General features: G+C 27.6%; 103 protein-coding genes, 3 tRNA genes and 1 riboswitch (2 of these 107 cut by a window edge). Of the genes, 38 read left to right on the top strand and 68 right to left on the bottom strand.

Features of this window, described 5'->3' with window-relative positions; all coding sequences use genetic code 11:
- A protein-coding gene (gene gyrA, locus GQX97_RS02045; protein ID WP_157150299.1) for a DNA gyrase subunit A crosses the window boundary here: on the bottom strand, positions 1 to 979 show its 5' end (the start). 1520 nt of this gene lie to the left of the window's left edge; the window shows 979 of its 2499 coding nt (coding positions 1-979); it begins with the start codon at positions 977 to 979; its stop codon lies off the left edge, out of view.
- A gap of 191 nt (positions 980 to 1170) precedes the next feature.
- On the opposite strand from gyrA, the gene GQX97_RS02040 reads away from it, so the two are divergent.
- The 3 genes from GQX97_RS02040 to GQX97_RS02030 all read left to right on the top strand — a co-directional run bounded on the left by GQX97_RS02040 (position 1171) and on the right by GQX97_RS02030 (position 4105).
- A tRNA-Cys gene (locus tag GQX97_RS02040) sits at positions 1171 to 1242 on the top strand.
- 74 nt (positions 1243 to 1316) lie between these two features.
- Entirely contained in the window at positions 1317 to 3164 is a 1848-nt protein-coding gene (locus GQX97_RS02035; RefSeq protein ID WP_157150298.1) for a penicillin-binding protein, read from the top strand.
- Between the two features lie 38 nt (positions 3165 to 3202).
- Positions 3203 to 4105: a carbohydrate kinase family protein gene (locus GQX97_RS02030; RefSeq protein WP_157150297.1), complete on the top strand. Its 903-nt coding sequence runs from the start codon at positions 3203 to 3205 to the stop codon at positions 4103 to 4105.
- Here GQX97_RS02030 and GQX97_RS02025 read toward each other — a convergent pair.
- The 5 genes from GQX97_RS02025 to GQX97_RS02005 form a co-directional block, all read right to left on the bottom strand.
- Positions 4102 to 4599, bottom strand: coding sequence for a hypothetical protein (locus GQX97_RS02025; protein WP_157150296.1), 498 nt, complete (start codon positions 4597 to 4599; stop codon positions 4102 to 4104). The two genes, GQX97_RS02030 and GQX97_RS02025, sit on opposite strands and share 4 nt — an antisense overlap.
- A 5-nt stretch (positions 4600 to 4604) precedes the next feature.
- Entirely contained in the window at positions 4605 to 5768 is a 1164-nt protein-coding gene (locus GQX97_RS02020) for a M48 family metallopeptidase (protein WP_157150295.1), read from the bottom strand.
- Positions 5769 to 5799: 31 nt separating this feature from the next.
- Entirely contained in the window at positions 5800 to 6402 is a 603-nt protein-coding gene (locus GQX97_RS02015; protein ID WP_157150294.1) for a bifunctional nuclease family protein, read from the bottom strand.
- An 82-nt stretch (positions 6403 to 6484) separates the two neighbouring features.
- Positions 6485 to 6718, bottom strand: a complete 234-nt coding sequence (locus GQX97_RS02010) for a hypothetical protein (RefSeq protein ID WP_157150293.1) — start codon at positions 6716 to 6718, stop codon at positions 6485 to 6487.
- Between the two features lie 17 nt (positions 6719 to 6735).
- Complete coding sequence (locus GQX97_RS02005; RefSeq protein WP_232473240.1) at positions 6736 to 7503, bottom strand: biotin--[acetyl-CoA-carboxylase] ligase; 768 nt, start codon at positions 7501 to 7503, stop codon at positions 6736 to 6738.
- A gap of 135 nt (positions 7504 to 7638) precedes the next feature.
- Here GQX97_RS02005 and GQX97_RS02000 point away from each other — a divergent pair, with 135 nt between their 5' ends.
- The 7 genes from GQX97_RS02000 to GQX97_RS01970 all read left to right on the top strand — a co-directional run bounded on the left by GQX97_RS02000 (position 7639) and on the right by GQX97_RS01970 (position 12948).
- The gene (locus GQX97_RS02000) at positions 7639 to 8118 is read left to right on the top strand and encodes a chemotaxis protein CheW (RefSeq protein WP_157150291.1); all 480 of its coding nucleotides are present in this window, start codon (positions 7639 to 7641) and stop codon (positions 8116 to 8118) included.
- Between the two features lie 5 nt (positions 8119 to 8123).
- On the top strand, positions 8124 to 8492 hold the full coding sequence (rbfA, locus tag GQX97_RS01995) for a 30S ribosome-binding factor RbfA (protein ID WP_013245049.1): 369 nt from the start codon (positions 8124 to 8126) through the stop codon (positions 8490 to 8492).
- Positions 8493 to 8510: 18 nt separating this feature from the next.
- Complete coding sequence (locus tag GQX97_RS01990; RefSeq protein ID WP_157150290.1) at positions 8511 to 9527, top strand: bifunctional oligoribonuclease/PAP phosphatase NrnA; 1017 nt, start codon at positions 8511 to 8513, stop codon at positions 9525 to 9527.
- A 5-nt stretch (positions 9528 to 9532) separates the two neighbouring features.
- A complete protein-coding gene (rnhA, locus tag GQX97_RS01985; RefSeq protein ID WP_157150289.1) occupies positions 9533 to 10024 on the top strand; it encodes a ribonuclease HI in 492 nt (163 codons plus the stop codon).
- Between the two features lie 210 nt (positions 10025 to 10234).
- A complete protein-coding gene (locus GQX97_RS01980) occupies positions 10235 to 11242 on the top strand; it encodes a tetratricopeptide repeat protein (RefSeq protein WP_157150288.1) in 1008 nt (335 codons plus the stop codon).
- 9 nt (positions 11243 to 11251) lie between these two features.
- Complete coding sequence (locus GQX97_RS01975) at positions 11252 to 11881, top strand: Crp/Fnr family transcriptional regulator (RefSeq protein ID WP_157150287.1); 630 nt, start codon at positions 11252 to 11254, stop codon at positions 11879 to 11881.
- A 113-nt stretch (positions 11882 to 11994) separates the two neighbouring features.
- Complete coding sequence (locus GQX97_RS01970; protein WP_157150286.1) at positions 11995 to 12948, top strand: DUF2156 domain-containing protein; 954 nt, start codon at positions 11995 to 11997, stop codon at positions 12946 to 12948.
- A gap of 56 nt (positions 12949 to 13004) precedes the next feature.
- On the opposite strand, the gene GQX97_RS01965 is transcribed toward GQX97_RS01970, so the two are convergent.
- From GQX97_RS01965 to GQX97_RS01950, 4 genes are all read right to left on the bottom strand, one after another.
- Complete coding sequence (locus GQX97_RS01965) at positions 13005 to 13865, bottom strand: tetratricopeptide repeat protein (protein WP_157150285.1); 861 nt, start codon at positions 13863 to 13865, stop codon at positions 13005 to 13007.
- A 23-nt stretch (positions 13866 to 13888) separates the two neighbouring features.
- Positions 13889 to 15322, bottom strand: coding sequence for a fibronectin type III domain-containing protein (locus tag GQX97_RS01960; RefSeq protein ID WP_157150284.1), 1434 nt, complete (start codon positions 15320 to 15322; stop codon positions 13889 to 13891).
- A 101-nt stretch (positions 15323 to 15423) separates the two neighbouring features.
- Positions 15424 to 16122 carry a metallophosphoesterase gene (locus GQX97_RS01955; protein WP_157150283.1) on the bottom strand — a complete coding sequence of 233 codons (699 nt, stop codon included), beginning with the start codon at positions 16120 to 16122 and terminating at the stop codon, positions 15424 to 15426.
- 238 nt (positions 16123 to 16360) lie between these two features.
- Entirely contained in the window at positions 16361 to 16906 is a 546-nt protein-coding gene (locus GQX97_RS01950) for a hypothetical protein (RefSeq protein WP_157150282.1), read from the bottom strand.
- 204 nt (positions 16907 to 17110) lie between these two features.
- On the opposite strand from GQX97_RS01950, the gene GQX97_RS01945 reads away from it, so the two are divergent.
- The 6 genes from GQX97_RS01945 to rlmN all read left to right on the top strand — a co-directional run bounded on the left by GQX97_RS01945 (position 17111) and on the right by rlmN (position 23326).
- Complete coding sequence (locus tag GQX97_RS01945; RefSeq protein WP_157150281.1) at positions 17111 to 18220, top strand: hypothetical protein; 1110 nt, start codon at positions 17111 to 17113, stop codon at positions 18218 to 18220.
- A gap of 44 nt (positions 18221 to 18264) precedes the next feature.
- A complete protein-coding gene (locus GQX97_RS01940) occupies positions 18265 to 18954 on the top strand; it encodes a hypothetical protein (RefSeq protein ID WP_157150280.1) in 690 nt (229 codons plus the stop codon).
- Between the two features lie 11 nt (positions 18955 to 18965).
- Positions 18966 to 19892 carry a pseudouridine-5'-phosphate glycosidase gene (locus GQX97_RS01935; protein WP_157150279.1) on the top strand — a complete coding sequence of 309 codons (927 nt, stop codon included), beginning with the start codon at positions 18966 to 18968 and terminating at the stop codon, positions 19890 to 19892.
- 29 nt (positions 19893 to 19921) lie between these two features.
- Positions 19922 to 21925: a S9 family peptidase gene (locus GQX97_RS01930; RefSeq protein WP_157150278.1), complete on the top strand. Its 2004-nt coding sequence runs from the start codon at positions 19922 to 19924 to the stop codon at positions 21923 to 21925.
- A gap of 69 nt (positions 21926 to 21994) precedes the next feature.
- A complete protein-coding gene (locus GQX97_RS01925) occupies positions 21995 to 22231 on the top strand; it encodes an FmdB family zinc ribbon protein (RefSeq protein WP_157150277.1) in 237 nt (78 codons plus the stop codon).
- A gap of 66 nt (positions 22232 to 22297) precedes the next feature.
- Entirely contained in the window at positions 22298 to 23326 is a 1029-nt protein-coding gene (gene rlmN, locus GQX97_RS01920; RefSeq protein WP_157150276.1) for a 23S rRNA (adenine(2503)-C(2))-methyltransferase RlmN, read from the top strand.
- 11 nt (positions 23327 to 23337) lie between these two features.
- Here the strand turns inward: rlmN and GQX97_RS01915 are convergent, their stop codons facing one another.
- From GQX97_RS01915 to GQX97_RS01890, 6 genes are all read right to left on the bottom strand, one after another.
- Complete coding sequence (locus GQX97_RS01915; protein ID WP_157150275.1) at positions 23338 to 24051, bottom strand: phosphatase; 714 nt, start codon at positions 24049 to 24051, stop codon at positions 23338 to 23340.
- Between the two features lie 14 nt (positions 24052 to 24065).
- Positions 24066 to 24680 (bottom strand): AAA family ATPase, encoded by a 615-nt coding sequence (locus GQX97_RS01910; RefSeq protein WP_157150274.1) that lies wholly within the window; start codon positions 24678 to 24680, stop codon positions 24066 to 24068.
- 22 nt (positions 24681 to 24702) lie between these two features.
- Positions 24703 to 25134, bottom strand: a complete 432-nt coding sequence (locus tag GQX97_RS01905; RefSeq protein ID WP_157150273.1) for a flavodoxin domain-containing protein — start codon at positions 25132 to 25134, stop codon at positions 24703 to 24705.
- 4 nt (positions 25135 to 25138) lie between these two features.
- Positions 25139 to 25423 carry a hypothetical protein gene (locus tag GQX97_RS01900; RefSeq protein WP_157150272.1) on the bottom strand — a complete coding sequence of 95 codons (285 nt, stop codon included), beginning with the start codon at positions 25421 to 25423 and terminating at the stop codon, positions 25139 to 25141.
- 95 nt (positions 25424 to 25518) lie between these two features.
- The gene (locus GQX97_RS01895) at positions 25519 to 26163 is read right to left on the bottom strand and encodes a hypothetical protein (RefSeq protein ID WP_157150271.1); all 645 of its coding nucleotides are present in this window, start codon (positions 26161 to 26163) and stop codon (positions 25519 to 25521) included.
- A 202-nt stretch (positions 26164 to 26365) separates the two neighbouring features.
- Positions 26366 to 28426, bottom strand: coding sequence for a tetratricopeptide repeat protein (locus tag GQX97_RS01890; protein WP_157150270.1), 2061 nt, complete (start codon positions 28424 to 28426; stop codon positions 26366 to 26368).
- A 125-nt stretch (positions 28427 to 28551) separates the two neighbouring features.
- Here GQX97_RS01890 and GQX97_RS01885 point away from each other — a divergent pair.
- Both GQX97_RS01885 and GQX97_RS01880 read left to right on the top strand, forming a co-directional pair.
- A tRNA-Leu gene (locus GQX97_RS01885) sits at positions 28552 to 28633 on the top strand.
- An 85-nt stretch (positions 28634 to 28718) separates the two neighbouring features.
- Positions 28719 to 30614, top strand: coding sequence for a hypothetical protein (locus GQX97_RS01880; protein WP_157150269.1), 1896 nt, complete (start codon positions 28719 to 28721; stop codon positions 30612 to 30614).
- 1 nt (position 30615) lies between these two features.
- Here GQX97_RS01880 and GQX97_RS01875 read toward each other — a convergent pair whose 3' ends face one another.
- Positions 30616 to 31278 carry a DNA alkylation repair protein gene (locus GQX97_RS01875; protein WP_157150268.1) on the bottom strand — a complete coding sequence of 221 codons (663 nt, stop codon included), beginning with the start codon at positions 31276 to 31278 and terminating at the stop codon, positions 30616 to 30618.
- A 482-nt stretch (positions 31279 to 31760) separates the two neighbouring features.
- Here GQX97_RS01875 and GQX97_RS01870 point away from each other — a divergent pair, with 482 nt between their 5' ends.
- Complete coding sequence (locus GQX97_RS01870; RefSeq protein WP_157150267.1) at positions 31761 to 33329, top strand: glycosyltransferase family 39 protein; 1569 nt, start codon at positions 31761 to 31763, stop codon at positions 33327 to 33329.
- 99 nt (positions 33330 to 33428) lie between these two features.
- On the opposite strand, the gene GQX97_RS01865 is transcribed toward GQX97_RS01870, so the two are convergent.
- The 4 genes from GQX97_RS01865 to GQX97_RS01850 form a co-directional block, all read right to left on the bottom strand.
- Positions 33429 to 34886 carry a B12-binding domain-containing radical SAM protein gene (locus GQX97_RS01865; RefSeq protein ID WP_157150266.1) on the bottom strand — a complete coding sequence of 486 codons (1458 nt, stop codon included), beginning with the start codon at positions 34884 to 34886 and terminating at the stop codon, positions 33429 to 33431.
- A 161-nt stretch (positions 34887 to 35047) separates the two neighbouring features.
- Positions 35048 to 35371 (bottom strand): cupin domain-containing protein, encoded by a 324-nt coding sequence (locus GQX97_RS01860; RefSeq protein ID WP_101503324.1) that lies wholly within the window; start codon positions 35369 to 35371, stop codon positions 35048 to 35050.
- Between the two features lie 83 nt (positions 35372 to 35454).
- Positions 35455 to 36342, bottom strand: a complete 888-nt coding sequence (locus GQX97_RS01855) for a metallophosphoesterase (protein WP_157150265.1) — start codon at positions 36340 to 36342, stop codon at positions 35455 to 35457.
- A complete protein-coding gene (locus GQX97_RS01850; RefSeq protein ID WP_157150264.1) occupies positions 36339 to 38189 on the bottom strand; it encodes a lipoprotein ABC transporter permease in 1851 nt (616 codons plus the stop codon). The genes GQX97_RS01855 and GQX97_RS01850 overlap by 4 nt, the downstream gene beginning before the upstream one ends.
- Before the next feature lie 156 nt (positions 38190 to 38345).
- On the opposite strand from GQX97_RS01850, the gene metK reads away from it, so the two are divergent.
- The 3 genes from metK (at position 38346) to GQX97_RS01835 (ending at position 41291) form a co-directional block, all read left to right on the top strand.
- Positions 38346 to 39524 (top strand): methionine adenosyltransferase, encoded by a 1179-nt coding sequence (gene metK / locus GQX97_RS01845; protein ID WP_407921880.1) that lies wholly within the window; start codon positions 38346 to 38348, stop codon positions 39522 to 39524.
- Between the two features lie 178 nt (positions 39525 to 39702).
- Positions 39703 to 40398 carry a flavodoxin family protein gene (locus GQX97_RS01840; RefSeq protein WP_157150262.1) on the top strand — a complete coding sequence of 232 codons (696 nt, stop codon included), beginning with the start codon at positions 39703 to 39705 and terminating at the stop codon, positions 40396 to 40398.
- Between the two features lie 77 nt (positions 40399 to 40475).
- Positions 40476 to 41291: a 5'-methylthioadenosine/S-adenosylhomocysteine nucleosidase gene (locus GQX97_RS01835; protein WP_157150261.1), complete on the top strand. Its 816-nt coding sequence runs from the start codon at positions 40476 to 40478 to the stop codon at positions 41289 to 41291.
- 84 nt (positions 41292 to 41375) lie between these two features.
- On the opposite strand, the gene GQX97_RS01830 is transcribed toward GQX97_RS01835, so the two are convergent.
- Positions 41376 to 42233 (bottom strand): aldo/keto reductase, encoded by an 858-nt coding sequence (locus tag GQX97_RS01830; protein ID WP_157150260.1) that lies wholly within the window; start codon positions 42231 to 42233, stop codon positions 41376 to 41378.
- A gap of 375 nt (positions 42234 to 42608) precedes the next feature.
- Between GQX97_RS01830 and clpB the strand changes: the two genes are divergently transcribed.
- Positions 42609 to 45188 carry an ATP-dependent chaperone ClpB gene (gene clpB / locus GQX97_RS01825; protein ID WP_157150259.1) on the top strand — a complete coding sequence of 860 codons (2580 nt, stop codon included), beginning with the start codon at positions 42609 to 42611 and terminating at the stop codon, positions 45186 to 45188.
- 55 nt (positions 45189 to 45243) lie between these two features.
- On the opposite strand, the gene GQX97_RS01820 is transcribed toward clpB, so the two are convergent.
- The 6 genes from GQX97_RS01820 to GQX97_RS01795 form a co-directional block, all read right to left on the bottom strand.
- Positions 45244 to 45840, bottom strand: coding sequence for an OmpA family protein (locus GQX97_RS01820; protein ID WP_157150258.1), 597 nt, complete (start codon positions 45838 to 45840; stop codon positions 45244 to 45246).
- 23 nt (positions 45841 to 45863) lie between these two features.
- Positions 45864 to 47102, bottom strand: a complete 1239-nt coding sequence (locus tag GQX97_RS01815) for a hypothetical protein (RefSeq protein WP_157150257.1) — start codon at positions 47100 to 47102, stop codon at positions 45864 to 45866.
- Positions 47103 to 47396: 294 nt separating this feature from the next.
- Positions 47397 to 48191 carry a hydroxyethylthiazole kinase gene (gene thiM, locus GQX97_RS01810; protein WP_157150256.1) on the bottom strand — a complete coding sequence of 265 codons (795 nt, stop codon included), beginning with the start codon at positions 48189 to 48191 and terminating at the stop codon, positions 47397 to 47399.
- A gap of 20 nt (positions 48192 to 48211) precedes the next feature.
- Positions 48212 to 49003 carry a PhzF family phenazine biosynthesis protein gene (locus GQX97_RS01805; RefSeq protein WP_157150255.1) on the bottom strand — a complete coding sequence of 264 codons (792 nt, stop codon included), beginning with the start codon at positions 49001 to 49003 and terminating at the stop codon, positions 48212 to 48214.
- A 335-nt stretch (positions 49004 to 49338) separates the two neighbouring features.
- Positions 49339 to 50691 (bottom strand): YjiH family protein, encoded by a 1353-nt coding sequence (locus tag GQX97_RS01800; protein ID WP_157150254.1) that lies wholly within the window; start codon positions 50689 to 50691, stop codon positions 49339 to 49341.
- 112 nt (positions 50692 to 50803) lie between these two features.
- A riboswitch (TPP riboswitch) is annotated at positions 50804 to 50908 on the bottom strand.
- A gap of 4 nt (positions 50909 to 50912) precedes the next feature.
- The gene (locus tag GQX97_RS01795; protein WP_157150253.1) at positions 50913 to 51452 is read right to left on the bottom strand and encodes a rubrerythrin family protein; all 540 of its coding nucleotides are present in this window, start codon (positions 51450 to 51452) and stop codon (positions 50913 to 50915) included.
- A gap of 279 nt (positions 51453 to 51731) precedes the next feature.
- Between GQX97_RS01795 and GQX97_RS01790 the strand changes: the two genes are divergently transcribed.
- Genes GQX97_RS01790 through GQX97_RS01775 form a run of 4 tightly spaced genes read left to right on the top strand, consistent with a single transcriptional unit; the run spans position 51732 to position 56444 of the window.
- Positions 51732 to 53591 carry a ribonuclease J gene (locus GQX97_RS01790; protein WP_157150252.1) on the top strand — a complete coding sequence of 620 codons (1860 nt, stop codon included), beginning with the start codon at positions 51732 to 51734 and terminating at the stop codon, positions 53589 to 53591.
- Positions 53474 to 54574, top strand: a complete 1101-nt coding sequence (gene sppA, locus GQX97_RS01785) for a signal peptide peptidase SppA (RefSeq protein ID WP_232473238.1) — start codon at positions 53474 to 53476, stop codon at positions 54572 to 54574. Before GQX97_RS01790 ends, sppA begins: the two co-directional genes overlap by 118 nt.
- 1 nt (position 54575) lies before the next feature.
- Entirely contained in the window at positions 54576 to 55139 is a 564-nt protein-coding gene (locus tag GQX97_RS01780) for a hypothetical protein (RefSeq protein WP_157150251.1), read from the top strand.
- A 9-nt stretch (positions 55140 to 55148) separates the two neighbouring features.
- Positions 55149 to 56444, top strand: coding sequence for an LptF/LptG family permease (locus GQX97_RS01775; protein ID WP_157150250.1), 1296 nt, complete (start codon positions 55149 to 55151; stop codon positions 56442 to 56444).
- A gap of 243 nt (positions 56445 to 56687) precedes the next feature.
- Here the strand turns inward: GQX97_RS01775 and GQX97_RS01770 are convergent, their stop codons facing one another.
- The 17 genes from GQX97_RS01770 to rsmH form a co-directional block, all read right to left on the bottom strand.
- Positions 56688 to 58790, bottom strand: coding sequence for a 6-bladed beta-propeller (locus GQX97_RS01770; protein ID WP_157150249.1), 2103 nt, complete (start codon positions 58788 to 58790; stop codon positions 56688 to 56690).
- A gap of 86 nt (positions 58791 to 58876) precedes the next feature.
- Positions 58877 to 58949: transfer RNA gene (locus tag GQX97_RS01765), tRNA-Thr, on the bottom strand.
- A 58-nt stretch (positions 58950 to 59007) separates the two neighbouring features.
- Positions 59008 to 59724, bottom strand: coding sequence for a lytic transglycosylase domain-containing protein (locus tag GQX97_RS01760; RefSeq protein ID WP_157150248.1), 717 nt, complete (start codon positions 59722 to 59724; stop codon positions 59008 to 59010).
- Between the two features lie 21 nt (positions 59725 to 59745).
- Positions 59746 to 60183, bottom strand: coding sequence for a flagellar FliJ family protein (locus GQX97_RS01755; RefSeq protein WP_157150247.1), 438 nt, complete (start codon positions 60181 to 60183; stop codon positions 59746 to 59748).
- 17 nt (positions 60184 to 60200) lie between these two features.
- A complete protein-coding gene (locus tag GQX97_RS01750; protein WP_157150246.1) occupies positions 60201 to 61670 on the bottom strand; it encodes a FliI/YscN family ATPase in 1470 nt (489 codons plus the stop codon).
- 45 nt (positions 61671 to 61715) lie between these two features.
- Positions 61716 to 62615 (bottom strand): flagellar assembly protein FliH, encoded by a 900-nt coding sequence (gene fliH, locus GQX97_RS01745; RefSeq protein WP_157150245.1) that lies wholly within the window; start codon positions 62613 to 62615, stop codon positions 61716 to 61718.
- A gap of 38 nt (positions 62616 to 62653) precedes the next feature.
- The gene (gene fliG / locus GQX97_RS01740; RefSeq protein ID WP_157150244.1) at positions 62654 to 63688 is read right to left on the bottom strand and encodes a flagellar motor switch protein FliG; all 1035 of its coding nucleotides are present in this window, start codon (positions 63686 to 63688) and stop codon (positions 62654 to 62656) included.
- 50 nt (positions 63689 to 63738) lie between these two features.
- Entirely contained in the window at positions 63739 to 65436 is a 1698-nt protein-coding gene (gene fliF / locus GQX97_RS01735) for a flagellar basal-body MS-ring/collar protein FliF (RefSeq protein ID WP_157150243.1), read from the bottom strand.
- A gap of 216 nt (positions 65437 to 65652) precedes the next feature.
- Positions 65653 to 66138 (bottom strand): CinA family protein, encoded by a 486-nt coding sequence (locus tag GQX97_RS01730; RefSeq protein ID WP_157150242.1) that lies wholly within the window; start codon positions 66136 to 66138, stop codon positions 65653 to 65655.
- Between the two features lie 11 nt (positions 66139 to 66149).
- Entirely contained in the window at positions 66150 to 66479 is a 330-nt protein-coding gene (locus tag GQX97_RS01725) for a branched-chain amino acid transporter permease (RefSeq protein WP_157150241.1), read from the bottom strand.
- The gene (locus tag GQX97_RS01720) at positions 66472 to 67188 is read right to left on the bottom strand and encodes an AzlC family ABC transporter permease (RefSeq protein WP_157150240.1); all 717 of its coding nucleotides are present in this window, start codon (positions 67186 to 67188) and stop codon (positions 66472 to 66474) included. The genes GQX97_RS01725 and GQX97_RS01720 overlap by 8 nt, the downstream gene beginning before the upstream one ends.
- A 64-nt stretch (positions 67189 to 67252) precedes the next feature.
- Positions 67253 to 67990: a copper homeostasis protein CutC gene (locus GQX97_RS01715; protein ID WP_157150239.1), complete on the bottom strand. Its 738-nt coding sequence runs from the start codon at positions 67988 to 67990 to the stop codon at positions 67253 to 67255.
- 155 nt (positions 67991 to 68145) lie between these two features.
- On the bottom strand, positions 68146 to 68631 hold the full coding sequence (locus GQX97_RS01710) for a glutathione peroxidase (RefSeq protein WP_157150238.1): 486 nt from the start codon (positions 68629 to 68631) through the stop codon (positions 68146 to 68148).
- A gap of 76 nt (positions 68632 to 68707) precedes the next feature.
- Positions 68708 to 69205, bottom strand: coding sequence for a thiol peroxidase (tpx, locus tag GQX97_RS01705; protein WP_157150237.1), 498 nt, complete (start codon positions 69203 to 69205; stop codon positions 68708 to 68710).
- A gap of 110 nt (positions 69206 to 69315) precedes the next feature.
- The gene (locus tag GQX97_RS01700) at positions 69316 to 70839 is read right to left on the bottom strand and encodes a UDP-N-acetylmuramoyl-L-alanyl-D-glutamate--2,6-diaminopimelate ligase (protein ID WP_157150236.1); all 1524 of its coding nucleotides are present in this window, start codon (positions 70837 to 70839) and stop codon (positions 69316 to 69318) included.
- Between the two features lie 65 nt (positions 70840 to 70904).
- Positions 70905 to 71243: a septation ring formation regulator EzrA gene (locus GQX97_RS01695; RefSeq protein WP_157150235.1), complete on the bottom strand. Its 339-nt coding sequence runs from the start codon at positions 71241 to 71243 to the stop codon at positions 70905 to 70907.
- 11 nt (positions 71244 to 71254) lie between these two features.
- A complete protein-coding gene (gene rsmH, locus GQX97_RS01690; RefSeq protein WP_157150234.1) occupies positions 71255 to 72148 on the bottom strand; it encodes a 16S rRNA (cytosine(1402)-N(4))-methyltransferase RsmH in 894 nt (297 codons plus the stop codon).
- A gap of 339 nt (positions 72149 to 72487) precedes the next feature.
- On the opposite strand from rsmH, the gene uvrB reads away from it, so the two are divergent.
- Positions 72488 to 74527: an excinuclease ABC subunit UvrB gene (uvrB, locus tag GQX97_RS01685; protein ID WP_157150233.1), complete on the top strand. Its 2040-nt coding sequence runs from the start codon at positions 72488 to 72490 to the stop codon at positions 74525 to 74527.
- A gap of 3 nt (positions 74528 to 74530) precedes the next feature.
- On the opposite strand, the gene GQX97_RS01680 is transcribed toward uvrB, so the two are convergent.
- Together GQX97_RS01680 and GQX97_RS01675 are read right to left on the bottom strand one after the other, a co-directional pair.
- On the bottom strand, positions 74531 to 75862 hold the full coding sequence (locus GQX97_RS01680; RefSeq protein ID WP_157150232.1) for an MATE family efflux transporter: 1332 nt from the start codon (positions 75860 to 75862) through the stop codon (positions 74531 to 74533).
- Positions 75863 to 76313: 451 nt separating this feature from the next.
- Positions 76314 to 77681, bottom strand: coding sequence for an MATE family efflux transporter (locus tag GQX97_RS01675; protein WP_198391187.1), 1368 nt, complete (start codon positions 77679 to 77681; stop codon positions 76314 to 76316).
- A 302-nt stretch (positions 77682 to 77983) separates the two neighbouring features.
- On the opposite strand from GQX97_RS01675, the gene GQX97_RS01670 reads away from it, so the two are divergent.
- From GQX97_RS01670 to GQX97_RS01650, 5 genes are all read left to right on the top strand, one after another.
- Positions 77984 to 78574: a GDSL-type esterase/lipase family protein gene (locus GQX97_RS01670; protein WP_157150231.1), complete on the top strand. Its 591-nt coding sequence runs from the start codon at positions 77984 to 77986 to the stop codon at positions 78572 to 78574.
- Between the two features lie 186 nt (positions 78575 to 78760).
- Positions 78761 to 79933, top strand: coding sequence for a class I SAM-dependent RNA methyltransferase (locus tag GQX97_RS01665; protein ID WP_157150230.1), 1173 nt, complete (start codon positions 78761 to 78763; stop codon positions 79931 to 79933).
- 57 nt (positions 79934 to 79990) lie between these two features.
- Complete coding sequence (locus GQX97_RS01660) at positions 79991 to 80749, top strand: MBL fold metallo-hydrolase (protein WP_157150229.1); 759 nt, start codon at positions 79991 to 79993, stop codon at positions 80747 to 80749.
- Between the two features lie 97 nt (positions 80750 to 80846).
- Positions 80847 to 82316, top strand: a complete 1470-nt coding sequence (gene nagE, locus GQX97_RS01655) for an N-acetylglucosamine-specific PTS transporter subunit IIBC (RefSeq protein WP_157150228.1) — start codon at positions 80847 to 80849, stop codon at positions 82314 to 82316.
- A 149-nt stretch (positions 82317 to 82465) separates the two neighbouring features.
- Positions 82466 to 83587, top strand: a complete 1122-nt coding sequence (locus GQX97_RS01650; protein ID WP_157150227.1) for an IMP dehydrogenase — start codon at positions 82466 to 82468, stop codon at positions 83585 to 83587.
- Between the two features lie 276 nt (positions 83588 to 83863).
- Here GQX97_RS01650 and GQX97_RS01645 read toward each other — a convergent pair whose 3' ends face one another.
- From GQX97_RS01645 to mscL, 7 genes are all read right to left on the bottom strand, one after another.
- A complete protein-coding gene (locus tag GQX97_RS01645; protein ID WP_157150226.1) occupies positions 83864 to 84466 on the bottom strand; it encodes a DUF1318 domain-containing protein in 603 nt (200 codons plus the stop codon).
- Positions 84467 to 84475: 9 nt separating this feature from the next.
- A complete protein-coding gene (locus tag GQX97_RS01640) occupies positions 84476 to 87727 on the bottom strand; it encodes an outer membrane assembly protein AsmA (RefSeq protein WP_157150225.1) in 3252 nt (1083 codons plus the stop codon).
- Positions 87728 to 87729: 2 nt separating this feature from the next.
- Positions 87730 to 89247: a peptidase gene (locus tag GQX97_RS01635; protein WP_198391186.1), complete on the bottom strand. Its 1518-nt coding sequence runs from the start codon at positions 89245 to 89247 to the stop codon at positions 87730 to 87732.
- 289 nt (positions 89248 to 89536) lie between these two features.
- On the bottom strand, positions 89537 to 90157 hold the full coding sequence (gene serB / locus GQX97_RS01630) for a phosphoserine phosphatase SerB (protein ID WP_157150223.1): 621 nt from the start codon (positions 90155 to 90157) through the stop codon (positions 89537 to 89539).
- A 12-nt stretch (positions 90158 to 90169) separates the two neighbouring features.
- On the bottom strand, positions 90170 to 91774 hold the full coding sequence (gene serA, locus GQX97_RS01625; protein WP_157150222.1) for a phosphoglycerate dehydrogenase: 1605 nt from the start codon (positions 91772 to 91774) through the stop codon (positions 90170 to 90172).
- A 145-nt stretch (positions 91775 to 91919) separates the two neighbouring features.
- A complete protein-coding gene (locus tag GQX97_RS01620; protein WP_157150221.1) occupies positions 91920 to 93065 on the bottom strand; it encodes an alanine--glyoxylate aminotransferase family protein in 1146 nt (381 codons plus the stop codon).
- Positions 93066 to 93204: 139 nt separating this feature from the next.
- Positions 93205 to 93663: a large conductance mechanosensitive channel protein MscL gene (mscL, locus tag GQX97_RS01615; RefSeq protein WP_157150220.1), complete on the bottom strand. Its 459-nt coding sequence runs from the start codon at positions 93661 to 93663 to the stop codon at positions 93205 to 93207.
- 310 nt (positions 93664 to 93973) lie between these two features.
- Between mscL and GQX97_RS01610 the strand changes: the two genes are divergently transcribed.
- Positions 93974 to 94381 carry an Hsp20/alpha crystallin family protein gene (locus tag GQX97_RS01610; protein ID WP_157150219.1) on the top strand — a complete coding sequence of 136 codons (408 nt, stop codon included), beginning with the start codon at positions 93974 to 93976 and terminating at the stop codon, positions 94379 to 94381.
- Positions 94382 to 94412: 31 nt separating this feature from the next.
- Entirely contained in the window at positions 94413 to 94805 is a 393-nt protein-coding gene (locus tag GQX97_RS01605; RefSeq protein WP_157150218.1) for an Hsp20/alpha crystallin family protein, read from the top strand.
- Positions 94806 to 95113: 308 nt separating this feature from the next.
- On the opposite strand, the gene pgsA is transcribed toward GQX97_RS01605, so the two are convergent.
- From pgsA to GQX97_RS01545, 12 genes are all read right to left on the bottom strand, one after another.
- Positions 95114 to 95671 (bottom strand): CDP-diacylglycerol--glycerol-3-phosphate 3-phosphatidyltransferase, encoded by a 558-nt coding sequence (gene pgsA, locus GQX97_RS01600; RefSeq protein WP_157150217.1) that lies wholly within the window; start codon positions 95669 to 95671, stop codon positions 95114 to 95116.
- A gap of 30 nt (positions 95672 to 95701) precedes the next feature.
- Positions 95702 to 96694 (bottom strand): DUF4340 domain-containing protein, encoded by a 993-nt coding sequence (locus tag GQX97_RS01595; protein WP_157150216.1) that lies wholly within the window; start codon positions 96692 to 96694, stop codon positions 95702 to 95704.
- A 25-nt stretch (positions 96695 to 96719) separates the two neighbouring features.
- A complete protein-coding gene (locus GQX97_RS01590; protein ID WP_157150215.1) occupies positions 96720 to 97442 on the bottom strand; it encodes an ABC transporter permease subunit in 723 nt (240 codons plus the stop codon).
- Positions 97442 to 98380, bottom strand: a complete 939-nt coding sequence (locus GQX97_RS01585) for an ABC transporter ATP-binding protein (RefSeq protein ID WP_157150214.1) — start codon at positions 98378 to 98380, stop codon at positions 97442 to 97444. The genes GQX97_RS01590 and GQX97_RS01585 overlap by 1 nt, the downstream gene beginning before the upstream one ends.
- Before the next feature lie 217 nt (positions 98381 to 98597).
- Complete coding sequence (locus GQX97_RS01580; RefSeq protein WP_157150213.1) at positions 98598 to 99056, bottom strand: META domain-containing protein; 459 nt, start codon at positions 99054 to 99056, stop codon at positions 98598 to 98600.
- Positions 99057 to 99193: 137 nt separating this feature from the next.
- Positions 99194 to 99628, bottom strand: a complete 435-nt coding sequence (locus GQX97_RS01575; protein WP_157150212.1) for an ankyrin repeat domain-containing protein — start codon at positions 99626 to 99628, stop codon at positions 99194 to 99196.
- Between the two features lie 30 nt (positions 99629 to 99658).
- Entirely contained in the window at positions 99659 to 100087 is a 429-nt protein-coding gene (locus GQX97_RS01570; protein ID WP_157150211.1) for an ankyrin repeat domain-containing protein, read from the bottom strand.
- Between the two features lie 24 nt (positions 100088 to 100111).
- A complete protein-coding gene (locus GQX97_RS01565; RefSeq protein ID WP_157150210.1) occupies positions 100112 to 100561 on the bottom strand; it encodes an ankyrin repeat domain-containing protein in 450 nt (149 codons plus the stop codon).
- A gap of 294 nt (positions 100562 to 100855) precedes the next feature.
- Positions 100856 to 101092, bottom strand: coding sequence for an Imm17 family immunity protein (locus GQX97_RS01560; protein WP_157150209.1), 237 nt, complete (start codon positions 101090 to 101092; stop codon positions 100856 to 100858).
- A gap of 260 nt (positions 101093 to 101352) precedes the next feature.
- A complete protein-coding gene (gene rsgA / locus GQX97_RS01555; RefSeq protein WP_157150208.1) occupies positions 101353 to 102456 on the bottom strand; it encodes a ribosome small subunit-dependent GTPase A in 1104 nt (367 codons plus the stop codon).
- A gap of 66 nt (positions 102457 to 102522) precedes the next feature.
- Positions 102523 to 104853, bottom strand: coding sequence for an alginate O-acetyltransferase AlgX-related protein (locus GQX97_RS01550; RefSeq protein ID WP_157150207.1), 2331 nt, complete (start codon positions 104851 to 104853; stop codon positions 102523 to 102525).
- Between the two features lie 15 nt (positions 104854 to 104868).
- Entirely contained in the window at positions 104869 to 106281 is a 1413-nt protein-coding gene (locus GQX97_RS01545; RefSeq protein WP_157150206.1) for an MBOAT family protein, read from the bottom strand.
- A gap of 282 nt (positions 106282 to 106563) precedes the next feature.
- Between GQX97_RS01545 and GQX97_RS01540 the strand changes: the two genes are divergently transcribed.
- The 3 genes from GQX97_RS01540 (at position 106564) to GQX97_RS01530 (ending at position 112711) form a co-directional block, all read left to right on the top strand.
- The gene (locus GQX97_RS01540; protein WP_157150205.1) at positions 106564 to 108336 is read left to right on the top strand and encodes a SpoIIE family protein phosphatase; all 1773 of its coding nucleotides are present in this window, start codon (positions 106564 to 106566) and stop codon (positions 108334 to 108336) included.
- A 94-nt stretch (positions 108337 to 108430) separates the two neighbouring features.
- Entirely contained in the window at positions 108431 to 110848 is a 2418-nt protein-coding gene (locus tag GQX97_RS01535) for a penicillin-binding protein 1A (protein WP_157150204.1), read from the top strand.
- Positions 110849 to 110857: 9 nt separating this feature from the next.
- Complete coding sequence (locus GQX97_RS01530; RefSeq protein ID WP_157150203.1) at positions 110858 to 112711, top strand: conjugal transfer protein TraB; 1854 nt, start codon at positions 110858 to 110860, stop codon at positions 112709 to 112711.
- An 865-nt stretch (positions 112712 to 113576) separates the two neighbouring features.
- Here the strand turns inward: GQX97_RS01530 and GQX97_RS01520 are convergent.
- Positions 113577 to 114557 (bottom strand): Gfo/Idh/MocA family protein, encoded by a 981-nt coding sequence (locus tag GQX97_RS01520; RefSeq protein ID WP_157150201.1) that lies wholly within the window; start codon positions 114555 to 114557, stop codon positions 113577 to 113579.
- A 201-nt stretch (positions 114558 to 114758) separates the two neighbouring features.
- Positions 114759 to 115343, bottom strand: partial view of a ferrochelatase gene (gene hemH / locus GQX97_RS01515; protein ID WP_157150200.1) — the 3' portion only. It continues 417 nt past the right edge of the window; 585 of the gene's 1002 nt are visible here — the last part of the coding sequence; the start codon falls outside the window, past its right edge; the stop codon is at positions 114759 to 114761.

Here is a 115343-nt window from a genome sequence, read left to right as displayed (position 1 = left end):
TAAGCTCTATTATAAGCCTAATTCCAGACCTATTGCTTGACTCATCTCTAATATCAGCAACACCCTCAATTTTACCTTGTTTAACCAACTCAGCAATCTTTTCATGCAAATTAGTTTTAACAACACCATAAGGAAGCTCTTTTACAACAATAGCCTCTCTGTCTTTTTTTGTCTCTTCTATTTCAAGCCTAGCTCTTAATTTTATTCTTCCCTTACCAGTAGTATAAGCCTCTTTAATGCCCTCTTTACCATATATTATACCAGCAGTAGGGAAATCAGGTCCTTGTACATAACGCATCAAGTCTTTAATTTCGCTATCCTGATGGTCTATATAATAAATAACAGCATTAACGACCTCTTTTAAGTTATGAGGAGGCATATTAGTAGCCATACCAATAGCAATACCCATACTGCCATTAACTAAAAGCTGAGGCACTGTTGCAGGAAGTACAGAAGGTTCAGTTCTTGAATCATCGAAGTTTGGAACGAACTTAACAGTTTCTTTTTCTATGTCGTTAAGCATTTCTTCTGCGAATTTAGTCATTCTCGCTTCAGTATAACGCATAGCAGCAGGCGGGTCATCGTCCACAGAACCAAAGTTACCCTGTCCGTCTACAAGCAAATAACGCATAGAAAAGTCTTGTGCCATTCTCACCATAGTGCCGTAAACAGCAGCATCTCCGTGCGGGTGATAGCGAGCCAACACTTCACCAACGGTAGCAGCAGACTTTTTGTATGGTTTATCATGTGTTAGATTAGCATCATACATCGCATAAAGTATTCTTCTATGCACAGGCTTAAGTCCGTCTCTTACATCAGGCAAAGCCCTTGACACTATAACACTCATAGCGTAATTTAAATAAGATTCTTTTAATTCATTTTCTATAGAAATATGATCAACTCTTTTTAGAATATCTTTTGTTAGTGTAGAATATTTTCTCTCTTCAGTATTATCATTATTATTCTTTTTTACAGCCATAGAATTTTATCCTTATAGAAATATATTCAAATAATTATAACACATTACTGTAAAATTATCAATATAAAAATATAGTAAAAGCATAAGTATTTAATATGACAACTATATTATGTAATTATTATACTAAAAGATTTTATATATCTATTGACTTTTTAATTTATTTGTTATATACTATCACAATCAAAATATATGGCGGTGTAGCCAAGTGGTAAGGCAGGAGTCTGCAAAACTCTTATTCATCGGTTCGAATCCGTTCGCCGCCTCATTTTTCTAAATTATTGTTAACATAATGAAAAAAATACATATTTTTGCAATATTCTTCTTAGTTATCGTAATTATGCTCACTCAAAAGCTTTACGTATTAACTATCAAAGAAAGAGAGTCCACTCAAACCGCCAATGATTCACAGGAACCAAGAGGTACTATTTATGACTCTAAAATGAATCCGCTTACAATTAATATACCAGCATATACTGTATATATAGATACGGAGTCTGTAGCAGAATTAGATGGGAAAGAAGGTGTTAACGTAAACGAAGGATATGATGAAATATTAAGATTACTAGGAATAACAAAAGAAAGATTTGCAGAACTTTTAAGAGAGAAAAGAAGAACTATAAGATTAGCAAGAAATGTTAGTTTGGATGTTTATAATAGAATAAGAGAAGTAAAAGATAAGTATAATATTAGAAGTATTTATGGAAATGAAAGCTATAAGAGATTTTATCCGTATAGTGATATATTTGCCCATGTTATAGGCTATATGAACAAATCTGGAACAGAAGGATATGCTGGACTAGAAGCTACTTATCAAAATGTATTAACTTCTGTAAATGGACAATCAAAGGATTTAGTTTTAACTCTTGACAGAGATATACAAACCATAGTAAGAAATGAGGTATTAAAAACTGTAGCAGAAAAATCTCCGCAATCTGTTACTTTTATAGTGTCTGATGTAAATACTGGGGCTATTATAGCCAATTACTCTTATCCATCTTTTGACCCAAATAACCCCTTTATATATGTTAATAATGAAAGATTAGATAGAAGTATAATGAGCACTATTTATCCGGGTTCTACAATGAAAATATTTGTAGAACTTGCTGCTTTAGAAGAGGGAGTTGTTAATACTGATGAACTTTTTCATTGTAATGGATATTATGATTATAGTAAACAAACCCGCATACACTGCGATTATCCGCATGGAAAAATAGCCTTTAATGATATATTAAAATATAGCTGCAATTATGCTGTTGTTACTGTTGCTGAGAGAGTGGATAAAAAGTTCTTATATGAATATTTAAAAAGATTTGGATTTGGTGACGCTACAGATGTAATGGGAAAATATAAAAATGAATGGACTGGAATATATCATGATTTACAAGATTGGCATAGGTTTTCACGCGGTTATTTGGCAATAGGTTATGATTTGAGTGTAACACCTATGCAAATAGCTTCTTCATATTTACCGCTTTTAAATGGCGGATACAAAGTTCAAATGCATGTTGTAGATTCTATTTATGATGGAGAAAGAAAATTAATATTAACAAATAACTTACAAAAAGAAAGAATAATAGATGAACAATACTCACAAATAGCAAGACTTTTACTTAGAAAAGGTGTTGAATCAGGTTCTACTGGAAGCAGAGCTAATTTGCTTAATATAGATGTTGTTGGAAAAACTGGTACTGCAATTACAGAAGTATATAGAGCAGGATCAACAAATAGAGCTGAAAAATATTATCAATCTATATTTATAGGCGGATTTCCTTTAGAAGACCCTAAAGTTTCTATATTGGTTTTATTAGATGACCCTAAAGGCTCTGGTGGACTTGCTGCTGGAAGAGTTGCTGCTCCGCTTTTTGCTCAGGTTGCTAATCAGATTATTCCATATTTAGGACTCGTTGACGGGGAAATACATACTATAAACACTAACGAATTTTTATCTTTAGTGCCAAAAGATAATATTATTTATACGAATAACATAATGCCTAATATATATGGTCTTTCACTTAGAGATGCTTTAAACAATATATCTTATATAGTTTCTAATAACAATGCTAAAATAGTAGTTCAAGGTGAAGGATATATTTATGATTATAGCCCTCAGGCTGGAACTACAATATCTAATGAAGAGATAATAAGGCTAAATCTTAGAGCTCCTAATAGAGACACTAATAAATAGTTTTTTTTAGAAATAACTTTTTAAGGAGATAATGCAAGATGTTCAATATACTTACATTTGGTGAACTTTTATATGATGTATATAATGATATATCTGTAATTGGAGGAGCGCCTTTTAATTATTCAATTCAGTTATCTAGACTTTTAAATAGTGATGATAAATTAAAGTTTATAACAGCGTTGGGTAATGATAAATTCGGTAATGATGCTGTTGATTTTATAAAAAAAGAAAATATTGACTCTTCGCTAATACAAATAAATAATAAATATAACACTGGAAAAGCTACTGTATTTCTCAATGAAAAAAAAGTACCTGATTATATAATTCATGAGGATGCAGCTTGGGATAATATAGAATATAATGAAAAATTAGAAAATGCTCTAAAAGAAAAATACGATTTATTTTATTTTAATATTTTATCTCAAAGAAGTGAATGTTCATATAATACTATAAAAAAGATATATAGTAGTATTGATTCAAAATATAAAATATGCGATGTAACTTTTAGAAAGAATTATTATACCAAAGAAAAGATAAAAGAGGCGTTAGAGTTTATAAATATATTAAAAATAAATGATGATGAACTTTATACTATAAAAAATATATTCTATCCAACATTAGAAAATGATAATGAAAAATTATTAAAAATGTTATATAAAGATTTTAACATAGAATATATATTTTTAACACTTGGCTCAAAGGGAGCTTCTGTATTTTATAACAATGAATATATATTTAAGCCTTCAAACAAAGTACAAGTAGTTGACACTGTTGGTGCTGGTGATTCATTTGCAGCTGCTTTAAGCTATGCTATTTTAAATAATTTAGATATAAGAAAAGTGCTTGATTTTGCATCAGCTGTATCTGAACAAATGATACAATTAAAAGGAGGCACTGCAAAATATAATACAGCAGAAATAAAAAAATTATTTAATCTTTAATCTTTACCTGTATAGTATTTATATTTTGTTTTATTTAAAAATCTTATATATTTAAAATTACCAGTATATATTTCTTCTTTGTATATATATTCTCTTATATTATCATAAAATGTTTGTAAATCAGTTTCCATTAATTTATCTATATAACTGGATTTATTTTTTGATATATAATCATATAATCTCTTATGAAGAAGCATATACACATAGTTTTCAGGAGGAGTGCTAGATTTTATTATTCCGCTATAAACCATATTATTAGAATCATTTTCTAAAAACTTTTGTGCTGTATAAATATTATTACTATAGATTAATTTACCTTCAGGCGAAAACAAATAGGAAGCATCTATATAGAAAATATATTCTTTATTATCTGATGAAAGCAAATTATCAAACTTTCTTATTATTCTAAATCTTTTATTTAAATTATAATTTTCTTGTGCATAAAGAAAATTGATATTAAAAAAAACAAATAAAACAATAATTAATAATCTCATAATAATTATTTAGGTATAGATCTAAGAAGTCTTGTAAAATCAGCATCTTTAGGGAATATTTTCAAAGCTTCTTCTATTATAGTATTAGCATTATTATATCTTTTGCTATTATACTCAGTAACAGCATAATTATAGTAAGACACTTTAAGATTTCTTTTTAATACAGTAGTATTTTCTCCCAAATCTTCTATTCCTTGTTTATATATATTTATAGCAGAAGGAAAATCTTTTTGATTTAAATAACTTGCCCCTATAGTATTATAATAATGCTCTGTATTTTTTTTAGTCATACTATTATTAGGGTTAAACTCATATGCTTCTTTAAGATAAGTGTATGCCTTTTCATAATTGTGTTTTCTTAATGCCTCCAATGCTGCTCTATTAAAAGCATTAACTAAATTATCATTATACATTTCAGTATATGGAGATAAATAATAAGCCTTTTTAGCCATAGTTAATTGCTTATCTAAGTCATTTTCTATTTTTCTTAGAGAAATTGAATTAGGATATAATGTTGCTATTAAAGTGAGAATATCAGCTTCATTTCTATTATTATAATTTTGTTTAGGCACAAAAGTAACTATTGTAGAGCTTCCTGTATTTCTTATCTCTTTAGTACCCGGATTAAAGCCTCTAGCTAAAGTAGTTTCCACATCAATAGGCCCTCTTTCTGTATAAACAGTACAAAATGCATGACTTGAAGTTAATACTCCTTTAACTTCATAACCAAATTCGCTATAAAGAAGATAATAAAGTATAGAAGAACTTAAACAATTATATTCACCCTTAGAAATCATGTCCTGAAACAAAGTAGAAGTTTCAAAATATTTTTTTAATATGCCTTTATCATATATCCATAGTAAAAGTCTATTTCCAAAATCATAAGCCCCTTCATCTGTGTACTGAGAAAGCTCATCTTTTGCCATATTTCTAATATCATCTAATTTAGTTCTGTAAAATCTAAACTCATCTTCATCAGTAATTCCAGATGCTATAATAAAGCCATCATAATACAATTCTATATCATTTGTATTACCATTATCTATTTTGGTAAAGAAATCTTCTTCTAATGGGGTTAATTCTGTTTCATCAAATTTTATTTTATCAGAAGGCTTAGAATATACTATTAAAGAAATAATAAATAAAAATATTATTACATATTTTTTCATTTTTTATAAACCTTATTAGCTAATAAATAAATTAATTAAGTTTGTCTAATTCATCTCTATATCTAGCAGCATCTTCATATCTTTCTTCTTTTATAGCCTGATCTAACAATCTCTGTATTTCTTCTCTAGTTTTTATATTACTATTTACTGCATTATTATTATCTAAATGAGAAACCTCTTCGTCATCATGACTATCAAATCTCTGATATACAAAAGGAACAGCAGGAGTATCTTCTCCATTTTCAAGTATAATACCAGCTTTTTCTATAACATGCTCTTCTACATAAATAGGACATTTAAACTCTAAAGCTAATGCTATAGCATCAGAAGGTCTGGAATCTATAAAAACATTGTTCTTATCATATTCAATAACTAATTTAGCAAAATAAGTATCCATATGTATATTATCTATAATTACATTAAGCAATTTGATATTACAAGTATTAAATATTTTATTAATAAGATCATGAGTTAGAGGTCTTTCTTTTTTATAACCTATAAGACTAGTCATAATAGCTTGAGCTTCTAGGGTAGCTATAGATATAGGAATAACTTTTTCAGTGTTTTCTGGCTTTAACATTACAACGAAATATTTATCTGTTATAGCCAAATTAAGTATTTTTGCTTCAACCACTTTTAAATACCTCTTATTATAATATTAATATATATGTTTGATTTGTCAAGGACATTTTTTTTACATATTATCTACTTACTATCTATTTAATTTTTAACAAAAACTCTTTGGATATAAAAATAGTAAACAAAATAAGTATCAAAGCACTAATGCCCGCACTTATATAAGGTGTAATAGTGAATAATAAAGAAATAATAGCAGTAGTTACAATAGCAAGTATTATTATTATTATTTCAAACAATATAAATAATACAACATTTTTTTTATTTATTTTCTTTTTTTCTTCTGGTTTTTTATACGGTATTGGTTTTCTCATATTTACACTTCCATTTTTTAATAATTTGTATCTATATCCAAAGAAGCCCTTGATATCCAAGTCTCTTCTTTTTTATTAACTTCAACTATTAAATATCCTTCTTCAGTAATATCTTTAACTAAAGCCGTAATTTCTTCATCATCTTTTTTTGCCTTTATGACTCTGCCTATCATATTACTATATTCTCTGAAGTATTCTGATAATTTTTTTTCGCTTGTATATACTTCCTCAAAGCATGCAATAAGCTCTTTATAAAACTCATATAATTCTACTTTTAAATTAGTTTCCATATAAAGAGATGTTGCCTTATGCTGTATATCTGATGGAAAATCTTCTTTTGTGTGATATAAATTAACTCCTGTTCCTATGATGCATGCATTTCTATTTTCTATAGGAGTAACTTGAATAAGTGTTCCTGATATTTTTCTATTTTTCACTAAAACATCATTAGGCCATTTTACATGAGCATTTACATTATATTTTTCTCTTAAGCATTTACTCAAGGCAATACCGGGAAGAAAACTTAACGCCTCTTTTTTAAACGGACTATATACTAATACACTAAACCATAAACCTAAATCATTATTAGATACCCACTTGTTCCCATGTGTGCCTTTACCTGCTGTTTGTTTTAATGCAATATATACACTACCCTCTTCTAACTTAATACCATTATTTAAATCTTCTATCATCTTTGTATTTGTACTTTCTAGAGATTCAAATATTTTTAAGTTTCTTCCATATATTTTGGTTTTTAAATTTTCTAAAAATATGTTAACTTCCATATTTTTATTATACATTTAAAAATTAATATATCAATATCTTTTTTAGCATTTACATAAACAATCAAATAAAATAAATGTACTTGACTTATAACAGTTATATATTATAATTTTGAAGTATATTTTTAAGGAGTTAATATGAGTAGCACTACATCAAATCAAATACTTGTATTTAAAATAAATAATGAATTATATGGTATGGATATTCTCAAAGTTCAAGAGATTTTAAGCTTTATGCCTCCTACTCCAATACCTAACTCTCCTGAATATTTTAAAGGAATTATTAATTTAAGAGGTACTATTATATTAGTAATAGATTTAAGATCCAGATTTCATTTTGATAAGCCAATGGATCCTGAAAATTGCGTAATAGTTGTAGTTGCTATAGGAAATAAAAAATATGGACTAGTGGTTGATTCTGTATCTGACGTACTTACTATTAACAATGAAAATATACAATCTGAAATAGATATACACTCTGGAATAGACAGCAGATATATTAATGGACTAGTAAAATCTAACGAACAGATGATTATATTAGTGGATATAGATAAAGTATTTTTGGAAAATGAACTTGATAATTTAACAAATAAAGTAAATAATTCAATAGTGCAGTAAAATATATGTCATCACATAGAATACTTAGAGTTAATGAAAATATAAAACAAATACTATCAACCATTCTTTTAAGAGAGATAGAAGACCCTCGTATAAAAAACAACTTGGTTACTATAACTCGTATTGATACCGCTAAAGATTTGAAAGAGGCTAAAGTATATTTTGTATGCTTAGACCCTAGCAAACAAAATGAAGTATTAAATGGGCTTAATAGTGCTAAGGGGGTTATATTTTCTTATTTAAGAAAACAGCTTACTATAAGATATGTTCCTAATCTTACTTTCTATTATGATAAAACATTAATGGAAACCAATAAAGTATTAAGCGAAATAAGAAGTTTAGATATAAAAGAAGATAGTCAAGAAGAAGAATAAAAAAATAGCGGAGTAAAAATGCCTATCAAACCCAAAACAGATAGAAAAAAAGTAACAACTACAAAAAAAGATATATTAAAAAGAATATCAAATGCTAAAAGCATAACAATTACAGGTCATAGAAATCCTGATGCAGATTGTATATGTTCTGGGCTTGCTTTATCATTACTTATAAAAAAAGTATTTAAAAAGAAATCTTATGTTGTTAATACGGATAAGATGCCTAAAGAATTAAAAAATGTACTAAATATAGATAAAGTTATTTTTGAAGTTAATGAAGATAATTTACCAAAAAAAGATGTACTTATAATACTTGATTCTGGAGATATAGAGAGAATTGGCTGGATTGCTAATATTACTAGTGAATATAATGAAGTAATATTTATAGACCATCATAAAGTAAGAAACATTAATGGTGTTACAATGTTTTATGATGATATTAAAGCTGGGGCTACTTGCGAGATAATATTTGACATATTTTCATCATATCTTAAAGACATGGATTCTACTATAGCTACTCTACTATACTGCGGTCTTTCAACAGATACAGGCGGGTTTGTTTTTAGCAACACTACAGAGAGAACATTGCTTTTTGCTTCAAAAATAATGTCTAGAAAAGTTAATATAGAAAATTTGGGTAATGTTGTTAGAAAGAGATATTCAAAAATAGATGTAGAAGCATTAGTTTATATGTATAATGATATGGTAATAGATGAAGAGAAGAAAATTGGTTATTTATGTTTAAAAGAAGAAATTAATGGACATAATTTAAAAGATATTAGTGTAAGTGCCTCTGATACTCTCATACAAATGCAAGATGTGTTAATAGGTTTTATAGTACATGAAAGCGATTATAATTTTAGAGTAAGTATAAGAAGCAGATGCAAAAAGGATATAAGAGAGATAGCAGAGTCATTCGGCGGCGGCGGACACCCTAAAGCTTCAGGTTTTACAGTATCAAAAGAAGAATATAAAACTAAAGAAGAATTAGTAAAAGCTATAAAAGAGAAGATAGTTTTATCATTAGAATCTTAAAATATATGCAAAAAGACAATATAACAATCTACACAGATGGCGGATGCAGAGGAAACCCGGGCATAGGAGCTTGGGGTGCTATATTATTGAGTGAAAAACATAATTTAAGACTAGAAATAGGCGAAAGCGAAGAGCATACAACAAATAATAAAATGGAAATGCAAGCTGCAATCAAAGCTCTTGAAAGACTTAAGCATTCTCATAATATAAAGCTATACAGTGATAGTGCATATTTAGTTAATGGTATGAATAGCTGGATTTATTCTTGGCAAAAAAACAATTGGATTAAAAGCGATAAAAAGCCTGTTGAAAACAAAGATTATTGGCTCAAATTAATAGAACTGTCAAAAAAACATAGTATTGAGTTTATAAAAGTAAAAGGGCATTCATCAAATAAAGAAAACAACCGTGCCGATGAGATAGTAAATATATTGATGGACGAACATATAAAAAACGGAAGTACAGCCGAGTTTTACAGCAAAACGGATATAAACTAAAGATTTTAAGTTTATCAAAAATATTACTAATATATAAAAAATAAAATATTTGCATTTTTTGCAACTTTTTGCGGCGGGAAAAAGTTGAATAAAAAATATAGCTATTTATATATAACCAAAAATACTAAAAAATAACTTGAAAAAAGGTTTATTAGTGATAAAATTAACTTTAGTAATAAGAAATATCCAAAATATTTTAAGGAAACAATAATGCAAACAAGAGTATATAAAGCAGGATCTATAGTGTATTTTGCTGGAGATAATTCTGATAGAGTTTATATTCTAAAGCAGGGTCAAGCCCAGAGTATATTTTTATCGGAAGAAAATGGGCATGAAACTAGAGAATTAATCAATGTAGGTGAGTTTTTTGGCGTAAAGAGTATACTAGGTACTTATCCTCAAGAAGATACTGTTCAATGTTTAACAGATTGCGTTATTATTATTTTAACTTATAGCGAGTTTGAAAGTTTAGTTTCAAAAAATAAACCAATAATCATAAAAATGCTAAAAGTATTTTCAAATCAATTAAGAAGAATAAACAAAAAAGTTGGTATATTAGTAGAAAATACAATAGATGAAGAAGGTCCTTCACCATTAGAGGGGCTATATAATATTGGTGAGTTTTATTTCAAAGCTAAAAAATATAAAAATGCCTTATATGCTTATAAAAGATATATACAATCTGCCGATGAAGATTCTGTATTTTATCATACTGTAGAGCAAAAAATAAAAGAATGTAAAAATTTATTAAACATCACAGATGATAGCAATATAGCACCATTAGAAGATAATACAACAGAAGAACAAAAAATAATAAGTAATCCAAGTACATCTATAGAAAATCACTCTATTAACAATAAAGATTATGATAGAGCTTTAGAGTTTTATGAGAGAGGCGATTACGTGAACGCTATAAAATCATTTAATACTCTTTTAAAAAATGAAGATAAAGAAGTTGCTGAAAGCTCAATATTTTATATGGGAAAAGCATATTATTATATTAATAAATATGATAATGCTTCTAAGGTTTTATTATCAGCAATAAAAACTTATCCAAAATCAAAAAATGTAAAAGAAGCAATATTATATTTGGGTAAAAGCTTTGCTAGTATTGGTGATAAAGATAAAGCAAAAGCATATTATCAAAAAGTTATGTCAATACCTCCAATGGATAGTTTATCACAAGAGGCTAATGACAGTATACAAAAACTTAATTAAGGATAAAAAATGGATAATATATATTCACATACAAAAAAATATGAGGCTGATGATATAATATTTTTGGAATATGAAACAGGTAATAAATTTTACATGGTTCAAAGCGGCTCTGTGAAGATAACTAAAGTAATAAAAGATGTAGAAAAATTATTAGATATAGTTTACCCGGGAGATTTCTTTGGAGAGATGGCTATACTTGAAGGCACAACAAGAAGTGCTTCTGCTATAGCAAATGAACCTACTACATTACTTGAATTAACAAAAGAAAACTTTCAAACAATATTAGGCAACAACACAGCTATGGCATTAAAACTATCTAAAATGCTTGCTAAAAGAATATTTGATGCCAAAAGAAGATTATTAATACTTCAATTACCAGAAACAGATTTAAGAGTTTATGACTGTTTATTATTATTAGCTGAACTTCAAAATATTCCTAGAGATCATTATTATGACCCTCAAGAATTAAATGCTACTATAGCCGATATAGCAAATTGGTGCGGTATAAATATTAATGATGTACAGAAAGTATTAAACAATTTAATTAAATCTGGTAAAATTGATGTACGCACTAATACAATAAAGGTAAGAAACTTAAAAGAAATACAAAGGCAAATAGATTTAAAAAGAAAAAAGTAATTATTCTTTTATACTACTCAATAAATTGGTAAAAGATTTTTAGTATATATAATAATTCTATATTATTACTCTTGTATTATATTTAACATTTTATAAATAAAGGAAATACAGTTATGCTTGAATTTGAACCTATAAGTTTAGATAAACAAAAATTATACAATAAATATTTTTCTATCACCCCAGAACAATCTGCAGATTATACCTTTATGAACCTCTTTGGGCTTAAAGATATATATATGCTTGAATGGGCTTTTACAGAAAAATTGGTATGGATTAGACAACGCTCGCCATATACAATTTATTGGGCTCCTGTTGGAGATTGGTTTGATACTAATTTTTGTAATGATATGAGTCCTTGTGAAATATCTAAGGAATCTATAATTAGAATACCAAAAGAATTAGCTTTATTTTGGGAAAAGTACACTAAAATAAGCGTAAAAGAAGTGAGAGATGAGTGGGAATATTTATATGATGTTGATGAATTAATTAATTTAAGCGGCAAAAAGTTTCATAATAAAAAAAACTTGTATAATCAATTTATAAAAAATGATTTTGAATATAAAAATATAGATATAGAAAATGAAGAGATGATTAGAGATATATTTGAGTTTGAAAAGAGTTGGGAAATAAATGAAATGGAAAGCATTAATAATAACAGTGAAGATATAAAAACAGAATGTGAAGCTTTTGACAAAAATAAACTATTAACCCATGAAGTTCGTGCTGAGGCAGACATAATGATGATAAATAGCCTTATAAATAATTGGAAAGAAATTGACGGCATCACTGGCGGAGCCATATATATAGACAAAAAAATTGTAGCATACACTATAGCAGATTTTACTATGAGAGATACTATAGTGGTGCATTCTGAGAGAGGGGATAGGAATTATAAAGGAAGCTATCAGGCTATAAATAGACTATTCTTAGAAAACAATAAAAGAGAAGGATATAAGTTTGTAAATAGAGAGCAGGATGTTGGAGATTTAGGGCTTAGAAAGGCTAAATTATCTTATAACCCTGTTAAGTTTGTAGAGAAATATTCTGGTTTTTGCACAGGAAAATAATTAAAGAAATAAAAAGCCCTATAGATAATCTATAGGGCTTTTTTTATATATATAAATCAAACACATACTTTGTCTAAATAAAGTTCTTTAGCTTTAGAATAAAATTCTGAAGCTTTGTCATAATTACCATTAATAAACTCAATGTTTCCTAAATGGAAATAATCACTTGATTTTGGAGAATGTTTTATATTATCTAAATATTCTTTTTTGCTCTTTTCTATATTAGGATAATTATCTTCTAATTTTTTATTCCTTAAATTTTTTAAAGCCATAGTTTCAGGGCTATCAGCAGGATACATCTCTAAAGCCTGTAAATACATGTTTTCTGCCCTCTTATAATCTTTTAACTCATGCAAACAAACGCCATAATAATGATAATCATTATAATCAGCTAAATTATTATCAACTAAAACCTCATAAAATTTCATAGCTTCTTTATATTTCTTATTAGCAAAGAAATAATTAGCCAAAAATACTAAAGCTATTCTATCTCTATTATCTATTTTTAATATATATTTAGCTGTATCTATTCCTTTATCTTCTTCTTTTAAAACACTGCATAAAGACAAAAACTCATAATAAGGTACAAGATCATCTCCATTATATAAAGCAACACCCTTTTTATAATGTTCAAAAGCCTCCTGCAATTTGCATTCTTTTTTGGAAATAGAGCCTAATATAAAATAAGCTTCAGCTGCCATCCAATATTCTAAGAAAGTATTTAAGAAAACTTTAGCATGCTCATAATCACCATTATTAAATAAAGTAATAGCTATCTTTAAATAAGATTTCATATCTTCACCGTTACTTAATCTAATACTTCTTTTTAATGCCTCTACTGCTTCGGTATTAACCCCTTTCTTCAATAATTCTTCGGCAAGATTACTCAACTTTGTAGCTTTAGTATTAATAGACACAGTATTTCTCCTTAAATTATATATTAGTGAAAAGGTCTAGCATAAACTTCACTAGAAAATTCACTTTCTATATCTCCTCCTTCACCACCTATAGTTGTTACTCTAAAGTAGTAAAGTTTTCCATATTCTAAATTATTAATAACATACTCAGTTTGATTGCCATCAACTACAATAGGCTCATAATTATTGTATATTCCAGATTCAGTGCCGTAATATATCTTGTATCCGCTTACATTTTCATGACTTCCTTCCCAATCTAAAACTATAGAATTATTAGCAACAATAGCCTTTAAATTAGTAGGTGCCTGAGGAGCTCTTCCTTCATGATAAATTATTTCAACCTTGTTCAATGAAGGAGTATATTCCATAGATGAATCGCTTTCTAATAATGCCTTAACTTGAATATATTTAGTCTTAGGACTAGCTATAATATTATTAGTTGAATCTAAAAGTGTCCATTCTATATTGCTGTCTTCTTCAGAAAAATAATTATTAGAAGTTCTATAATAAACATACACTCCTGTAGCATTAGTAGTTTTTGCTATATAATTTATTTCATCTATAAAAATATTATCGCTATTAAATTGCATTACTTTGCTCAACACTTCTCCGCTTGGCAAATATTTTTCTAAATTAAAAGTTCTTTTATAATCAGGGCTAAAATAAAATCTATCCATGCCTCCTATAAAACCCTGTCCTAAGTATATAGGAGCAACATTAATATTACTTATATCCAACACATATGGAGAGCCCATTCTATCTCCTGTGCTAGTTAAATAAATAACCTGATCCTCAAGTCCGTCTATATATTTTACTAATTTTCCTGTCTTAGAATCAAAACTAATGCTATGATGTCTCCATTCATTTTCTTTTAAATATTCACCTTCAGCTAAAGTAACATTAGTATATTTACCATTATACATAAATAAATTATTAAACTGCCAAACTAAACGGCCATCTATTATATTAGCTCTAATACCAGCATATTTTGTAGTGTCGCCGTCTTGATATATTGATGTTTTAGATAATACCTGTGAGTTCATTCGCATCTTATAAGGCTTTAAATAAAACTCTATTGTAAAACTGTTTACTAATAAATTATCAAAAAATGAATAACCTTTATTTTCTATCTTTACAAAAGATTTTATATTTGGAAACAAAATACCTATTCCTGCATTTGCTCCTTCCATAAACTTTATATCTCTACTGTAAGTTATTCCAGAATAATTTACCTTGTTCATTATATCTTTTGAAAATAAACTTGATATATCTTTTCTATAAGATAAATTTCCTGTATTATTCAAACTAAAACTATTAGTTATATTATGAAGACTGCTAGAATATATATTATTAGTATCAGCAAATATATTATAAACGCTTTGGGCAGCATTAATATTTAAAGTAAAACATAATGTAAAAGCCATCAAAATAGCTATATATCGCATATTTAAACCCATATTAAAATATTACTACATAACTATTCGGATATAATTAATTTTACATTATTAAAAAAATATAATAAGAAATACAGAATTAATAAAAAATATGTATTTTTTTGTTAAACATCTAATACAATTAAACAACTATCATCACTGTCAAAATGATCGCACATATAAATCTTATGATTATTTTTTTCTAGAACAGTATTTACTTTTACCCTATTATGCCCCACAATCTGATTATAATCAAAACATCCATCTTCTTGCAAATCACCAATATCTGCCCATAATATCCCAGCAAACTTATTCATTCCTCCCCTTCTATAAGAGGCAATATTACAATCTTCTTTGCAATTTGAATAAACCATATTAATAATTTTAGTTATATCATTAATATTATTAAAATCATTAGTATTATATTTTTTCTTTATATAATTAATCCAACCATTCGTAATTCCTGCATGGCTAAATACATAATCTTTTAATACATAAACTACATTAAATATATCTTTATTATCATTAAAAATTTTATAAAGTTCATCAGCATAACTTTTTCTATATCTGCTTGCTGTAGGATATCCAACTATATACTGAAAGTCATGATTTCCTATAAGAAGCTCAACTTTAGAATCATTATTTCTTTTAAACTCTATAACATCTTTTAAATTATCAACAATCTCTTTATCTGTAAAAGTAACCCAGCTATCATCACTATAATCCCCCAAAAAAACTATCTTATCAAAATTATTAATATTATCTTTTAACAAATGTTTCCAGCAAGGCTTACCATGTAAATCACCAATAACAGCAACTTTCATATTATATTTTTTATACCTCCCAAAAAAATAATAATATTTAAAGTATAATTACATAATAATGAAAAATCAAGTATATTTTATTTTGCTATTTATTTAGGAATAAGTATTTTTATTGACTTCTCATAAAAACTTTGTTAAACTAAATATATAGGGTTAGTACGAATGGCAGAAAATCGTGCTCGGCTGCCGCTTGCTTGATTTTCAAGTACTGCGATGGAGGGAATGCACGTCCTCCCTACTAGCTCTTTTTATGTATATTTACTTTCCTATCTCTAGCAGGATTATTTATTATATGATAATTTATTACTTCATAATTTTCTTTTTCATCAGATAATTCTAGTAATACTATATCACTATGTTTGTCATCTGTTCTTGATATAAAATTATGATATGCTGGTTTATTTGGATTTGCTTTTAATATAGTTTCTGGCTTATATAAAGCATTGCCTATTATTCTTCTAGCTTCTTCTTCAGTAATATCTGGGTGATTTAGTTTATTCTTTTCAATTATATTCTTTTTTAATAATATAGGTTTATCTTCAAGTCCGTATTCATCTAAAAAAGATTTAGGAAAGTTAGGCAGCGTATTATCTTTTGTCCAATCAATATCTTTAAGTTTCTCAATTTTTTCTTTTATTCCTTTATCTATTGCTCTTATAAATGCTAGAGCAGCGGTTTTTGATAAAATATTATTAATGCTGAATAAATTGTCATCACCAAGTAAGTGCCTTTTGGCAAAGAAAGGGTTTAATATTCTTTTTGCTGTGTCAAATAAGTTAATCATAAGTATAGTATAAATTAAAGAAATAAAAAAAGATTTATACTATAGTTAGTTTATCATTAAAGTTTTTTAATTTACTTTTAATATTGTTTTTGGCTTATATAAAACGTTGCCTATTATTTCTAAAAAATAATAACGTTCAAATATATAATTTGTTGACATCGTATAATATAAGATTTATAATCACTAATCAATTAGGAAATAGTAATGCAAAAAATAAATATATTAAAAAATAATACAAAAGATATTATAATAGCTATTAGTTTTATTCTAATAATTTCTATTATTTATATATTGCCATTTGTTACAATAGATATTTATAAACTTACAGATAATTTATCTAATTTGGAAATGTTTTTTAATAATGAATTTGTGTTTCTATTAAAAATACTATTTTCTTTGTTAATACCTCTTAGTTTTTTTATACTTAATATTTTATTTTCAATCAACAAAATATGCTTAAAATCTATAATTATAACAGCTATAATAATATTTATAATATCAATTTATTTATATAATTTGCCATATGAGCTATTAATAAAAATGAGTATATCAAAAGAATATATAAAATTATTAATTCATATATTATCTGCCAATATGCTTATTATTTTTGCATTAGCTTTTTCATATATAAAATACAATATAAAACAAATATCCAATTTATATGATTTCTACACTATGATAGCTGAAATTATTATATGGGCTTTTTTATTATACTTTGTATTATTTATTATTTTTGTTTCAATACTTGCCTTAATAAAATTTAATAACAAATTAGATGTAAAAGAACTCACCATATTCTTAGTAAAAAACAATATGCTTAACTTAAAAATATTTTATAGCATATTTATTATATTAAGTTCTTCTATATTATACTTCGCTTATCTTCTATATAATAAAATGCAAAACACAAAACTATCAATAACTATATCAAGAACCATAAGCATATTTATATCAATCAGCTCTCTATCATTAATAATACTAAATTTAAAAAACAATATATTATCCTCTCATAAATTATTTTTTTATTTATATATTTTATTTTTAATTCTATTTATAAAAACAATTTTCTTGTTTAGAGCAGATAAAAAATTAGATAAGTATGAATATATTTCTTATATTATATCAAATATATTTATTATTATATTTTCTTTATTTTTAATAATAAATGACGTTTCTAATATAAAGCTTTTTATTGCAATCATACTACTTAATGCCATATACAATATAATTTTATCTATAATAAAAAAGAGAGGTTTTATATTTTATTATAATTTTGTTTATATAATTTTATTTACTATTTTGTTATTTACTTGACTTTTTAAATAGTTTAATTAAACTATTTAAAATAGGAGTGAAACATGAAAAAATTTCTTCTATTTATATTATTAATCAGCTCAATATTTTACTCTAATCTTAGTGCTGTAAGTCTAAGTTTAGGATTTATAGGTCAATTTGGTATGAGCGGTGCTATTGCAGATTCAGCATCAAAGCTTCCATCAAGTTTTAGAGATTTTGATATGGGGTATTCTTTTTTAATTGGAATGAGAAATGATATAACTCACAACACAGGCATATCAATACTTGCTGATATTGGATATTATCATGATGCTTATGCTTTAAAATATGATATAAATGGAAACAGAGCAACTGAAAATTATCAATTTGATAGTTTTATGATAGGGGGAGTATTTAAGTTTCATTTCTTTTTCATGTCTTTATCAGGCGGCGGCGGAGTAAAAATACCTATTAGTGGTAGTTATCGTTTAGAAGATAGTTCTTCAGAATATGCATATAATAGAAGATACTATCTTGATAGAGGTGATATAAGCGATATTTTTGAAAATGCTTTAATACCATATGTAAAATTTTCTTTGGATTTCCATATATTAAATTATCTTCTTATAGGCGTATATGTTAACTATGATTTTGCTCTAAACTTCAATAATAATGGTTATTTGAGTGATATTAGAATTGCAAGTAAGTCTATAAGTTCATTAGATTTAGGATTACAATTTGGATATTTTTTCAATGTTTTGGGAAATAGGTAGGATTTTTATAAATGGATAAATTAAATGATTTTTTAGATATTAGTGAAGAAGTAAAAACTGCTTTGGATAAAAAAAAGGCAGTAGTCGCATTAGAAAGCACAATAATATCACATGGAATGCCTTATCCTGAAAATGTTGAAAGTGCTTTAAATTGCGAAAAAATAATTAGAGAAAATAATGCCATACCTGCTACTATTGCCATAATAAAAGGAAAAATAAAAATAGGTTTGAATAAAGATGAACTTGAATATATGGGAAGCACTAAAGATATTATCAAAACAAGCAGAAGAGATTTACCTGCAATATTAGCTTTAAAAAAAGACGGTGCCACAACTGTAACTACAACTATGATAGCTTCTTCTCTTGCAGGAATAAAAGTATTTGCCACAGGAGGAATTGGAGGAGTACATAGATATGCACAGGATACTTTTGATATATCTGCAGATTTACAAGAACTTGCCAAAACAAATGTTGCTGTTGTATGTGCGGGGGCTAAATCAATATTAGATTTGGGGCTTACTTTAGAATATCTTGAGACTTTTGGGGTTCCTGTACTTGGTTATAAAACTTCTAAGTTCCCTAATTTTTATACAAGAGACAGTGGTTTTGATGTTGATTATAAAATAGACACTATAGAAGATATAGCAAATATTCTTCACACAAAATGGGCTTTAGGTTTAAATGGAGGGGTTGTTGTATGCAATCCTATACCTGAAGAATATGAAATGGATAAAAGCTATATAGACAAAATAATAGAAGATACTGTAAAAGAAGCAAAGGATAAAAATATATCTGGTAAAAAAGTAACTCCTTTTATATTGGCTAAGCTTCATAGTGTAACAGAAAACAAGAGCCTCAAAGCTAATAAAGAATTGGTTTATAATAATTGCCGTGTAGCTGCTAATATAGCTTACAATTATTCAAACTTACAAAAATAATAAATATTTTTTAATCGGATTTTATTCATATGGAAAGTTTAAACATTAAAGATTTTTTAAATTTTAATTTTTTATCTAACATAGAGCTTTCAAAAGATAATAAAAATCTAGTGTTTGTAAAAAGCAATCAAGATTATGAGAAAAACAACTATATCTCTGATGCTTTTATTTATAATATTGAAAAAAATAAAATATATAAACTCACTTCGGTAAAAGATGTTAGTCTTGTATCTTGGCTTAATAATGATACTATAATATTTAAATCATCATTAAGAGATGAAGAATTGAAAAACAAAAAAGATGAAGAGTTTATTGATTATTCTCTGTTTTATTCTATCAATATTAATGGAGGAGAGGCAGAGAGTTTATTTAATATTGAGCTTGAGGTAGTAGATTTATACTCAATAGATGCAAACAATTTTTTAATAAAAGCTATTTATGATATTAATAGAGAGAAAAAAAGAAAAGAAGATAATTATTTGGAATGGGCTAAAGAAGAAGCTGATTATGAAGTGTTTGATGAAATTCCTTTTTGGGTTAATAATGTAGGAATTACAAACAAAAAAAGAGAGAGGCTTTATCATTACAATAAAAAAGAAAACAAATTAACTTCCATTACAGATGACTATAGTAATGTGAACTCTTTTAAATATAAAAATGGTAAAGTGTTATGCATTATAAACTCTTTTAAAGATAAAGCCCCTACAACTACAGAACTTCGTTTGTATGATATAAATGATATTAACAACATAAGAGAAAAAGTTATTATAGATTCTAATAAATATGCTATATATTTTGCTGATTTTGTAATTGATAATGATAATAAAGAAAAAATTATTTCTGTTATGACAGACATGAAGAAATATGGACTCAATGAAAATAGCAGTTTTTATTTAATAGATGAAAATAATAATATTAATTTAGTATATCATTATGATAATGGACTTGGCAATATGATAGGAACAGACTCATCTTATGGAGGCGGTAAAGACATTAGAGTTTATAAAGATAAAATATATTTTGTATGCACAGAAAATGAAAATGCTCATATAAAGTGCTTAGACTTAAAAGGCAATATAAACACTATAACAAGTAAACAAGGAGCTGTTAATTGTTTTGATGTTTCTAATAATGATAATATATATTTTATAGGTTTTAGAGATTTGAAACTTGAAGAGATATATTTTATTAACAATGGTTTAGAAAAGCAATTAACTTTTTTTAATGAAGATGTTCTAAAAGAAAAAAGCTTATCAATACCAGAAAAAATTTCATTTAAAACAAATAATAATTTTGAAATAGAAGGATGGGTACTAAAGCCAATAAATTATGATGAAAACAAAAAATATCCCGCAATACTTGATATACATGGCGGACCAAAAACAGCTTACGGAGAAATATTTTTTAATGAAATGCAGGTTTGGGCTAATATGGGGTATTTTGTATTTTTCTGCAACCCTCGAGGAAGCGAAGGAAAAGGAAATGCATTTGCTGATATAAGAAAAATATACGGTACTATAGATTATGAAGACATAATGAAGTTTACTGATGTTGTTCTTGAAAAATATACTAATATAGACAAAAGCAAATTAGGTGTAACAGGCGGTTCTTATGGCGGTTTTATGGTTAATTGGATAATAGGGCATACTGATAGATTTAAATGTGCAATTTCTCAGCGTTCTATATCAAACTGGATAGATGATTTCGGCACTACCGATATAGGTTATTATTTTAATCCTGATGAATTAGGCGGAGATGTTTGCAGCGGTTTTGATAAATTATGGGAACAGTCTCCATTAAAATATGCAAACAATGCTAAAACTCCTACCCTATTTATACATAGCGAAGAAGATTATAGATGCTATCAAACTCAAGCCTTTCAAATGTTTACTGCTTTAAAATATTATGGTGTTGAATCAAGAATATGCTTATTTAAAGGCGAAAATCATGAACTCTCAAGAAGCGGAAAACCAAAACATAGACTTAGAAGATTAGAAGAAATTACTAACTGGTTTGAGAAATATTTAAAGTAATTTAGATACTTGACAGATTTTTATTTTGATATATAGTTTTTTATTAAATTAATTTGGAGATTAAGAATTATGCCTACTTATGAATATAAATGTAAAAAATGCGGACATGAGTTTGAAGAGTTTCAGTCTATGACTGCTGAACCTAAAGCTAAATGTCCTGTATGTAAAGGAAGTGCTAAAAGAATAATTTCTTTAAATGCTGGAGTAATATTTAAAGGCTCTGGTTTTTATGTTAATGATTATAAAGGAAAAAACAGTACATCATCTTCTTCAAGCAGTTCAAATAAACCTAAGACAAGCTGCTGAGGAGTTTGATTAATAAGCTTATAGGTTATAAGCTAAAAAATAATACATAATAAAAAATTAAGACATATGCCAAAAAAAATATCTATAATGAATGTATCAGAAGAGGATTTATCTAAATTCTGTATTGAGAATAATTTTCCTAAGTTTCATGCATCTCAAATACTAAATTGGATATATAAAAAGTATGCTATCTCTTTTGATGAGATGAGTAATATTCCAAAAGATTTAAGAGCATTATTAGATGAAAATTATTTCATACATAATTCAAAAATAGAATCCATCACAGAAGATGAATATGGTACGAGAAAATTATTAATATCATTATATGATAAGAAAAAAATAGAATCTGTAATACTCGGTAAAAATGACAGAATAACTTTTTGTTTATCATCACAGGTTGGATGCGGATATGGATGTGCTTTTTGTGCTACAGGAAGCATGGGACTATCTCGAAACCTTACTGCTGATGAAATACTTGCCGAGTTTATATTAATGCGTGCTGTTACAAAAAAGGTCAATTCTATAGTGTTTATGGGTATGGGGGAACCTTTAGCTAATACAAAGAATTTATTTAAAGCAATAGACACAATCAACTCTTATAAAGGATTTAATTTAGGTATAAGACATATTACAATCTCAACATCAGGAGAAGTTGCGGGGATAAAACAATTAATAGAAAGAGATTTAGATTGTAGATTGGCAGTTTCTTTACATTCTCTTAAAAATGAAGTTCGCGATAAAATAATGCCTATAAATAAAAAATATCCAATAGAAAATCTTATAAACATACTTAAAAGATACAGCAAAAATGGAAAAAGAATGATTACTTTTGAGTGGGTTTTAATAAAAGATGTTAATGATTCTGTTAATGATGCTTATAGATTGGTAAACTTGAAAAAAGAGTTTCCTTTCAAAGTGAATATTATACCTATGAACCCTGTAGAACATGCCCCAGAACTACAAAGACCAAATAAAGATATTATATTGAGATTTAAATCCATATTAAAAGACAATGGAATAGAAGTTGTTGAGAGATTTAAACAAGGTCAAGAGATTTTAGCAGGATGCGGACAGCTTGCTGTAAAAAATCAATAATATTATAATACTTAATTTCTGTTTCTATTATTTAGATAATTCATAAGCCTGTCAAAATCTGCATTCAAAACTAACTCTTCTGGAAAATTAATATCTTCAAGCATATTTAAAGCAGCTTCATGATTGCCTACATTGTACTTTGAATGAGAATCTGAAGTAACTACAATATTTAAATTATATTTTTTGCATAATAATGCCACATCTTTGCAATTTTTATCACTACCCTTTCTCACTTTAAAAGAAGAAGAATTAATTTCTATAAGCTTATTATATTCTTTGCAAAGTTTAATTATCTTTTCCATATCAAATTCAAACTTAGGATTACCCACATGTCCAAGACAATCAACATAATTATTTTTTATCAAACCAATATACCCATTAGTATGAGATTCTATATTTGAAGGAGTAATAGAATCCTCATGATAAGAAGCTATAACAAAATCTAAACATTCAAGAACATTTTTTCTCAAATCAATATTTCCATCATAATCTATAATATTAGCCTCAACTCCCCTAAGCACCCTAATACCATTAACATATTCAGGTATATTATGCATAGATTTAAAATGTATAGTCTTAGCTCCATCGCTAGATTTAGGACCATGGTCAGTAATAGCAACAGCTAAAAACCCATTTTCCTTAGCAGCATTTATAATTTCATCTACAGTGCTAAAAGCATGCTGGCTTGCTATTGTATGTGTATGCAAATCGGCTATTATTTTCATTAGCGGATAAATCCTTATAAACTTTTAGCCATATCTGCTATAATATCTTCTACTTTTTCTAAGCCTATATAATCACTATTAAAACAAGCATCATAATTTCTAGCATCGCCCCATACTCTTCCAGTATAATAATTATAATGTTTAGCTCTTAATTTATCTCTGTCTTTAAGAATCTTTTCTATGCTATTACTATCTAATTTATATTCATTAACAGCTCTATTTATTTTACTTTGCATGTCTGAATGTATAAAAACATTAATACAATTTTCAAATTTCTCTAAAACATAATCAGCACATCTTCCCACTATCACACAAGAATGTTTACTAGCAATTTCTTTAATAACATTGCTTTGAGCAAAAAACATAGTGTCTTGCAAAGATTCTCCATTGCCAAATACCATATTACCAGCATAAGAACCAGATATAGCAAAATTAAAAAGAGAAGGAGAAGTTAATTTTTGTTCATTTTCTTTTATATAATCAGGAGAAAATCCTGTTTTATCAGAAGCCATCTCTATAATTGCCTTATCATAAAAAGCAATACCTAACTTTTTAGCAACATTCTCTCCTATAAATCTTCCCCCGCTTCCAAACTCCCTGCTAATAGTAATAATAATTTTTTTATCCATTAAAGATTTCCTCCAATAATTTTTAATCTCTTGACAAATCCTCTCCAACTTCCTTCATTTTTAATAATATATCATCTGTAGGTTTTTCTTTTGCTATAATAGGTTCTCTAAATAAAGTAATATTATTATTCTTTGCATCTTCAGCCCAATCCCGCATCCATTTACCATCACCCCAACTATAAGAACCAAACAAAAATATCCTTTTATCTTTAAGAACAGATTTTATATCATTATACATGGGCAAAAACTCAGTATCTTCCAAAGTTTCAGCCCCCATAGCAGGACAGCCTAAAGCTATTGTAGAATATTCCTCGGCTTTATTTCTATCAAAATCATATGCCTTAAACATATCCGCTTGACATTTTTGAAGTTCTATACCCTCTTTAAGAGCATTTGCCATAAGCTTAGTATTGCCCGTTTTACTCCAGACAACTATAGCTATTTTTTTATTCATAACTTTACTTTTTTAAATTCTCTTTTGCTTCTTCTATAGTTTTAGATGCCTCTTCTAATGATTTACTTAAAGTATCCTCAGCATTCTTCTTTACATCTTCTATAGTCTCTCCTGCCTTATCTAAACTACTGTCTATAGCATCATTGGCAGTATTTAAACCTTCATCAATCTTTTCATCAACATTTTCAAGCAGCTTATCAACTTGTTTTTCTATATTCTTTTTATCTTTTTCACAAGAAATAAAAAATGTGAATAATATAATAGATAATACAAAAAATATTCGCTTCATAAAAAGTCCTTATCTAAGATGTTATAATTATATTAATAATATACTATTTGTCAAGATAATAAGACTATAAACTTTTCAGCCAAAAAATAAACTTATTATGGCACTATAGTAGTTGTATCATCTTCCCAAATTATTGGAGAAGTTGTTTTTCTTTTAAAAGTTATTATTATAGGTTTATTTGTCATAACTTCAGCCAATTCTTTTGGTGTAATTTGAAAGTTAGTCTTTAATGATAATGAAAACTCTACATTTAACCAAGCATCTGTTATGCCTTCATCACTAGCAGATAAAGAAGTTTTTATATCTCCTTTTACCTCACAACCTATATTAGTTGCTAAAGTATATATTTTATTTTGAAAAACATTTGTAAAAGCTTTTATGCTTATTGGTGTATATGGTTCAATTCTCCACTTTGATTTTAATTGCATAGTTAATTGAGGATATGGAGTACCTTCTGGAAGCTTTGGTATTGATTTATATATAAAATCAGTAAACACTTCTTTAACATCATCAGGGGTATTTGGAACTTCAAAAGATAAAGCAGGTATTTGGCTATTTATATAATCTAAAGTTATAACAATTATGGCATTATTGGTTATTACGTTTGTAAAATAATTCGTAATATAATTAGTTTCTGAATTAGCTCCAATATTATCTGGGGCAAGTACATTGGGTCGCTCTTGCTTACATGATGAAATAAGAATCAAAAATACAGATATAAATAAAATTAAACTTTTCATAGGAGTTAGCTCCTTTATATTAATTTTACACACTTATTTTTTTAATTTAAAAAGTCTTTATTTAAATAGTATGTAAACATTTATAAAAAAAGCAACTATAAAAAAATTAAAATTATTTATTTAATAAAACCTAGTATAAAAATAACGATTATAAGCAAAAATTAATATAAATTTAAGTATATACCAATATTAATATAAAAAATCAAGATATAGGGGCATTTGATACATACACATTAATTCTATATTTATTTTTCACCGTCTCTGAATTATATATATTAGTAGCTTTTGCCAACCTATCATTATATTTCTCAACCAAAAAATCAGCATCCTTAACCTTTGGAGCAAGTATCACTTCTTTTAATGCCTTATTATCAAATAAATATAAATAGTTTTTGTAAGAGCGTTTCATATTATCATCTATGTGCAAAGGATTGCTTCCATATTCAAGCAGCTGTATAATACGCATCTCTTGCTCTTCTACAAATGAAGAATCTTTTATTAAATACTGTATATTCATAAGAAGCTGACAAGAATATTCTAACTCTTCACTATTAAAAGATTTTATAATATCAAATATATTATTAAAAATATACCCTATTTTATTTCTTAACTTATCATAAAAATCTACTCCATCATTCCAAAGAACATGATAATTTTTGTTTAGGTCTATTATAAGATTATTATAATCAGATTCAGAAGGATTAAATATTATTTCATTTTTTCTATAGTTATAATAAAGCACATAATATAATGGCAAAGTATTTTCTTCATAAGACTCTATATAAGAATTATTCTCTTTGTTGTAAGAAAAAGAAAATAGTATACTAGAGTTTATATTATTAAAAGAAGTATCAAAAAAAGATTTGTTAAAAACTAAACAACAGCCTGTACCTTCCTTATTGTCATTTTTACCATATAGCCTATACATAGTAAGAGAATCTTTACATCTGCTGAAAGAAGTTTGCAGTGCTATAAAATTATTAACTTTAGAATGTTTTACATTTAAACTATTATCTCTAAGAAGCTGCATTAAAACTTTACCCTCTTTAGGGTCATTAGCATTTTTTACGCTTGTCATTCTAAACTTATTTTTCTTAATATAGCTATTATAATTTTTTAAATTAGCCTCTTCTGTTTTATCGTATCTTTTATCAAATGCCATCTCATCAAATACTTCTATACTAGTGTAATGCGATATCTCTTCTATCTTATCATAATCTTTTACTGATATTAAATATAAGAGTATATATTGAAATATCCATAATTTTTTTAATTTATTTTTATCAGCAATATCTCTTGTAACAAAATAAAAATATTCTTCTTTTTCTTTTACCCAAAAACTCTCTTGATTTAATATTATATTTATTAGCTTATCTATATCAATAAAATATATAAACTTTGATATAATATTAAAAATATTAACAGATTTATATTTGTCTATACTAATTAAAATATCCAAAGATTTATCATATTCTTTTAAAAATATTAATGAATTAGCTTTAGAAAAATATACCCTCTCACAAATAGAATCATCATCAATATAATTATATTCAATCATATCACTATCATTTATGTCTGATTTCTTAATATTTTTTATCTCTTTTGATTTTAAAATGTCTATAGCCTTGTCAAAATACTCTATTGCTTCTTTATATTTATTTATTCTATTTAAACAATTTCCTTTATTTAAATAAACTATCTCTAAATATTGATTACTCTCTACTGCTTTATCATACATTTTTAAAGCATTATCTATTTCCCCAAGCCTCTCTAACATAATAGCTACATTTAAATAAGCATATTCATACCCCAATTTTCCCGCTATATTAAAATAATCTAAAGCATCTTTATAACGTTCCAATTTTGAATATATTATCCCTATATTAAAATAAGATATTTCAGATTTATCATTTATCTCTATAGCCATATTAAAAGAAGACAAAGCATCATCATAAGCATTTAGTTTAGCAAGTATTATCCCCTTATTAATAAAAGCCTTTTCATATAAAGGATTTACACTTATAGCCTTATCATAAAACTCTATAGACTTCTCATATTGATTTAAATAATATAGAGTTAATGCTTTTTTGTAGTATGCTCTTGCAAAATATATCTCTTTATAATTGTTGTCTAAATCTTCGCTGTAAGTATAAAAATACTCTATAATTTTATCGTATAGCCTAAGTGCAGAAGAATATTTAGTTAAGCCAAAATATAATCTAGCCTGAATAAACCAACTATCTATTTTATCTTTAACAGTCATAATATAAATCCTCTATTTTATATTAATATATTTTTTATTATTATCAATATTCAAAAATAATTTATAATAAAAAATAAAATTTGACAAAAAGTTATGTTATTATATAATAGATATTAATTTTACTCGCTCGGGTGGTGGAATAGGTAGACACAACAGCTTGAGGTGCTGTCGGGTAACACCGTGCTGGTTCAAGTCCAGTCTCGAGCAAATTGGAGATTTTAATCTATATTAATTTCTTTCTTAAATAATGCTTTTCAAAGTTAATAACTTTTTATATAATTAAAGGACTATTATGAGATTTCTTTTTTATTTATTAACTATATTATTTGTTATCTCATTTATATATATCATTAAAACTAATAAAGAAATATTTAATATAGTTTTAGATAAAAAAAAAGAGAAATTAATTTTAATCATATTTTGTTTTATTACATCCATAGCTCAAATATTGCTTTTAAATAGTAATTATCCTTATATAGGTCATGATTATGCCCAAATAGAAGCTAGGGCTATTAGTATGTTTATATATTATCAAAACAATGGATTAGATATAGAATGGGCTTCTCCATTATTTGGAGGAGGACTGCTTAGTTATGCTAATCCTAATTGGCATCAATATTCTCCTTTATATTTTCTTACTCTAATTATGCCTTTTTGGTATAGTTATAATTTATTAACATTTTTATTTTCTATAGTTGGATTTATATCTGTATATCTTCTGCTTAAAAAAGATTTTAATTTTAATTTTATAAGCTCTTTAACAGGAGCTGTATTTTTTTCATGTACTGGATATTATATATATCATCTTAAAGTTGGGCATTGGACATTTATATATCATCCATTGACTGCTTTGATAGTTTTTATATTTTTTTCTAATACTATATCAAAAGTTAAATTTAGTTTTATTATAAGAATATTATCTGGGGCTATAATTTTTTCTGCCATGATATTTGGAGGAGCAATACATACAATATTTTTCTATACTTGTTTTGTACTACTTGGAATGGCTGCTATTTTTTTCAAATTAAACTTAGATTTTTTTAAAAAATGTTTAGCTATAATATGCTCTGTATTAATATCTTTTATCTTAAGCTTATCAAAAATTATACCTATGTTTATATTATCCGCTAAAATAGATAGGGGAGAATTAATGGTTGATAATGTGCCATTTCATAAAATATTTGAAGTAATTTATTATTATTTCATTTTATCTTTTGTCTCTTTTTTAGAAAAATTATTTTCATTAAATCTATTTTTTCATATAAAATATTCTGCTATATGGGAAAACGATTTATCTTTGCCTTTTTTAATTATACCATTAATGATAATTATATTTATAATTAATAAAAAAGAAATTAAAGAACATTTTTATAATTTAAATAAATTTGATAAATTTAAAATATTTCTTTTTATAATTTGGATTTATTTAATTTTTGATATTTATTATGATAAAGGTATAATAAATAGTTTATTTCCTTTCTTAAAAAAGATAAATTTAAGATTAAGAATATCCTCTACATTGATACTGCCATTTTCCATATTTTTATCATATTTACTTAATAAATATAAATTATTTAACAGAAAAAAGTCATTAATATTATTACTACTATTAAATATATATACAATTATTTTCTTTCTTTACAAGCATGCTGATACATTTAATAATGAAATTGCTTTTAGAAATGTAAATATAGAAATAGGCAAAGAAGTTTGGAATAAAATAAATAATTTAGGAAGTAATAATAATTATAAAATATATACTATATTATCATTTAATGAGCAAAATGATGAATATAGACAACAATTATTAAAACAATTTATTAGTAATAACTCTATTAATTTGTATTCTGCACAATTTCCTTATGAACCTATATATGGATATAGACTTGAAACTTTTAAAGCTAAAGATGAAGGCTCTATATATAAAATATCCAATAATTACTATAACTTTACTCATCCTAATAGTTTAATATTTTTTAATGATGAATATAAACAATTTACAGGCTTTTCTCTAGAACAGAAAGATGATTTAGATAAATTTGCTTCATTTAAAAAAGTAGATTGGAAACTGCCTAAAATATTTTATATAGCTAATGATGTTTCACTTTATTCGCATATAATAGTTTGTAGTTTATTAATATTAATAATAATATTTAATATTATATTTGCAGTAAAGAAAAAATATTAATTTATTTATTATTTAAATATTTAGCTGCCTCTTTTATACTTAAATTAGACATCTTATCTTTATGTTTCTCAATAAAACCTAAAACCCATTTAGGATTGGTTTTGCTATAATCTCTAAGTGCCCAACCTATAGCCTTATTTATAAAGAACTCTTTTTGATTTAGATTATTAATTATTATCTCTTCAAGTAAATTAGTATTTGTATTATTTTTTCTTATAAGCTGATGACATATAGCAATTCTTCTAAGCCAAAAATTATCATCTACTGACCATTCTAATAATATAGAATTGACACTATCATCGCTCAAAGCAATGTCACCTATTATTCTATGAAAGCCGTCAACACTGTCCCACCATGATTTTGTTAATATATATTTTTTTAATTTTTCAATATGAGTTTTGTTTAAATATTTTTTCTTTAAGCTCAAATAATCAATAGCACAATATTGAAACTCTCTATATTTACTCTTAAAACATTTATCTGTAAAATCAAAATTAATATATTCTATTTTTTTATATTCTTTAAAAATGTTGTTTTCTATATTTTTTCTGCTTTTAGAATCCACGCCCAAAAACTCAAATTTGTTTTTCATATATGCAGACATCTCTTTAGCTTTTTTGCTATTTTGTAATTTTGTTAATTGTTCAAATATATCATTTAGCATAATTAAATATATTTACTCAAAATCTTTTAAATGCCCTTTTGACACTTTTTAAATGCTCTTAAATAATATTTTATATATTTAAAGCTACGAAATAATAAACTAAAATCATAAATTTACACATATTTAAGATAACACAATTTTATATATAATACAAATATTTTATTTAATAAATAATATTGAAATTTCAAATATAGTATAATATAATTATAGATTAAGAAATATTTATAAATAACAAATTAGATTTCAAAAAATTATAAATATTACATACTAATTGATATTATTAGTGCTTATGTAATTTATTATCATTAACGAATATTTATATTTTTTGATTTTAAATTTATTTATACAAAACTATTATATAAAATAATAATATTTAATTAAAAAATTATTATATCTTTAGTTCTAAATTATTAGTTAGTTATATAAAATTAAAATATGATATATAAAAAATTAATTAAACAATTTTAAGGATAATTAAAACGATGAAAAAAAATATTAATATATATATTGCATTTATAATTCCTATTATTTTAACAATAATAATACATATTTATGCTTTTCCATTTCCTAAAGCTTATTTAGATGAATTTAAACAATATGATGATATGCGTAATTTTTATGATAATAAAATATTTCCTACTCTTGGAACCAAAATGACTAATGCAGCATTAGAACATACTCCAAGAATGCCGGGTGGGTTTTATTATATTTTATATAGTTTTTTATATAAAATATCAAATGAAAATGATACTTTGCTTCGTTTATTATTCATGATATTATGTATGATTGTACTTTTTTTATTTATATGTTGGACATATAAAAGGTTTGGAAAATATACAGCAGCAATTTTATCTGCACTCTTATTATGTAATGCTTATTTGTTTTTTGCTAGTATAGACATTTATAATCCAAATGTAGTTATTTATTTATCATTTATATTTATGATATTATTTTATGAGTACGTAATAGATGGAAAATACTCATATATTTCAGCATTATTAATGTTTCCAATAATTGCTTTAATGGCTCAATGTCATTTTACATTATTTTTTTCAATGGTTCCTTCATTAATAGTTTATCATATAATAAGATTTAAAAAGCTTACAAAAAAATATATTATTCCCATTTTAATAAGTGTATTTATATCATTTTTAATATATTTACCTTATCTAATTGCAGAAATAAAAAATGGTTTTTTGAACACATCTTTAATGCTTTCAATGAGAGGATCTAGCATATTTATAGGTCTTCCACAAATTTATGCTATGATTTTATTTCCAACAACAGAAATTTCAATTTTTTATGGAAGAAGTTCTGCTATATCATACTTTTGGCTTCATAACAATAGGCTCATTATATTCGAAGCTTTAATTCTTATCATATCTACATTATTATCTGTTTATGCTATATTCTTTAGTATTAGAAAACTTGTACTTAATAAATATAAAGAAAATATAACATCTGATACTATTATGAAAGAAGGTATAATATTATATTTGCTTTATATACCGGTAACTTTATTAACTTTTTTTATTTTAAAATCATATCCTGGTACATTCCATTATATATACAGTGCTTTTGCTTTATCCTTTATACCTATAATTACATTAATAAAATATATAGAAAATAAAAATATAAATTTAAAAAACGCTCTAATTATATTTTCCATATTATTTAGTATATCATCTTCTTTTCATATAATAAGAACTGTTAATATATTTATAGCACCATTTACATATAAAAATCAGAAAGAATTAGTCTCAGCTATAGTTAATGATTCTAAAGGCGAAAGTTTTTATATAGATACTGTAAGGGATAAAAATGATAAGGAACTTTTATATGCTTTGGCTGCTAATAGATATGGGTTTAAAGATAAATGGAATATAGATACAAATTCTAAATTAGTATATTTCATATATGATAGAAATATGTATTTTCATAATTCTAAATGGAATGATGTAAAAGATGGAAAAAATAAACTAATACCAGAGAATGCTATTAAAATATGGGGTGATGATGCATTAGCAGTTTATAGATATATTAAAAATTAATTCAACTATATTTAAGTATTTATATAACTTTTAACTTATTATAGCAATAAAGTAAAAATTGTTAGTATAAAATAAAATTAATACTAACAATTTTCAATTTTATGCAAAGTCTTTTAAATGGCCTTTTGATACCTTTTTAAATGCTCTTAAATAATATTTTATATCATCTAAATCTCTAATAGATAATACTTTATGCATTAAAAACTGCGGAGTAAAACTTAAATTATAAAGCTTCTGTATCCAGCATTTTATTTTCTCTTCGCCGACATCAGTTTTCATTATAGCCTTACGCATATCATAATCTTCCCAATTTTCTGTGGTAAGCCAATTTTCTCTTTTACATTGATTAAATAATTCTGTACCCGGATATGGAATTATAATTGTTGCCTGCATTGTTTTAGCATAACCTTTTAGAAGAAGTTTTTTAGTAAGCTCATAAGTTTTTTCAATATCTTCTTCAGTTTCCCAAGGGTATCCTAGCATTACTGTGATATGAGGAGAAAGACCTGCATCAGAAGCAGCTTTACAAGAAGGAAGTATCTCTTCAACTTTATTGCCTTTTATAAGTTTGTCTAAAGTGTTTTGACTTGCTGACTCTAAACCAAATAACAAGAATCTAAAACCTGCCTTTTTCATGAGCCTGTATTCTTCTTCATTACAAGCCCCAAAACGCATGTTGCAATCAATATTAACTTTTTTATTAAGCTTTTTGTCTATCATAATATTACAAAAATCATTAAGCCATTTCTTTACAGGAAAGCAACCCGTGTCGTCCATTATCTCTTTTATATTATATTTATTGTATAAAAACTCTACTTCATCAACCACATTCTCTGCAGTCCTAGCACGGAAGTTTGTATATATACCAGTCCAAGAACAGAAAGTACATCTATGATGCCAGCAGTCACGCCCCGCCATTATATAAGTGCCCGGTATGCGTTTAAAATTACCGTTGTCATAAGCATATCTTTTCCACTCTGTTAAATCTCTATCTATAAACGGAAGACTTTTTAAATCATGTCTTAATTCAAAAAATCCTGTATTTTTTATATTGTTATTTTCTCTGTAGTATATGCCTTTTTCTAATTGAGTTTTTCCATTTAAATATTCTATTAAGTTCAAAAGCAAAAAGTCATAATCACCCCCTGTAAGTAAATAATCAACCTTACAGTTATTCATAGTTTCATCAGGCATAGCAGTAACATGGTCGCCTGCAATAACTACTATCATATTTTTGTATTTCGCTTTCAAATCATCAACTATTTTCCAAGCTTTATATATAATAGGAGTCTTCACTTCAAAAAATAATAAATCAGGTGTGTTTGAATCTAAATACTCATACCATTCTTTAGTAGTCATATTCCTTGCAATAGCGTCAATAAAATCTACTTTATAGCCTGCATTTTTTATCATAGTTGCCGCAGTTGCAGGCACAACAGGATAAATATATGTAGGGCTTTTGAACCATTGAAATTGTCTGTTTTGTGAAAGTAATGCCACTCCCCTATCGCTTTCAAATGGAGGATAGCCTATATATATTCTGTTTATTTTGTTCATACATTAAACCTTTTAAGAATTTAAAACTATATTAACATAATTATAAATTATTACTTTATTAAAAGCAAATTGTAAACAATTTAATTACTATATAATAAAAAAGCATAAGGCTTACAAACAACCTCATGCTTAAAAAAATTATTTATTAATAAAAAACACCATTATGGCTTTACTTGTATAACAACTACCTTAAAAGCTTCTATTGCCTTTAATGAATGATTGGCATTAGCAGGTATTAAAATAGATTCTCCTTCAGACAACACATAAGCATCATTTTCTATAGTCATCTCAAACTTACCGTCTATAGTGATAACCAATACATCTCCTGTACTGCTATGAGTTGGTATAGATTTGTCTTTGTCTACAGAAAGTATTTTTATTGCTAAATTATCTCTGTCTACTAAAGTTAATGCAGAGTTAATCTCTACAGTATCTTTTAATGATAATACTTTTTTATAATCTATATTGTTAATAAAATTTGGCATCGCAATATCCTTTTAATTTTTTTTATAATTATCCAGTATTTCCTTATAAAAGTCTATTGCTATAGCAACAAAGAATAAAAAAATTATCGCTTTTTTTTCAATGTAATAATAACTATTTCAGGATAAGCAAATAGTCTAAATGGAAGTAGTACCACCCCCACACCAGATGTAACATACACTTTTGTATTATATGCTTTCATATTTCCATATATGCTAATTAAAGGATATTCCCTATTTTTATTTATAAACTCTATTAGTTTGATAGGCACAAAACTTATTTGCAGCCCATGAGTATGCCCTGCAAGAAAAAAATCTATTAGCTTATTGTATCCGCCTTCTCTAGCAATCTTTAATGGAAAAAGAGGTTCATGAGATAAAAGTATATGGAAATTATTTGTTTCTACTCCTTTGGTTGCACTATCAAAATCTACTTTATCTGTCAAAAAATCTCCAACCCCTCCTATAGAAATATAATCTCCTGCTTCGTTTGTAATAAACACTATGTTATTATCTATAGTTTTAAATCCGTTTCTTATCAAACAATTAGACACATCAAGAGTGCTCTCCCAATTATCATGATTGCCCATAACAGAGTATTTGCCAAATTTAGTATTTAAATCTTTTATTCCTTCATCAAACTTTTGAACATTATTAGAATCATAATAATGAAACCACCTCGGAGCACTGTAAATATAATCGCCTGCAAATAATATTAAATCAGGATTATTTTTTCTTATGATATCAGACATTTTTTTTACATGAGAAGTTGGTATATAAAGCCCCGCATGCATATCTGCCGCAAATGCCACTTTTGTATTATCAAAACTATATGGTAAATCATCAAACTCTAATTCAATATATCTTACCCTCAAAGACCTTGAAAAATAAAACATATACAAACAAAGAAGCAATATTATAAACAACAAAATAATTATAACTTTTTTCTTTTTATTAAATATATTTCTTATCATATATCACTGCCTAATAAATTTGATGAAATTATAGTTAAAGCAAAAGACAAAATAAAAATTACTAATAAAAATATTATAAAATTAAATACTATATCATAAAGCACTAAGATTAATATTAACGATAAAATAACAGCAATGATAAATGATATAGCATATTTTTTAATTGAGTCTTTTTTATTAATATTGTTTGCTTTACAAAAAACTGATAATAGAAAAGAATTAAACAAAGAAACTGATATGAAAAATAAAGCCATAAATATAAAACTAAATATTTTTGTATTATTATTCTCATATCCTTCTATATAAAGTTCATCTAAATTATTATCTTTTAATTTTTCATTTAAATATGGATATATATTATCTTTTGATTGTATTATTATTCTTTCATTGTATGGAGATTTGTCGCCGCCTCTAAGATGCAAAAAATCATACATTGTTTTTAAGTTAGCATATATATTATAATTATCTATATCATATATTCCAACAACCTTAAAATACATAGTATCCAAAATGCCGCGTGAGTTTTTCGCTATAAGAGAAACACTGTCTCCCACTTTAAGATTTAAATACCTCGCCAAATGCTTGCCTATAACAATTTCTCTATTTTCTCCTTCAAACATCTCTCCAGATATAAGATTATAATTAATATTTAAATTATCATAAGCATATACTCTAGATTGAATACTTCCTGTTCTAATTACAACACCAACAGGAAATGATATAACTCTTGTAACATCATTGTTAATAATATTTATATCTCCAATAGCACCATCCAATAAAAAAGTATTATCAGAAGTATTTTTTTTAGCAATATTATAAACATTATTATTTGGAGACGGTATTTTTTGGGCTGTTTCTAATAAATAATCATAAGAAACTACAAAAGCAAAAATATATACTATAATAAAACCAAAAAGAATTAATTTAGAAAATTTTATGCTTTCTAAAAACATCTTTTTTATTGAAAAGACTTTTAATTTTGCAGACAACACAGAAACAACATTTACTAATAATACTATTAAATATATATTATCAAAATAAAAATTAGTATTTAATGCATACTTTATTATTATAAAATAAGCAACTAAAGAAAGCATAAACCCAATGATAGAAAATATTACACTGTAAATCAAACTATTATTATTTACAAATATAAAACTAAAAAACAAAATAAAGAAATAAGCTAAAATAAAATATAAATTATTATAATTAGTATTTTCTTTATTATTAAAAGAGTAATATGCAAAATCTTCACCAAACACTTGCTTAACTATATTATCATCTACACTATTATTTTTTACATATATCTCACTAGCACAATCATTAAGCTTTACAAAATTATTTAAATTATCTATATCAACTAAAACATAATTATATTTTAAAGCATCTGATATACTTAAAACCTCATATTCTTCAGCATTATAATGACCATCTTTTGTAATTAGCTTTAATATAACACTATCTCCAATTTCTACATTTAAATTCTTTGAAGTTTCTTCACTTATTACAACCCCATTATTTTTATCAGAAATATTAACATTAAAAACATTATTTTCTTCTATACCGTTTAATATAACCTCTTCCTCACCTAAATAAGAAATAACAAGAGCCTTATATTTTAATACAGCAGATATATCTTTCTCATCAAACATTTTTAAAAGATTCTCTTTTTTTTGCTTATAATTATCAATAAAATATTCAGGTGCTGCTTCATCTCTCACAGTCATATAATTAGTGTTCATAATGCTTATATAATTTGCATAAGTTTCTGGCTTATCAAGATTAAAATAAAGCATTAAAGAAGCAATAAATGAAATAAAGATAAAAAATATAACTTTCTTTTTCATAAATAATAACTCAATAAAAATGTATAAAAAATTATATACTATTAAGCGTTTTTGTAAATGCTTATAGTTAGAATTATCTAAAAAAGTTATTGACTATTATATAAACATAATATAAAATTAAACGATTATTTTAAAAGAGGTAAAACTATGGCTGAAATAAAAAATTATCATTTCTCTTCTGAGTCGGTAACAGAAGGCCATCCTGATAAGATTTGCGATGCTGTAAGCGATGCAGTCTTAGACGAATGTTTAAAACAAGATCCTAATTCTAGAGTGGCATGTGAAACTTTAGCAAAAACAGGAATGCTCATCATTGCCGGAGAAATCACTACAAAAGCTAGATTAGATTATCAAAAAATCGCTAGAGATACCGTAAGGCGAATAGGATACACAAGCAGCGATATGGGTTTTGATGCTGATACTTGTGCGGTTATGGAGGCTATTGCAGAACAATCTCCAGATATAGATATGGGTGTTAGTGCTGGTAAAGGATTATTTAATTCTGAAAGTTCAAATGTTTCTGAAGGTGCAGGCGACCAAGGTATAATGTTTGGTTATGCTATAAATGAAACAGAAACTTTAATGCCTTTAAGCATACATTTAGCTCATAGATTAGCAGAACGTTTAACAAAGGTTAGAAAAGACAAAATTGTTGACTATTTAAGACCAGACGGAAAAAGTCAGGTTACAATAGAATACAAAGACGGTAAAGCTGCTAGAATAGATGCTGTTGTTATTTCTACTCAGCATGCTGCAGGTGTTGAGCATAAACAAATAGAAGAAGACATAAAAAAACATGTAATAAATGAAATATGTCCAGCTAATATGCTTGATGAAAACACAAAATACTATATTAACCCAACAGGTTCATTTGTAGTTGGCGGACCTATGGGAGACTGCGGATTAACAGGAAGAAAAATAATTGTAGATAGTTACGGCGGACATGGTGCTCATGGAGGCGGTGCTTTCTCTGGAAAAGATCCTACAAAAGTAGATAGAAGTGCTTGCTATATGGCTCGTTATGTTGCTAAAAACATTGTTGCTTCTGGTATTGCTGACAGAGCTTTGGTTCAGTTTGCTTATGCTATTGGTGTTCCTGAGCCTTTATCTGTATATGTTAATACTTTTGGTACTTGTAAAGTTCATGATGAAGTATTAGCTGCTATTATTTCTAAACAAATTGATTTAACTCCAGCAGGCATAATCAAAACATTAGATTTAAGAAGACCAATATATGAAAAAACTACTGCTTATGGACATTTTGGAAGAGAGCTTCCAGAGTTTACTTGGGAAAAAACAGATATCAAACATCTATTTGCTAACCCAACAAAATAATTTTTTAATTTAATAAATTTTAAACATTCAAGGCTTATCAATGAATTAGCATTGGTAAGCCTTTTTACTAAAAAAATCAAACTAATAATCATATTTTGCAACATAATAAATACTTTACAGCCTCATAACTATGTCGTATAATTTAGATTGATAATTCATTATAAGAGATATATAAAAAATGAAAATAACAGTTATACATGGTCAAAGTCATAAGGGTTCTACTTACAACGCTGCTAAAATGCTTTATGATAAATTAGATGGCGAAGTTACAGAGTTTTTTCTTCCTAGAGATTTTAATTCTTTTTGTGTAGGGTGTAATAATTGTTTTAGGAAGTCAGAGACACTATGCCCTCATTATGAATCATTAAAGCCTATCACTTCAGCTATGGATAATGCTGATATAATAATATTTGCAAGCCCAGTGTATGTATATCATGTAACAGCTGCAATGAAAACACTATTAGACCATTACGGTTATAGATGGATGATACATAGACCAGAAGAGAGTATGTTTAGAAAACAAGTTGTATGCATTTCTACTGCTGCAGGAGGCGGAATGAAGGAAACAACTAAAGATATAGCTGACAGCACATTTTTTTGGGGTGTTGCTAAAACATATAAAATTGGTTTTGCTGTGAGAGAAGTAACGTGGAATGATGTAAGCGAAGATATAAAAGAAAAAATAAGAAAACAAATATATTCTTTAGCTAACAAAATAAAAAAAGATTATGGCAATATAAAGCCTTCTATAAAAACAAAAATGCTTTTTCATTTGATGAGAAAATTACATCAAAAAAAGAAAATCACAGAAAATGATTATAATTATTGGAAAGAAAAAGGCTGGCTTGATAATAAACGTCCTTGGAAAAATTAATACAATCATTGACTTTATAATAAATATATTTATAATGCTTCTCTATTAAAAATTAAGGATACATAAAGGATACAAAAATGAAAAAAATATTAATTATGTTTTTTAGTTTGATATTATTATTATCCTGTAATAATAATTCAAACAGCAATGAAAATTATAAAAATATAGTATTAGTTCAAGGAGCGATGGATATAGAAGTTGATACTATGATAGCAAGTTTAAAAGATGTGAAAGAAGAAAGATATGGTTCTTGGACTTTTTTTGTTGGCACTTTGGAAGGAAAGAATGGATTAAACAAGGTAATAGTATCTAGAACAGAAATTGGGCTTGTTAATGCTTCTGCGGCTACTGCTATAGGTATAGAAAAATATAAACCTACTATTATTATTAATCAAGGCACATCTGGAGGTCATGATATTAATTTACATTCTGGTGATATTGTTTTGGGTACTAATATAATTAATATAGGAGCTTTTAGAACAGAAAAATCAGAAAATAGCGATCAAAATAATTGGATATTTTTAGATGATGTTCAAAGGCTTAGAGATGAGAATAATAATTTCATAACAAATATGGCATTTTATAGTGATATAGATTTAGTTAATATAGCAAAAACTATAAATTACACAAATGGCAAAGTGGTTGAAGGAACTATAGGAACTGCGGACCAATGGAATAGAGAATTAGAAAGAATAAATATGCTTCATAATAAATATAACACTTCTGCTGAAGAGATGGAAACTGTAGCTGCTGCACAAGTAGCAAGAGCTTTTAATATACCTTTTATAGGAATAAGAATATTATCAAATACAGATTTGCATAATGAAAACTTTAATCCAGAAACTGCTATTTGGTGCAATAATTTCACTATAGATTTTATTAAAGCATTATAAATAAAAAAATAAAAAAAATTAACAATTCAATCATAGCTTATAAATATGTTTGAATTGTTATTTTTTTAATTATTTAATATAAAATTAAAAATCTATCTTGTCTGGGTGAAGTTCTGAACCTGCAAAATATTCTATATTGTTTATAGTATTCATATCTTCATCGCTAATATTAAAATCAAAAACTTCAGTATTTTCTTTTATTCTTGAAGGGGTCATTGATTTTGGAAGGGGAAGTGTATTATTTTGTAAACACCATCTTATGCAAAGCTGTGCAACAGACTTTTTATATTTAGCAGCAATTTCTTTTAATAAATCATTATCAAGCATTTTGCCTCTACCTAGAGGACTCCAAGCTTCAATAAGTATATTATTATCTTTGCAATATTTAAAAGTCTCTTCTTGCATAAAACCAACATGAAACTCTATTTGATTAACCATAGGTTTAATTTCTGTTTGCATTAAAGATTTCAAATGATGAGGCATAAAATTAGAAACACCTATTGATTTTATTTTACCTTTTTCATAAAGCTCAGTCATAGCTCTCCAAGTCTCTAAATTAATATTATCCCAATCTTTAAATTGATGTTCTGATGCAGGCCAATGTATTAAATAAAGGTCAAGATAATCAAGCTCTAAATCATTAAGAGTTTTTTCAAATGCTTTTAATGTGGTATTATATCCTCTCTCTTTATTCCAAACCTTGCTTGTAACAAATAATTCTTTTCTATTTATACCGCTTTCTTTTATAGCCTTGCCTACACTTTTCTCATTTTCATAAATGGCAGCTGTATCAATATGTTTATAACCTAACTTTATAGCCTCTTTTACAGAGTTTATAGCATCGTCACCATCTGGAAGCTTCCAAGTACCAAAAGCTATACAAGGAATTTTATAACCATTGCTTAATACAAAAGAATCGTTTAGAGAAGAGAAATTGTTCATTTTAATATACCTTTTAATTTTTAATTATTGAGTTAGTCAATTGTTTTATTATATAAAATATAATATGAAAGTCAATAAGAATATATTTTTACATAATAGTTTGTATAATTATAATACAACACACCTATTATTAGTATAATATTAATACATATAGCTATCATAAGATGTATATAATTACACATAATTTAAAAATTGAGTTCAAAAAAATATCAAAATATGATATTTTAATATAGTAAAATGGCTTATAATAGTCATATCTCTGGCACGTTTCTTGCATATATATAAACGTACAGCAATTAAATGCTGAAACAAAATTATTTAATAAAAATAATATAAAGGAGTTAGGCGGTTTAAGAGCCGTCAATTAATTAGAATATGGATTACAATAAATATACAATAAAAGCTCAAGAGGCAGTAAATGAAGCTGCTAATATAGCTAATGGTGAAGACCATAATGAAATAAAAAGCGAGCATTTACTTCTTGCATTATTAAAACAAGAGGACGGACTTATTCAGCCATTAGTTGAAAGAATAGGCGTTCCTATAAATACATTGATAGATAAAACTCAAAGATTAGTTGATGAAAATGTAAAGGTTACAGGTGAAAATGTGCAGTTACATTTGTCTACTAATGCTGGTAAAGTTTTAGCAAAAGCAGAAAAAGAAGCTAATGCTTTAAAAGATCAATATGTATCAACAGAGCATATATTCTTAGCACTTGTTGAAGCAGACAATAAAGCAGGCGACATGCTTAGGAAAAGCGGCATAAGCAAAAAAGAAGTTTTAACTGCATTAAAAGCATTAAGAAACGGACAAAGTGTTAATAGCCAAGACCCAGAAGCAAAAATGCAAGCACTTGATAAATATTGCCGTGATTTAACAGCATTAGCAGAAGCAGAAAAAATCGACCCTGTTATAGGACGTGATGAAGAGATAAGGCGTGTTATGCAGGTGTTGTCAAGAAGAACAAAAAATAATCCTGTGCTTATAGGTGAGCCGGGAGTTGGTAAAACTGCTATTGTTGAAGGACTTGCAAGAAGAATAGTTTCTCAAGATGTACCTGAGGGGCTTAAAGATAAAAGGCTATTAGCTTTAGATTTAGGTGCATTGGTAGCTGGTGCTAAGTTTAGAGGAGAGTTTGAAGAAAGATTAAAAGCTGTTATTACAGAGATAGAGAAATCTGAAGGCAACATAATATTGTTTATAGATGAGCTTCATACACTTGTAGGAGCTGGTGCTACAGAGGGAGCAATGGACGCTTCTAACCTTTTAAAACCTGCATTAGCAAGAGGCGAATTAAGAGCAATAGGTGCAACTACTTTAGATGAATATAGAAAATATATTGAAAAAGATAAAGCACTTGAGAGAAGATTCCAACAGGTTTATTGTAAAGAGCCTAGTGTTGAAGATACTATTTCAATATTAAGAGGTTTAAAAGATAAATACGAAGTTCATCATGGTGTAAGAATAAAAGACGATGCATTAGTTGCTGCTGCTGTTTTATCTAATAGATACATAACTAATAGGTTTTTACCAGATAAAGCTATTGACTTGGTAGATGAAGCTGCAAGCCAATTAAAAATAGAAATAGACAGTCAGCCTACAGAACTTGACAAAATTGAAAGAAAAATATTACAGCTTAATATAGAAAAACAAGCTCTTTCAAACGAAAATGATGCAGCATCTAAAGAGAGATTAGAAAAACTTGAAAAAGAATTATCTGAACTTTCTGAAGAACGCAACACTATGAAACTTCAATGGGATAACGAAAAAGGAAGAATTGAAGAAACTAGAAAATTAAAAGAAGAACTTGAGGCTTTAAATATAAAAGAGACTCAATATACAAGAGAAGGTAATTTAGCAAAAGCTGCCGAAATAAAATATGGTAAAATACCAGAATTACAGAAAAAATTAGAAGAAGCAGCAAAAGCTATGGAAGAAGCTAAAAACTCTGATAAGAAAAGACTTTTAAGAGAAGAGATTTCTGAAGATGATATAGCTAGAGTAATATCTGTATGGACTGGAATACCTGTAAGTAAAATGCTTACAAGTGAAAAACAAAAATACTTACAGCTTGAAGAAGTTTTACACAAAAGAGTTGTAGGACAAGATGAAGCTATAACTTCAGTTGCTGATGCTATAAGAAGAAACAGAGCAGGACTTTCTGATGAAAACAAACCGCTTGGAAGTTTCTTATTTATAGGACCTACTGGAGTTGGTAAAACTGAGCTTGCTAAAACACTTGCTGATTTCTTGTTTAGCGATGAAAAAGCTTTAACAAGAATAGATATGAGTGAGTATATGGAGAAGTTTTCTGTCAGCAGACTTATAGGAGCTCCTCCGGGATATGTAGGTTATGATGAAGGCGGACAATTAACAGAGGCAGTAAGAAGAAGACCTTATTCTGTTATACTGTTTGACGAGATAGAAAAAGCTCACCCTGACGTGTTTAATGTTTTACTTCAGGTATTAGATGATGGAAGACTTACTGACGGACAAGGAAGAATAGTAGATTTCAAAAATGCTATTATCATAATGACAAGTAATTTAGGCTCTGATTTAATTCTTGAAGCTAATGATACTAATGATATCAAAGAAAAAATTCAAGAGTTACTAAAAATGTCATTTAGACCAGAGTTCTTAAACAGAATAGATGAGATAATAACATTTACTAGACTTGACAAAAAATATATTGCTGAGATAGTAAGAAATCAAATAGCAAGAGTTGCTAACAGACTTAAAGACAGAAGAATAACTTTAGATGTGAGTGATGAGGCTATAGACTATATTGCTGATATTGGTTATGATCCTCAGTTTGGAGCAAGACCATTAAAAAGAGCGATACAGAATTATATAGAAAATCCATTAGCTAAAGAAATGCTTGCTGGAAAATATTTAGAGGGAGATACTATAAAAGTTGTAAAAGAGGGTGACGGTTTGGTTTTTGAAAAATAATATTAAATAAAAACAATATTAATGGCTTAGTATATGAATATATGCTAAGCCTTTTTTATTTTAAAAAATTGGTATTATTAATATAATAATTAATATAATAATTGCTGTAATAATAATTATAATTACTTAATTGATTTTCACATTTTAATGCCACAAAATCAACTCTTCTATTTTGAAAAGTATTAGTAGTATATTTAGGAGCAAAATAACTATATGGATAAATCTTTACTCTTTCATGATAAACACCAAAAGAAAGTATAACATCTCTTATAACACTTGCCCTTTGAAGAGAAAGTCTCATATTTAAATCCAATTTTTCTTTGCTTATCTCATCTGCATGTCCTTCTACTATTAAGATAGCATTTCTATTGTTGCTCATAAAGCTAATCATTTCATTCATCACATATGTGTAATCTTCTATATTGTATGCCTTTTTTCCACCTACTTTATAATATATTTCTTTATCTATGTTAAGCAAATATCCTCTTTCAGTTTGAATAGTGCTCATATTTGTACTTAAAATAAAATTATAATTGCATTCACTTTCAATATCTTTAGGTTTATCCCAAGAAAAATATATTCTTCTCTCTGGTATGAAGCAAGCTATTAAAACAAAAGGAATTAAAATAAACAAAAATATTTTATAACTCATTAAATTCTTAACCCCTTAAATATTTAAAACCTTATATTAATTGGTATAAATGAAATAGCAAGCTGCTTCGTAAATATACCATACTCTATAGAAAAAGCTTGATAAAATATATCAAAATGAAACCCAACTCTCATATCATAAACTTTGTAATACATTGTATCTTCTGAATTAGGCATATATAAATCATTAACAGTTATTTCATGACCAACAATATTAGCATAGCTTCCTATGCCATTAACACCAACTTTTGAATTTAAGCTTCCAAATACAATATCAGCCCCAATAGAAAAATAAGCATCTAAATATTGTATAACAGGTACTTTATCTCTCATCTTAAAACCAAATACAATCTTTGGACTTAAAGCAAAAGTTTTCCATTTGGATTCTAAAAAAGCATTCCCATTAAATACAACTCCCGTATCAGTGCCTCCATTATATCCTAAATAAAGAGGAACATATACGTTTCTATTATCTGTAGACATTTTTAAATGGCCTTCATCATAATTAAAATCCATTCTTAAGTCACCAAAGAAATATTTAGTTCTAAAAAGATAAGCCTTTAAAGAAGCTCCTATATTATATCCTAAAGATTCTATCTCAACATCATTAACAATTACTTCGTAAACATCTTTAAAACCTAAAGAGATCCCTCCCCTAATAGTTAAAGCTAAAGGTACAGGCCCAAGATTAACCTGTAAATAGGCATTAATATGAGGAATAGGAAGAAGTTCTAAAGAGTCGGATAATGATTCATAATCATTTTTTTTATTATTTTTTATTTTTTCTGCAGAAGATAAAGGTACATCAGTATATAAATTAATTCCAAAACTTCCTATAGGTGTATGCATTGGTATGAGAAGCCCTGTATTATTTCCAGAGGCCGCATTAAAAGCTGTTTTCTTTTTTAAAGCATTAATAACTGCAGTTGCTGTGCCTTGCTGCATATTAGCTAATTCTAAGAAACCTAATGTAGTTCCAACCAATAATATTACAGATTCATTTGTAGTGGTATCAAGAATTCTCTCTGGATTTTGAGCTATTGTCATAAGCTCTCCAAATGTAAATGTTTTTATACCGTCATCAAAAAGTTTATTCATCTGTTTGCTGTCAATTAAAATATTTAGAGTTTCTTTAGGAATATTATTATATTTGCCAGTTGATTCTACATAGGCATTAATAAAGGTTCCATAATCAATAGTTGGCAATTGAGAATATGCTTTAACACTAAGAACAGCAATAAATATAAAAACTAATTTTCTCATAATCAAATCCTACATCATAAACACAATTCGTCTGAAAATGTTTTAATAGTTATTTGGTGGTCTGATATTTCTGGCTTTTTTTCATTAATGTTTGGATATGATTGAGATAACAAATTTATTTTTTTGCATGACATTATTAATACTAATATTAAACACACAACCAATGCCGCTTTTATTCTCATAACTCAACTCAAAATAAAAATTACATAGTGCTGATAGTATATAATATTAATATTATTTTTCAAATCATTTTACTTGGAAAAATGAAATAATTAATGTTTTTTTAGTAAAAAATTATAAACTCACTCTTTTAGATGCATCGCTTATATCAAGTTTATAAAGCTCATCAATAAAAGCAACAGCAAAACTAGCAGGAGCATCAGATTTTTTTGAAGCCTTTTCAGCAGCCGAAGCCATTATGCACATAGCTGAAGTAGCAGCAATTAAAGGTTCAGACACCGCAAGTATAGCAGCTGTAATTGCAGTGGAAGTACAGCCCATGCCAGTATTTAAAGGCATTAAATGAGAACCGCCTTTCACATACAAAACCTTATCTCCGTCTGTGATAATATCAGTCTCTCCGCTTATGCTTACAACAGTGTTATATTCTTTAGCTAAATATTTTCCAGATTCTAATGCCATATTAACATTAGCACTGCTGTCTACTCCTTTGGTCTTTATGCTCTCTCCAGCAAGCACCATTATTTCAGAAGCATTTCCACGCACAACTTTTGGACTATAATTTTTAATTAAATCAATAGCAGTTTTAGTTCTAAGTTTTGTAGCACCCGCCCCAACAGGGTCAAGCACAAAAGGCACATTTTTTTTATTGGCTATCTCACATGCACTATGCATAGCTTCAATAGAAGTTTTTGTTAAAGTTCCAATATTAATAACAAGCGATGAAGCAATAGAAAGCATATCCTCAAACTCTTCTTTTTCAAATGTCATCACAGGAGAAGCACCCACCGCAAGCAATGCATTAGCTGTAATTTGCATAACAACATAATTAGTAATATTATGCACTAATGGGCATTTAGATTTCATATCTGTAATTGCTTTAAATATTTCATTTTGTAATGTACTCATTTTTTATAACTCCTTATAATTTAAATAAAAATTTCTGAAACGCAATATAAACATGCCTTTCCAGCTATAGTTAATTTATTATTTTTAATATTGCAATATAAAACTCCTGTTCTTGGAGAAGCCTGAAATGCAACAAAATAATCTTTATTCAATTTCTTTGAAAGCAAAGGTATAATATGGCAATGCCCAGAACCGCATACATCCACTTCATCTACGTCTAATTTTGGTCCGAAAGTTCTAGTAACACTGTCATATTTATTATTTTCTTTATCTTTTACATCAGATGTGATATGAAATAAAAGCCCATCTAATTTTTTTATAATCTCTAAATTAGGTTTTGCATTTATAACCTGATTTTCATCTTCCAATACACATACAATGTCACGTCCAATATAAGCTCCTAAAGGTTTTATTCCTCCTATAGCTTCTATTATATCAGATGTAATTTCTATAGGTTTCAAATCATAATTAGGTGTATCCATTTCATAAATATCATCTTTTTTTCTAATGGTTAATATACCTTCTTTCGTATTTAAGCTCACTTCATTAGAATGTTTTTCTGCAAAATTTAATATAGCATAAGCCACAGCAAGCACAGCATGCCCGCAAAAATCTATTTCACATTTCGGAGTAAACCAATACACATCATAATTATTTCCATTCTTTATTGTAAATACTGTTTCTGAAATATTATTTTCCATAGCAATATTTTGCATAAGTTCATGAGAAATATTTTTTTCTAATATGCAAACAGCCGTTGGATTGCCTTTAAAAACCTCATCAGCAAAAGAATCTATAATATAGTATTTCATAATTAATCCCCTACTTATTATATACTAAACATTTTTAAGTTTGTCAATTTTTTTATTCAACTTTTTCCCGCCGCAAAAAGTTGCAAAAAGTGAAAGTATAAAATTAGTATTAAATCATACTAAAATTGTACTACCTGTAAAATAATTTATTAAATTTAAGCAAAATATAACCTTTTTGCTTCTTTGCGGCATACCTAAATGTACTTCCTTCGGTCGCAAAAGAAGTGGAGTGCTACCCTACGGGCACGCTTCGCAGAGTGCAAAGCCCTGCAAATATTTTAAATTTAACAAATTTATTTTTAACAAAATATAGTTGTTTATGCATATACTAATTATCAACTAAGAAAGAAATATGCAAAAGGCACAGCAAATATCAATGAAAGTATTATTCTCTCAACCCATATTATCATCATATCTCTTATTTTTATAGGTATACCAACAGCCAATATTACAGGAATAGGAGCAGCAAAATATAAAATCTCTGCAACACACACAATAGCAACCACAGACTTAGCAAATTGACTAGCATACATTACAATACTTGAAGAACATGACATTTCAACTAATGTAACAGAACAAGCCTTTGCAACTATATAAGCCTCATCTCCAAGCCCAAGTAATTTAGTTATAGGCAAAAATATATAGCTGATAAGATTAAATAAAGGAGTATAATTCACTATCAAAAGCCCAATAAATGTTATAGCCATAAAATTAGGCATTACAGAAATAGAAACCATAAGCCCCTCTTTTAGATTCTTAACAACACTATTTAAAACTTTGTCAGAATGACTAGCAACTTCAGCAGCCTCATTTAATGCCATCTTAAAAATATTGCCCCCTCTGTATATAGGTTCTTCTGCAACTTCTTTATCCATATATCCATTGCTAGGTTTACTTCTTAACGGATAAAGTCTTACAGTTATAGCTGTTACTATAAATGTTATTAACATAGTGCCAAAAAAATATATATTCCATTTATCTATAACCCCAAACATCTTAGCTACAACTATCATAAAAGTAGTTGAAACCGTAGAAAATCCTGTAGCTATTATGCAGGCCTCTTTTTTAGAATAATAACCTTTCTTATAAACCTTACTTGTCATTAAAAGAGCAATAGAATAACTTCCAACAAATGAAGCTATAGCATCTAAAGAAGATCTTCCAGAAGTTTTCCATATAGGCTTCATTATACAACGCATAAATATACCAGCAAATGACATAAGTCCATAATCCACTAAAAACGATAAAAATATAAAACCTATACTATTAATCAATGCTATTTGAGTGAGTAAATTATAAGAAAAAAGAAGCATATTAGGCTTTAGAAAATCATCAGGACCTAATTTGAAATATGCCATTATAATAAATGGTATTGATGTAAGTTTAATAAATGAAAAAAATATTTCTGTTTTATTTTTATTCCAAGTCTTACTTATAAAAGGATATATTCCTCCAAACATAGTTATAAAAATACCATAATAAGGATCTACAAATGGAATTTTTCTTATAAAACTTACTAAATGGTCTATAGGTATAGATTTAACATCACCTATCTTAATAGGTATAAATAACATAAATATACCTATAAAACTAAGAACAATAAATTTTAAATAAATTGATTTACTAAATTTAATATTAGTTAAATCATTGCTGCTTAAAGCATTTTCAGAGTTTGAAACATTATTCATAAAAATTTCCTTTAATTAATATTTTTTTATAGAAACCTTAATGAAAATAATGAGTGCATAAAATTAGAAAAATAAAAAAACGAGACCAATTTAAGAAAACTGATCTCGTATTTTTTATACAAAATTATTTCCCTACACTGGCATTATCCAACAGGTTATAAGGGTCTAAGTTTTATAAACTTACTCTCAGCCTTTTCAAGCTCCCCTAAATATAAGCTCTATTAATATTTTTGAAACATTCTAGAAGAACCTCCGCAAGTCTCACATGTTTCTGGGAATTTATCAATATAGATATTTCCGCAGTTAGGACATAAATATAAAGTTATCTCAGTATTTGTATCTGCAAATTTAGCTTTAATTAACTCAAATAATTTAGCATGTTCTACTTCAACTTTACCAAGAGAAGTAACAGTAGAGCTTACTAATTTATTTTGCTGCTCTAGCATAACTTCAGCTAATTGAGGGTACAGAATTGTAGATTCATATACTTCGCCTTTAATAGCTACTTCTAAGTTGCTTTTATCATCTGAAATTTCAACATCAAGCAATTGAGGAACAAATTTTGTCATATCTAAGGAACTTCTTGATGCTAATTTTCTCATTTTTTCAGCATGTATTCGTTCTGCTAATGCTGTAGTAGAAAATACTTTTTGAACAGCTGGATTCTTAGATGCCTTAGAAAATTGAGAATATTTATTAGCAGCATTAGATTCACCTTGAAAAATAGAAAACAAAACTTCTTCAAGAGATTTTACAGCCATATAAATAACTCCTTCAAAATAGTATTTAATATTTTTTAATGTGTTCATAAAAAATATTTCTTTATTATTAATATATTATATTTAATAGTAAAAAATATCAAGTATGAAAATTAGTTATATTTTTTACCGCAAAATAACTTAAATGTTTTTACTATTCAAGTAAATAATTTTTATTATCAATAAAAAATAATAATTTATAATAACTTGACTTAATATTTCTTTACAGTTAAAATAAAAAAAATTTAAAAAATAACATAATAAAATAAAAGTAGTAAATAGATGAACAATAATGATAAGATAAGAATCATACCTTTAGGCGGCGTACAAGAAATAGGTATGAATATGACTGTTATAGAATACGGTGATGAAGTATTAATAATTGATTGCGGGTTTATGTTTCCTAAATATCATATGCTTGGTATAGATTATGTAATACCTGATACTTCATATTTAGAAGATAAAAATATAGTTGGATTAGTATTAACTCATGGACATGAGGACCATATAGGAGCTATACCTCATTTCTTAAGAAAATTTCCTAATATACCAATTTATGGTTCAAGATTAACTGCTGCTTTTTTAAGGGCTAAATTAAACGATTATAAAAATGAATATAGAGATGTAAAGATTTATGAATTAGAGCCTAGAAATAAAATTGAAATAGGAATGAACTTTGATATAGAGTTTATAAGAGTTAATCACAGTATACCTGATGGAGTTGGAGTTGCTATTACTACTCCTCTTGGTGTTATAATACATACAGGAGATTTTAAAGTTGATTTAAATCCTACTACAGATAAATTTATAGACCTTTATAAGTTTGCTGAATATGGTGAAAAGGGAGTACTTTTACTTTTAGCAGATTCTACCAACTGTCATAAGAATGGTTTTTCTATGAGTGAGAGTGTTGTTCAAAATACAATGACGCCTCTGTTTGCATATGAAGATGGTATGATAATTGTTGCTGTTTTTGCAAGCAGTATTGAGAGAATACAAGATTTGGTAACTGCTGCTAAGATTAATAATAAATATGTAGCTTTTTCTGGAAGGAGCTTAATTAAATATACAAAAATAGCTCAAGAGATGGGATATTTAAATCTATATGATATAGTTATACCAATAGATAGATTAAACAGATATCCAAGAGAAAAGATTGTATGCATAACTACAGGCACACAAGGGGAGCCTTATTCTTCTCTTTCATTGATAGCTGCTGAGGCTCATAAGCATATAAAAGTTGAAGACGGTGATATGGTAATATTTTCTTCTAGTGTTATACCGGGCAATGAAATGTCTGTTACAAGAATGATTAATAATCTTTATGACCTTGGGGCTAAAATGGTGGGTGAAGATAAAAAACTTCTTCATGTATCTGGACATGCTTCCAGTGAAGATTTAAAACTTATGTATAGGTTAGTAAAGCCAAAATATTTTATACCTATTCATGGAGAGAAAAGGCATTTAATTAGTCATATAAAATTAGTAGAAGAACTTAATGGTCTTAATTCTAAAGGTTTTTTACTATATAATGGTAATGTACTTGAAATAGATAGTTCTTTAGAAGCTAAAATTGCTGAACCTATAGAAATAAGAAATATTTATGTTGATGGTAAGGGTGTTGGTGATTTAGAAGATAGTATATTTTTTGACAGAGAACAATTATCTTTAAATGGGGTTGTTGTTGCTAATGTGGTAGCTAAGAAAAATAAAACCGGCAATTATGATATAAATATAGATATAGAAAGTAAAGGTTTTACATACAATGGAGCAGAAAAATCATCTATAATAAGTAAAAATGAAGAGCTTATTAAAGAAGGAAAAAACTCTGCAACAGAAGCTGTTAGAAAATTACTAAATAGAAATAAAAGAACACCTTCTACTATAAAATATGAAGTACGTGAGGCATTAAGAAAAAAGTTTATACAAATAATAGGAAGAGAACCTGTTATATTTGTATCACTTTATATAGACAATGTTTATGTAGATTTAGAGGAAAATAATATAACTACGGAGGAGGAAACATGTACGAACAAAACAATAAAGAACAAGAAAATAGTGCACAAGAAGAAAGTAAGGAATATACAAATAGCATCAAAAAAATTGAAAAAGAAAAAAATAAAGAAAGTAAAAGATTTATAATATTTTCTTTATTAATACTAGTTTCAATAATTATAGGAATTACTTCCATATTCAGCAAACCTCAAAATAAAATTTCATCTGTTATTATAAAAGGAAAAGAAACAAATATTAATGCTATACAAAACAAAGAAGGTATTGCAATTATAGATTTAGTAGGTGTAATATCTCATGTAGCAAGAAGAAGCTCTATTGGAATAGAAGAGAAATCTGTAACAGAAAAATTAATTGATGATTTTGAATATTATATGAAAGATGATAATGTAAAAGCAATAGTGTTGCAAATAGATAGCCCCGGAGGAGCTTTAACTTCTTGTGAAGAGGCTTTAAAATATTTGCAAGACTTAAAGAAAAAATATCCCAAACCAATAGTAGCTTCATTTAGAAGTATGGCAGCAAGCGGTGGATATTATATTGCTATGATAGCTGATAAAATATATGCCAATGAATCAACACTCACTGGAAGTATAGGCGTAATATCTCAATTTGTTAATGTATCTAATTTAATGGATAAATACGGAATAAAAATGTACACAATAAAAAGCGGCAGAAATAAAGATTCATTATCTCCGTTTAGAGAACCTAGAGAAGATGAGCTTGCTTATTGGCAGGATATGACTTATGAGTTTGTTGCTCAATTTACTAATGTGGTGGAAACTGCAAGAGGAGATAAAATTAAAGGCAACAGAGAAGATTTATTTGACGGAAGAGTATTTAGCGGAAAAAGAGCTTTAGAAGTAGGTTTAATAGACAATATTGGCACACTTCAAGATGCTATAAAAGGTGCTGCTGAAATGGCTGATATTACAGATGAAGAGCCTTATATTATAAAAAGACCAGAAAACAAAAACTTTATAAATTTTTTATTATCAAGTATGCCTTTTGTTTATAAACCTCAAGCCTTAATACCTTATGAGGAATTAATAAATACTAAATATATAGGTGTTCCTATGTATATTTATCTTCCTAATTATATAGGAGAGTAAAATGAAAATATACGAAGCTATATATTATTATTTATTATCTCCTAAAGAGGCTATAAAAAAAGAATTAAAATTAGAATATGCTTTAATAATATATTTAATAGCATCTATTAGTATATCAATATCAGCTTTAATAACTATTGGAACTAAAAGCTCTATATTTAAATTATTAATACTTGTTTTTGGAATATCAGCATACATTGCAATATCAAATATAATAAAAATAGCTGTTATTAATTTAACTACTACTCTGTTAAATATATCTAATAAAAACTGTATTAAAAAATTTATAAAAAATTATTTTGCTATATATGGAATATTTATTTTTATTTTACCAATAAGCTTAATTTTTATAAAAAACAGTGCCTTATTTTTTATACAGGCTATTAGTTTTATAATATTTCAAATATACTATTTTTTTATATCATATTATAATATAAAGGAATCTTTTAATATAAATAGTAGTTCTAAAGCATTCATGATTTTACTTTCTCCTATTATAATAGATTATTTAACATATATATCTTTGATTATATTAATATTTGGAGTTTTTATAAATAGTTTATAATTTGTTGTTATGAAAAAAATAAAGAAATATATTATATTAGAAGCTATAGGTCCTTTTATAGCAGGAGTATTATTTTTTACATTTATATTTGTAATACAGCTTTTACCAGAATTATTTAGGCTTATATTAAACAATGGAGCTCCTATATGGACTTCTTTAGAGATATTTGTTTATATGCTTCCATTCAACGTGGCAATTACTATACCAATGTCTATACTAATGGCTGGTATTATGGGATATGGAAGGCTTTCTTCTGATAATGAGATCATAGTAATGCGTGCTTTAGGTTTTTCTCATATGAGAATATATGCACCTATTATAATACTTGGCTTTTTTACTTTTTTATTTTCTTTATTTTTTAATAATGTTGTGATGACTGAATCAAATTATAGATATAGAGCTCTATTCTCCTATATAATTAATATAAGACCTTCTATTGCGGTTGGTAAATTGGAGTTTGCTTATATATCAGATATTAATTTATCCATTGGTGCATATTATAGCGATAATAATGGCATGTCTAATGTTGTTATTTATGATGGTAATTCTCAGGCTAGAAGAGTTATTACTGCTAAAAGTGGAAAATGGAAAAATAATGAGGCTAATTCTAAAGTTATAACATTAACTTTATATGATGGAATAGTTCAAGAGATGCCTGTATACGGTTTTGTAAGTAATGATTTTACCGTATTTAATGCTATGGATATTAATATAGTGAGAAATGTAAGTAAATTAAATGATCATGAAAGAGGACTTAGAGAAATTCCTGCTTGGGAGATAAGAAAAAAAATTAATGCCTCTATGAATGATTCACTTGTAGTTCTAACAAATCAAATAAGTAATATGATATCAACAGCCTATTCTAACTCATTTATAACCAACATAGACGGCACAACAAATATAATACTAACAAACGCTAATGTATCTTTTTCATCTTTTTCAAATACCTATGTTACCACAAACGCTGCTGAATTAGACAAATTATTTAAAACAACCAAAAAAGAAGCCGTACCTTATTTTTATTATGTGGAATTTCATAAGTTTATATCTATACCAGCGGCTTGTTTATTTATGGTATTTATTGGAGCCCCTTTAGGTATAGTGGGTAAAAGAAGCGGAAGAGGGTTTGGATTTGGACTTTCTGTAATAGTAGTAGTAATATATTATATTTTAATTACTGTAGCAGAAATTATAGCAGGAAATAGAACTATACCGGGATTTCTTGCTATGTGGTTTCCTAATATAGTATTAGCCGTCATAGGTGCGGTTCTTATGATACGCTCATTCTTTAGTAAAGGAAAATAATAATAGAGAGTTATTATATTTCTAAAGTTATATAGCTATATTTAATAAACTATTTTTTAAATACATAATCTTTATTTACTATAATATGATAGATACTTTTAATAAATTTTAAAGTCATTATTATAAAATAATTAATAGTAAGAAATAAATTTAAACTGCTAATATATTTTACAAAATATATTATAAAGGAATAGATTATACTTAAAAATCTATTCCTTTATAATATTTAAAATTTATAAACTTTTAAGGCAATATAAATCCAGATTCCTCTTCTCCAAACATATCTCTATAATTAACTCTCACCTTTAATGATCTATACTGACCTTTTTCTAAATTATTCTTAAAGCTATTAAAATAAATAAAATATCTTCCAAAATTAATGTTTTTTATATTCATAAGTTCATTAGCATAATTTATAGAATTGTCAGCATTTATAGTGTAACCATAAGTAGACTTAGTCATCAAATCATAGAAATAGTTTGTTTTATTAGTTCCAATATAAACCTGATTTAATGAAACAGCATTATTTTTTGCATAGTTATAAAGGTCTGTAAAATCCATCATAGAAAATACAGTATCATCAGGGTCACTTACTGAGAAATTAATAATAGCAGTCTTCTTAAAACTATTTGCAGAAAGCCTAATAGCTTCATAATAAGCATTATCTAAAGCAGATATTCCCCCTACAAATCTAAAATTATTAGCATTTTCTAATATTCTTAAATTAGCAGCAGAATATCCATCTGACTTATAAACCTCATCATTATAATGTATAACCATTACTTCATCATTGTTAGTTAAACTCAAAGTAAAATTACTAATCTCTTCTTTTATTCTATTCTCATAAGGTCTAGCAGCAGCACTATCTTCAATTAAAAATATAAATCTATACTCATGAAGTTCAGGAGCATCATACATTCCAACTTTTGTATATATATTATCATTCTCTATAACTTCAAAGTTTTCAGCAGTAAGCCCAATAATAGGATTAGTAAGTCTATCACGCACAGTTACAGAAGCAACAACAATAGGATATTTATTTAAATATTCTCTGTCAATAAATACGTCCAAATTAGCATAATATTCTTCTTTTCTTGTATAAACATCTATTCTTCCAGATAAGAAGTCCGTAAGATAAATACTATTATTAGCATCTTCTGTTACAGATGTAGGAGTAGCGGTGTATCTCTCAGAGTTATTAAACAAAGTAAAAATATCATTATTTATATCATAATAATAAACCCTGCTTCCATCAGCTATAAACAAATTCCCATCAGAAGCAAAAGATAATCCCCTAGGCTCATTAAATAATTCATGCCTAATAGTAGCAACATAATTACCGTTTAAATCGAATTTCTGCACTCTTTTATTGCCCATATCAGCCACATAAATATAATTATTATCAACCACTATGCCCGCAGGAGAAAAGAACTCCCCCTCATTCTCTCCCATTCTTCCGAAACTATCTAAATAATTACCATTAACATCAAATATTACAATTCTATTATTTCCAGTATCAGAAACATATAACCTTCCTCCATTATCAGTATATAAAGATGAAGGACCAAGAAGCTGCCCGTTGCTTATACCAGTATTTCCTATATTTGTGATATAATTTCCGTTATTGTCGTATTTAAATATTTTATCTCTTTTAGTGTTTGCTATATATATATATCCATTGTTATCAATAGTAAAACCTCTAGGATTTTCTAATTTCTCATAAGGATAAACTCTTGTTACAAACTGTATAGCTTTTCTCCACCAACTAGTTTGTTGCACTTCTAATCTTTTACCATTTGATATTTTTCTTATTAAGTTTCCGTTTACATCAAATTGCTTTAATGAAGAATCACTATAATCTAATACATACAAAGTACCATCTTCAGCCATTTCTATTTGTATAGGCTGATTAATATTTTTTAAGAAATTGGCATTTGTAGAGAAGTTTTTAAGATAAATAAAATTGCTTAAAACATCTTTAGTCTCTTCAGTAACATTTGCAGTATAATATTTATTGATTTTAGAGAGTATTATAGGGTCTTGATATCCCATTCTAGTAATATTCATCCATTCATTAATAGCAAGGTTCATATATCCAGCCTTATATAAAGCCCTGCTATACCAATATCTAATAAACTTATCCATTGGATTTGTGTTAAGAGAGGTTCTAAAGCTAGCTATTGCTGCGTCATAACGTTCTTGATTATAATAATGCACACCTCTGATTAGTTCTCTGTAAGAGTCATAGCTATCTGTGTTTACATAATACGGGGTTTTGTCTAAGGGGTATGAAAGCGATACAGTTATAAAAAAAATAACCATAAACGCTAGAAGTTTTACTCTCATAAATCCTCTTTTTATTAGTTTATTTTATGGTTTTATTAAATTAAAAATAATTACAAAACAAAAATATATAATAATAATGATAACAAAGCCCACTATCGGGATTGAACCGATGACCCTCACCTTACCATGGTGATGCTCTACCTGCTGAGCTAAGTGGGCATTTTTTCATTTTTATTATAAAATTACAGACTAAAAAAGTCAAGCAAAAATAATATGTTTACTTTATATAGCCTATAATATTTTTAACATAATTTTTAGTTTCATCTATATTAGGTATTCTTTGTAATTTATCTACCAAAGAAGGACCCGCATTATAAGCAGATAAAGATAAATCCAATCTGCCGTCATATCTATTTAGCATTTGTGATAAATATTTAGTACCAGCCATTATATTAGTATAAGGGTCTTTAAGCATCTCTTTATCGGTTACACCAAGGCCAACTCCTGTAGAAGGCATTATCTGCATTAAACCAATAGCACCTTTATGACTAACAGCATTAGGCATATAATTTGACTCTTGCTTTATAACTGCTTTAATTAAATCTTCAGGTACAGAATATTTAGCAGAAGCTTCTTTAATTATGTTATCATAAGTTGTTGGGAAAGATGCTTTTTTATATGCATTTAGAGCTTTAGCAAAATTATTAGTAGCATCATCATACACACCAAAAGAAATTTTACCATTAAATGCATCATTATTACTAGCATTTATTTTTTTATTGCTTGCTTCTACTGTTGCAGCAACATTATCAGTTTTATTTATATTATCTAATTGACTATTATTTTTTACAGAGTTTTCTGCCATAGCTTCATTTAAATGCTCAGAAAAAGACTTTGTAGGAGGAGTTGTATTAAGCGGAGCAAAACCCAATTGATTAAATCTCTCCTGAATCTCCCCTATTCTAACATGTATTCTTTGTACTGCCTCTATCATAAAAAAATCCTTAAATTATTTTTAATTGACATAATAGTCATTTTTCCATTCATCTAATTTAGACTGCTCTTCCTTGTTCATTAATTTCTTGTATTCCAACAACTTTTTCTCTTTCAATATTTCAACCGCCCTTCTCTGTTTAGTAGCTTCTTGTAAAATATTCTGCCTTCTTCTGAGCTCAATTCCTATTTCAGACATCTTTCTGTCATGTATTGCTATTTGAGAGTTTAATGCAAGCATATATTCCCCCAAATAAATACTCATATTAATCATTTCGCTACTGTCTTCAATAGAGTCTACTATTTTTATGCCATCATTTATTTTTAAAATGCAATTATCTTTACCCTCTTTTTCTCTGTTATATAAAGCAGAAACCTCCGCAACTTCAGCCTGTTTTTTTTTCTCTATGTTTTTTCTAAGTTTATATAAAGGCTCAAGTTTAAAATCAAATCTCTTCATAATCTTCTAACACTTAATTATAATATTACAACATTATCTTCCTGTTTAACATTGTCGGAAATTTTTGTATTGTCATTTGCACTTTTTACATCACCGCTATTAAGCAAATCCTCTTCTATTTCGCCTTTAGAGAAAAACATAGAAAGTAAGTTTTCTTTACTGTCAGCAAAAGTAGAAAGCTCATACATATCCTGCTGTAAATATCTGTCCATCATAGGTTTATATTCTATAGCTCTATCAACTTCAGGCATACTTCCCTTAGCATATCCCCCAATCATAATAAGCTCTTTAACTTCATTATAATCAGCACTCATTTTCAAAAACTCTCTAGCAGCCTTTTTATGCATATTAGAAACTACTTCATTCATAATCCTAGATATGCTTTTGTTTATATCAATAGCAGGGAAATGTCCTCTATTAGCTAAATCTCTTGATAAAACAATGTGCCCGTCTAATATACCTCTAACTGCATCAGTAATAGGCTCATCCAAATCATCACCTTCAACCAATACATTGTAGAAAGCAGTAATTGTACCCTTTGAAGAAGTACCAGTTCTCTCTAATAATTGTGCCAATTCTGAAAAAACACTAGGAGTATATCCCCTTGTAGTAGGAGGCTCACCTCTAGAAAGCCCTATTTCTCTTTGAGCCAAAGCAAAACGAGTTACAGAGTCCACCATAAACATAACATCTTTGCCCTGATCTCTAAAATATTCGGCTATTGTGGTAGCAGTATATGCAGCACGAACCCTCAAAAGCGGAGCATCATCACTTGTAGCAACAACTACAACGCTTCTTTTTAAGCCCTCTTCTCCAAGGTCTCTCTCTATAAAATCTAATACCTCTCTTCTTCTCTCACCAATTAATGCAATAACATTAACATCAGCATTAGTGTTTCTAGCTATCATAGATAAAAGTGTAGACTTACCAACACCAGTACCGCTCATTATAGCCATACGCTGCCCCTTACCAACTGTAAGAAGCCCATCTATCGCACGCACGCCTGTTTGTATATTTTTTTTGATTCTTGGTCTATTTAATGGATTTACAGAAGTATGATTTATAGGTATAGGAGTTTCATAAAACTTATGACCGCCTCCGCTTAATGGCTTACCCATGCCATTTAATACAGTGCCTAAAATTTTATCAGAACAAATTATAGATAAAGGCTTATCAGAAGAATAAACCATATTTCCAAAAGTAATACCATTTACACTGCCATAAGTAGAAAGCAAAACATCTTGATTTCTAAACCCTATAACTTCAGCATCTATATATGTGTCGTCGTTTTTAAATATACGGCAAATATCTCCAAGCTTTGCAAAAGGCCCTTCACTCACAACAAGCGAACCTATAACCTCTTTTACCTTACCGCAAAACTTGAGCATTGCAACATCATCAACAACCTTTCTATATTTGTCAAAAGAGTCATGTATCTCTCTAAAAGAATGCTCTCTATCAGTTTCTAATCTGCCGCCTTCAAACATAAATAAACCTTTTTATTATTATAGTAGTTTTTTAAACAGTTTTAATTAAAATCCTTTTATAGGCTCTACTTCTTTTATAGCAGTTTCTATTTCATTTAATTGAGTGTTAATTCTAGCATCAATGTCGCCGAAGTCAGTTTCTATCATACAACCGCCCACATCAACATTAGGATCCTCTAATACTGTAACCCCCTCAATCTTGTCAAGCATCTGATAAAACTCATCTTTGTGCCTTGCAGAAATCTCTAAATCATCAATATTTACTCTTATAGTGATTTTAGTTCTTCCTTTAATTCTTCTTAATGCCTCTTGAATATTTCTTATTACTATACCTTTGTCTTTTTCTGTGAGCATTTTTACCACCCTCTTAGCAATGAGTATAGCAACCTCTATAAGCTGAGCTTCTGCTGTGTCTATTATTTCATTTCTCTTATTAATAGTTTCAGCTAATATCTTTTTTAATTTTTCATTGAGTTTAATTAAATCATTATTGCCGTCAGCAAAAGATTTTTCAAAGCCCTCATCATAACCTTTAGCATATCCTTCTTTGTATGCAGCTTCTTTTATAGATTCAGACTCGCTTTGTATTTTTTCTTTTTCAGCATTAGCATCTTGTATAATTCTTGAAGCATCCACTTTAGCCTGCTCAGACATAATATGCACTTCATTTTGCTTAGATTTAAAAATTTCAAAAGCCTGATTTTTAGCATCTTCTATAATTCTTTGAGCCTCATCAGCAGCCTTTCTTCTCATGTCTTTTAAATCTTCTTCCCACTGAGCTCTAAGTCCAGCAATCTCTGCCTCAATTTCCTCTATAGAAGGACCATGATATTCTTCCTGCTCTTCAAAATCTATCTCTTCCTGAAGCTTATGATGCGGTACAGCTATATTAACTTTTTGAGTAAGTTCAACGATACTTTTAGCCTTAAAAACCTTTTCTGGCATAATTTAAACTCCTAATTAATAATCAAAATAAATACACATCAAACAACCATCTCATCTTCACCAGCACGAGCCACAACAATGTCTCCCTGCTCTTCAAGCTTACGAATGATATTAACAATTTTCTGCTGAGCTTCTTCAACATCTTTAAGACGAACAGGTCCCATAAAGTCCATATCCTCTTTAAGCAATGCAGCAGCACGTTTTGACATGTTTCTATAAACCTTATCTTGAGCATCAGAATCGACACTCTTAAGTGCCTTAGCCAAATCGCTAGAATCAACTTCACGAAGTACTTTCTGTATAGCCCTGTCATCAAGTAAAACAATATCTTCGAATACAAACATACGTTTCTTGATTTCTTCTGCAAGTTCCGGATCGTCCTCTTCCAAACTCTCGATAATACTTTTCTCTGTAGATCTATCAACGCTGTTAATAATTTCAACTATAGAATCTATACCGCCTGCAGAAGTAAAGTCTTCACTAGCAAGTGTAGAAAGTTTTCTCTCAAGTACTCTTTCAACCTCTCTTAAAACCTCAGGAGAAGTTCTGTCCATTGTAGCAATTCTCTTAGCAACATCAGGCTGTATTTCTGAAGGCAATGCTCCTAATATGCTTGCTGCCTTTGGAGCTTCCAAATATGCTAAAATAAGTGCTATAGTTTGAGGGTGCTCACCTTGTATAAAGTTAAGTAAGTGAGCTGGATCTGTACGGCGTATAAAATCAAACGGTCTTACTTGTAATGAAGAAGTAAGTCTGTTTATTATATCGCTTGCTTTTTGGCTTCCTACAGATCTTTCAAGCAAGTCTCTAGCATAATCTATACCGCCTTGAGTTATAAAGTCTTGAGCTATCATCATCTCTTGGAATTCTCTAAATACAGCATCTTTATCGGCAGATTCAATATTCTCAAGTCTCGCAATATCAAATGTGATTTGCTCTATCTCCTCTTCGCGTAAATGCTTAAATATCTCGCTAGAAGCTTCCATTCCTAAAGAAACTAAAAATATAGCAACTTTCTGACGTCCGCTTAATACGCGTTGTTTTTTTTCTTTTTCATTAGTAGCCGCAGCCATACTTAAACTCCTATAAAAAATTATAACTCAATATTTTTTATTTAACTTATTTATTTATCATCTGCCATCCAAGTACGTAGCAATTGAGCAACATCCTCTGGTCTTTCATGACTTACTCTTATAACTTCTTCCATAAGTTTCTTACGAGCTGCATCCTCTAAGTTAATCTCACTCATAGGTTCTTCATTGGCATTCATCATAGCCTGTCTACGCATTTCCATCTGTTTGCGTTCAAGCTCTTCCTCTCTAAGTCTGCGTCTTCTAGCAAGCTCTTTCTGTATAGATCTGATTATAAGCACTAATATAAATAATGCCAACAATCCTATCATAGAAATTATAAGAACTCTCTTTATAAAATTGTTTCTTAATAATTTAGCATCTTCTGCATTAAATCTATCCCAATGGTCAAACTGAATATGTGTTACGCTAACTTGGTCACCTCTTTTTAAGTCATATCCTATAGCTGCTTGTACTAATGCTGTAACATTTTTTATCTCATCAGCAGTTACTGGATGATACTCTCTTAAATAGCTAGAACCATTAGTTATTACAGCATTACCATTAGCATCATAAACCTTTGTCCATCTTCCATCTAAAGCAACAGCAGCAGATATTTTACCTATCTGATAGCTTCCTTTCTTTATAGCTTCGTATCTTTTGCTTAATTCATAGTTATCTTGGCTATCTGTTTTTGTGTATGTCTGCCATCTGTCTGTTTTATCTTTATAACCCGGAGGAACATTTTCCTCTGCACCAGCTGCACCTTGTGGTATAAATTGCTGACCTTTCCAATCTTCTGTTACTGTACGGCTTGATACTTGAACTTTATTTGTAAATTGGCTATCATCATAAGGTGTTGTTGGGTCATCTTCTTTAAGTATTATAGGAAGAACCAAATTATTTGTTATTGTAATATCGTCCCATATAAGTTCTAATGCTATTGTTGTCTCTACTCTATTTGTATATATTCTTCCTAATGTTTGTCTTATTTTATTTTCTATCTTTTTTCTCTCTCTGTCAACTATTTTTAACTCTTCTTGAGCTACTTTTAATTTTAAATTAGCAGCCTCATCTGTAAAATCAGTTAATACGTATCCTGTACTATCTGTAATTGTTACAAACTCTGGTTTTAATTTATCAACACCCATAGCTATTAATTGTTGTAAGCCTCTAACTGTTTTTGGGTCTCTTAAAACATCTTCTTTGAAAGGCTGTGCTTTAATTACTACTGATGCTGTAACAGGGGAATCTACATCTGTTAAATATTCTTTCTTAGGAAATGCCAAATCAACTGTAGCCTCTTGTACAAAATCTAATTTAGTTAATAATTGTGTTATTGCTTTTGTTAATGATCTTCTTTTGTTAATATCTAATTCTGCATCTGTTATACCGATACGAGGAGCATCAAATAATTCCCAACCATCTACTCCCATTGGCATTCTGCCTTCTTTTACTAATTCCAATTCTGCTTTAGCTTTATCAGCCTCATTGTTTAATGTAATAAATCCATTTCTATATTGATATTTGATATTGTTTGCATCCAAAACAGCTATAACATTTCTTGCATCTTCTTGTGTTAGTGCATTTTGAAACAATAATGTACCTGCTCTTCTAGAAGTAAAAAATACTGTAGCTGCTATTGCTCCTAAAGCAACTACTAATACCCCTATAAGTATAGCTTTTTGTACTTTTGTAGTTTTTGCGAAAATATTTTTTACTTGCCCAATTAATTTATTCACAAAATCCATTAGAATACCACCTTAAAAAGTTCTCTTTATATTGTATCGGCTATAGTTATGTTTACTTTATAAAAAAATTATGTTTATTTCCAATTTTTTTATATGTTTTATATATTAGTTTACATAATTATTTTTGTCAATAAGTAAACATAATATTTTTGAGCCTTTATATTACTTTTTTCGCTTTTTAACGGTTTTAGTATCATTTTTTGCAATTTTTACAAATTAAAGATTTTGTATATAATTTTCAACCAAATCTAAAGCAAATAATACACTTAAGTTTCTAATATTATCTCTATCTCCATAGAATATGTTTTTATAAGCTTTTATATAATTTTCTGCTGATAAACATATAAAGACTAATCCAACAGGCTTCTCTTTAGTGCCTCCATTTGGACCTGCTATACCGCTTATTGCTATTGATATATCACTATCCATCATTTTTCTACTGTTTTCTGCCATTTCTAACACGCACTCTTCGCTAACAGCACCATATTTTGACAAAGTTTCTTCTTTTACGCCTATAATTTTGTTTTTTATTCTATTAGAATATGTTACAAAAGAGCCTTCAAAGCATTCTGATGAACCGCTTACAGATGTTATAGATGAAGAAAAAAGCCCTCCTGTGCAAGACTCAGCAGAAGTAATTTTTAATCTCTTCTCAATAAGAAGTTTTACTACATTTTGAGATTTTACTTTTATTCTATCCATAAATATAAATCCTAAACAAAAATAACCTGCACTAAAAACATATATATAACTGTACCCAAACCTATACTAATAAGCACATTTCTTTTAATAATTTGGAAAATGGCTACAACAATTATAGATATTATTTCAGGCAAGCCATATGGGAATTTTATTATATTTATGTCTTTTATGCAATATATTACAAGCAGTGCTATCATGGCATATGGGATTATATCTCCTAAGTATTGAATATATCTTCTTTCAGCAATAGATTTTCTTATTATTATAAAAGGCAACAATCTTAAAATAGCTGTTGCAAAAACAACTACTAATGCAGTTATAAAAATTTCTCTATCACTCATTGACTCCCCTCTCTCTACGTTTATCAATCTTATAACTAATGCTTATAACAATAAATATTAAAACCATAGAAAATACTATAAATATATTGGTTTTAAATATCAAAATAGGTATGGAACATATAAGTCCTATAATAGCTCCCTTATGATTATTATTGCTATCAAGCCATTGCTCTACAAATATCACCACAAATAAAGCAGTTAAAACAAAATCAAGCCCTTTGGTATTAAACCTAATAATATTACCTATCAAACATCCAATTAAAGTACCCAAAGCCCAATAAATATAATCAAAAAAAGAAACAAAAAATAAAAACGCTTTTCTGTTTACATTTTCAGGAACAGTACCACTGCAAAGTATAGAAAAAGTCTCATCGCTCAAAGAAAATATTAAAAAAGGCTTTAATAAACCAGTGCCCTTATATTTACTTACCATTGATATGCCATAAAAAGACATTCTTGAGTTTACTGTTAATGTTAATATAAAAGCGTATAAAGGATTAAAAGGAGCTAAAAACAAATAATTTATAGCTACATACTGCATACTTCCGCAATATGCCGCCATACTCATAAACATAGCAAGAAAAGTACTAAAACCCTTCGCCTTCATCAATATACCATAAGCCATACCTAAAAATAAATATCCAATGAGAACTGGTATAGTCTTTGGAAAAGCGTATTTTAATGTTGAAACTAATTCTTGTTTATTCATATTTTCTTATTATTTACTAAATTATCGAATAGATATCATAATTAAATATTAATTTATGTCAATATCATATTTTTGATTTAATATTCTTAACTTTATTTTCATCGGTATATTTAACACTAAACTCTGGAGACCTTAAAGCTACCCCCATAAATATATTTTCATTTCTGTATTGCATCACACTTTCAACTGTCTTGTTTGCTGTCATATGATATTCATTAGCCTTAACAATCTCTTTTATATATTCAATGTTTCTTTCATTTATTCCGCTTCCGGGCATTATTATTATTTTATCATTATATTTTTCAACCAATTCTTTCAATTTTATTATACCGCTCATAACATTAGCTTCACCGCCTGAAGTAAGTATTCTCTCAAACCCAATTGATATAATATCTTCGCATGCTTTATTTAAATCAGAGCTTACATCTATTGCCCTATGAAATGTTGCTTTACTGCTACCCCATAAATCTAATAACTCGCAGCATCTTTTTTTATCAACTTTTCCATCTTTCGTGAGTATTCCAAACACTATTCCGTCAATTTTTAATTCTTTCATGAGTTTTATTTCTCTTTTCATTATTTCAAACTCAATATTATTATAGCAGAAATCCCCTCCTCTAGGACGCACCATTGCATATATTGGTATATTTATTTTCTCTCTTGCTAATTCTAAAACACCAAAACTAGGAGTTGTACCTCCCTCAAACATATTGCCGCAAAGTTCAAGCCTGTCAGCTCCTCCTTTTTCAGCACTTATACAAGACTCTACACTATCCACACATATTTCTATTTTTTTATTCATATAATAATGCCTTTATAAATTATCAAATTAGTTAAAATATATTAATTATACTAGAAAAATTTCAATTGTCAAAAACTATAACATAGAATTTTAGTTTAATTAAAAATACATAAAAAAGAGCTTCTATATAGAAACATATAAAAGCCCTTAATTTTTTATTCTTTTTTTAACAACTCGCCTACTATCTCATCAAGTTCTTCAGGCTTTACCCTAGGGTCATAACGCCCAACTATGTTTCCATGTCTGTCTATTAAAAATTTACCGAAATTCCATCTTATTTTATCAACTCCCTCTTCAGTTGGTTTTTCGGTTCTCAAATAAGTAAATAAAGGATCAGCATTTTTGCTATTAACTTTTACTTTGTCAAACAACTTAAAAGTAATACCGTATTTTTCTTTTCTAAACTCAGCGATTTCCTCAATAGGCTCTTTTGCCTGTCCGCCAAATTGATTACAAGGAAAGTCTAATATTTCAAAACCATCCTTTTTGTATTTTTTATATAAATCCTGCAACGCAGAATATTGTTTAGTAAAGCCTCATTTAGTGGCACTATTAATTATAAGCAAAACTTTTCCTTCATATTTCTTTAATTTTACATCCTTACCTTCAGCATCTTTTACTGTATAGTCATATATGCTCATCTCTTAAACTCCTTATTTAAAAAAAGCATACCTTTAAAAAATAAAGATATGCTTAATTTCTAAAAAAATATTTTAATTATAAAAGCTCTTTAGCTGCTTTTATTGCTGATTCATAATCAGGTTCATTAGTAATTTCTGGAACATATTGTACATATTTAACAACATTGTTTTTATCAAGTACAAATACAGCACGAGTAAGAAGTTTTAATTCTTTTATTAAAGTACCAAATTTCTTACCAAAATCTCTTTCAGCATAATCTGATAATACTATATGTGAATTAGCATTGGCAGCAGCACACCATCTTGCTTGAGCAAAAGGTAARTCTAAAGAAACTGTTACAACTGTTACACCAGGTAAAGAAGCAGCTTCTTTATTAAATCTTTTAGTTTGTACATCACATACAGGAGTATCCAAAGATGGTACAGAAGAAATTATTTTTACTGTATCGCCAGCATCTTTTAAAGACCATGGGCTTAAATCTGTTTTAACTCCAGTAAAATCAGGAGCTTTAGCACCTTCTACTAATGCAACGCCTTCTAAATGTACTTCGCCGCCTTGAAATGTTATTTTCATTTTTATCTCCTTCATATTAAAATCAAATAATATAATATTTATATTATTTAAAAACTATATACCGTTAAATAAATAAAGTCAATAGATAGAAGTAAATTTTTTAGAATATTCTAACATTTATTAGCTTTTATTAATGCTTCTCTAGCAACTTCTTTATCATCAAAATGAATAGTTTTGTCTGGGAATATTTGATAGGTTTCATGACCTTTGCCTGCTATTATAACTATATCATTTTCTTTTGCTTCTTTAACTGCCTCAAATATAGCTTCTTTTCTGTCTATTATCTTTTTATAATTAGAATTATTAAAACCACTCTCTATATCAGACATTATTTGCTCTATGCTTTCAGTTCTTTGATTGTCTGTAGTTAATATAGATATATCAGCATATTTTTCTGCAATAGAAGCCATTATAGGACGTTTTTTTCTATCTCTATCCCCTCCGCATCCAAATACCACTATCACCCTATTAGGCTTTAATTTTCTAGATTCCACTAATATATTTTCTAAACTGTCTGGTGTATGAGAATAATCAACAGCCACAATAAAAGGACATTTTTCACCACTCACTATTTCGAACCTTCCAGAAACCTGAACCTTTTTAATAGATTTTATTACTTTTTCTATATCCAATTTATATTCATACGCATAAGCTAACACAGATAAAGAATTAACCACATTAAACTCTCCCAAAAGAGATAGCTTTACTTTTGATATAAACTTTCCTTTAGCATAAAACTCATATTCACTATATTTTGAGTTTAGAGTTATAATCTTTGCATAATAGTCTGCTTTTTCATTTAAACCATAAGTAACCATTTTTAAATCTAATTTTTTTATATAATTTTTTATCTCTTTAAAATAATCCGTATTGATGTTTATAATAGCTAATTTTTTCTTTTTAGAGCTTTGTTTAAGCAGAGAAAATAATTTTAATTTAGCCTTTAAATAATTTTTCATATCAATATGATAATCCAAATGGTCTTCTGTGAGGTTTGTAAATATTGCAGCATCATAATTAATATAATCGCATCTGTCCATATCAAGTGCCTGAGAAGAACCTTCCATTACAATATGAGAAACATTTTTTTTATATGCCTTATCAAAAATACTTTCTAAATCTATAGACTCTGGAGTTGTGAGATTAGTTTTTATTTCTGATTTGCCTATCATGTTTTTTATAGTGCCTATTAGAGCAGTTTTATTTTTATTACTCTCTAAGGCTGCTTTTAATAAATAACTTGTAGTAGTTTTGCCGTTAGTTCCTGTTATTGCTATAGAATGCATTTTTTTTGTAGGTTCATCATAGAGTTTAGACGCTATATATGCTAAAGTTTCTCTTGGATTTTTGCTTCCAACAAAACAAACATTTTTATATTTTTCTTTTAGGTTCTTAATAAAATTCTTATCTGCAGAAATGTCATAAATAATAATGCTTGCTTTATTTTTAATAGCACTTTCTATATATTTATGCCCATCATCTTTTAAGCCTTTAATAGCAACAAATATATAATTTTTTTTTACAAGTTTTGAATTATAAGCTATAGATTTTATTTCTAATTTCAAGCTTTCTTTTGGTATTTCTTTAGTATTTAAATTATCATAGCCTTTTATAAGATCTTTAAAATATTTCATTTTTATTTACCTAAATTGTTTTTTATTACTAATTTAAATACTAAAACTTCATAAATAGTAAAATATTATTTATTAGACTCTATTTTTAAATATATTATATCATCTTCATTTCCAGCAGAGCTAAAACCATTAATTATAGCTGTTTCTATAAATCTATTTGGTGATGATAATTGAGCTTCTCTTGCAGTAAGCACTTTTACTTCTTTTTCTAAAATCTCTATTTGTTTATCCAAATCATGAGCTTCTTGTAAAATTTCATTAGACTTCATATTTCTTATAAAAGTAAGCCCTATAGAGAATATTACAAATATAATAACAACCAAAAATACAGCCCCAAGACTATATGTTTTTTTCTCTTTTTTTACTTCTCTTTTACTGTCATCAATAACTTTTTTGCTTTTCATAAGACCTCAAATTAAACTGTTAATTTTGCAATTCTAAGTTTAGCACTTCTGCTTGCGGGATTTAATTTTATCTCTTCATTTGTCGGAGTTATAACCTTAGAATTTAGTAATTTAAATACACCATCTTTATTTTTAGTTTTTTCATTGTCCTTCAAAAATCTCTTAACTATTCTATCTTCCAAAGAATGATAACTCATTATAGCAGCAACTCCGCCATTTTTTAAAATTTTGCTGATATTTGAAATGGACTTTTCTAATATATTAAGCTCATCATTAACCTCTATTCTTATAGCCTGAAACACTAATGTTGCAGGGTGAATTTTACCAAACCTTTTTGCTTTATCTGTATGATGAAAAATAATATTTTCTAATTCTTTGGAAGTTTCTATAGTTTTTTTCTTTCTTTCGTTTACTATAATGTTTGCAATCTTTGAAGCATTATGCATCTCACCATATTCTCTAAAAACCCTCTCAAGCTCTTTTTCTGAATAGCTATTAATAACATCATAAGCACTTTTATTGTTAATACCAAGACGCATATCAAGTTTAACATCATCTTTAAAAGAAAATCCCCTATTAGCCTTTTTGAAATGAAACATAGAAACTCCAAGGTCATAAAGCATAAAATCAACATTACCAATAACATTCTCATCAAGCTCTTCTAACATCTTATCATAAGTGTTGTTATAGTAATGAAACTTTTTATAATCTTTAAGCCTCTCTTTTGCAACTTCAAGTATTTTATCATCTCTCTCAAAGCTATGAACTTCAAGGTTCAAATCAAGCATTGCTTTGGTATGACCGCCCTCGCCTAATGTAGCGTCCACTGCAATATTGGCATTTTCTGGTATGAAACTTAAAATTTCTTTAAGCATTACAGGTGTATGAACTATATTATTATCCATATCATATATTATCGGTATAAGCTATTATAAAAAACAATATAAGCAATTTAATATTAAGATATATACTAAAAATTTAGTTTTTATATTTTTATTGTTTGTGGGGCTTTGCCCCATACCCCACTTCTTTTATTGGTATAAAAGAAGCAAAAGAACTGCATTTTAACAAAATACAGATATCAATCGAAATAAATAGATTTATGTATTAGAAAAACCAAAAAGTTGATAATATATCAACAAAAATACAGAAACTATTAAAAGTATTTGTTTTACTATACGTTTTACTTTTTAAGAATTATACTATAAAATAATTTTATTACACTTATTAATTAACGAGGCACAATGAAAAGTTTTAAAATAGAATCGAATTTTAAACCTTCAGGAGACCAAATAACAGCAATAGACTCTTTAGTTAAAGGACTTGAAAATAAAAATAAATATCAAACTCTTTTAGGTGTTACTGCAAGCGGAAAAACCTTTACAATTGCAAATGTGATAGAGAAAGCAAACCGCCCTACTCTTGTAATGTCGCATAACAAAACTTTGGCAGCACAGCTTTACAGAGAATTAAAAGATTTCTTCCCAAACAATGCAGTTGAATACTTCGTTTCATACTACGATTATTATCAGCCTGAAGCCTATGTTCCTGCAAAGGATTTATATATTGATAAAGACGCCTCTGTTAATGATGAGATTGACAGATTAAGACTTAAAGCTACTACTTCGCTTCTTGAAAGGAGAGATGTTATAATTGTTGCTTCTGTTTCTTGTATATACGGCTTGGGTTCTCCTGAAGATTATAGAAAACTATATATTGCAATAGAAAAAGATGGAGAATACGACAGAGATGAAATCATTGAAAAATTAGTATCCATACAATATGAACGAGTTAAAGATGTGCTTGAGAGGGCAAGGTTTAAAGTAATTGGCGACACTTTAGAGATAATGAGTGCCTATTCTGATGAGGTTATAAGAATAGAGTTTTTTGGGGACACTGTTGAACGTATTATAAAAATTAATCCTATCACAAGACAAAAAATTGCAGAGCAAGACAGAGTTGTAATATATCCTGCAAAACACTTCGTTACAGGAAGCGACAAATTAGCAGCAGGAATAAAATTAATAGAAGAAGAACTTGAAGAGCAGTATAATAAATTCAAATCCGAAGGAAAGTTAGTAGAAGCTGAAAGAATATACGGAAGAACAAAGTATGATTTGGAGATGCTTAGAGAAGTGGGTTACTGTGCAGGCATAGAAAATTATTCCCGCCCATTATCAGGACGTAAAGAGGGAGACAGACCTGCTTGTTTGATAGACTATTTTCCAAAAGATTTTTTAACTATAATAGATGAGTCGCATGTGAGTGTACCTCAAATTAGAGGAATGTTTTTTGGAGATAGAAGCAGAAAAGAGACTTTAGTAAAATACGGTTTTAGACTTCCTTCAGCATTAGACAACCGTCCATTATTTTTTGAAGAGTTTGAAAATCTCACTAATGATACAATATATATTAGTGCGACCCCTGCAGAATATGAACTAAAAAAAAGCAGTCAAGTTGTAGAGCAGATAATCCGCCCAACGGGACTCCTTGACCCTATAATTGAAGTATACCCTATAAATGGCCAAATAGACAGAATTCTTGAAGAGATTAAAAAAACGGTATCCAACAACGAAAGAATATTTATAACAACACTAACCAAAAAAATGGCAGAAGACCTCACAAAATATTTAAATGAAAATGGAGTGAGAACTCGTTATTTACATTCAGACATTCAAACAGTTGAACGTGTTGAGATAATAAGAGATTTGAGGCTTGGGGCTTTTGATGTGCTTGTAGGTATTAACCTTTTGAGAGAGGGGCTTGATGTACCTGAAGTATCACTCATACTAATACTTGATGCCGATAAAACAGGTTTTTTAAGAAACACTACTACCCTAATACAAACAATAGGACGTGCTGCAAGAAATGCTAATGGCAGAGTGATAATGTTTGCTGATACCATAAGCGATGCTATGAAAGTAGCCATTGATGAAACAGAAAGAAGAAGAAAAATACAAATGGACTACAACAAAGAGCATAACATCACACCAAAAACAATAATCAAAAAAATACAAGATATAATTGAAAGAGAAGAAAAAGTTGAAACCTCTTATGAACTTCATTTTGACTTTAGACGCTTCAATGAAAGAGTAAAAATTGACCCAGAACAAAAAAGCGATGATTATATAAAAGAGCTTGAAAAAGAGATGAAAAAAGCTTCAGATAGTTTAGAGTTTGAAAAAGCTATTGAAATAAGAGAGAAAATAAATCAGCTTAAACAGTTAAAGCCAGCTAAAAAATCAGTACATAAAAATATCACTTCAAAAAGAGCTAAACGTTAAACATTACTTTTTAAAAGCGTATTTGTGAAAATAAATGCAAGAAGGAAGTATACCCAAAGCCCAGCCAACAGGATTTGCAAACCACACTCCAACATATCCAAATGGTATAGATAAAAATACTGACCCTCCAACCTTTATAACAAGCTCAACTATTCCAGAAATTAAAGGAATAAGTGCTTTTCCTATTGCTCTTATAGAGTTGTTGTATAATAGTATTATAGCTAAAAATGGATAAAACATTGATGATATTCTTAAATAGCCCCTGCATATCTCTACTATTATTTCTATATATTTATCATTACTTGAAATAAAAAGCCTTATCAAATTATCTCCAAATATAAATATAATAAACGTTGCAAATAAACTCAAAGATAATGATAATATTATTATGCTTCTAAAACCTTCTTTAATTCTATCAAACTTTTGAGCCCCAAAATTTTGTGCTACATAAACAGCAAAAGCCTCAGACACCACAAAATATGCCATAGAAGCAAATTGATTTATTCTATTTCCTGTTGTGTATGATGCTACAACATTAGTGCCAAATGTATTAACAACTCCGCTTATAATCATCTCCCCTATAGACAAAAATACTGCCTGTATACTCATAGAAACTCCTATTTTTATTATCATAAATAGATTCTCAAAATTAAAAATAATATCCTCTCTATGAAGTTTCAATATAGGAAATTTTTTAATAATATATAACACACTTAAAAAAGCAGATATTATTTGTGATATTACAGTAGCAATGGCAACACCAAATACATTCATTTTGAGTAAAGCAACAAAAATTAAATCTAATATGATGTTTAAAACGGTTGTAAGTATTAAAAAATATAAAGGCGTTTTACTGTCTCCCAAAGCCCTTAATATACTAGAAGCTCCATTATATATAAGCTGCCCAAATGATAAGCCCACACATATTTGCAAATATAATACCGAATTATCTATTATGTCTTCTGGTGTTTTCAATAATATCATAAGAGGTCTTGATAAAAATATTCCAAGTACAAAAAGAATTAAAGAGCTAAATAATGTTAAATATATGGAATTAAGAAAAGTAGTTTTAAGCATAGTTTCATTTTTAGCACCAAAAAACTGACCCATTACTATAGAAAAAGCATTAGTAAAACCTATAGCAAAAGATAAAAAGAAAAACATAGTGGAAGTTGTAGCTCCAATAGAGGCTAATGCCCTTGAACCTACAAACTTGCCTATTATAATAGTATCTGCAACTCCATAGAATTGCTGAAATATTCCTCCTATAAGCATAGGTATAGAAAAATATATTATAGTCTTAAACGGACTTCCTACAGTCATATCTTTTGTCATAATAAAAAAACCTGCAAAAAATTATGCATATATGTTATATGTGTTTTAGAAAAAATACAAATACATAGTAAAAATTTTGATATACTGAAATAATTTTATTTTATCAATTTTTATGTTTTCTAAATGTATTATCAACTTTTTTGTCTAAAAACTATACGGGCTTAATCAAAAATTTGATATCATAGATATGTATATTAAAAAACTCAAATAACACCAGTATTCTGTATGTACATAAAGATAGTATTATTCAAATGCAGTCTTTTTGGTTCTTTTGGCCACAAAAAGAACTGGGGGGGTGGGGGCAAAGCCACCACAAATAATAAATTTAAAAACTGAAAATTATAAAACTTAATAATTTTTTAGTATATACTAAAAAAAATTATATTATAAAAAAACAAAAATAGCCTTATATAAAAATATATAAAGCTATTTTTTTAAATCCTAAATATTATCAAATAGTAGAATAAGATTTCTCCAATTTCTCTGAATTATATAAATCTCTCTTATAATAATTGTAAGCTATTAAACATAAAATTATCTGCACTATAGATGATATAGGTGTAGCAAGACCTATGTAAAAAAGAGAAGCATTATCAATATGGCTCATTAAATATACAACGGGTATCCTCACAAAAAAAGCCCCTACTATTCCCTGTATCATCACAAACAACGTCTTTCCACATCCATTAAAATATCCTACAAAACAAAATAATATAGCAGTAAGCAAACAATCTATAGCATAAGCTTTTAAATAACTATAAGATGCTAATATAACCAATCTCTCATTAGAAAATATATTAGAAAGCAAATTTCCAAAAACTAAAGTAATTATACTAGTACACATTCCAGCAATTAAAGCGGTTCTTATACCATAAATCAAAGCTTTTTGAGAGCGTTCATATAACCCTGCCCCATTATTTTGAGCAACAAATGCCGATATTGATTGCATATAGGCAGAAGCAACAAGCATTAAAAATACGCATACCTTCTCAGCAACTCCCACAGCAGCAGATTCCATAACCCCCATTCCATTAACTATTACCTGTATAAATAAAAATGAAAACTGCACAAGCATCTCCTGCAAAGCTATAGGAGAGCCTATAATAAGTATCTTCTTTACACACTCTTTTTCTAATCTAATATATTTCTTAGAAAAATTAAAAGGAAGTTTCTTTTTGCTTATAAAATAAAGTGAAAACACAACACTAATAGCCTGAGAGCTAACAGTAGCAATAGCAGCACCAGAAGCCCCCATATTAAAACCAGCAACCAATATAATATCTCCTACTATATTGATAAAACAAGCAATAGCAACCGTAATTAACGGAGTCTTTGAATCTCCAATTCCTCTAAATATAGCCCCTATGCAATTGTATGCCACAATAAATATAGTACCAATTGCACATATTTTTATATAATTACTTGTTTGCTTAAATGCCTCTTTTGGAGCATGCATATAACTTGCAATCAAATCACTAAAAGGCACAATAATTAAAGTGATAATAATAGCAATAACAGCAAAAATAATAATACCGCTTCCAATACCATTTCCGGCCTTTTCTTTTTTGTTAGCACCTATAGCATCACCCACAAATACTGTAATTCCCATAGTAAGCCCTGTTATTATCATAGTTATCATATTAAATAGCTGACTTCCAGATGCAACACCTGACTGCTCATTAGTACCCGCAAACTTCCCTACTATAATTAAGTCCGCTGCCCCATACATAGCTTGCAAAAACAATGCTATAAGTACAGGAAAAGCAAACAGTATTAATGATTTTAATATTTTTCCTTGTGTTAAAGTTTGTTCTTTCATTTTTACAGCTCCTAAGTGTTTATTAATAATTCTTTTTAAGTTTGCCAAATAATAAAAAAATTCAAAAAAAAAGCTGGATAAGAAAACGGGAATTTCACCCGCCATCTTATCCAGCTAATAACTTCAAATGTTATTTCACCCTCCGATGAACGCCATTAATAATAGCATACAACAAAATAAAAGTCAAATTTAGTACTAATTTTTTTATGTTTTTTAATAACAAAAATATAGCACATTAAAGAAAATTATTTAAATCTATTGTATTATATATAATAAATCTTAATTATAACGGATATATTATTATGAAAATAGTTTGCCTTGGAGACAGCACCACTTATGGATATATGGTTAATAGAAAACAAGTTTGGACTTATATATTAAATACTAAATTCAATAACTCTAATATAGAGTTTTTAAACAAAGGAATAAACGGAGATACTATTTCTTCAATGTATTTTCGTTTTGATAATGATGTTATTAATGAAAAAGCTGATAGTTTAATACTTATGGGCGGGGTAAATGATATATTTCTTTTTAAGCCTTTAGAAAATATAAAACAAAGCTTCGTTGATATAGTAAATAAATCTAAAGAAAAGAATATAGATATAATAATATTTACACCTATACCTTTTATAAAAGAAGATTTTACATTTTTTGAAGTTGGCAATTTAGAAGAAATGTCAAGCATATTAATAGAGTATGTTAATTTTATTAATTCATACACAAAAGAAAATAATATAAAATGCATTGATGTTTACAAGATGTTTACAAATGAAATATTAAAAGAATATAAATATTATGATTTGTATTTTGACGGTGTTCATTTAAATAGCGAAGGACATAATGTGTTTTCTTCTTACATATTTGAAAGATTAAAAGAATATATAAAGTAAAAAGGATTCACTTTTATTCAGCTTTATAAAGATAAAGCCAAATAAAAGTGGGAGATTATTTATGAAAAATACTAATTATTAAAACAGAACTTATAAAAAAAGGTAAAATATTTTATAAAAAATCTATATAAGTATAATTAATATTTAATTGTGGATATATTAATATTTTAATGTATAATTAGCCTTATGAAAGTAAAAATAATAGACACGGCTTACGGCGGATATGGAATTGCTAAAGATGGAAAAATAATATTTGTAGCACATTCTGTTGAAGGTGATGTAGTTGATATATTGGTAAAAAAAGAAAATAAGAACTTTTGCTATGCTAATATAAATAGTATTATAGAGCCTTCAAAGTATAGAATAAAAGCAAAATGTAAATATGCAGGTATCTGCGGAGGATGCGTATTTAATCATATTGAATATAATAAGCAATTAGAAATAAAAAAAAGAATTGTATTAAATGCTATAAGAAGCATTGAATATTATAATGATATAAATATAATAAAATCGTCTAATGAACATTATAGACTACGTGTAAATATGATAGCTAAAGATGGTAATATTGGCTTTTATAAATTTAATACTAATGAGTTTGTGCATATAGATGAATGTATTATATTAAAAGAGAAACTGTTTGATAAAATAAAAAAATTCTCTCTTCACAACAACATCACAGGAAGTATTTATGCCATAGAAAGTAATAATGGTAAAACACTATCATTTGCTGATATTCTAAAACAAAATAAAAATATAGATATAAGCTATTTTGACGGAATCACTATAAAACAAAAAAAGAAAATAAAAACATACGGCATAGACAAAACAAATTACAATACATATTTTGGAAAAGTTCCATTATCACATAAAAGCTTTTTTCAATCAAATCATTATTTGCTAGATGAGTTTCAAAAGAATGCTGTTAAATACTTTAATGAATATGATAAAAATATAGTTGAACTTTATGCAGGAAGCGGATTTTTTACTGTTGCTATTAAAGAGAAATTAAAAAGTTTGAATGTTGATTATAAATTAGTGTCTTCTGAAATAAGTTCTGACGCTATAAATATTGCAAAAGATATTATAAAAGAAGATGCAAACGAAACATTAAAAAAAATAAATTATAATGTAGATGCATTATTTGTTGATCCTCCTCGTGATGGATTAGATAAAAAAGTAATAGAAAATATTATTAGAATAAAGCCCAAAAAAATTATATATATTTCTTGCAACCCTATGACATTTGCAAGAGATATTAATTTATTAAAAGACTATTATCAATTAATAGATTTAAATATAATAGATATGTTTCCAGATACTTATCATATAGAGTTAGTATCTTGTTTAGAGATAAAATAATTATATTGATATTAGCAGTAAAAAATATATAATTCTCTTTAGGAGTGATAAAACATTATGAAAATAATTTTTTTAGGAACTGGTACATCCGATGGTGTGCCTATGATAGGCTGCAAATGTAATGTTTGTAAGAGTAGAGACAAAAGAGATAAAAGAACAAGATCATCTGTTTTAATACAGCATAAAAATAAAAACTACATAATAGATACTTCTTTAGATTTTAGAGAGCAAATGCTTAGAGAAAAAGTTGATAGCTTAGAAGCAGTATTCTACACTCATCATCATGCAGACCATTCTTCTGGAATAGTAGATTTACGTTCATTAAACTTTATGATGCATAGGCATATAGATTGTTATGGTAATGAAGATACTATGGAGGTATTGAAAGATAAATATAATTACATATTTAATCCCGTTCAAATAGGTGGTGGTATACCAGATTTACAATTTCACATTATAGAAAAACCTATGAAGTTTGATGATATAACTGTAACACCTATTCCTGTAAAACATGGTATATTAAATATATTAGGCTATAGATTTAATAACTTCACATATATTACAGATGCAAGTTTCATAAGCGATGAAAGCTTAAAACTCATAGAAGGCAGTGAAATTCTAGTATTAAATGGATTAAGATATCGCCCTCATAGTACACATTTATCACTTCAAGAATCAGTTAATATAGCAGATATTATAAAAGCCAAAAAAACTTTTTTTACACACTTAACTCATGATGTTTTGCATAAAAACTTAGAGAAAGAGCTTCCAAAAGATATGTATGGAGCATATGATGGACTAACACTAGAAATATAATATGTCTATCTTTTAATATTGATTATAAATATTAATCGTATATACTTATATATATACGATTATGTATAAAAAACATTTTTATATATTGGAGGATATAATGTTTGGTTATCTACAAAAAATAGGTAAATCCTTAATGGTACCTGTAGCCGTATTGCCTGCAGCTGCTATCCTTTTGGGTATTGGTTACTGGATAGACCCTAATGGATGGGGAGGCGGAAGTCCTGTTGCTGCATTCTTTATTAAGGCAGGCGGTTCTATTATAGATAATATGCCTATATTGTTTGCGGTTGGTGTTGCTTTTGGTATGTCTAAAGATAGAAATGGTGCTGCAGCTTTGGCTGGATTAGTAGCATTTCTAGTTGTAACAACTCTTTTAGCTCCTGCTACTGTTGCTATGATTCAAAGTAAAGATGTTGCTGATGTGGCTCCCGGTTTTGCTAAAATTAATAACCAATTTATAGGTATACTTTGCGGTATTATAGCTGGAGGATTATACAATAAGTTTTCTGAAGTAAAATTGCCGGAATTCTTAGCATTCTTTAGCGGAAGAAGATTTGTACCTATAATTACTTCTGGTGTTATGATGATAGCATCATTCATATTAATGGCTGTATGGCCTGCTATTTATGGCGGTTTAGTAAGTTTTGGTGAAGCTATCATTAGTCTTGGACCTATAGGGGCTGGTATTTATGGTTTCTTTAACAGACTTTTAATTCCTGTTGGTTTACACCATGCTCTTAACTCAGTATTTTGGTTTGACGTTGCTGGTATTAATGATATACCTAATTTCTTGGGCGGTCAGGCTTCTATTGATGCTGGTACTGGTATTATTGGACAAACTGGTATGTATCAGGCTGGTTTCTTCCCTATTATGATGTTTGGTCTTTTGGGTGCTTGTTTGGCTTTCATTAAAAATGCTAAACCTGAAAATAGAAATAAAATTCGTTCTATAATGTTGGCTGCTGGTTTTGCTAGTTTCTTTACTGGTGTTACTGAGCCTATAGAATTCTCATTTATGTTTGTTGCTCCTGTATTATATCTTATACACGCTATATTAACTGCTATATCTTTGATTATTTCTTCTAGCATGCAATGGATTGCTGGTTTTGGTTTCTCTGCTGGTTTGATAGACCTTGTTCTTTCTACTAGAAACCCTTTAGCTACTCAATGGTATATGTTAATTATACAAGGTATAGTATTTTTCATACTTTATTTTGTTATTTTCAACTTCGCTATTCAGAAATTTAACCTTAAAACTCCTGGAAGAGAAGATGATGATGATGTAGAAGAAATAGAAGTTACTGTAGCAACACCTAAAGGTAATTCTTATGCCAATAAAGCTTTATTGCTTCTTCCTTTACTTGGAGGAATTGACAATATAGTTGATATTGATAATTGTGCTACAAGATTAAGATTAGAAGTAAAAGATAATTCTGTAGTTAAGGACGCTGAAATTAGAAAACATTTCCCTGGAGTATTGAAACCTGGTAAAACTTCCGTACAAGTAATAGTAGGTACTGATGTTCAATTCTTGGCAGATGAGTTTAAAAAATTAGCAAAAAAATAATATATTATTGTTTTAATTATATGGGCATGGCATTTTTATAATGCTGTGCCTTTTTATTTATACAAAAATAATAAAGAAAAAATAATTGCAATAAAAGTATTTGCATTATATAATTATTCATTGAATTTTTATTTTAAGGATTTTATCTTATGCCAGCTAATTTAAAAGAAGCTCTCACCTTTGACGATGTATTATTAGTACCACAAGAATCAGATATTCTTCCCAAAGATGTATCTTTAGAAAGAAAATTAACAAAAAAAATAACATTAAGAACTCCATTAATAAGCTCGCCCATGGACACAGTTACAGAATCAAAAATGGCTATAGCAATGGCTTTATGCGGAGGCTTAGGGGTTATACATAAAAATATGACATTAGAACAACAGGCAAAAGAAGTAGAAATTGTAAAAAGTTTTAAAGATATCGAAAATAAACAAAAAGCAAGCATTAATGAAAAAGGTTTATTACTTGCTGCTGCTGCTATAGGAATATCCGATGATAGGTATGAAAGAACAGAAAAATTAATAGAAGCTGGTGTAGATATAATAGTAATAGATACAGCACATGGTCATTCAAAAAATGTATTAAATGCTATAGCTGATATAAAAAAGAAATATTCTCAAGTAGAAGTTATAGCTGGAAACATTGCTACAAAAGACGGGGCTAAGGCTTTGATTGATGCTGGTGTTGATGCTATAAAAATAGGTATTGGTGCTGGTTCTATATGTACAACAAGAATTATTGCTGGAGTTGGTGTACCTCAGCTTACAGCTATAGAAGATGCTTCTGAGATAGCTAAACAAAATAATGTAGGTGCTATTGCTGATGGTGGCATAAAATATTCTGGTGATATAGTAAAGGCTTTTGCTATAGGTGCTGATGCTGTGATGGCTGGAGGACTTTTCTCTTCCACATATGAGGCTCCCGGTGATGTTATTATAATTGATGGTAAAAAATATAAACCTTATAGAGGAATGGGTTCTGTTGGTGCTATGCTTCATGGAAGTAAAGATAGATATTTCCAAAGTGAGGTTGTAAACAAATCTAAGTTTGTACCTGAAGGCATAGAAGGTGTTACCGAATATAAAGGTCATGTTGCTGATGTTGTTTACCAGATTACAGGCGGTATTCGTTCTGGAATGGGCTATATTGGTGCTAAAACTATAGAGGAATTACAGAAAAAAGCAGTATTCCTTAAAATTACAAATCAAGGTCTTGCTGAAAGCCATGTACATGATGTAAAAATTACTTCCAAAGCACCTAATTATTAAAATATATTTTTAAGATAAAGAAGTAAATTAATAAATATTTATATTGTTTTAGTTTAATTATATATAAAATAATATTATTTTCTTAACTTGCACTTTAGCTAAGCAAGAGAGAATAACTTAAATATTTGTACTTTCGCGAAGTGTGCCCGTAGGGTAGCACCCCGCTTCTTTTACGACCAACGGTAGTCCTTCAGGACGACCGAAGGAAGTGCCTGTGGATGCGAAGGCGGGAAAAAGAACAATAAAACTTTTATAAACTTCGTTTTTTAGCTAATATTAATTAGAGTTTGTGTATAAAGTCCAGCTATTATCTGGAAGCTGATAGTAGCTATTATTTACAAGACGCTCTATATTTCTCTTATAAAGTGCTGCCTCTACTTCTTTTATATTAGACATTGTAAGTTTAGGGTCTGATAATATTAAATATTCAGCTATAATCTTTCTGTCAGCATTCTCTTTTTCCATTATTTCTTTTATATATTCTATTCTAGTCTCTCCATATTGAACTTCAGGCTCTGTAACATCAAATGCTATATATGATAAATATCCGCTATTGTTCTCACCAATATAGGCATTAGTTTTATAAAGGTTAATCTCATCTTGATTAAACATGCTCCTAATTAAAGCTTCTTTATATTCTGCAGCAACTTCATCAGAAACATTTGTACTCACCATTATTAGGCTTAAATCTTTATCTGTTGAAAGAGTGGAAATCTGATAAGCACTCTCATCAATTTGTCTATATCTTCCCAAAACCTGTGCTTCTATTAAAGTCTTTCCGCCCAAAACTCTCATCTCAGGCTCTTGAACTAATATTAGCTTAGAACAGCTAGTAAAAATTATTGATATAAAAATACAAAACATTAAATACTTCTTCATAAAATCTCCTTAATTTCCGCCTTCTAAATAAGATATAACATCAGAGAAAGGCATAGGTTCAAGACCGAACTTATCCCCTTCAAATGCCACTAATTGTTGTTTTTGCTGACTAGCTTTATCTAAATTCTGGTCCCTAAAATAGAATGTAGTAAACACCTTATTTGCCGATATACTAAATTCTACAGAATTAGGATCATAACCAAATTGAACAATATTCTCAACTGTAGATATGCCGGGGTTAATTGGGCGTATCATCTCTATTAGAAATTTAGAAAACTCTGTAGACATCTTACTAATACCAACAAAGAATGTGCTAGGTCTTATATTATTAAGAGGGCTGATTCCAACGCCTGCAATATCTGCTGTTAAATTAACCAATAATTTTTCATCATTAATTTTATCTCTATTTTCTGGAGGAAGCAAATATTTAAAGTTAATATCACTTGCGAGCATTCTCATATCATATTTTATAGTGCTGGTATCAAAACTTCCCAAATCAACATTAAGCCAAGGTAAGTGTATAGCTCCCCTTCTTGGTGCTGTGTTATTGGATATTGATGCTAAAAATAAATTATCATCAAACTTCTCTCCTCCAATATATAATGATGATTTCAAATCTTGTATTGTAAGTCCATGTCCTTGCACTCTCACAGAAGAAGAGAAATCCATTATTCTAATACTGTCATCTATAAAAGGAGGTATTTTTAAATATACTCTAAGCTGGTCAAAAAATAAATTTGGCAATTGACTCGTTAAAGGGTTGTATCTTGCTGCAGTAGAAACCACCTGATTTTTATTAGGAGTTAAATCAAAATGATAATCTATATTAGAATCTAAGCCTTTTAAAAGTATAGACATTTTATCTGGAGAATCCATATTAGCAAAGAAGTTATCGGCAAGCAAATCTCCATCTGCAATATTGTTTTTTAAATTTCCTATTATACTTAAAAGCCCTCCAATCTCAATTCCAAAAGGCAAATATAAACTATCAGTATCTAAACCAACCTCATAATTTAAATTAGCATTTTTTAGCACAGGCGTAAAATAGCCATCAACTCTCACCTTCAAATTATTGGTAGGACTCTGTATATTAAACTTTCTTATATTAGCATATAAGTTCTCTCCAAAATTAACATCCGCATCAACTTGCATTGTAACATCTTGAAGCTTATACTGCTTTTCTGTTACATAAACAGTTGTATAATTTGTAACACTTGCAAATGTATCTTCTAAAGATAAATTATAAGCAATAGCACTAGTAATTTTCACATCATCTTCAAAAGGAAGTCCGTCTACCAATTCAGCAAACTTTGTAGAAAGCCAATTTCTCATAGCATACGGTGCAATTCTTAAAGTATGTACATTAACAAAACCGCTTTTTAACCCCATACCTTCCAAATTTAAATAAGATTTAAAATTAAAGAAATTACCCAAATCAATGTTAAACTCAGAAACATTAATATCCTGTGAAATAATGTTGGCATTAGCAAGCATATTAATATTAGCCTTTGTAGTGGAAGAAACTTCACCATTTAGATTGTAAGAGAAATTATTTATTATTCCATTCAAATTAAGGTCTATATCGTTTAATAGCTTACCAAAAACATTAGCATCCAAGTTTAATGAGCCTCTTGCCAAACCTCCGCTAAAGTCAGCAATTGGAAGAGATGTAACATTCAACTTTAAATCTGTAGGCTCATCAAAACGTACAAGCCCTTTAAGTAAAATACTAGAATTTCCATATTTAGCAGAAATATCATCTATATAAACAATAGCATCGCTTTTTTTATTAGGGTCATTTATTACAGAACCTATAGAAGTAAGTCCGTTTAATGAAGAATCCACCCTTAATGCCACATTAGCATTATTAAACCTATATCTTCTTAGAGCAGTAGCCTTTTCTATTGTAAGTTTATTATCAACAGCTACTTGTATCTCTGGATTAATAATTAAATCAACTATAGTTGTAGAATTAAGATTATTTATAGATATAGTTTTTTGCATATCAAAATTGATATTCTTCATAGCTATAGTAAGTTTATTATTGAGATTATTGATAGTGCCTGTAGTTTTATCAGCATCGACATTCAAAAGACCATTCATGTTTATACCTAATGCTGGAACAAACATAGAAGTTAAACTATTTAATTTTCCTAAATCAAGTCTTGCATAAAAAGTGTTTAAATCAATTCCTATATTATCATTAAATATATTTGTTGCAGATGCTATTACTTTTAGAACTTCATCATTTAAAAGTTCTGATGAAATATTATCTATAAATACACTTTTTGTTTTTACATTATATCTAGCAAGTAAATTAAATGCTACTTGCATATCATCTTTTTTAATTCCATTATATCTTAAATTTGGCTCACTCACTTCAAAATCAAACACAATCTTTATTTCATCTTCATTAGGGTAAGACACATCTAAATTAAATAATGGTTCATCATTGAAATTTAAAGCAGAATTATTGTAAACTAAATCATTACTTATAAAACTCTTTATATTAAGTTTCTTCAAAGCTTCAGGAGCAGAAACTCCCATTACTTTAGACAAAGAAAATCTTTTAGTATTTAAATTTAAATGCAAATTAAAATTACTCAAACTTGCAAAAAGTCCGCTATTGTTTGTAACATAAGATAGACTATCAGCACTAAATGATAAATTATTAATTCTAATATTTTCTATATCAGCTTTTAGTTTTAGAAAATCTAATTTGGTAAAATCAAAAGGCTCTTTGTTTGTATCTTCTACTTTTGGCTCTGAAGGTGGCATATCAGGAATATTCCAATTTCCTGCCTCATCTGTAAACATATTAACATACAAATTATCTATGCTTAATTCTTTTACATGAAGCCTTAAGAAAAATAATTGAAATAATGAAAACCTTAATCTTAAATTATCTAAACTTATATTTTCTGCTTCATTAAAATTTGTAGAATTATAAAGAATTACATTGCTTGCTTCCACTTTAGGAAATAGTAAACCATAACTAAATTTCTCTATTACTAATTTTCTGTTTAGAGAAGAATATACCACATTCTCTACTATAGTCTTTACTCTATCATTATTTAAATATATTCTAGCAGCAATTACACCTATAAATAAAACACAAATTATTATTAAAGGAATGTATCTCTTTTTAAATCTTCTTTTTTTAGCATTATTTTCTTTAGTATTATTTTCTAAAGAAGATTCTTTGTTTTTAGATGAATCTTTTTTAATATTTTTTTTCTTAAAAATATCCTTTATACCCATAATTAATATTCACCATAATTAGTATATTCTTGATTATTTATCATATTGCTGTCTTCACTATTATAATGATAATATTCTGCATTATAATCTTCATCTCTTAGTATTATATAAGTATTAGTCTCTTCATCATTATTGTATTCTGTCTGATTATTATAACTATCATTATAAAAGACATCATTATTGTTATAATAATTGTTATAATCATTAGTATAATAATCGTTAAGATAATTTAAATCCTCATAATATCCGCTAATTTCATTGGATATAGCCATACTAAACTCATAGTTTCTAATCTTAGAACTACCCTTCACCCATTTCTCTTTAGTAGTATCTCTCTCAAAAATCAAATAGTATTTTCCCTGCTTTAAGCTAGTAGTATACTCATCATCATTCTGAGGCATAGTAGCTATTATTCCATAATTTTCATTAGATATTCTTAAATTAATAGCCTGAGAATCTATTAAGAAATAAGATAGTTTTACGCTAGATTGTATCGGTACATTGAATGTATAATAATCTCTATCATAAGAATAATCTATAGCACCCTTATAAGTTTTATTAAACTCTAGATTTTGTGCTTGTGTATCTTTATTATTAGGTTCATCCTCAGTATATTTATCATAAGGTTTAGCTAATACACTTACCCTATATGGTATATTCAATACAGCCCTCTCAGACACCAAAACAAAATAATATGACATATAAGGATATAGTACTAACTTCTCTACAGTCTCACCATCACCAACATTATTAAGGTCATAATTAGCAATAAAGTTTCCAATATTGTCATATAACCTTATACTAGCATCAACAGAAGGAACACCTGAAAGCTCTATAGATATAGAATAAGTATTAAAAGAACTATTTGTAACTTTGTAAGAATCAATCTCCATGTTTTTTAAATCCCCAGAATATAACTTAGGATTAAAAACTTGGCTATAATATCCATCTATAGTATAGAGTCTATTTTCACTATTAACATCTATTATCTGCGACTGCGATATTATATCATTAGGCTCTTTTTCATCAGTTTCATTGTATTCTCTTTTTTTAAGAACAAAGCTATATTCAGTGTTATCATTTTTTGATTCTATAATTATATAATATTTATTTTCTTCAGTATTTTCTGATGTGTCAAAATAAACACCTTTCATAATCTGAGAAGAATATACTTCACCTTTATCATTGGTTTGAATGGTGTAAGCTCTAGTATTTTCATTCGTATTCTCAAACTCACTTATTACTTTAACAATATTAGTTTTATAGTTGCATAAAGTCATAGTGATAGCTTTATCGCCTAAATTAGATATATCAAAATCAATAATTTCTTCTTTATTAACATTAAAATAATAATAATCCTTTTGACCTTTAACAATACTTCCTTTTATACCGTCTTTGGATATAATCTGGGCCGTTTCAAAAGTATTATTATTACCATTTTTATCTTCCAAGCGATAATTTTTTTTATTGCATGAGAGTATGCTTAACAAAATAAGAAAAAAATAAATAAACCTAAACATCTATACCTTTTTAATATAATAATATAAAATAATTATATATTATTTAAAATAAAAAGATATAGCTAAATATCTAATAATTAATGATAGTTTTTTATTAATAAATATTTATATTGTTTTAGTTTAATTATATATAAAATAATATTATTTTATTAACTTGCACTTTAGCTAAACGAGAGAGAAGAATTTAAATATTTGTACTTTTTGCTGCGGTAAAAAGTTGAATAAAACAAAAACTTACATAATAAAATATACTTGTTTAAATATTTTATAAAACCATTTGAAAATATATTTAAACTTTGTCTAATATAAGAGTTAAATCTTTTTTCTCTATTACAATATTTGCTTCATTTTTTAAAACTTCTTTTGCGCAAAATGCAGCCCTTTTTTTAGCATATTTAAACATACTCAAATCATTAGCACCATCACCAACAACCAAAGTATCATCATAAGAAATGTTAAGAAGCTTTTGTAATCTTACAAGCATATCCCCTTTGCTGTTTGAAAACATCATCTCGCCGCCAACTTTTCCTGTAAGTATATTATTTTTTGTGTGAAATATATTTGCAAACTCTCCGTCTAAATTAAGCTTCTCTGCAAATAGAGTAGTTGCATTTTTAAACCCTCCAGAAAAGCATACACATTTATAGCCCTTTTTGTGAAGCTCTTCAATAGTCTCTTTTGCTCCATTCATCATAGGAAGATTACTACAAATTTCATTAACAGTTTCTAATTTTATTCCTTTAAGCAAAGCAACCCTCATCTCTAAGCTTTCAAAAAAATCAATCTCTCCTCTCATTCCCTTTGCTGTAATATCAGAAATCTCTTTTGCAAAATTGGTCTCTCTTGCAATAATGTCTAGAGTCTCACCGTCCATCAAAGTGGAGTCAAAATCAAAAACTGCTAATTTCATTTATATTTATCCTTATAGTGTATATCCTGAAGTAAGTTTAACATACTTTGGTTGATGAACACCGTCTATTTTTGATATTTTATCTATCATGTCATTTTCTATTACTCTATCAACGTTTATAGCCATTATAGACATATTGCTTCCCTTTATGTTTTCTGATACATTCATAGAGCCAATATTTATTCCATCGCTTGATAATGTAGTTGCAACTTTGGCTATCATAGCAGGTTGGTTTATATGCGGAACTACTAATATATGAGGCTGAGGTTTTATTATAACGTCATAATCATTTAACTTAACTATTCTTGCTATGTTTTTAGCTATTAGAGATACAGATACATTATTAACTTCTTTGTCTGTGGTGAGTTTTACTTTTAATATACCTGTAAATGTGGAAGGAGTTTCAGATTTTATTGTTTTTACTTCTATACCTCTTTGCTTTGCAAGATAAGGAGCATTAACATAGTTTACATCTTGAAGCATTGAAGATAATGCACCTTTTAATACTGCTACTTCAAGAGGCTGAATATCTAAATCTATTAACTCTCCCTGTGCTGTTATTTCAAAAGATTTAATTTTGCCGCTAGATATTTGCATTATCATCTCACCTGCATTTTCTGCTATCTTCATATAGTCTTTTACAGGCTCTAATTTTTCAGGATTAAGTGAAGGTATATTAACAGCAGATTCAGTGTATCCTCCAGATAATACTTGTTTTATTTGTTTAGCAACATCCAAAGCAACATTAATTTGTGCCTCTTTTGTACTAGCACCAAGATGAGGAGTAAGTATTAAATTATCGTTTTTATATTCAACTAATGGACAAGTCTCTATTTTTGGCTCATTAACAAAAACGTCCACTGCAGCAGCTGCTATAGTGCCGTTTTCTAATGCTTGTTTTAAATCTTCTTCGTTTATAAGCCCCCCCCTTGAACAATTTATAATTATAGCGTTCTTTTTCATCTTGCATAAATTGTCTTTGTTTATAATATTATTTGTTTCTGGAGTCTTTGGTATATGAAGAGATAGATAATCAAGTTTAGGTAAAAATTCATCTAAAGAAGTTTCGTATACAGCCCCAACTTTTTGAACAATCTCTTCTGTAGCAAATGGGTCATATACTATAACTTTCATTCCAATAGAGAGAGCAATATGCACAACTTTTCTTCCAATTCTTCCAAAACCCATAACACCTAAAGTCTTTCCAAAAAGCTCATTTCCTGTAAACTTATCCCTGTTCCATTTAGCTTCCTTTGTAGAAACTGCAGCAGGAACTATATTTCTTGATATGGCAAGCATTAAAGCAATAGTATGCTCTGATGCAGCAATAGTGTTTCCGTCTGGAGAGTTTACTACTATTATTCCTTTTTCTGTAGCAGCTTCAACATCTATATTGTCAACTCCTACTCCAGCTCTTCCTATAATCTTTAAGTTCTTTCCAGCTTCTATAATTTTTCTTGTTACTTTTGTTTGACTTCTCACCATTAAAGCATCATATTCGCCTATGATGTTGGTTAGTTCATCTTCGCTCATAGTAGGAAGAAATACAGCTTCAGAAACATCTGCTATTATATCCTTGACGCATTCATTTATCTTATCAGTTATCAAAACTTTCATTGTGTAATTCTCCATTTAATTTAATTTAAGTGTGTTATATTTTTTTAACAATAATATTACTACTTTTTAGTTTTCGTTCTTTATTTTTGAGTGTGTAGTGCAGCAACTCTTGCTATGTAAAATATTATACAAAAACTTGAAAATATTATTTATTTAGCTCTTCTATTAGTTTTTTAACTCCGCTTCCAACTTCAAATTTGTATCCCAATTTAATTAAGCTAGCTTCCAATGCACCAACTGCCATTATTAAATCTCTTTCGCATACAAATCCTAAAGTTCCCATTCTAAATATTTTGTTCTCTAAACTTCCCTGTCCATTAGCTACAACAATATCATAATCATCTTTCAAAGTTTTTCTTATGTCAGGAACAGTGATTCCTTCTGGAGGAAATATTGAAGTGATAGCATAGCTTGCATTATTATCATCTTCTACAAAAAGTTTTAAGCCTATAGTTTTTATTGCAGCTCTTAAAGCAAGAGAAAGTTTTTTATGTCTTTTATTAACATTTTCAATTCCCTCTTCTTTAATCATCTTCAAAGATGCATGAAGTGAAGTGATGAGATTTACTGCAGGAGTAAAAGGAGTAGTATCTTTAGCTAAAGATTTTTTATGCTCTTTCCAATTAAAATAAAAACTAGGATACTTACATTTTTCATGCATTTTAAAAGCTTTTTCGCTTGCAGTTAAAAATGAAAGCCCCGGAGCTATCATAAATCCCTTTTGAGAGCCTGACAATGCAACATCAATATTCCATTCATCGGTTTTAAACTCCATAGCACATAAACTTGTTATACCATCAACAACCGATAATGCCCCATGTTTTTTTATTATAGAACATAATGTTTTTACATCATTAGCAGCACCTGTAGAAGTTTCACTATGAGTGAGTGTTACTATTTTTATGTCTTTGTTTTTATTAAAAGCCTCTTCAAGCATTTGAGGTTTAATTACTTCGCCAAGAGGTACTTCCACTTTTATAACTTCCGCCCCTCTGCTTTCTGCAATTTTTGCCCATCTTGCACCGAAATTTCCAATTATTAAGCATAATACTTTATCACCCTCATTAATAATATTTTCTAATGCAGCACACATTGCTCCTGTTCCACTCGCTGTAAATAAAAATACATCATTCTTAGTTTGAAACACATATTTTAAATCTTCATAAACCTCTTTTAATATATTTGAAAATTCTTTGCTTCTATGTGCCATAGGGTGTTTTGCCATTTCTATCAAAGCAGATTCTGGTACAGGTGTAGGTCCCGGTATCATCAAAAAAGTTTTATCTCTCATAATACAATCTCCTAAAAAATACTCTGTTATAGTATATATAGATATTATATTACTTTATACTTATTTACAATACTATATTCAGTAATATTTTAAATAATTTTTTATATATTTCTTGTTTTTATATGATAAAATCAATATTTTAATTTAAATCTGATGTGCAATTTGGGCATTTTATTGCTTTAATGTTTATATTAGAATAACAATAGGGGCATACTTTAATATCTTTTTTATCTTCTTTCTTTTCTTTTAGAATTTTTTCTTGTATTTTATTTAGCATTTTTATTATAATAAATATAGAAATAGCAGTAATTATAAAACTTATTATAGCATTAAAAAATATTCCAACACTTATAACAACTGCACCAGCATTTTTTGCTATCTCTAATGAGGCGTATGGACCTTGATTTTCTATACCTTTTTTTATCACTATAAATATATTAGAAAAATCTATTCCGCTAAGCATTAAGCCTATTGGAGGCATAAAAATATCTTCTACAAATGAATTTACTATTTTACTAAAAGCAGAACCTATTATAATACCAATAGACATATCTATTACACTTCCACGCATTATAAAATTTTTAAACTCTTTGAGCATAAATTATACTCCTTAATTTTGCTGTTATGTAATTATATAATATATTTAAAATTATTGTATTAGTTATAATACATTTATTTTTAGGAGTGCTATTTATAGTATTAAAAGTCTACAAGGCTATTATTTTTTGTGTATATAAATAATACATATATAAAAATAAGCTTTTGCTAGTTTTATAAAAATATACAACAAACGTATAAAAAATATACAATTTATCAAATAATATCTGGCATAATTCTTGCATAATATATAGTGTAGCAAAAATAAAAAATTGCTGCTTACTATTAATTGAAAAAAAGGAGATTTTGTTATGTCAAGAATATTTTTACCTGCTTTACATTCTATATGGGATAATTTTGATAATTTTTCTAATTTTTATAATGAAGAAAATAGTATTTCTAAATATAGCGATTACAAGTTAGAGGAGAATGATAATAGCTATACAATAGAGATGGATATGCCGGGAGTAAAAAAAGAGGATTTGGATATTGGTATAAAAGAGAATATGCTTTCAATATATGCTGAGAGAAAGAAAGTAATGAAAAGTGATGATGGTGATAAAGAGGAAGTTGTTTCAAAATATGAACAAAGTTTTAATATTAGCGTGAAAGGAATAGATATTGAAAACATTTCTGCTAATTTTGAAAATGGAGTTTTAACTCTTACTCTTCCAAAAAAAGAAGAAGTTAAGTATGAGAAAAAAATAGAAATAGCTTAAAAAATATAAAATAATAAAGGAGATTAGTATTATGTCAAGAATGTTTTTCCCAATGTTTAATAATAGATGCCATAGCGGAGATAGTTGTATGAGAGATTATTCTTTATACAAAAGAAACTACAATATAAATGAAGATGATAAGGGCTATACAATAGAGATGGATATGCCGGGAGTAAAAAAATCAGATTTAGAGATTGGAGTAAAAGAGAACATACTTTCAATATATGCTGAGAGAAAGAAAGTAATGAAAAGTGATGATGGCGATAAAGAAGAAGTTGTTTCAAAATATGAGCAGAGCTTCAATATTAGCGATAAATCAATAGATGTTGATAATATATCTGCTAATTTTGAAAATGGTGTTTTAACTCTTATACTTCCAAAGAAAGAAGAAGTTAAGTATGAGAAAAGAATAGAAATAGCTTAAAAAATATATTGCCTTGTGAATGCATGCATTATAAATGCATGCATTTTTTATTTTAAAATAATTTGACTTGTGGATAAATACATTATTTATAGTGTCTCTGCTTTAATATTTAGCATGTAAAAAATATAATTAGTATTATTTTATTAATTTGCACTTTTTGGTTCTTTGATGAAGTCCTCACCGCGAAGGCGGGAAAAAGAACAATAAAATTTTTATTATATACTAAAAAATCTTTGATTTATCAAAAGTTAATTTTTTATTATTTAATGTAAATAACTCTAATTATAAAGTAAAAACAATACAAATATTTATTTCTTATCTGTCTTTCCTTTAAGAAGCGGCATATAATCAAAAAACGAATATATTGTAATAATTGTTACAACAAGTAAACTATAATATACTATACTATCATAAGGCAAAACTATAGAAGTATATTTAAGTATCTTTATTAAAAATATTATCACAACAGCAATAGCCCTTGAAGCAGTCTTTAATTTTCCGCTAAACTTGGCCGCTACAGCAAAGCCTCTAAGCCCTCCAAGTATCCTTACAAACATAGAAAACATATCCCTATAAAGCGAAATAATATACATCCACATAGGCATAGAGCCTTCATACAAAAATATTGTAAACATAGTGATGTGAAAAACTGTATCAGCAAAAGGGTCTAACACTTTACCCAAATCACTTACTATATTTAATTTTCTAGCCAGCATGCCGTCTAAAGCATCGGTTATCTCTAACACAATTAAAAATATTAAAGCAAGTATTGCCGTAATGATAGAATTATAAAAATATAAAAATATCACTAACGGCGACAAAATGATTCTGCTAAAGCTAAGTAAATTAGGAATATGTTTCTTCATAATTTTATCCTTAAATTATTTTTTATAAAATTATTTTTCTAAACCTTCATATAATTTAAGACTTTCTTCAGAATTTAATTCCTCTTCACTATCTTCTACACTATCGCTTTTTTCATAATAATCCTTACTTCTCATAGCCGCATCATATATAGAATAATCTACCTCATAAACTATGCCGCTTTTAGGTCTTACATATATTCTATCATCTACAGTATATACTAATTCATAAACTTCTTTAGTATTATCTTGCATATATATTGTAATAACTGCATCTGGAATTCTAAATAATTGTCTCATCAACTCTTGATCATATACAAAAGCGGATGCCTTTACCAAAGCTAAAACACTAAAATCTCTATAAGCCTTATCTAAATCTGTTTGCTCACCCAAATCATCTACAACCCAATCAGTTCTATTTAATTTTTTTATTGTATTAGTATAATCTTTAGTAGCAATTTCTACAGTCGTTACAGAATCTAAAATTATAGGGCTTTCAAATATCTCTTTATCTCTCAACATGTCTATTGTTTTTTTAAGTGCCTCTATATAAACATACTCCACACTAAAATACTCATCATTATACTTCACATAATATCTCTCACCGTCAGGAGTCTTATTTCCAACATATATTTTGTGTTCTTTACCACCGTCCCAAACTGTAAACTCATTAGTTGGATTATCCAAACCAAAAGAAGAAACCTCACTTAAGTTTGTTATTATCAAATCTATATTAAGAGTGTTAAAGTTTTTAACATTTGCAAAAGCTTCCATTTGATCAACTTTATAATTATTATCTGGAGATGTTATAGTCCAAATGTTATTTTTCTTTTCAACTGTAATATCTTGATTATCATATATAAGATGATATTTATTTACATTGGTTTCATTAAGCTCAAAAATCTGAGTTCTTGGCTTATTTGCTATTAATTGCTGTTTTTTATATTTAGTAGTAAAGAAAGCCGTAAAACTAATTATAATTAATACCACTAAAAGAATTATTATTTTTCTTATATTTTTATTCATATGTTTATCCTAATTTTATTATATCTTATTTTCTATTTTGAAGAATTATATTAGCTAAATACAAAAATATAGTTGTTACAGAAAGAAAATAAACAATATCTCTTAAATCTATTACCCCTCTAGCAATATTTGCAAAGTGATAATCTCCACTAATGAATAATATAAAATTAGAAGTATTAGGAAAAAGAAGACCTAAGAATTTTAATAATATATTAAGAGATATCATTATAGCTAAAGCAACAATCAAAGCTATTATTTGATTTTTTGTAACAGATGAAGCAAATATACCTATAGCACATAAAGCAGATATTAAAAATACGCTTCCAACATATCCGCCTATCACAGGGCCAATATCTAATCTTCCCAAAAAAAGCAAAGTGATAGGATATAGTATTGTAGGCACTAAAGCAAAAAGCATAAATACAACAGCAGATAAAAACTTGCCTATTATAATATCTAATGTAGTTACAGATTGAGTGCTTATTAATTCATAAGAACCGCTTGAAAACTCGCTCGATAATAATCCCATTGTAATAGGAGGTATTATTAAAGAAAGTATAAAAGGCAAAATTGAAAAATAATCTTGCATATCATTTTGTGCTAATATAAAAAATCTTGAGAAAAAATATATTCCTGAAGCTATTAAAAATATTGCAGAAAATATATAGGCTATTGGAGATAAAAAGATATGTTTTAATTCTTTTTTTAATATTATTTTTATTTTATTAAAAGAAAAAATATCAGTCATTAATTTTCTCCTTTAGTTAAAGTGTGGAATACTGTCTCTAAGTTCTCTTTCTCTTTTACGAACTCATATATTATCCAATCTGTGTTTTTTATAAATTTGTACACCTTTTCAATAGGCTCTTTGTCTGTTGTTTTTATAATAATTGTTTTTATATTATTATCAATTTCTTCAATTAAGGTTATGTCTTGAATATTTTCTAAACTATTTAACTTTGTCTTTATAGTTTCAAAATTATCATTAGTTTTTAGAGAAAGTTTAATAGAAGCTATTTTATTATCAACGCTTAAATGTTTAGGATCATTATCAGCAATAATAGTTCCCTTGTTTATAATAATAGCCCTAGAACAGGTAGCCTCAACTTCACTTAATATATGTGTAGATATTAAAACAGTTTTTTCTTTTCCAAGCTCTTTAATAAGCTCTCTAATTTCAACAATCTGATTGGGGTCAAGACCGTTTGTAGGCTCATCTAATATAAGTATTTTAGGGTCATGTATAATAGCTCCAGCAAGCCCTACCCGCTGTTTATACCCCTTAGAAAGCTCTCCTATAGGTTTTGATATTACCTCTTTAAGCGAACAAGCCTCTACTACATAATTAAGTCTCTCTGATAATTTAGCTCTATCTAACTCCTGTATATCTGCCATATAAACTAAATAATCAAAAACACACATATCATTATATAAAGGAGCTGATTCTGGAAGGTACCCTATTATTTTTTTTATTTCTATATCTTTATCTAAAATACTCTTTCCATCTATAATGGCATCTCCGCTTGTAGGAGAAAGGTATGATGTTAATATTCTTAAAGTTGTGGATTTGCCAGCACCATTAGGACCTAATATTCCAACAATCTCTCCAGATTTTATTTCAAAGCTAATTCCTTTCAAAGCTTGAAAATCATCATAATACTTAGTTAAATTCTTAACAGAAATCATTTTTTATATATATCCTTACAAAACATTTTTACTTATACTCTTAAACTAATAAGAAAGAATTATAATACAAAAAACGTAAAATCTCAACTATAATAATAACCTTAAAATTCTTTAAGAGTTATATATGCTTTTATAAAAATATATTTATTATTACAAATAAAAAAAGAGTGTTAGAATAATATCCAACACTCTATTATTTAGTTATAAAAAATATTTCTTACTGATTATTAGTTACTATTTCTACATTTTGAGTAAAAGTATAAATTAAGTTAGTACCAGAAGTAGTAGTAATAGTTAATACATCGCCATCTAAAGCAATAGTATCAGCACCATTTAATATTTGTAAATACTCATTTTCAATAGCCATATCTTCTTCAGGACCAGCCATTTTAGTAGAAGCTAATGCATTTAATTTTAATTTATTACCATCCAAAGAAAATCCAGTAAAATAGTTATTAACAGCAGATTTTCCGCCTAACATGTTAGTAGCAGAAAAAGCAATAGTTACTGTTTTTCCTTCATACATATTAGTAAGAGCGAACTCTTTACCTAATAAATCATCTACTGTAATTACAGTAGTATTTGCTGTTTCAGTAGTTGTATTTGAAGACTGTCCGCAAGATACTGCGAATATTGCTCCCATAACAGCAAGAATTAAAAATAATATTTTTTTCATTTTGATTCCTCTCAATTTAATTTTTGAGAAGAATTATATTATAATTAAATTTATTATCAATATAAATATTGTAATTTTAGTAAAATTTAATACATTTTTTTTAATATTTTAGTATAAAAAATAATTTTAATAAAAAACTATTTAGCACCTGCTGCTTTCAATATTTTTACTATATTTTGATGTCCTCTCTGAGTTGCATAGTTTAATGCAGTTTTTCCATATTTATCTTTTATATTAACATCAGCACCAGCATCCACCAACATGCGAACTATTTTAGTATGACCTTTATATGAAGCCCTGCTTAAGGCTGTTCTATTTCTAACATTTACTGCATTTAAATCTGCTTTCTTTTCTATTAAAACTCTAACAACTTCTGTGAGTCCTTCTTCTGAAGCTTCTATTAGAGGAGTTTCACCCATTCTGTCTTTTGCATTAATATCAACTCCTGAGTTTATAAGCTCTATTGCTTTTTTTATGTCTCTTCTTTCTAAAGCATCCATTATAGGTGTTCTTTTCTGCTGTGCTAATAAAACTGCACTGACAATAACAAATAAAAATATAATCTTTTTCATCAAAAATATTCCTTATTAAATAAACTAATTTTATTTAGCACCTGCTGATTTCAATATTTTAACTATATTTTGATGTCCTCTTTGAGTTGCATAAGACAATGCCGTTTTTCCGTATTTATCTTTTAAATTAATATTTGCACCTGCCTCTATAAGCATAGAAACTATTTGAGCATGTCCTCTGCTAGAAGCTCTCATTAATGCTGTTCTTTTATTGTTATTAACATCATTTAAATTTACTTTTTTACTTATCAATAATCTTACTACTTCAGGAAGCCCTTCTTCTGCTGCCTCTATTAATGGAGTTTCACCTCTTCTGTCTCTTGTATTAAGATCAACACCCGAGTTTATAAGTTCTATAGCCCTTTTAGTGTCTTTTCTCTCTAAAGCTTCCATTAATGGAGTTCTTTGAGCAAACAAAGATAAACTAAAAACCATTATCAAAAATATAATTTTTTTCATACACAAATCTCCTTTATTAAAATTTTATTTTGCACCTGCTGCTTTTAAAATATTAATTATATTTTGATGTCCTTTTTGATTGGCATAAGTTAATGCAGTTCTTCCTCTATTATCTTTTAAATTTAAATCTGCTCCCGCTTCTACAAGTACTTTTACTATGTTAGCATAACCTTTAAAAGAAGCCCTCATCAATGCAGTTCTGCCCCATTTGCTTTTGAGATTTAATTTTGCATTATTTGCTATCAACAATTTTACAACTTCTATATGTCCGCCTTCGGTAGCTTCTATCAAGGCAGTTTCTCCTATTCTATCTTGCTGATTTATATTAGCTCCGCTATCTATTAATGCTTTCACTTGATTGATATCCCCTCTGCCAGCAGCATCAACAATTGCTATATTGCTTTTTGAAAATGCAATTAGAGAAAACATTAAAAACAAAACAGATGACAATATTAATATTTTAAAATTTCTCATAAAAACCTCCTTTAAAATTTATAAAACACTATTATGAAAAATAGTATAATAAATATAATAGGATTTGTCAATTTTTTGTAAATAAAATTTGTAATAAATTTACTATTTTTGATATATTAACACAGATTGATAAAATAAATTTACATTATAGAGAATTATTATATGTTTTTATAATTTTGTGACTAAATATATTTTTCATTTTTTACATTATAATACAATGGAAAAGTGCCCAATATTAAAGTTTTCATTTTTTTAGGAAATAAATTTCTATCATCAAATAATGTTTTTCAATATTCATTTTCTTATTATCCAATCCATTATAAAGCATATTATTATTATAGCTCCTATAATACCAGTAACTATTCTAACACCACTCTTCCCCAACATTTCATATATAAACATCATAAATCTTGAACCAGCAGGTTCCAAAAGCCACTTCCAATTAAAAATTGCAGCCAAAAGAAATAGAAGTCCTGCTAATATTCCAAATAAATGAGGATTTTTTTTTATATAATTTATTAAACTCTCCATAATTAACTATTATATTATATTCTTAATATAAAATCAAAATTATTTAATTTTTTTATAACGCACGGTAATAAAGACTTTATATATATAATAATTGCAATTAATAAATATACTTAATAATATAATAATATTTTTCGTGCGGTGAGAAATAAATAAATTTAAATAAAACTTGGGGGGCAGCTAAAAAATCTAATAAGCAAATACAAATTAAAAAATACAAAATAAATTTTTTAATGCCGTTTTTTATTATTGCTATGGATAAACTATTTTTTATTCTTTACATTTATTTTCTTATAATTATTCCTATGCTTTGTGATTTTCTTTAATGCCATTTTTCTGTCTTTCTTTATCTCTATAGAACTTTTTTGCAATTCTCTGTTTTCATTTAGAAGTGTTATATAAGCATCATATCTCTCATAAGGTATTTCATCATTTTCAAGAAGCTCCAATATATAACAATCTGGTTCATGCTGATGCGTACAATCTTTAAACTTACATTTTTTAGCATACTCTTCTAAATCTTCAAAAGTTTTCTTTATGCCTTTATCATCTTCCCAAAGCCCTAAATTTCTTAAACCCGGAGTATCTATCACAACCCCACCGCTATCTAATACTAAAAGCTCTCTATGTGTTGTGGTATGCATTCCTTTAAAATCATACTCTCTGACCTCTTGAGTTTTCATCTTCTCGTCTTTCAAAAGATAATTAATAATAGTAGATTTACCAGCTCCTGATGCCCCTATAAAAACTGATGAAGTATCCTTCTTAATATATTTCAAAAATGTATCAGTATTCTTTCCTGTTTTTGAACTGTAGGCAAAAGCTGTTTCATTAGGATAAGTTTCTTTTATAGTAGCCAACAATTCCTTATATTCAGCTTCTTCATATAAATCTATTTTACTTATTGCAATTATTGGTTTAATTCCAGAAGTGTGAACTACAGACAAATATCTAGCAATAGCTGACATCGGCATCTCATTATCAATACCAACTATAATAAAAGCATAATCAATATTGCTTACTATAGCTTGAATATCATTTTTTTTAATATTAGCTTTTCTGTATAATATATTTTTTCTAGTGAGTATAGTATCAATAAAAGCATTGTTATCAGACTTTTTCATTAGCACCCAATCACCAACCACAGGAAGCTCGCTTTGCACTTCAGAGTTATATCTAATCTTCCCTTTTATTCTCGCTAAAAACTCTCCATCATCAGAAAAAAGTGTATAGTATCTTTTATTAATTCTTATCACCCTAGCAGGCATAAGTTCTTCGTTATTAATCTCTTCTAAACTATTAACCTTCAAAGCTGATAAAGCTAACTTCTCAAAATATTCATCAAAGCCAATATCTTTTATTTTCAATATTTTTATCCTCATTGTAATAATATATATAACTATATAATACTAAACATAAAAATATTTGTCAATTTAATTATTTACTTCAATAAAATTAGTTTTTAAATCCTTATTGATTTCTTCTATTTTATAATTTGGCAACACATTCAATAATCTACTTTTTAAAAATCTTTCAATTGTTTCAAATATTATAACATTTGGTTTTTTATCAACTATATCAACTATATCAAATTTATTAACAGATATAACACTTGTTTCATTAAATGAAGGAAATATATAATCTAATAATTCTTGGGCCATAGAATCTCTAATAATATATATATTGTTAGTATTCATTGAATATTTATTTGTATAATAATAATTTATTCCCCAACTCATAAGGTTATTAATCATAATATTTGTTTTTTTACTTATAAAATTACTTATTACAAAAATTTTATCATCTTTAAAATATTCTAAACTTGACAAAGCTACATAATTTGCTGTTTGACTATAATGTAACCAAGAATTTCTATATTTATAATCAAAACTTAAAATATTTAAACTTTCTAAATTTCTAACATTAATAGAAAATAATTTCATTAATTTTGAATACGCAATATATCCACCTAATGCATTCCAATGATGATCATAGCGATAATATAATTGATATTTATCTTTATATTTTATTAATTCATCTTTAGGATATACAATTTTTATATCTGTATTTTTTATCATATACTTTACAAATTCATCTGTCGAATTTATATTTGTTTTTCTTTTTACATAATTAGGCATATAATTTGTATATATGAACTCTTTATCAGGACATATCATTAATATAAAATCTATATTTCTTTTTTTAAGTTCATCTCTAAAATTTAGTAAATTATTTTTACAAATTTCTAATTCCATATCAGAAAAATAGAAGTTTTTAATTCCAATATAATTTTCAATAGTATTGTCTATTTTATTATCTCTCTTAAAAAATAACCATTTATTTTTTCCTAATAATGTTTTATCTGATATAAAATTTCTAAATACAAATAAATCTATCAAATTTTTTAATTTTATAATCTCACTTCTAAAAGGAATATAATCATTAAAATATTTTTCATATTCATTAGGATATTTACTTACATTATTTATAGATAAGGTAGGTTTTTGAGCCTTTAATCTATTCTCATAATTAGTCTTATCAAAATAATTTCCAAATAAAAAATACATTATATTAGGCATAATCAAAAAACATAAAAATATAAATAATATATAAACATATCTATTTATATTAATAATTTTACATAATAAAAAATTTAAAAATTTCAATATAATATTTTTTAATTCATAAATAAAAATAATTAATAATATACAAGATAAAAATAATATGCTTAAAAAATTAAATTTAAGTTTTAATTTATAATAAATATCATCTATTTTTTTTTCTTTTAATTTCTCTAAGCTAACTAAATTACCAAATGGAGTACCAAAATTATTATTCATTTTTATTTCTTCTATATAATCAGGCAAACTATTAGTATTTAAATAAACTCCATATATATCACTATTTCCAAAAATTTTACTATAATAACTAATTCTAAAATTATAACTATATTTTGAAATATTGGAATTTGTAAAAATATAATTAGTTAAGGATGAATAATCTAATTTGTTATTTGAAGAAAATAATTTTTTTGTATTTTCTACATCAATATTATTTAATTTTAAAGTATTATCTGCATTAATAGATAAGTTTGATAAATAACCTTCTCTATTAAGATTACCTAAAATAAATAAAAAAAATATTAAAGATACATATATTATCAAATATATTAGCAACAATTTTCTATCTTTTCTAAGAAGAAAAAAAATGTAATAAATAATATTCAATAAAATTTTTCTAAAAACATATAATAAAATAATAAATATATAAAATAATATTAGGTATATTAATAAGTTAAAAAATTTAATATATAAAGAATATTCTATATTATCTATTTTTTCTTGTTCTATTATTTTAGAGCTAATTAAAATACCAAAAGGACTTCCTTTTTCTTGAAATTTTACATCAGATATATAATCAGGTAAACTATTAGTATTTAAATAAACTCCGTATATATCACTATTTCCAAAGACTTTACTATAATAACTAATTCTAAAATTGTAACTATATTTTGAAATATTGGAATTTGTAAAAATATAATTAGTTAAGGATGAATAATCTAATTTGTTATCTGAAGAAAATAATTTTTTTGTATTTTCTACATCAATATTATTTAATTTTAAAGTATTATCTGCATTAATAGATAAGTTTGATAAATAACCTTCTCTATTAATACTTCCTAAAACAAATAAAATTGAGGTCACTATGATAAAAATAACACCAACATATAATAACGTTTTATTAAATAAAGTTTTATTTTTCATAAATTACACCTACCATTAAAATCTGAAGTAAATAAATGGATTGTAAGTACCATTAACTAAATACATAATACAAATAAACAATAGTATGAATTGAATTATACTTTCTAATATATAAACTCTGCTTGAAAATATAGCTTCTTTAACTTTTGGAAATAAACTTTGAAATAATCCGCTGAATAATATTCCAAATATAAAACAAACTAAAGTCTGAGGATAAAAGAAATATCTTACTGTATAAATACTTTCATGATAACTAAACATTAATTTGTATAAATCTAATGCATGAGTTAAATTATTTGCTCTAAATAATACCCAACCTAATAAAAATACGAATATTACATAAATATGATTTAAAAATTTTAATTTATTCTTTTCCAACAACTTACCTAAAAATATTCGCTCTATTATCAAGAAAAATCCATGCCATAAGCCCCAAAGAATAAAATTGAAACTAGCTCCATGCCATAAGCCTGTAGCAAAAAAGACTATAAATAAATTAAGATAAGTAAAATATTTCCCTTTTCTGTTTCCACCTGAAGGTATATATAAATATTCTTTAAACCATGTAGATAATGATATATGCCATCTCCTCCAAAACTCTTGAACTGATTTAGATATATAAGGATAATTAAAGTTTTCTAAGAACTTAAACCCAAACATATGCCCTAGTCCTATTGCCATATCAGAATAACCTGAAAAATCATAATATATCTGAAGTGTGTAAAGAATTGCTGCCACCCAAGCTAATGCTGTACCTATTTCTCCTACGGGCTGTTTTAATATTTCATCACAAGATAAAGCAAACATATTAGCAAGTATTACTTTCTTAGATAGTCCATATATAAAACGCTTTATACCATAACTTATATTTTCTAAACTCTCGGTTCTATTCGTTATTTGAGTGTCTATATCATGATACTTAACTATTGGACCTGCTATTAACTGCGGAAAAAAGGATATATATAATGCCAAATTAATAATATTTTTCTGTGCCTTATTATGTTCTCTATAAACATCTATTACATAAGATAGAGCCTGAAAAGTATAAAATGATATTCCTATTGGTAAAATTATATTTTTTAATGAAATTAATTCTTTTTTTGATATTGAATTAATTATTGATATAGCAAAATCGGTATATTTGAAATAACCTAATATTAATAAATTAATTACTATACATAACGCTAAATATATTTTCTTTTTTGATTTATTATTTTCTTCTATAGCCCTATCTATTAATAATGCAAAAATATAGTTAATGACTATAGAAGAGAACATTATCAGAGTATAACTAACTCCGCCCCAAGCATAAAATATAATACTAGCTATTAATAATAAAACATTTCTATATTCTTTTTTAATTAAATAATATGATATAAAAACTACTGGCAGAAAAAGCCACAAAAAAATCATGGAACTAAAAAGCATTAGTATAGCTCCATGTTATAAAAGTTATATATAGAAAACTTAAAGATAAATAGTTTAGTGCGGTGCGGTGCGGTGCGGTGCGGTGCGGTGCGGTGCGGTGCGGTGCGGTGCGGTGCGGTGCGGTGCATAAGATTACTCCGATTTTTTATTATATATATTACAATAAATATTAAGTAATGTCAATTTTTCAAAATTATTATTTTATAAAAATATATTATATTATTGACTATAAAATACACTATGATATAATCTATTTCAAACGGCTAATATGTAGAGGTTTTAGTGAATATAAATGAAATAATGGATAACCCCGAAAAACAAATTGAGGTGTTTTCTAATATTATAAAAAAAATGAATTCTTCAACAGACTATGAAGAAAGTTTAATAACTCTTATATCTGAAATAAAAGCCGTTATGAATTCAAATACAATTCTTTTATATTTAGTAGATCAAGAATTAAGTAATCTAAACTTTGAAATGTCTATAGGTCCATTAGGCGATAAATGTTTTGGCTCTATTATAGATAATGATAAACCCATAGCAGTAAGAGCATACACTACATCAGCTTCATTATATTCTAATGATCCAAAAGAAGATTCAAATTTTGTTCCTTTGAAGGATATGATAGGAGATGAATTAAAAAATATATTATTCGTACCAGTAAAGATTAGAAAAAGAAACATAGCGGCAATATTTCTGTTAAATAAAAAAAATGGTAATTTTGTAGAAAAAGATACTGTATTAATGAAATCTTTTGCTCATTTAGTATCTTTATCTCTGGTAAACAAAATTAATTATGAAAAAGCACAGTCAAGAGCATATGAAGTTGCTGCTTTATACGAAATGTCTATATCTATAAACAGATGCGAAACAGTTGATGAAATATTAAACAATAATATTAGTATAGTATGCGAAGCTTTTGAGGCACATAGAGTTTCCGTGATATTAAAAGAAAATGGAGTGTTCAAATTTAAAGCTGCAATAGGTATTGATGAAGATATTTTGCAATATGGAATAGTTACAGTAGAAGACAATGTACTTGCTGAAATATTAAAAACCAAAAAGCCTGTTTATTCTGTTAATGTTTCTAAAGATCCTAGATTCAAACCAAATAAATCTTTAAGATATACAAGAGAGAGTTTTATAGCAGCACCTATAATTATAAAAGATGAAATAATAGGCTTTTTATGTGCTACAGAAAGAAATATTAATAAAGCATATAATTTAAGTAATTTAATGCTATTAGAAATGTTAGCTCAGCAATTAGGTGAAAATTATATGCATGTACTTTTATCTGAAGAGTCTAAAATAAAAGAATCTCTCACAGAAGAAATTAATTATACAGAGCAATTACAAAAAAGCGTACTTCCAACACATTTTCCAAATGATAATTTATTTGATATTGCAGCAATAAGCATACCAAGTAAAAACGTAGGCGGTGACTTCTATGATTATATAAAAATAAGCAGCACTAAATATGCACTTATAATAGCAGATGTATCAGGTAAGGGATTAGGTGCTGGCTTCTTTATGACTATGACAAGGTCTATATTAAGAGTTTATTTCTCCCAAATAGATGACCCAGCAAGCATATTAAAATATACTAACAAACATATTTATGAAGACTCTAAAAATGGTATGTTTGTTACTTGTTTTTTAGTTGTAATAGATACAAAAAATAAAACTTTAACTTACTCTAATGCTGGACATTTACCTCAATATTTAGTAAAAAAAGATGAAGCTTCAAATACAAAAATAATAGAAGAGATGCATGCAAGAGGCAAGCCATTAGGGTTTGTAAAAAATGAAGTCTATACAAATAAAAAAATACAATATTCATCAAATGACACAATAGTATTATTTACAGATGGGGTAACGGATACTTTCAATAGATTTGATGAAGTTTATGGGGATGACAGATTAAAAGAACTCCTTAAAAATGATTATGATAATCCTAAAGAGTTATTAGATGATATAGTAGAAGAAACTGTTAGATTTAGAGATGAAGTAGCTCAATTCGATGATATTACTCTATTAATAACAAAAATTTTATAATTTTTTTAAAAATTAAACAAAATTTATATGCTTGATTAATTGAATAATTGTTTTATAATATAAAGAATAACTTTAATACATTTAGGATAAAAAATTGAAAGTAAAAGATTTCTTCAAAAACAAATTAGCTAATTTAAAAAATAATTATAATAGAGTAAATCTCAATAAATTTATAAAAATATATATAGCAGTATTAGTTGTAATATTTTCTATAGGCACTTTAATATTTGCATTTTTAATAGCAGATATTATAAGACAGCCAGATGTTCAAGCGGTAGAATTATATAAGCCAACAATACCAACAAAAATATACGACATAAAAGGCGAAGTTATATCAGAGTTTTTCTCAGAACAAAGAGCTTTAGTTGAATATAAAGATTTGCCTGCTCACCTTATAGAAGCAATTATATCTATGGAAGATAATAATTTTATGACACATAACGGCATAGATATAATAGGTATATTTAGAGGTACTATAGGAAACATGATAGTTGGTAAAAGACCAAGAGGAGCAAGTACCCTAACCCAACAGGTGGCAAGAGGAATAGTATTAAAATCCAGAGAAAGAACCATTATGAGAAAATTAAAAGAGATCTGGGTAACATTTCAAATAGAAAAGAGATTAACTAAAGAAGAGATAGTAACATTATATTTCAATCAAATATTTTTTGGCCACTCAGTTTATGGTGTACAGGCAGCAAGCAGATTTTATTTTAATAAAGACGTACAAGATTTAGATTTAGCTGAATGTGCTATGCTTGCAACACTCCCTCCTTCACCAAACACCTATTCCCCTATCAATAATCCAAACATATCAATGAGCAGACATAAACTTGTATTAAAAAGAATGACAGATTTGAAGTTTATAAGCCAAGATGAAGCAGATAATGCCTATAAAGAATTTTGGGCTTCTTATAGCGGAAAGATAGGAAGAAGAGGATCTACTGCTTATAGTGCTTCAATAGACAGAGCTCCATATATTACAGAATATGTTAGAAGAGAATTGATTGACAAATACGGCGAAAAAGCATTAAAAGAAGATGGATTAAAAATATACACTACTATAGACATAGAAAAACAAGAAGCTGCACAAAAATTATTAACAGAAGCCTTAAAAGAATATAATGACAAATATGAAGGCGGTTCTATGGATATAAGCACTATCTATGACAGAGAGCTTATAGATAAAGTGGAAATGCTTTCATTATTATTTGAGCTTCCAGAAAATATGGCTAGAAACAAATTCTCTATAGCTGTCCGCTCACTTCTTAACCAAGACACATCAACTTCATTAGCACTTATTTCAGATATGTTTGGTATGGAAGAAGTTAATGACATTATGATGGAAGTAATGAAGGCAGATGAGGCAGAATTATCACGTCAAATAGAAGGGGCATTAGTTGCAATAGACCCAAGAAATGGATATATAGTTTCTATGGTTGGGGGCTCAGGATTTACTCCAAGAAACCAATTTAATAGAGCTACTCAAGCAAGAAGACAGGCAGGAAGTGCATTCAAGCCTTTCGTATACGCTGCTTCTATGGACGTAACTAATTATAACCCAGCAACCATAGTAAGCGATGCTCCTATTGGTTTTGTACCAGAGGAAGGTGAAGAAGGAAAGGTTTGGATACCGAAAAACTATTCGGGCAATTTTAAAGGAGATGTTAGTTTAAGATACGCTTTAGCTGTTTCACTTAATATTGCTACAGTTAATGTATTAAATTATGTTGGTATTACAAATGCAATAAGATATATAGAGCCTATATTTAAAGCACAGCCCGATGATGCTAAATCAAAGAGAATGTTTAACCCAGATTTAACATTAGGACTTGGTACAGGGCTTTTCACACCATTAGAGCTTACTACAGGATTTGCCACTATAGCAAACAAGGGTAAAGAGGTTGAGCCTATACTTATAAGATATGTTACAGACAGATATGGTGTTATGATGGATAATTTTGAAGAGGATTTGAAAAGAGAAATTAGCCTCAGAGGCGGAGCTAAACAGGTGATGAGTGAAGAAGTTGCCTATATGATTAGTGATATATTAGCTGGAGTACTTAGAGGTGGTACTGCTACTAGTGCTATGTATGAAGCTGGATTTACTAGAATGGGGGCTGGAAAAACTGGTACTTCCAACGACTGGAAAGATGCTTGGTTTGTGGGTTATACTCCTGAACTTACTACTGGTATATGGATTGGTTTTGACTCTTTCAAATATTCACTTGGTAACCATCAGGTTGGAGGAAGAATTGCTGCTCCTATTTGGGGTAAATATATGGTAGCCGCATTAAAAGAAATAAAACCTACTTGGTATTCTCAGCCTGAAAATGTTGTTAGATTGGAAGTGTGTGCAAGAAGCGGTAAATTGCCTAGTTCTTCTTGTCCTGCTCTTACTACAGATTTATTTATAAAAGACAAGATACCTCAAGAGACTTGCAATGTTTGTGATACTTATTTAGAAGACACTAGCAATCTTGACAGTATAATTGATTCTTTCTTTGATTAATAATGTTTTATGAGTAATATAGTTAATATTGATTCTAATGTTTTAAGATATAATAATATTTTAGCTATTCCCTCTATACATTCAAGGGTATATTTTGCTTTGGCTGTGAGAGAAGCTTTTTATAATTTTAAGCCCGATGCTATAGTGGTAGAACAGCCTTTAAACTTTTATAAATCTCTAAGAAATGCTGTTGCGAGGCTTCCATTTGTTAGCCTAATTATAAGAGAGATAGAAGATGAAGCTGTTTATATACCTATTGACCCTTGTGACTCTATTATAGAAGCTATAAGGCTTTCAATAGATGAAGAGCTCCCATTATATACAATAGACAAAGATATCACATCAATAAACACCAACTCTCATTATCTTATGCCTGATGATTATTTATTAAATAAGATTGGGCTTGAAAGTTTTTATAATGAAATAAAAAATAATTACTCATTCGTAAAAACTAAAACTGATGAAGAGAGAGAATCGTTTATGGCTAAAGAGTTAAGAGATATCTCTCAAAAGCATGAAAGAATATTATTTGTTTGCGGAATGTCGCATTGGGATAATATTTTAAATTTACTAAAAAAAGAAAAAACAGAAATTAATGATGAAAAAATTGAATATAACGAAGACAACAACAAAATATTTAATATACATAAAAACTCTATAAATAAAGTGCTTGGAGAGTTTCCATTTACTTCGTATATGTATGAAAAATACAGAAACAATGAATTAGAAAAGTTTGATAAAATAGAAATTATAGAAAGTATCTTTAGAGAAGCTAAATTAAGATACAAGCTTCCTATATCTATATTACAACAAAAAAATATGATGAAATATTTAAGAAACTTATGTATATTAGACAATTATATTCTTCCAGATTATATAGATATGCTTACAGCTTCAAAGTGTATGATTAACAATGATTATGCTTTGGAAGTAATGGAAGGTATGGAGTATTATCCTTATTACACAGATGAAGATGAGAATTATCCTACAATAAAATTAAACCGCGACCCTGCCACTAACGGAATGGAGGGCTTATTAAAAGACAAAAAAATAAAGCTCCATAAACATGATAATATATGGAAAACTTCTTTTAAGAAAGTGCATGTAACAACTCGTCCAAAAGAAAAATATGACGGAGAATGGGCTGACACTTGGAATAAGAGAACTAATTTACTTTCGCATATACCTGAAGATGTGCTTATGGAAAAGCATATGAATATACTTAGAAACAAAATTAGAAACATGCTTACAGAAGATAAGGCAAAAATAGAGCCTTTTAAGGTGAGCATTAAAGACGGTATTGATATGCGTGAGACCATAAGAAATTATTATAAAAAAGAGATATATGTTAAAGAGATTCCAAAGATAAAAGGCAATATTGGTCATATGGTTGTGATATTTGATGAGGAACATGATGAAGATTATGATTGGAATATAGTTTGGTATAGCGAAGCACATGATGACAGCGATTTAATACTTTATTCAACAGAGCCCGGTAATACTTTAGTTGGTCCCGGTATATCAAAATGCTTTTTTGGAGGTTATGCTTCATTAATGCCTCCGCAGGCTCCGTATGATGTATGGAGAGAATATGCTAAACTTAAAAAAGACGGTATAGTGAGAAATTATGCTGATTTATTATTGTATACTGCTATAGTTTATTCTGTGGACAAATATTTAGGTTATGTTGCCCCTACTCCACCGTCAAACATATTAAAAGAGTTTGCTAAAATGACAACAAAAGTAGAGATAGTTTATGTACCATTAAATACCTTCTCTAGTGAAACATTAAGAAAACTAAGACATTTCCATGTACTTGGAGCCAAGAGACTAAGAAGCATAGCTAACGATTATATTATTTAGTAATTATATATAAACAAAAATTAGTTTTTTTATTTGTGGTGGCTTTGCCCCCTGCGAAGCGTGCCAATAGGGTGCACACCCCCACTTCTTTTGCGACCGAAGAGAGTCCTTCAGGGCGACCGAAGGAAGTGCCTGTGGGTATTGCCAGAAAGAAGCAAAAAGGCTACATTTTTTTAACTTAAAATATATGCATTATCTTATACTTTATACATATTCCAAAATATACAACGCTATAGTATTTGTACTTTTTGCAACTTTTTGCTACTGGAAAAAGTTGATAGAAAATAATTATTTTAATATAGACTAAAAATTTTTAAGTCTCTCAAAAATATTTTTATGTTTTTTTATTCTCGGGGGCTAGCCCCCGAACCCCTACTTCTTTTGCGACCGAAGGGAGTCCTTCAGGGCGACCGAAGGAAGTGCCGGAGGCGTAACCCAAAGAAGCAAAAGGACTGCATTTAATGAAGTATAGCTTTTTATATATAACAAAATATAAATATTATTTTAGCTTTATATATTCCAAACATACAAAGCTAAAACGTTTGCACTTTTTGGTTCTTTTTGCGGCGGGAAAAAGAACAACAAAAAATTGATATAGAATAATTGTTTTACTATATACTACAAATTTTTAACTTTCTTTATTTTTATTATTTGCAGGGCTTTGCCCCGCACCCCAGTTCTTTTATTGGTATAAAAGAACCAAAAGAACTGCATTTTTATCAAGTATATCCAAAAAATATGGCATTATTTCATATATATTTCTTAGATATAAAACTTAAATGCTTATACTTTTTGTTAAGGAAAAAAGTTTAATAAAAAACTCATACAAAATAAATATTTATCAACTTAGTTTTGAACAAATATATTACTTTTCAAAAGGATATTTTATCTTCCAGCTTCTTCTTAAAGTGTCCATTATATTCATAACTCTTATAATATCTTCATGAGGCATTTCTTTACATTCTAGCTTTTTGTTTCTAATAGCATCTACACAAGAAATAACTTCATATTCATAACCGCTTATTTGTTTTGGAACTTTAATAGTTTTTACAACTTTTCTGTCTAATGAATAAACTGTTATACTTTCTGGGTTATTGATATTTTTTACAACAATATATCCTTTATCTCCATTAATAACAGCTTCTCTATTTGTTAAAGCTGACATAGTACTGTTTAATACCGCCATTTTTCCGTCATCAAAAGTAAGAGTAATAGAGTTTTGTTCATCTACTCCTTTTTTAGTCTTCACACAAGTAGAATCTATTTTTTTTATTTTATTTCCAAATACCATAAGAGCGAAATTGATAGTATAAACTCCAACATCAAGCAAAGCCCCTCCTGCTAATTCTGGCTCTATCAATCTTTCTTTTTTATTTATAACATAACCTAAATTTGCTGTTAGAGAAGTTACCTTACCTATAATGCCACTTTTTATAGTTTCATTAATAATATCTCTGCTTGGCATATATCTAGTCCAAATAGCTTCAGCAAGTAAAAGTTTTTTCTTTTTAGCAAGAACTATAACATCTCTAGCTTGTTTTGTATTAACAGTAAAAGCCTTTTCACATAAAACATTTTTGTTGTTATTGAGACATAGTTTTATATGCTCATAATGATGAGAATGAGGTGTTGCTATATAAACTAAATCTACATTTTCATCTTTCACCATCTCTTCATAAGAACCATAAAACTTTTTAAATCCATATTTTTTAGCAAAAGCCTTACTTCTTTTTATATCTCTTGCACTTACTGCATAAGATTCTACATCTTTTATTTTTGAAATAGTCTTAGCCATAGTTTCAGCTATAGTGCCTGCTCCTATAAATCCTATATTAATTTTTTTCATTATAAAAAACCTCTTATAAAATGTTTATAGAAATATGATATTATTATTTCTTATATTGTCAAGAAAATTATTTGTCATAAACTTTTTAATTATATTAAAATTTATTCATGTCTATATATAATATACTTAATCAATATTCAAAAATATAAATAAAAAATTATAATTAATATGAATAAAAATAAAATAATTTAATTATATTTATTAAACTATTTTTTTAATATCTGATATATTTGAATTGTATATTTTAGCATTGTTTGATAACTCAATGATTGTTTTAGCAAAATAAAAATTATCATTTAAACAAGGTACTAATATAAAATCCTTTATATTATATTTACTTATAGCTTCTTTTCTGTATTCCATATCTATTTCATAAATTGTTTCAGAGTTGTCTATTGTAAATGCTAAAGGATATATTATTAATTTTTCTCCTTTATATTTTTTTATTATGTCTATTGTGGCAGGAGAAAGCCATTCTATTTTTCCTATTTTTGATTGATAAGAAAGAACAATATCTTTAAAATATAATCCTTCCTTATAGAGTTTTTCTTTTAATATTTTAGTATTATAATTACATTCATATTCATACGGATCGCCTTTATCAGCATACATTTTTGGTATTGAGTGTGCTGAAAATATTAATATATATTCTTCAGAGTTTTTATTTACTATTGAATCTTTTATTAATTTTATTATAGAATTATTATAATTATCATCATAATAATATCTGTCTATTATATTAATTTTTGGATTATATTTTAGTTTCTTCATAGCCTTATAAACACT

Origin of the sequence: Brachyspira sp. SAP_772 (assembly GCF_009755885.1) — a bacterium.
Lineage (GTDB): Bacteria > Spirochaetota > Brachyspiria > Brachyspirales > Brachyspiraceae > Brachyspira.
Note: the sequence above shows the minus strand (reverse complement) of the source record. Positions and strands in the feature narration are given on the sequence as shown.

Excerpts from the sequence above, each read along its gene's own strand:
- GQX97_RS01955 (WP_157150283.1), bottom strand. The coding sequence starts at position 16,122 with ATGAAAGTTGCTGTTATTGGTGATTTACATGGTAAGCCTTGCTGGAAA.
- GQX97_RS01990 (WP_157150290.1), top strand. The coding sequence starts at position 8,511 with ATGCCTATCAAACCCAAAACAGATAGAAAAAAAGTAACAACTACAAAA.
- GQX97_RS01970 (WP_157150286.1), top strand. The coding sequence starts at position 11,995 with ATGCTTGAATTTGAACCTATAAGTTTAGATAAACAAAAATTATACAAT.
- GQX97_RS02030 (WP_157150297.1), top strand. The coding sequence starts at position 3,203 with ATGTTCAATATACTTACATTTGGTGAACTTTTATATGATGTATATAAT.
- rnhA (WP_157150289.1), top strand. The coding sequence starts at position 9,533 with ATGCAAAAAGACAATATAACAATCTACACAGATGGCGGATGCAGAGGA.
- GQX97_RS01720 (WP_157150240.1), bottom strand. The coding sequence starts at position 67,188 with ATGAATAAACAAGAATTAGTTTCAACATTAAAATACGCTTTTCCAAAG.
- GQX97_RS01840 (WP_157150262.1), top strand. The coding sequence starts at position 39,703 with ATGAAAATAACAGTTATACATGGTCAAAGTCATAAGGGTTCTACTTAC.
- GQX97_RS01930 (WP_157150278.1), top strand. The coding sequence starts at position 19,922 with ATGGAAAGTTTAAACATTAAAGATTTTTTAAATTTTAATTTTTTATCT.
- GQX97_RS01795 (WP_157150253.1), bottom strand. The coding sequence starts at position 51,452 with ATGGCTGTAAAATCTCTTGAAGAAGTTTTGTTTTCTATTTTTCAAGGT.
- GQX97_RS01570 (WP_157150211.1), bottom strand. The coding sequence starts at position 100,087 with ATGAAAAAAATTATATTTTTGATAATGGTTTTTAGTTTATCTTTGTTT.
- GQX97_RS01900 (WP_157150272.1), bottom strand. The coding sequence starts at position 25,423 with ATGAAGCGAATATTTTTTGTATTATCTATTATATTATTCACATTTTTT.
- GQX97_RS01610 (WP_157150219.1), top strand. The coding sequence starts at position 93,974 with ATGTCAAGAATATTTTTACCTGCTTTACATTCTATATGGGATAATTTT.
- GQX97_RS01595 (WP_157150216.1), bottom strand. The coding sequence starts at position 96,694 with ATGAATAAAAATATAAGAAAAATAATAATTCTTTTAGTGGTATTAATT.
- GQX97_RS02035 (WP_157150298.1), top strand. The coding sequence starts at position 1,317 with ATGCTCACTCAAAAGCTTTACGTATTAACTATCAAAGAAAGAGAGTCC.
- GQX97_RS01830 (WP_157150260.1), bottom strand. The coding sequence starts at position 42,233 with ATGAACAATTTCTCTTCTCTAAACGATTCTTTTGTATTAAGCAATGGT.
- GQX97_RS01560 (WP_157150209.1), bottom strand. The coding sequence starts at position 101,092 with ATGGAGAGTTTAATAAATTATATAAAAAAAAATCCTCATTTATTTGGA.
- GQX97_RS01605 (WP_157150218.1), top strand. The coding sequence starts at position 94,413 with ATGTCAAGAATGTTTTTCCCAATGTTTAATAATAGATGCCATAGCGGA.
- GQX97_RS01975 (WP_157150287.1), top strand. The coding sequence starts at position 11,252 with ATGGATAATATATATTCACATACAAAAAAATATGAGGCTGATGATATA.
- GQX97_RS01815 (WP_157150257.1), bottom strand. The coding sequence starts at position 47,102 with ATGAGAAAATTAGTTTTTATATTTATTGCTGTTCTTAGTGTTAAAGCA.
- clpB (WP_157150259.1), top strand. The coding sequence starts at position 42,609 with ATGGATTACAATAAATATACAATAAAAGCTCAAGAGGCAGTAAATGAA.
- serB (WP_157150223.1), bottom strand. The coding sequence starts at position 90,157 with ATGAAATTAGCAGTTTTTGATTTTGACTCCACTTTGATGGACGGTGAG.
- GQX97_RS01640 (WP_157150225.1), bottom strand. The coding sequence starts at position 87,727 with ATGGGTATAAAGGATATTTTTAAGAAAAAAAATATTAAAAAAGATTCA.
- rlmN (WP_157150276.1), top strand. The coding sequence starts at position 22,298 with ATGCCAAAAAAAATATCTATAATGAATGTATCAGAAGAGGATTTATCT.
- GQX97_RS01565 (WP_157150210.1), bottom strand. The coding sequence starts at position 100,561 with ATGAGAAATTTTAAAATATTAATATTGTCATCTGTTTTGTTTTTAATG.
- GQX97_RS01855 (WP_157150265.1), bottom strand. The coding sequence starts at position 36,342 with ATGATAAGAAATATATTTAATAAAAAGAAAAAAGTTATAATTATTTTG.
- GQX97_RS01910 (WP_157150274.1), bottom strand. The coding sequence starts at position 24,680 with ATGGATAAAAAAATTATTATTACTATTAGCAGGGAGTTTGGAAGCGGG.
- GQX97_RS01755 (WP_157150247.1), bottom strand. The coding sequence starts at position 60,183 with ATGAAGAGATTTGATTTTAAACTTGAGCCTTTATATAAACTTAGAAAA.
- GQX97_RS01945 (WP_157150281.1), top strand. The coding sequence starts at position 17,111 with ATGCAAAAAATAAATATATTAAAAAATAATACAAAAGATATTATAATA.
- GQX97_RS01675 (WP_198391187.1), bottom strand. The coding sequence starts at position 77,681 with ATGAAAGAACAAACTTTAACACAAGGAAAAATATTAAAATCATTAATA.
- GQX97_RS01780 (WP_157150251.1), top strand. The coding sequence starts at position 54,576 with ATGAAAATATACGAAGCTATATATTATTATTTATTATCTCCTAAAGAG.
- GQX97_RS01880 (WP_157150269.1), top strand. The coding sequence starts at position 28,719 with ATGAGATTTCTTTTTTATTTATTAACTATATTATTTGTTATCTCATTT.
- GQX97_RS01770 (WP_157150249.1), bottom strand. The coding sequence starts at position 58,790 with ATGAGAGTAAAACTTCTAGCGTTTATGGTTATTTTTTTTATAACTGTA.
- GQX97_RS01775 (WP_157150250.1), top strand. The coding sequence starts at position 55,149 with ATGAAAAAAATAAAGAAATATATTATATTAGAAGCTATAGGTCCTTTT.
- GQX97_RS01665 (WP_157150230.1), top strand. The coding sequence starts at position 78,761 with ATGAAAGTAAAAATAATAGACACGGCTTACGGCGGATATGGAATTGCT.
- GQX97_RS01645 (WP_157150226.1), bottom strand. The coding sequence starts at position 84,466 with ATGAAGAAGTATTTAATGTTTTGTATTTTTATATCAATAATTTTTACT.
- GQX97_RS01545 (WP_157150206.1), bottom strand. The coding sequence starts at position 106,281 with ATGCTTTTTAGTTCCATGATTTTTTTGTGGCTTTTTCTGCCAGTAGTT.
- GQX97_RS01860 (WP_101503324.1), bottom strand. The coding sequence starts at position 35,371 with ATGCCAAATTTTATTAACAATATAGATTATAAAAAAGTATTATCATTA.
- GQX97_RS01650 (WP_157150227.1), top strand. The coding sequence starts at position 82,466 with ATGCCAGCTAATTTAAAAGAAGCTCTCACCTTTGACGATGTATTATTA.
- GQX97_RS01915 (WP_157150275.1), bottom strand. The coding sequence starts at position 24,051 with ATGAAAATAATAGCCGATTTGCATACACATACAATAGCAAGCCAGCAT.
- GQX97_RS01725 (WP_157150241.1), bottom strand. The coding sequence starts at position 66,479 with ATGAGTGATAGAGAAATTTTTATAACTGCATTAGTAGTTGTTTTTGCA.
- GQX97_RS01660 (WP_157150229.1), top strand. The coding sequence starts at position 79,991 with ATGAAAATAATTTTTTTAGGAACTGGTACATCCGATGGTGTGCCTATG.
- rsmH (WP_157150234.1), bottom strand. The coding sequence starts at position 72,148 with ATGGATAATAATATAGTTCATACACCTGTAATGCTTAAAGAAATTTTA.
- GQX97_RS01895 (WP_157150271.1), bottom strand. The coding sequence starts at position 26,163 with ATGAAAAGTTTAATTTTATTTATATCTGTATTTTTGATTCTTATTTCA.
- GQX97_RS01730 (WP_157150242.1), bottom strand. The coding sequence starts at position 66,138 with ATGGATAGAATAAAAGTAAAATCTCAAAATGTAGTAAAACTTCTTATT.
- fliG (WP_157150244.1), bottom strand. The coding sequence starts at position 63,688 with ATGGCTGCGGCTACTAATGAAAAAGAAAAAAAACAACGCGTATTAAGC.
- GQX97_RS01635 (WP_198391186.1), bottom strand. The coding sequence starts at position 89,247 with ATGTTTAGGTTTATTTATTTTTTTCTTATTTTGTTAAGCATACTCTCA.
- GQX97_RS02025 (WP_157150296.1), bottom strand. The coding sequence starts at position 4,599 with ATGAGATTATTAATTATTGTTTTATTTGTTTTTTTTAATATCAATTTT.
- GQX97_RS01700 (WP_157150236.1), bottom strand. The coding sequence starts at position 70,839 with ATGAAATATTTTAAAGATCTTATAAAAGGCTATGATAATTTAAATACT.
- uvrB (WP_157150233.1), top strand. The coding sequence starts at position 72,488 with ATGAAAAGTTTTAAAATAGAATCGAATTTTAAACCTTCAGGAGACCAA.
- GQX97_RS01580 (WP_157150213.1), bottom strand. The coding sequence starts at position 99,056 with ATGAAAAAAATATTATTTTTAATTCTTGCTGTTATGGGAGCAATATTC.
- GQX97_RS02005 (WP_232473240.1), bottom strand. The coding sequence starts at position 7,503 with ATGGAAGTTAACATATTTTTAGAAAATTTAAAAACCAAAATATATGGA.
- GQX97_RS01550 (WP_157150207.1), bottom strand. The coding sequence starts at position 104,853 with ATGAAAAATAAAACTTTATTTAATAAAACGTTATTATATGTTGGTGTT.
- GQX97_RS01620 (WP_157150221.1), bottom strand. The coding sequence starts at position 93,065 with ATGAGAGATAAAACTTTTTTGATGATACCGGGACCTACACCTGTACCA.
- GQX97_RS01530 (WP_157150203.1), top strand. The coding sequence starts at position 110,858 with ATGAGTAATATAGTTAATATTGATTCTAATGTTTTAAGATATAATAAT.
- GQX97_RS02020 (WP_157150295.1), bottom strand. The coding sequence starts at position 5,768 with ATGAAAAAATATGTAATAATATTTTTATTTATTATTTCTTTAATAGTA.
- mscL (WP_157150220.1), bottom strand. The coding sequence starts at position 93,663 with ATGCTCAAAGAGTTTAAAAATTTTATAATGCGTGGAAGTGTAATAGAT.
- GQX97_RS01940 (WP_157150280.1), top strand. The coding sequence starts at position 18,265 with ATGAAAAAATTTCTTCTATTTATATTATTAATCAGCTCAATATTTTAC.
- nagE (WP_157150228.1), top strand. The coding sequence starts at position 80,847 with ATGTTTGGTTATCTACAAAAAATAGGTAAATCCTTAATGGTACCTGTA.
- pgsA (WP_157150217.1), bottom strand. The coding sequence starts at position 95,671 with ATGAAGAAACATATTCCTAATTTACTTAGCTTTAGCAGAATCATTTTG.
- GQX97_RS01870 (WP_157150267.1), top strand. The coding sequence starts at position 31,761 with ATGAAAAAAAATATTAATATATATATTGCATTTATAATTCCTATTATT.
- GQX97_RS01715 (WP_157150239.1), bottom strand. The coding sequence starts at position 67,990 with ATGAATAAAAAAATAGAAATATGTGTGGATAGTGTAGAGTCTTGTATA.
- GQX97_RS01905 (WP_157150273.1), bottom strand. The coding sequence starts at position 25,134 with ATGAATAAAAAAATAGCTATAGTTGTCTGGAGTAAAACGGGCAATACT.
- GQX97_RS01935 (WP_157150279.1), top strand. The coding sequence starts at position 18,966 with ATGGATAAATTAAATGATTTTTTAGATATTAGTGAAGAAGTAAAAACT.
- GQX97_RS01805 (WP_157150255.1), bottom strand. The coding sequence starts at position 49,003 with ATGAAATACTATATTATAGATTCTTTTGCTGATGAGGTTTTTAAAGGC.
- GQX97_RS01520 (WP_157150201.1), bottom strand. The coding sequence starts at position 114,557 with ATGAAAAAAATTAATATAGGATTTATAGGAGCAGGCACTATAGCTGAA.
- GQX97_RS02010 (WP_157150293.1), bottom strand. The coding sequence starts at position 6,718 with ATGAGAAAACCAATACCGTATAAAAAACCAGAAGAAAAAAAGAAAATA.
- GQX97_RS01750 (WP_157150246.1), bottom strand. The coding sequence starts at position 61,670 with ATGTTTGAAGGCGGCAGATTAGAAACTGATAGAGAGCATTCTTTTAGA.
- rbfA (WP_013245049.1), top strand. The coding sequence starts at position 8,124 with ATGTCATCACATAGAATACTTAGAGTTAATGAAAATATAAAACAAATA.
- GQX97_RS01590 (WP_157150215.1), bottom strand. The coding sequence starts at position 97,442 with ATGACTGATATTTTTTCTTTTAATAAAATAAAAATAATATTAAAAAAA.
- GQX97_RS01890 (WP_157150270.1), bottom strand. The coding sequence starts at position 28,426 with ATGACTGTTAAAGATAAAATAGATAGTTGGTTTATTCAGGCTAGATTA.
- fliH (WP_157150245.1), bottom strand. The coding sequence starts at position 62,615 with ATGCCAGAAAAGGTTTTTAAGGCTAAAAGTATCGTTGAACTTACTCAA.
- GQX97_RS01800 (WP_157150254.1), bottom strand. The coding sequence starts at position 50,691 with ATGAATAATGTTTCAAACTCTGAAAATGCTTTAAGCAGCAATGATTTA.
- GQX97_RS01865 (WP_157150266.1), bottom strand. The coding sequence starts at position 34,886 with ATGAACAAAATAAACAGAATATATATAGGCTATCCTCCATTTGAAAGC.
- GQX97_RS01670 (WP_157150231.1), top strand. The coding sequence starts at position 77,984 with ATGAAAATAGTTTGCCTTGGAGACAGCACCACTTATGGATATATGGTT.
- thiM (WP_157150256.1), bottom strand. The coding sequence starts at position 48,191 with ATGAGTACATTACAAAATGAAATATTTAAAGCAATTACAGATATGAAA.
- GQX97_RS01960 (WP_157150284.1), bottom strand. The coding sequence starts at position 15,322 with ATGGGTTTAAATATGCGATATATAGCTATTTTGATGGCTTTTACATTA.
- sppA (WP_232473238.1), top strand. The coding sequence starts at position 53,474 with ATGTACGAACAAAACAATAAAGAACAAGAAAATAGTGCACAAGAAGAA.
- GQX97_RS01790 (WP_157150252.1), top strand. The coding sequence starts at position 51,732 with ATGAACAATAATGATAAGATAAGAATCATACCTTTAGGCGGCGTACAA.
- GQX97_RS01980 (WP_157150288.1), top strand. The coding sequence starts at position 10,235 with ATGCAAACAAGAGTATATAAAGCAGGATCTATAGTGTATTTTGCTGGA.
- GQX97_RS01575 (WP_157150212.1), bottom strand. The coding sequence starts at position 99,628 with ATGAAAAAGATTATATTTTTATTTGTTATTGTCAGTGCAGTTTTATTA.
- GQX97_RS01585 (WP_157150214.1), bottom strand. The coding sequence starts at position 98,380 with ATGATTTCTGTTAAGAATTTAACTAAGTATTATGATGATTTTCAAGCT.
- GQX97_RS01760 (WP_157150248.1), bottom strand. The coding sequence starts at position 59,724 with ATGATAGAGGCAGTACAAAGAATACATGTTAGAATAGGGGAGATTCAG.
- GQX97_RS01680 (WP_157150232.1), bottom strand. The coding sequence starts at position 75,862 with ATGACAAAAGATATGACTGTAGGAAGTCCGTTTAAGACTATAATATAT.
- fliF (WP_157150243.1), bottom strand. The coding sequence starts at position 65,436 with ATGGATTTTGTGAATAAATTAATTGGGCAAGTAAAAAATATTTTCGCA.
- GQX97_RS01875 (WP_157150268.1), bottom strand. The coding sequence starts at position 31,278 with ATGCTAAATGATATATTTGAACAATTAACAAAATTACAAAATAGCAAA.
- GQX97_RS01820 (WP_157150258.1), bottom strand. The coding sequence starts at position 45,840 with ATGAGTTATAAAATATTTTTGTTTATTTTAATTCCTTTTGTTTTAATA.
- GQX97_RS01850 (WP_157150264.1), bottom strand. The coding sequence starts at position 38,189 with ATGAAAAAGAAAGTTATATTTTTTATCTTTATTTCATTTATTGCTTCT.
- GQX97_RS01925 (WP_157150277.1), top strand. The coding sequence starts at position 21,995 with ATGCCTACTTATGAATATAAATGTAAAAAATGCGGACATGAGTTTGAA.
- GQX97_RS01835 (WP_157150261.1), top strand. The coding sequence starts at position 40,476 with ATGAAAAAAATATTAATTATGTTTTTTAGTTTGATATTATTATTATCC.
- GQX97_RS01950 (WP_157150282.1), bottom strand. The coding sequence starts at position 16,906 with ATGATTAACTTATTTGACACAGCAAAAAGAATATTAAACCCTTTCTTT.
- GQX97_RS01695 (WP_157150235.1), bottom strand. The coding sequence starts at position 71,243 with ATGAAAAGCAAAAAAGTTATTGATGACAGTAAAAGAGAAGTAAAAAAA.
- serA (WP_157150222.1), bottom strand. The coding sequence starts at position 91,774 with ATGAAAGTTTTGATAACTGATAAGATAAATGAATGCGTCAAGGATATA.
- GQX97_RS02000 (WP_157150291.1), top strand. The coding sequence starts at position 7,639 with ATGAGTAGCACTACATCAAATCAAATACTTGTATTTAAAATAAATAAT.